This is a genomic window from Paraburkholderia diazotrophica (genome assembly GCF_038900755.1).
Classification (GTDB): domain Bacteria; phylum Pseudomonadota; class Gammaproteobacteria; order Burkholderiales; family Burkholderiaceae; genus Paraburkholderia; species Paraburkholderia diazotrophica_A.
Genome location: NZ_JBBPEN010000014.1, coordinates 1 through 112,715, shown reverse-complemented (window position 1 = coordinate 112,715; position 112,715 = coordinate 1). Strand labels below are relative to the sequence as shown.

Annotated in this window: 106 protein-coding genes, 1 pseudogene and 1 riboswitch; of the genes and pseudogenes, 57 read left to right on the top strand and 50 right to left on the bottom strand. The window is 64.3% G+C overall.

Features of this window, described 5'->3' with window-relative positions; translation table 11 throughout:
• Positions 1–47 precede the first annotated feature (47 nt).
• Entirely contained in the window at positions 48–1,391 is a 1,344-nt protein-coding gene (flgA, locus tag AABE10_RS31125; protein ID WP_342936988.1) for a flagellar basal body P-ring formation chaperone FlgA, read from the bottom strand.
• Positions 1,392–1,629: 238 nt separating this feature from the next.
• Here flgA and AABE10_RS31120 point away from each other — a divergent pair, with 238 nt between their 5' ends.
• From AABE10_RS31120 to flgL, 12 genes are all read left to right on the top strand, one after another.
• Positions 1,630–2,121 (top strand): flagellar basal body rod protein FlgB, encoded by a 492-nt coding sequence (locus tag AABE10_RS31120; protein ID WP_342936987.1) that lies wholly within the window; start codon positions 1,630–1,632, stop codon positions 2,119–2,121.
• Positions 2,122–2,229: 108 nt separating this feature from the next.
• On the top strand, positions 2,230–2,655 hold the full coding sequence (gene flgC / locus AABE10_RS31115) for a flagellar basal body rod protein FlgC (protein WP_087736305.1): 426 nt from the start codon (positions 2,230–2,232) through the stop codon (positions 2,653–2,655).
• Positions 2,656–2,666: 11 nt separating this feature from the next.
• Positions 2,667–3,380, top strand: coding sequence for a flagellar hook assembly protein FlgD (locus AABE10_RS31110; RefSeq protein WP_342936986.1), 714 nt, complete (start codon positions 2,667–2,669; stop codon positions 3,378–3,380).
• A gap of 33 nt (positions 3,381–3,413) precedes the next feature.
• Positions 3,414–4,913 carry a flagellar hook-basal body complex protein gene (locus AABE10_RS31105; protein WP_342936985.1) on the top strand — a complete coding sequence of 500 codons (1,500 nt, stop codon included), beginning with the start codon at positions 3,414–3,416 and terminating at the stop codon, positions 4,911–4,913.
• A 21-nt stretch (positions 4,914–4,934) separates the two neighbouring features.
• A complete protein-coding gene (gene flgF / locus AABE10_RS31100; RefSeq protein WP_342936984.1) occupies positions 4,935–5,693 on the top strand; it encodes a flagellar basal-body rod protein FlgF in 759 nt (252 codons plus the stop codon).
• A 108-nt stretch (positions 5,694–5,801) separates the two neighbouring features.
• The gene (flgG, locus tag AABE10_RS31095) at positions 5,802–6,590 is read left to right on the top strand and encodes a flagellar basal-body rod protein FlgG (protein ID WP_342936983.1); all 789 of its coding nucleotides are present in this window, start codon (positions 5,802–5,804) and stop codon (positions 6,588–6,590) included.
• A 46-nt stretch (positions 6,591–6,636) separates the two neighbouring features.
• The gene (gene flgH / locus AABE10_RS31090; protein WP_428983416.1) at positions 6,637–7,347 is read left to right on the top strand and encodes a flagellar basal body L-ring protein FlgH; all 711 of its coding nucleotides are present in this window, start codon (positions 6,637–6,639) and stop codon (positions 7,345–7,347) included.
• 2 nt (positions 7,348–7,349) lie between these two features.
• Complete coding sequence (locus AABE10_RS31085) at positions 7,350–8,534, top strand: flagellar basal body P-ring protein FlgI (protein ID WP_342936982.1); 1,185 nt, start codon at positions 7,350–7,352, stop codon at positions 8,532–8,534.
• 12 nt (positions 8,535–8,546) lie between these two features.
• A complete protein-coding gene (gene flgJ / locus AABE10_RS31080; protein WP_342936981.1) occupies positions 8,547–9,479 on the top strand; it encodes a flagellar assembly peptidoglycan hydrolase FlgJ in 933 nt (310 codons plus the stop codon).
• A gap of 294 nt (positions 9,480–9,773) precedes the next feature.
• Positions 9,774–10,523, top strand: coding sequence for a flagellar brake protein (locus AABE10_RS31075; RefSeq protein ID WP_342936980.1), 750 nt, complete (start codon positions 9,774–9,776; stop codon positions 10,521–10,523).
• A gap of 300 nt (positions 10,524–10,823) precedes the next feature.
• Positions 10,824–12,830 carry a flagellar hook-associated protein FlgK gene (gene flgK, locus AABE10_RS31070; RefSeq protein ID WP_342936979.1) on the top strand — a complete coding sequence of 669 codons (2,007 nt, stop codon included), beginning with the start codon at positions 10,824–10,826 and terminating at the stop codon, positions 12,828–12,830.
• A gap of 14 nt (positions 12,831–12,844) precedes the next feature.
• Positions 12,845–14,062, top strand: coding sequence for a flagellar hook-associated protein FlgL (gene flgL, locus AABE10_RS31065; RefSeq protein WP_342936978.1), 1,218 nt, complete (start codon positions 12,845–12,847; stop codon positions 14,060–14,062).
• A gap of 880 nt (positions 14,063–14,942) precedes the next feature.
• On the opposite strand, the gene fliR is transcribed toward flgL, so the two are convergent.
• From fliR to fliF, 13 genes are all read right to left on the bottom strand, one after another.
• Positions 14,943–15,725 carry a flagellar biosynthetic protein FliR gene (fliR, locus tag AABE10_RS31060; RefSeq protein WP_342936977.1) on the bottom strand — a complete coding sequence of 261 codons (783 nt, stop codon included), beginning with the start codon at positions 15,723–15,725 and terminating at the stop codon, positions 14,943–14,945.
• A 31-nt stretch (positions 15,726–15,756) separates the two neighbouring features.
• Positions 15,757–16,026 carry a flagellar biosynthesis protein FliQ gene (gene fliQ, locus AABE10_RS31055; RefSeq protein ID WP_090871401.1) on the bottom strand — a complete coding sequence of 90 codons (270 nt, stop codon included), beginning with the start codon at positions 16,024–16,026 and terminating at the stop codon, positions 15,757–15,759.
• 19 nt (positions 16,027–16,045) lie between these two features.
• Positions 16,046–16,795 (bottom strand): flagellar type III secretion system pore protein FliP, encoded by a 750-nt coding sequence (fliP, locus tag AABE10_RS31050; protein WP_428983417.1) that lies wholly within the window; start codon positions 16,793–16,795, stop codon positions 16,046–16,048.
• A 132-nt stretch (positions 16,796–16,927) separates the two neighbouring features.
• Positions 16,928–17,551: a flagellar biosynthetic protein FliO gene (gene fliO / locus AABE10_RS31045; protein WP_342936976.1), complete on the bottom strand. Its 624-nt coding sequence runs from the start codon at positions 17,549–17,551 to the stop codon at positions 16,928–16,930.
• Positions 17,548–18,012: a flagellar motor switch protein FliN gene (gene fliN, locus AABE10_RS31040; protein WP_342936975.1), complete on the bottom strand. Its 465-nt coding sequence runs from the start codon at positions 18,010–18,012 to the stop codon at positions 17,548–17,550. Before fliN ends, fliO begins: the two co-directional genes overlap by 4 nt.
• Positions 18,005–19,003 (bottom strand): flagellar motor switch protein FliM, encoded by a 999-nt coding sequence (fliM, locus tag AABE10_RS31035; protein ID WP_342936974.1) that lies wholly within the window; start codon positions 19,001–19,003, stop codon positions 18,005–18,007. The genes fliN and fliM overlap by 8 nt, the downstream gene beginning before the upstream one ends.
• A gap of 71 nt (positions 19,004–19,074) precedes the next feature.
• Positions 19,075–19,578: a flagellar basal body-associated protein FliL gene (fliL, locus tag AABE10_RS31030; protein WP_342936973.1), complete on the bottom strand. Its 504-nt coding sequence runs from the start codon at positions 19,576–19,578 to the stop codon at positions 19,075–19,077.
• A 425-nt stretch (positions 19,579–20,003) separates the two neighbouring features.
• Positions 20,004–21,494, bottom strand: coding sequence for a flagellar hook-length control protein FliK (locus AABE10_RS31025; protein ID WP_342936972.1), 1,491 nt, complete (start codon positions 21,492–21,494; stop codon positions 20,004–20,006).
• Positions 21,495–21,569: 75 nt separating this feature from the next.
• Entirely contained in the window at positions 21,570–22,019 is a 450-nt protein-coding gene (fliJ, locus tag AABE10_RS31020; protein WP_342936971.1) for a flagellar export protein FliJ, read from the bottom strand.
• A 9-nt stretch (positions 22,020–22,028) separates the two neighbouring features.
• Positions 22,029–23,702 carry a flagellar protein export ATPase FliI gene (fliI, locus tag AABE10_RS31015; RefSeq protein ID WP_342936970.1) on the bottom strand — a complete coding sequence of 558 codons (1,674 nt, stop codon included), beginning with the start codon at positions 23,700–23,702 and terminating at the stop codon, positions 22,029–22,031.
• Positions 23,696–24,370, bottom strand: coding sequence for a flagellar assembly protein FliH (gene fliH / locus AABE10_RS31010; protein ID WP_342936969.1), 675 nt, complete (start codon positions 24,368–24,370; stop codon positions 23,696–23,698). The genes fliI and fliH overlap by 7 nt, the downstream gene beginning before the upstream one ends.
• Entirely contained in the window at positions 24,357–25,352 is a 996-nt protein-coding gene (fliG, locus tag AABE10_RS31005; protein ID WP_342936968.1) for a flagellar motor switch protein FliG, read from the bottom strand. The genes fliH and fliG overlap by 14 nt, the downstream gene beginning before the upstream one ends.
• Positions 25,342–27,123: a flagellar basal-body MS-ring/collar protein FliF gene (fliF, locus tag AABE10_RS31000; RefSeq protein WP_342936967.1), complete on the bottom strand. Its 1,782-nt coding sequence runs from the start codon at positions 27,121–27,123 to the stop codon at positions 25,342–25,344. Before fliF ends, fliG begins: the two co-directional genes overlap by 11 nt.
• Before the next feature lie 235 nt (positions 27,124–27,358).
• Between fliF and fliE the strand changes: the two genes are divergently transcribed.
• The 5 genes from fliE to AABE10_RS30975 all read left to right on the top strand — a co-directional run bounded on the left by fliE (position 27,359) and on the right by AABE10_RS30975 (position 30,516).
• Complete coding sequence (fliE, locus tag AABE10_RS30995) at positions 27,359–27,694, top strand: flagellar hook-basal body complex protein FliE (protein WP_342936966.1); 336 nt, start codon at positions 27,359–27,361, stop codon at positions 27,692–27,694.
• A 234-nt stretch (positions 27,695–27,928) separates the two neighbouring features.
• Positions 27,929–28,363: a flagellar export chaperone FliS gene (fliS, locus tag AABE10_RS30990; RefSeq protein WP_342936965.1), complete on the top strand. Its 435-nt coding sequence runs from the start codon at positions 27,929–27,931 to the stop codon at positions 28,361–28,363.
• Positions 28,360–28,689, top strand: a complete 330-nt coding sequence (locus AABE10_RS30985) for a flagellar protein FliT (RefSeq protein ID WP_342936964.1) — start codon at positions 28,360–28,362, stop codon at positions 28,687–28,689. Before fliS ends, AABE10_RS30985 begins: the two co-directional genes overlap by 4 nt.
• A 97-nt stretch (positions 28,690–28,786) precedes the next feature.
• Positions 28,787–30,187 carry a flagellar hook-length control protein FliK gene (locus tag AABE10_RS30980; protein ID WP_342936963.1) on the top strand — a complete coding sequence of 467 codons (1,401 nt, stop codon included), beginning with the start codon at positions 28,787–28,789 and terminating at the stop codon, positions 30,185–30,187.
• The gene (locus tag AABE10_RS30975) at positions 30,184–30,516 is read left to right on the top strand and encodes an EscU/YscU/HrcU family type III secretion system export apparatus switch protein (protein WP_342936962.1); all 333 of its coding nucleotides are present in this window, start codon (positions 30,184–30,186) and stop codon (positions 30,514–30,516) included. The genes AABE10_RS30980 and AABE10_RS30975 overlap by 4 nt, the downstream gene beginning before the upstream one ends.
• 13 nt (positions 30,517–30,529) lie before the next feature.
• On the opposite strand, the gene AABE10_RS30970 is transcribed toward AABE10_RS30975, so the two are convergent.
• The gene (locus AABE10_RS30970) at positions 30,530–31,948 is read right to left on the bottom strand and encodes a coniferyl aldehyde dehydrogenase (RefSeq protein ID WP_342936961.1); all 1,419 of its coding nucleotides are present in this window, start codon (positions 31,946–31,948) and stop codon (positions 30,530–30,532) included.
• A gap of 47 nt (positions 31,949–31,995) precedes the next feature.
• Positions 31,996–33,669, bottom strand: a complete 1,674-nt coding sequence (locus AABE10_RS30965; RefSeq protein WP_342936960.1) for an isovaleryl-CoA dehydrogenase — start codon at positions 33,667–33,669, stop codon at positions 31,996–31,998.
• A gap of 260 nt (positions 33,670–33,929) precedes the next feature.
• Between AABE10_RS30965 and AABE10_RS30960 the strand changes: the two genes are divergently transcribed.
• The 3 genes and pseudogenes from AABE10_RS30960 (at position 33,930) to AABE10_RS30950 (ending at position 35,477) form a co-directional block, all read left to right on the top strand.
• Positions 33,930–34,109, top strand: a complete 180-nt coding sequence (locus AABE10_RS30960; RefSeq protein ID WP_342936959.1) for a hypothetical protein — start codon at positions 33,930–33,932, stop codon at positions 34,107–34,109.
• Positions 34,064–34,279, top strand: a pseudogene (locus AABE10_RS30955) (GMC oxidoreductase); the annotation flags it as partial. The gene AABE10_RS30960 and the pseudogene AABE10_RS30955, both read left to right, overlap by 46 nt.
• Before the next feature lie 121 nt (positions 34,280–34,400).
• Positions 34,401–35,477, top strand: coding sequence for a DUF937 domain-containing protein (locus AABE10_RS30950; RefSeq protein WP_342936958.1), 1,077 nt, complete (start codon positions 34,401–34,403; stop codon positions 35,475–35,477).
• Between the two features lie 67 nt (positions 35,478–35,544).
• Here AABE10_RS30950 and AABE10_RS30945 read toward each other — a convergent pair whose 3' ends face one another.
• Entirely contained in the window at positions 35,545–36,507 is a 963-nt protein-coding gene (locus AABE10_RS30945; RefSeq protein ID WP_342936957.1) for a LysR family transcriptional regulator, read from the bottom strand.
• 122 nt (positions 36,508–36,629) lie between these two features.
• Here AABE10_RS30945 and AABE10_RS30940 point away from each other — a divergent pair, with 122 nt between their 5' ends.
• The 13 genes from AABE10_RS30940 (at position 36,630) to AABE10_RS30880 (ending at position 50,922) form a co-directional block, all read left to right on the top strand.
• Entirely contained in the window at positions 36,630–37,124 is a 495-nt protein-coding gene (locus AABE10_RS30940; RefSeq protein WP_342936956.1) for a CidA/LrgA family protein, read from the top strand.
• A 23-nt stretch (positions 37,125–37,147) separates the two neighbouring features.
• A complete protein-coding gene (locus tag AABE10_RS30935; RefSeq protein WP_342936955.1) occupies positions 37,148–37,870 on the top strand; it encodes an LrgB family protein in 723 nt (240 codons plus the stop codon).
• 92 nt (positions 37,871–37,962) lie between these two features.
• Positions 37,963–38,772 carry a glycosyltransferase family 2 protein gene (locus tag AABE10_RS30930; RefSeq protein ID WP_342936954.1) on the top strand — a complete coding sequence of 270 codons (810 nt, stop codon included), beginning with the start codon at positions 37,963–37,965 and terminating at the stop codon, positions 38,770–38,772.
• 49 nt (positions 38,773–38,821) lie between these two features.
• A riboswitch (S-adenosyl-L-homocysteine riboswitch) is annotated at positions 38,822–38,936 on the top strand.
• Positions 38,937–38,967: 31 nt separating this feature from the next.
• Entirely contained in the window at positions 38,968–40,389 is a 1,422-nt protein-coding gene (gene ahcY / locus AABE10_RS30925; protein ID WP_342936953.1) for an adenosylhomocysteinase, read from the top strand.
• 238 nt (positions 40,390–40,627) lie between these two features.
• A complete protein-coding gene (locus AABE10_RS30920; RefSeq protein WP_342936952.1) occupies positions 40,628–40,981 on the top strand; it encodes a phage holin family protein in 354 nt (117 codons plus the stop codon).
• 19 nt (positions 40,982–41,000) lie between these two features.
• Positions 41,001–41,831, top strand: coding sequence for a methylenetetrahydrofolate reductase [NAD(P)H] (gene metF, locus AABE10_RS30915; RefSeq protein WP_342936951.1), 831 nt, complete (start codon positions 41,001–41,003; stop codon positions 41,829–41,831).
• A gap of 221 nt (positions 41,832–42,052) precedes the next feature.
• Positions 42,053–43,696, top strand: a complete 1,644-nt coding sequence (locus tag AABE10_RS30910; RefSeq protein WP_342936950.1) for an ABC transporter substrate-binding protein — start codon at positions 42,053–42,055, stop codon at positions 43,694–43,696.
• A 185-nt stretch (positions 43,697–43,881) separates the two neighbouring features.
• A complete protein-coding gene (locus AABE10_RS30905) occupies positions 43,882–45,513 on the top strand; it encodes an ABC transporter substrate-binding protein (protein WP_342936949.1) in 1,632 nt (543 codons plus the stop codon).
• Between the two features lie 154 nt (positions 45,514–45,667).
• Positions 45,668–46,681 carry an ABC transporter permease subunit gene (locus AABE10_RS30900; protein WP_342936948.1) on the top strand — a complete coding sequence of 338 codons (1,014 nt, stop codon included), beginning with the start codon at positions 45,668–45,670 and terminating at the stop codon, positions 46,679–46,681.
• An 85-nt stretch (positions 46,682–46,766) separates the two neighbouring features.
• Positions 46,767–47,684: an ABC transporter permease subunit gene (locus tag AABE10_RS30895; protein WP_342936947.1), complete on the top strand. Its 918-nt coding sequence runs from the start codon at positions 46,767–46,769 to the stop codon at positions 47,682–47,684.
• Position 47,685: 1 nt separating this feature from the next.
• On the top strand, positions 47,686–48,699 hold the full coding sequence (locus AABE10_RS30890; RefSeq protein WP_342936946.1) for an ABC transporter ATP-binding protein: 1,014 nt from the start codon (positions 47,686–47,688) through the stop codon (positions 48,697–48,699).
• Positions 48,696–49,730, top strand: coding sequence for a peptide ABC transporter ATP-binding protein (locus tag AABE10_RS30885; protein ID WP_342936945.1), 1,035 nt, complete (start codon positions 48,696–48,698; stop codon positions 49,728–49,730). The genes AABE10_RS30890 and AABE10_RS30885 overlap by 4 nt, the downstream gene beginning before the upstream one ends.
• Positions 49,723–50,922, top strand: coding sequence for a TraB/GumN family protein (locus AABE10_RS30880; RefSeq protein WP_342936944.1), 1,200 nt, complete (start codon positions 49,723–49,725; stop codon positions 50,920–50,922). The genes AABE10_RS30885 and AABE10_RS30880 overlap by 8 nt, the downstream gene beginning before the upstream one ends.
• A gap of 95 nt (positions 50,923–51,017) precedes the next feature.
• Here AABE10_RS30880 and AABE10_RS30875 read toward each other — a convergent pair whose 3' ends face one another.
• From AABE10_RS30875 to pxpB, 5 genes are all read right to left on the bottom strand, one after another.
• Entirely contained in the window at positions 51,018–51,974 is a 957-nt protein-coding gene (locus AABE10_RS30875) for a DUF979 domain-containing protein (RefSeq protein WP_342936943.1), read from the bottom strand.
• Positions 51,971–52,759, bottom strand: coding sequence for a DUF969 domain-containing protein (locus tag AABE10_RS30870; RefSeq protein ID WP_342936942.1), 789 nt, complete (start codon positions 52,757–52,759; stop codon positions 51,971–51,973). The genes AABE10_RS30875 and AABE10_RS30870 overlap by 4 nt, the downstream gene beginning before the upstream one ends.
• A 275-nt stretch (positions 52,760–53,034) precedes the next feature.
• Positions 53,035–53,787: a 5-oxoprolinase subunit PxpA gene (gene pxpA, locus AABE10_RS30865; RefSeq protein ID WP_342936941.1), complete on the bottom strand. Its 753-nt coding sequence runs from the start codon at positions 53,785–53,787 to the stop codon at positions 53,035–53,037.
• A 13-nt stretch (positions 53,788–53,800) separates the two neighbouring features.
• The gene (locus AABE10_RS30860) at positions 53,801–54,853 is read right to left on the bottom strand and encodes a biotin-dependent carboxyltransferase family protein (RefSeq protein WP_342936940.1); all 1,053 of its coding nucleotides are present in this window, start codon (positions 54,851–54,853) and stop codon (positions 53,801–53,803) included.
• On the bottom strand, positions 54,850–55,503 hold the full coding sequence (gene pxpB / locus AABE10_RS30855; protein ID WP_342936939.1) for a 5-oxoprolinase subunit PxpB: 654 nt from the start codon (positions 55,501–55,503) through the stop codon (positions 54,850–54,852). The genes AABE10_RS30860 and pxpB overlap by 4 nt, the downstream gene beginning before the upstream one ends.
• 180 nt (positions 55,504–55,683) lie before the next feature.
• On the opposite strand from pxpB, the gene AABE10_RS30850 reads away from it, so the two are divergent.
• Positions 55,684–56,196, top strand: a complete 513-nt coding sequence (locus AABE10_RS30850) for a winged helix DNA-binding protein (RefSeq protein WP_087736256.1) — start codon at positions 55,684–55,686, stop codon at positions 56,194–56,196.
• A gap of 28 nt (positions 56,197–56,224) precedes the next feature.
• Here the strand turns inward: AABE10_RS30850 and AABE10_RS30845 are convergent, their stop codons facing one another.
• Complete coding sequence (locus AABE10_RS30845; RefSeq protein ID WP_342936938.1) at positions 56,225–56,833, bottom strand: 5-formyltetrahydrofolate cyclo-ligase; 609 nt, start codon at positions 56,831–56,833, stop codon at positions 56,225–56,227.
• A 20-nt stretch (positions 56,834–56,853) separates the two neighbouring features.
• Here AABE10_RS30845 and AABE10_RS30840 point away from each other — a divergent pair, with 20 nt between their 5' ends.
• The 4 genes from AABE10_RS30840 (at position 56,854) to AABE10_RS30825 (ending at position 61,813) form a co-directional block, all read left to right on the top strand.
• Positions 56,854–58,827, top strand: coding sequence for a lytic transglycosylase domain-containing protein (locus AABE10_RS30840; protein WP_342936937.1), 1,974 nt, complete (start codon positions 56,854–56,856; stop codon positions 58,825–58,827).
• 89 nt (positions 58,828–58,916) lie between these two features.
• Positions 58,917–59,873 (top strand): complex I NDUFA9 subunit family protein, encoded by a 957-nt coding sequence (locus tag AABE10_RS30835; protein ID WP_342936936.1) that lies wholly within the window; start codon positions 58,917–58,919, stop codon positions 59,871–59,873.
• A gap of 42 nt (positions 59,874–59,915) precedes the next feature.
• On the top strand, positions 59,916–60,563 hold the full coding sequence (locus AABE10_RS30830) for a glutathione S-transferase family protein (RefSeq protein ID WP_342936935.1): 648 nt from the start codon (positions 59,916–59,918) through the stop codon (positions 60,561–60,563).
• Positions 60,560–61,813: a multifunctional CCA addition/repair protein gene (locus AABE10_RS30825; protein WP_342936934.1), complete on the top strand. Its 1,254-nt coding sequence runs from the start codon at positions 60,560–60,562 to the stop codon at positions 61,811–61,813. The genes AABE10_RS30830 and AABE10_RS30825 overlap by 4 nt, the downstream gene beginning before the upstream one ends.
• A 29-nt stretch (positions 61,814–61,842) precedes the next feature.
• Here the strand turns inward: AABE10_RS30825 and AABE10_RS30820 are convergent, their stop codons facing one another.
• Both AABE10_RS30820 and AABE10_RS30815 read right to left on the bottom strand, forming a co-directional pair.
• Entirely contained in the window at positions 61,843–62,037 is a 195-nt protein-coding gene (locus tag AABE10_RS30820; RefSeq protein WP_342936933.1) for a DUF2905 domain-containing protein, read from the bottom strand.
• Positions 62,038–62,047: 10 nt separating this feature from the next.
• Entirely contained in the window at positions 62,048–63,241 is a 1,194-nt protein-coding gene (locus AABE10_RS30815; protein ID WP_342936932.1) for a class I SAM-dependent methyltransferase, read from the bottom strand.
• Between the two features lie 13 nt (positions 63,242–63,254).
• Between AABE10_RS30815 and AABE10_RS30810 the strand changes: the two genes are divergently transcribed.
• The 5 genes from AABE10_RS30810 (at position 63,255) to glmS (ending at position 68,942) form a co-directional block, all read left to right on the top strand.
• Entirely contained in the window at positions 63,255–64,070 is an 816-nt protein-coding gene (locus AABE10_RS30810) for an SDR family oxidoreductase (protein WP_342936931.1), read from the top strand.
• 102 nt (positions 64,071–64,172) lie between these two features.
• A complete protein-coding gene (locus AABE10_RS30805) occupies positions 64,173–64,568 on the top strand; it encodes a dihydroneopterin aldolase (protein ID WP_090871314.1) in 396 nt (131 codons plus the stop codon).
• Between the two features lie 3 nt (positions 64,569–64,571).
• Entirely contained in the window at positions 64,572–65,573 is a 1,002-nt protein-coding gene (gene ttcA, locus AABE10_RS30800) for a tRNA 2-thiocytidine(32) synthetase TtcA (RefSeq protein WP_342936930.1), read from the top strand.
• A 133-nt stretch (positions 65,574–65,706) separates the two neighbouring features.
• Positions 65,707–67,068: a bifunctional UDP-N-acetylglucosamine diphosphorylase/glucosamine-1-phosphate N-acetyltransferase GlmU gene (gene glmU / locus AABE10_RS30795; RefSeq protein WP_342936929.1), complete on the top strand. Its 1,362-nt coding sequence runs from the start codon at positions 65,707–65,709 to the stop codon at positions 67,066–67,068.
• A 56-nt stretch (positions 67,069–67,124) separates the two neighbouring features.
• Entirely contained in the window at positions 67,125–68,942 is a 1,818-nt protein-coding gene (gene glmS / locus AABE10_RS30790; protein WP_342936928.1) for a glutamine--fructose-6-phosphate transaminase (isomerizing), read from the top strand.
• A gap of 135 nt (positions 68,943–69,077) precedes the next feature.
• Here the strand turns inward: glmS and AABE10_RS30785 are convergent, their stop codons facing one another.
• Entirely contained in the window at positions 69,078–69,923 is an 846-nt protein-coding gene (locus tag AABE10_RS30785; protein ID WP_342936927.1) for a class I SAM-dependent methyltransferase, read from the bottom strand.
• A 397-nt stretch (positions 69,924–70,320) separates the two neighbouring features.
• On the opposite strand from AABE10_RS30785, the gene AABE10_RS36510 reads away from it, so the two are divergent.
• Positions 70,321–70,908 carry a hypothetical protein gene (locus AABE10_RS36510; RefSeq protein WP_428983415.1) on the top strand — a complete coding sequence of 196 codons (588 nt, stop codon included), beginning with the start codon at positions 70,321–70,323 and terminating at the stop codon, positions 70,906–70,908.
• Positions 70,909–71,461: 553 nt separating this feature from the next.
• On the opposite strand, the gene AABE10_RS30775 is transcribed toward AABE10_RS36510, so the two are convergent.
• Positions 71,462–72,616, bottom strand: a complete 1,155-nt coding sequence (locus AABE10_RS30775; protein ID WP_342936926.1) for a Gfo/Idh/MocA family oxidoreductase — start codon at positions 72,614–72,616, stop codon at positions 71,462–71,464.
• A 43-nt stretch (positions 72,617–72,659) separates the two neighbouring features.
• Positions 72,660–73,856 carry a phytanoyl-CoA dioxygenase family protein gene (locus AABE10_RS30770; RefSeq protein ID WP_342936925.1) on the bottom strand — a complete coding sequence of 399 codons (1,197 nt, stop codon included), beginning with the start codon at positions 73,854–73,856 and terminating at the stop codon, positions 72,660–72,662.
• Between the two features lie 130 nt (positions 73,857–73,986).
• Between AABE10_RS30770 and AABE10_RS30765 the strand changes: the two genes are divergently transcribed.
• The gene (locus tag AABE10_RS30765; protein ID WP_342936924.1) at positions 73,987–75,057 is read left to right on the top strand and encodes a LacI family DNA-binding transcriptional regulator; all 1,071 of its coding nucleotides are present in this window, start codon (positions 73,987–73,989) and stop codon (positions 75,055–75,057) included.
• A gap of 179 nt (positions 75,058–75,236) precedes the next feature.
• Here AABE10_RS30765 and AABE10_RS30760 read toward each other — a convergent pair whose 3' ends face one another.
• Positions 75,237–75,713: a GGDEF domain-containing protein gene (locus tag AABE10_RS30760; RefSeq protein ID WP_428983414.1), complete on the bottom strand. Its 477-nt coding sequence runs from the start codon at positions 75,711–75,713 to the stop codon at positions 75,237–75,239.
• Between the two features lie 473 nt (positions 75,714–76,186).
• Between AABE10_RS30760 and AABE10_RS30755 the strand changes: the two genes are divergently transcribed.
• Positions 76,187–77,536 carry a YbfB/YjiJ family MFS transporter gene (locus tag AABE10_RS30755; RefSeq protein WP_428983413.1) on the top strand — a complete coding sequence of 450 codons (1,350 nt, stop codon included), beginning with the start codon at positions 76,187–76,189 and terminating at the stop codon, positions 77,534–77,536.
• Between the two features lie 459 nt (positions 77,537–77,995).
• Positions 77,996–78,268, top strand: a complete 273-nt coding sequence (locus AABE10_RS30750) for a hypothetical protein (RefSeq protein WP_342936923.1) — start codon at positions 77,996–77,998, stop codon at positions 78,266–78,268.
• A 66-nt stretch (positions 78,269–78,334) separates the two neighbouring features.
• On the opposite strand, the gene AABE10_RS30745 is transcribed toward AABE10_RS30750, so the two are convergent.
• The gene (locus AABE10_RS30745; RefSeq protein WP_342936922.1) at positions 78,335–79,285 is read right to left on the bottom strand and encodes a DMT family transporter; all 951 of its coding nucleotides are present in this window, start codon (positions 79,283–79,285) and stop codon (positions 78,335–78,337) included.
• Positions 79,286–79,622: 337 nt separating this feature from the next.
• Here AABE10_RS30745 and AABE10_RS30740 point away from each other — a divergent pair, with 337 nt between their 5' ends.
• Positions 79,623–79,832: a hypothetical protein gene (locus tag AABE10_RS30740; protein ID WP_342936921.1), complete on the top strand. Its 210-nt coding sequence runs from the start codon at positions 79,623–79,625 to the stop codon at positions 79,830–79,832.
• 182 nt (positions 79,833–80,014) lie between these two features.
• Here AABE10_RS30740 and AABE10_RS30735 read toward each other — a convergent pair whose 3' ends face one another.
• Positions 80,015–80,302 (bottom strand): hypothetical protein, encoded by a 288-nt coding sequence (locus tag AABE10_RS30735; RefSeq protein WP_152766874.1) that lies wholly within the window; start codon positions 80,300–80,302, stop codon positions 80,015–80,017.
• 98 nt (positions 80,303–80,400) lie between these two features.
• Positions 80,401–81,156, bottom strand: coding sequence for a Mut7-C RNAse domain-containing protein (locus AABE10_RS30730; protein WP_342936920.1), 756 nt, complete (start codon positions 81,154–81,156; stop codon positions 80,401–80,403).
• A 103-nt stretch (positions 81,157–81,259) separates the two neighbouring features.
• On the opposite strand from AABE10_RS30730, the gene AABE10_RS30725 reads away from it, so the two are divergent.
• Both AABE10_RS30725 and AABE10_RS30720 read left to right on the top strand, forming a co-directional pair.
• Positions 81,260–82,129: an NAD(P)-dependent oxidoreductase gene (locus AABE10_RS30725; protein ID WP_152766878.1), complete on the top strand. Its 870-nt coding sequence runs from the start codon at positions 81,260–81,262 to the stop codon at positions 82,127–82,129.
• 171 nt (positions 82,130–82,300) lie between these two features.
• A complete protein-coding gene (locus AABE10_RS30720) occupies positions 82,301–82,945 on the top strand; it encodes a LysE family translocator (RefSeq protein ID WP_342936919.1) in 645 nt (214 codons plus the stop codon).
• A gap of 90 nt (positions 82,946–83,035) precedes the next feature.
• On the opposite strand, the gene AABE10_RS30715 is transcribed toward AABE10_RS30720, so the two are convergent.
• Entirely contained in the window at positions 83,036–84,328 is a 1,293-nt protein-coding gene (locus AABE10_RS30715; protein ID WP_342936918.1) for an MFS transporter, read from the bottom strand.
• Between the two features lie 93 nt (positions 84,329–84,421).
• Between AABE10_RS30715 and AABE10_RS30710 the strand changes: the two genes are divergently transcribed.
• Positions 84,422–85,351, top strand: coding sequence for a LysR family transcriptional regulator (locus AABE10_RS30710; protein ID WP_342936917.1), 930 nt, complete (start codon positions 84,422–84,424; stop codon positions 85,349–85,351).
• 250 nt (positions 85,352–85,601) lie between these two features.
• Here AABE10_RS30710 and AABE10_RS30705 read toward each other — a convergent pair whose 3' ends face one another.
• From AABE10_RS30705 to AABE10_RS30680, 6 genes are all read right to left on the bottom strand, one after another.
• A complete protein-coding gene (locus AABE10_RS30705) occupies positions 85,602–86,438 on the bottom strand; it encodes an OmpW/AlkL family protein (protein WP_342936916.1) in 837 nt (278 codons plus the stop codon).
• A gap of 154 nt (positions 86,439–86,592) precedes the next feature.
• The gene (locus AABE10_RS30700; RefSeq protein ID WP_342936915.1) at positions 86,593–87,840 is read right to left on the bottom strand and encodes a DUF2957 domain-containing protein; all 1,248 of its coding nucleotides are present in this window, start codon (positions 87,838–87,840) and stop codon (positions 86,593–86,595) included.
• Between the two features lie 140 nt (positions 87,841–87,980).
• The gene (locus AABE10_RS30695; protein WP_342936914.1) at positions 87,981–89,390 is read right to left on the bottom strand and encodes a DUF2957 domain-containing protein; all 1,410 of its coding nucleotides are present in this window, start codon (positions 89,388–89,390) and stop codon (positions 87,981–87,983) included.
• A 535-nt stretch (positions 89,391–89,925) separates the two neighbouring features.
• Positions 89,926–90,873, bottom strand: a complete 948-nt coding sequence (gene argC / locus AABE10_RS30690; RefSeq protein ID WP_342936913.1) for an N-acetyl-gamma-glutamyl-phosphate reductase — start codon at positions 90,871–90,873, stop codon at positions 89,926–89,928.
• 200 nt (positions 90,874–91,073) lie between these two features.
• Complete coding sequence (locus tag AABE10_RS30685; protein ID WP_342936912.1) at positions 91,074–91,649, bottom strand: flavodoxin family protein; 576 nt, start codon at positions 91,647–91,649, stop codon at positions 91,074–91,076.
• A 134-nt stretch (positions 91,650–91,783) separates the two neighbouring features.
• Entirely contained in the window at positions 91,784–92,413 is a 630-nt protein-coding gene (locus AABE10_RS30680; RefSeq protein ID WP_342936911.1) for a YbhB/YbcL family Raf kinase inhibitor-like protein, read from the bottom strand.
• A 266-nt stretch (positions 92,414–92,679) separates the two neighbouring features.
• On the opposite strand from AABE10_RS30680, the gene AABE10_RS30675 reads away from it, so the two are divergent.
• Positions 92,680–93,387 (top strand): response regulator, encoded by a 708-nt coding sequence (locus tag AABE10_RS30675; protein ID WP_342936910.1) that lies wholly within the window; start codon positions 92,680–92,682, stop codon positions 93,385–93,387.
• Between the two features lie 161 nt (positions 93,388–93,548).
• Here the strand turns inward: AABE10_RS30675 and AABE10_RS30670 are convergent, their stop codons facing one another.
• Entirely contained in the window at positions 93,549–94,235 is a 687-nt protein-coding gene (locus tag AABE10_RS30670; protein ID WP_152766900.1) for an orotate phosphoribosyltransferase, read from the bottom strand.
• A gap of 381 nt (positions 94,236–94,616) precedes the next feature.
• Between AABE10_RS30670 and AABE10_RS30665 the strand changes: the two genes are divergently transcribed.
• Positions 94,617–95,849, top strand: coding sequence for an MFS transporter (locus AABE10_RS30665; protein WP_342936909.1), 1,233 nt, complete (start codon positions 94,617–94,619; stop codon positions 95,847–95,849).
• Between the two features lie 296 nt (positions 95,850–96,145).
• On the top strand, positions 96,146–98,431 hold the full coding sequence (locus AABE10_RS30660; RefSeq protein WP_342936908.1) for an NADP-dependent malic enzyme: 2,286 nt from the start codon (positions 96,146–96,148) through the stop codon (positions 98,429–98,431).
• A 104-nt stretch (positions 98,432–98,535) separates the two neighbouring features.
• Here the strand turns inward: AABE10_RS30660 and AABE10_RS30655 are convergent, their stop codons facing one another.
• Positions 98,536–102,147, bottom strand: coding sequence for an indolepyruvate ferredoxin oxidoreductase family protein (locus AABE10_RS30655; protein WP_342936907.1), 3,612 nt, complete (start codon positions 102,145–102,147; stop codon positions 98,536–98,538).
• 348 nt (positions 102,148–102,495) lie between these two features.
• Here AABE10_RS30655 and AABE10_RS30650 point away from each other — a divergent pair, with 348 nt between their 5' ends.
• The gene (locus AABE10_RS30650) at positions 102,496–102,681 is read left to right on the top strand and encodes a hypothetical protein (protein ID WP_342936906.1); all 186 of its coding nucleotides are present in this window, start codon (positions 102,496–102,498) and stop codon (positions 102,679–102,681) included.
• A gap of 159 nt (positions 102,682–102,840) precedes the next feature.
• On the opposite strand, the gene hppD is transcribed toward AABE10_RS30650, so the two are convergent.
• Positions 102,841–103,938 carry a 4-hydroxyphenylpyruvate dioxygenase gene (hppD, locus tag AABE10_RS30645; RefSeq protein ID WP_342936905.1) on the bottom strand — a complete coding sequence of 366 codons (1,098 nt, stop codon included), beginning with the start codon at positions 103,936–103,938 and terminating at the stop codon, positions 102,841–102,843.
• Between the two features lie 154 nt (positions 103,939–104,092).
• On the opposite strand from hppD, the gene AABE10_RS30640 reads away from it, so the two are divergent.
• Positions 104,093–104,608 carry an Lrp/AsnC family transcriptional regulator gene (locus AABE10_RS30640; protein ID WP_342936904.1) on the top strand — a complete coding sequence of 172 codons (516 nt, stop codon included), beginning with the start codon at positions 104,093–104,095 and terminating at the stop codon, positions 104,606–104,608.
• 92 nt (positions 104,609–104,700) lie between these two features.
• On the opposite strand, the gene AABE10_RS30635 is transcribed toward AABE10_RS30640, so the two are convergent.
• From AABE10_RS30635 to paaA, 8 genes are all read right to left on the bottom strand, one after another.
• Positions 104,701–105,366, bottom strand: a complete 666-nt coding sequence (locus AABE10_RS30635; protein ID WP_342936903.1) for a GNAT family protein — start codon at positions 105,364–105,366, stop codon at positions 104,701–104,703.
• Positions 105,367–105,669: 303 nt separating this feature from the next.
• The gene (locus AABE10_RS30630; protein ID WP_342936902.1) at positions 105,670–106,296 is read right to left on the bottom strand and encodes a TetR/AcrR family transcriptional regulator; all 627 of its coding nucleotides are present in this window, start codon (positions 106,294–106,296) and stop codon (positions 105,670–105,672) included.
• Between the two features lie 17 nt (positions 106,297–106,313).
• The gene (locus AABE10_RS30625; protein ID WP_342936901.1) at positions 106,314–107,126 is read right to left on the bottom strand and encodes a DUF1835 domain-containing protein; all 813 of its coding nucleotides are present in this window, start codon (positions 107,124–107,126) and stop codon (positions 106,314–106,316) included.
• A 213-nt stretch (positions 107,127–107,339) separates the two neighbouring features.
• A complete protein-coding gene (gene paaE / locus AABE10_RS30620; protein ID WP_342936900.1) occupies positions 107,340–108,428 on the bottom strand; it encodes a 1,2-phenylacetyl-CoA epoxidase subunit PaaE in 1,089 nt (362 codons plus the stop codon).
• A gap of 1 nt (position 108,429) precedes the next feature.
• Positions 108,430–108,999 carry a 1,2-phenylacetyl-CoA epoxidase subunit PaaD gene (gene paaD, locus AABE10_RS30615; RefSeq protein WP_342936899.1) on the bottom strand — a complete coding sequence of 190 codons (570 nt, stop codon included), beginning with the start codon at positions 108,997–108,999 and terminating at the stop codon, positions 108,430–108,432.
• 19 nt (positions 109,000–109,018) lie between these two features.
• The gene (gene paaC, locus AABE10_RS30610; RefSeq protein WP_342936898.1) at positions 109,019–109,822 is read right to left on the bottom strand and encodes a 1,2-phenylacetyl-CoA epoxidase subunit PaaC; all 804 of its coding nucleotides are present in this window, start codon (positions 109,820–109,822) and stop codon (positions 109,019–109,021) included.
• 9 nt (positions 109,823–109,831) lie between these two features.
• On the bottom strand, positions 109,832–110,116 hold the full coding sequence (paaB, locus tag AABE10_RS30605) for a 1,2-phenylacetyl-CoA epoxidase subunit PaaB (protein ID WP_342936897.1): 285 nt from the start codon (positions 110,114–110,116) through the stop codon (positions 109,832–109,834).
• Positions 110,117–110,153: 37 nt separating this feature from the next.
• Positions 110,154–111,152: a 1,2-phenylacetyl-CoA epoxidase subunit PaaA gene (gene paaA / locus AABE10_RS30600; RefSeq protein ID WP_342936896.1), complete on the bottom strand. Its 999-nt coding sequence runs from the start codon at positions 111,150–111,152 to the stop codon at positions 110,154–110,156.
• Positions 111,153–111,309: 157 nt separating this feature from the next.
• Here paaA and AABE10_RS30595 point away from each other — a divergent pair, with 157 nt between their 5' ends.
• On the top strand, positions 111,310–112,581 hold the full coding sequence (locus AABE10_RS30595) for an SGNH/GDSL hydrolase family protein (RefSeq protein ID WP_342936895.1): 1,272 nt from the start codon (positions 111,310–111,312) through the stop codon (positions 112,579–112,581).
• The last annotated feature ends 134 nt before the right edge of the window (positions 112,582–112,715 follow it).

Sequence of the window (112,715 nt, the reverse complement as noted above, 5' to 3'; positions counted from 1 at the left end):
AATCGATCGGACACGTTTTTCAAGTTGTAACCGCGCGCGGCGCGTCGTCAGAGCTGGATTTCGACGGTTCCGCCGTCCTTCACGATGCCCTGCACGATCTGCCCGCTCGCCATCTTCACCTTCACCGGCTGGCCCGGCGACGCATTGTTCATCACGCTGCCTTCCGCCGAAATCGAAAAGCCCTGGCCCTGCGCGACCACTTTGACCGACTGGCCGATCGTCACCGACTCGGCGCTCTTCAGCATGTCCCGGCGCAACGGCAAGCCCGCCGACACGCGCATCAGCGCGACCGAGCCGACCGCCTGCGCGGGATCGGTGATCACGGCTTGCGGCAGCAGCGTCAGATCGCCGTCGCGAGCGACGAGATCGGCGGTCGTCAGCAGTTCGCCCGGGCCGATCGCACGCGACGCCAGATAGTAAGTCGCGTGCACCGACACCTTCGCCTGCAGATAAAGCGTCCACGGACGCTCGCCCGCGCAGCGCACGCCGACCGTCGTTCGGCCCCACAGGCGCGCGCCCGTCGGCATGAACGGTTCGAGCGTGGTGCACGCCGCAAGACCGCGCGGAAACACCGTCGCCACGCTGATTTCGACCTTGCCCGGCAATCCCGCCGACTGCTGTTGAAGAAAGGCGAGCGCGGCCCGGCGGATCGATTCGCCGTCCTGCTGTCCAGCGGGAACGGGCGCTGCCGCCTGAGCCTGAGCCTGAACTTGCGCTTGGGGCTGAGCTTGCGCCTGCGCTGCGACGGCCGGCGCGGACGCAGCCGCATTATTGCGCGCGATGCCGCCGCGCGGCCGCGCGGCTGTGGCATTCGGGAATGCATTGCCAGCGGGCGGATTCACGGCGATCGGTTGCACGCCCCCGGCCTGACGCGCTGCGGGCTGGGCCGGCGCAACCACGACGGGCATCACCTGACGCGAGGCCGGTTGCAGGCTCACGCGCATCATGCCGGGCGCGTTTGCCGCGACGGCGGGTTCCCGCTGAGTCGCGGCTTCGGCCGCGCCGGGGATCACGATCGCGCCATCGGCGTGCGCGGCTTGCGCGAAGCGGTCAGCATCGTTGCGAGGATTCGGGCCGAGCATGGGTGGCACAACGGCGGCCGCAGTCACGGCAGCCACACCGGGCGCGGCAACGGCAGGCGCAGGCATCGCGGCAACACCGGACGCAGTGCCACGCGGTGCGGATGCATTCATGCGCGCGGCCATCGCTTGCAGTTCAGCGGGATTCTTCTCTGCCGGCCCGGCGATCGCGATCGGACCGCCGTTCTCCTGCGCCTGCGCATGCGAGGCAAAGACACATGCGCCGATCAGCACCATCGCCGACAGCGCGCGGACAGCACGGGCCCCCGCGCGGCGAGCGTGGCGCGAAGCGTTGGCGGCAGGCGAGGGCATGGTCGTTCTCCAATCTGATGCATCGGTACGAATCGCATTCTAGAGATAGGCCACCTCGCGGAAACGGTGAATAGAGGCATCCTTCCCCGGCTATTCGTCCGATTAAGTCTTGCGCCCCGCCCATAAGATGCACCACATGCGAAAAGGCCATCCCGGCCAGCGACGAAACGCCGGCTACGAAACAGCGCGTAACGGCGCGAGCGGACGGGAAGCCTCGGACCGTTCAACGGAGAACTCAATGCTCGACAAACTCGATGCCGAATTTGCCTTTGGCCGCCAGGCGCTCGACGTGCGCGCCTATCGGCAGGAGCTGCTGTCGTCGAACGTCGCGAATGCGGACACGCCCGGCTACAAGGCGCGCGACATCGACTTCGCGTCGGCGCTCGCCGGCTCGCTGAAGAAAAGCGGCGGTACGACGGCGGGTGCGTCGAACAACACGACGCTCGCGATGGCCCAGCCGGCGGGCGTGACCCAGGGCATGTCGATGGTATCGACGGAAGCCGGCCACATGACGGGCAAGGCGCGTCTCGTCGCGACGGGCGGCCCGACCGACGACTTCGGCAAGGTCGCCTACCGCATTCCGACGCAGCCCGCGCTCGACGGCAACACCGTCGATCTCGACGCCGAGCGCGTGCAGTTCGCCGACAACTCGCTGCACTTCGAGGCGGGCATGACGGTGCTGTCGCAACAGATCAAGACGATGCTGGCGGCGATCACGTCGAACAGCTGATGTAACCGCGCTGCCGCCGGCACAAGCGGCGGCGCGCTGGATCAACGCTAAAAACCAGAACGCTACGGGATTAGACGCCGGTGCGCCGGCAAGAGAGGTCGAAAAGCCATGCCATCCCTGATGAACATTTTCAATGTCGCCGGCTCGGCGATGTCCGCGGAATCGCAGCGCCTGAACGTGACGGCGTCGAACCTCGCGAACGCCGACAGTACGACGGGCCCCGACGGCAAGCCGTACAAGGCGAAGCAGGTCGTGTTCGCCGTCAACCCCATCGGCGGCGCGCGCACGGGCTCGGGCCAGCAGATCGGCGGCGTGCAGGTGAAGGGCGTCATCGACGATCCGACGCCGATGAAAACGTCGTATGACCCCGGCAATCCGGCCGCCGACGCAAACGGTTACGTGACGCTGCCCAACGTCGACCCCGTGCAGGAAATGGTCAACATGATTTCGGCTTCGCGCTCCTATCAGGCCAACGTCGAAACGCTCAACACCGCGAAACAGCTGATGCTGAAGACGCTCACGATCGGAACCTGAGGAGAGCCTTCTTGACTACGCAAACCACTATCGGCAACAACGGCACGACGGTGTCGCAGACGTTGCTCGACACGATGAACGGCACGAACAGCGCGTCGTCGTCGAGCGGCGCTTCGAGTGCGACGTCGGGCAGCAATCTGCAGAACACGTTCCTGCAACTGCTTATCGCGCAGATGAAGAATCAGGACCCGACGAATCCGATGGACAGCTCGCAGATGACCTCGCAGCTCGCCGAGATCAACACGGTGACGGGCATCCAGCAACTGAACACGTCGCTGACGTCGCTCGCATCGCAACTGACGACGAACCAGCAGACGCAGGCCGCGAACCTCATCAGCTCGACGGTGCTCGCGCCGGGCGACAACTTCTCGGTGGCGTCGGGCAAGGCGACGGGATTCGGCGTCACGCTCGCGTCCGACGCGACGGACGTGCAGATCACGGTGAAGAACTCGGCGGGCCAGGTCGTCAACACGATCGACCTCGGCAAGCAGTCGGCGGGCACGATTCCCATTGGCTGGACGCCCGTCGACAAGAGCGGCAACGCGCTGCCCGACGGCACATACACGTTCACGGCCACCAGCACGTCGGCAAGCGGCACGGGTTCGCCCGCCACGCTGTCGGCGGCCACGGTGCAAGGGGTCATCAAGCAGACGGACGGCACGCCCGGCCTCGTCCTTTCGAACGGCAAGACGGTCGGCCTGTCGACGGTCGCCGCCATCATCTAAACGCATTCGGCATCACGGGATACGGAGACCTTCATGGGTTATCAGCAAGGGTTGAGCGGACTGGCGGGCGCATCGAGCGACCTCGACGTCATCGGCAACAACATCGCGAACGCGAACACCGTCGGCTTCAAGCAGGGCCAGGCGCAGTTCGCCGACATGTACGCGAACTCGATCGCGACGGCCGTCAACAACCAGATCGGCATCGGCACGCGCATGTCGGAAGTCGAGCAGAACTTCTCGCAAGGCACGATTTCGAGCGACGACATCGCGCTGCACGTTGCGATCAACGGCAACGGCTTCTACCAGATGTCGAACAACGGCTCGCTGACGTACTCGCGCAACGGCGTGTTCCAGCTCGACAAGAACGGCTACATCGTCAACGCCGACGGCCTCAAGCTGATGGGCTATGCGGCCAACAAGAACGGCATCATCAACACGGCGGGCACGGTGCCGTTGCAGGTGCCGACGACCAATATCGCGCCGACGGCCACGCAGACCATCACGGCGGGCCTGAACCTGAACGCGCAGGACGCGCTCGTGCTCGGCACGCCGAGCGTCACGGGCACGAACGCGAATGTCTCCAGCAACGGCGTGACCGTCACGGACGCGACGCAAGGCACGAACGCGGACACATACACGATCACGTTCGACGGCGCGGGCGGCTACACGGTCACGTCGTCGGCGGCGGGCTCGGCGCCCGTGACGGGCACGTTCAGCAGCAACTCGCCGATCAAGCTCGGCAACGGCGAAACGATCACGCTGACGGGCACGCCGACGGCGACGGATAGCATCGTCGTCAAGCCGACGGCCAAGAACTTCGATCCGAACGACAACACAACGTACAGCTACACGACTTCCGTGCCCGTCTACGATTCGCTCGGCGGCGAGCAGCAGGTCGACATGTACTTCGTGAAGACGGCGGCCGGCTCGTGGACCGTCTATGCGGGCAAGGACGGCAACGTGCCGACGACGCCGATCGGCACGATGAAATTCGATACGTCGGGCAATCTGGTCAGCACGAGCTCGGCAATGGCGAGCACGTCGAATCTCGCCTTTGCGTTCCAGATTCCGAACAACGACGGTTCGTCGACGCCGCAGAACCTCACGCTGAAGATCGGCGGCACGACGCAGTTCGGCAGCAAGGACGGCGTGAACGCGCTGACGCAGGACGGCTTCGCGGCCGGCCAGCTGACCAATTTCACGATCGGCACCGACGGCATCATCACGGGCAACTATTCGAACGGCCAGACGGCGGCGCTCGGCCAGGTCGCGCTCGCGACCTTCGCGAACCAGAACGGGCTCATCAACCTCGGCAACAACCAGTTCCAGGCGACGGCCGCTTCGGGCGTCGCTGTGGTCGCGGCGCCGGGCTCGACGAATCACGGCTCGCTGCAAGGCGGCGCAACCGAAAACTCGAACGTCGACCTGACGAGCGAGCTGGTGAACCTGATCACCGCGCAGCGCAATTACCAGGCGAACGCGCAGACGATCAAGACCCAGCAGGCCGTCGACCAGACGCTCATCAACCTGTAACGCTGACGCACCGACACCATCATGGACCGGCTCATCTACACCGCGATGTCGGGCGCGACGCAGGCGCTCGAACAGCAGTCCGTGGTCGCGAACAACCTCGCGAACACCTCGACCACGGGCTTCCGCGCGCAGCTTGCGACGTTCCGCGCCGTGCCGATGGCGTTCGGCGACGGCAGCACGATTCAGGACGACACCACGCGCACTTTCGTGCTGTCGTCGACGCCGGGCGCGGACTACACGCCCGGCCCGATCCAGCAGACGGGCAACCCGCTCGACGTCGCCGTCCAGGGACCGGGCTGGCTGTCCGTGCTGACGCCGGACGGATCGGAAGCGTACACGCGCGCGGGCAACCTGCACGTCGACGAAAACGGCCAGCTCGTGACGGCCAGCAACATGCCCGTCGTGGGCGGCGGCGGCCCGCTGTCGGTGCCGCCCGGCTCGCAGGTGACGATCGGCCGCGACGGCACGATATCGGCGCTGATTCCGGGCGATCCGCCGACGTCGATTGCCATCGTCGATCAGCTGAAACTGGTGAACCCCGATCCCGCTTCGCTCACGCGCGGCGACGACGGACTGTTCCGCACCGCTGACGGCAATCCGGCGGAAGCCGATCCGAACGTCGTGGTCGCGGCGGGGGCGCTCGAGGGCAGCAACGTGAATCCGGTGGCGGCGATGGTCTCGATGATCACCAACGCGCGCCAGTTTCAGATGCAGACCAAGATGATCGAGTCCGCCGACCAGAACGAACAGTCGGCAAACAAGCTGCTCGACTTCAGCTAGGTCGATACCGATTCAACGGAACGCACGACGCTGCGTTCACAACCAGGTTGCAAGGAACGGTAGTGACGCCGACAAGGCGCTCACTCTGGTCCAAACAGGAGAAGAACAGTGAACCGCTCACTCTATATCGCCGCTACGGGCATGAACGCGCAACAGGCGCAGATGGACGTGATCTCGAACAACCTCGCGAACGTCAGCACGAATGGCTTCAAGGGCTCGCGCGCCGTGTTCGAAGACCTGCTGTATCAGACGATCCGCCAGCCCGGCGCGAACTCGACGCAGCAGACGGAACTGCCGTCGGGCATCCAGCTCGGCACGGGCGTCCAGCAGGTCGCGACCGAACGCCTGTACACGCAGGGCAACCTGCAACAGACGGGCAACTCGAAGGACGTCGCGATCAACGGCCAAGGCTTCTTCCAGGTGCTAATGCCGGACGGCACGAACGCGTACACGCGCGACGGCTCGTTCCAGACCAACGCGCAGGGCCAGCTCGTCACGTCGAGCGGCTATCAGGTGCTGCCCGCGATCACGATTCCGCAGAACGCGACCTCGCTGACCATCGGCAGCGACGGCGCCGTGTCCATCACCGTCGCGGGTTCGAGCAACACGCAGCAGATCGGCTCGCTGCAACTGGCGACCTTCATCAACCCGGTCGGCCTCGACGCGAAGGGCGAAAACCTGTTCGCCGAAACGTCGTCGTCGGGTGCGCCGAACATCACGACGCCGGGCCTGAACGGCGCGGGCACGCTGAATCAGGGCTACGTCGAAGCGTCGAATGTGAACGTCGTGCAGGAACTGGTCAACATGATCCAGACCCAGCGCGCGTATGAAATCAACAGCAAGGCCGTGACGACATCTGACCAGATGCTGCAGACGCTCGGCCAGATGCCGGTTTGAGCAGGCTGAGCTGTTGAAAGCAGGAATCAAACAGGCGGTAATCAAGATGTCGCACCTCACCCGTACCCCGGTCCTTCTGCGCAGCGCGCGGGCAGCCTCGATGCTCGCGTGCGCCGGCGCGCTCGCAGCCGCGCTCGGCGGCTGCGGGCTCGTGCCGAAGCAGCCGATCACCCAGCAGCCGATGTCGGCGCTCCCGCCGACGCCGCCTTCGCTGCAGACGCCCGGCTCGATCTACAACCCGGGGTACGCTGGCCGGCCGCTGTTCGAAGACCAGCGTCCGCGCAATGTCGGCGACATCCTGACCATCGTCATCGCCGAAAACATCAACGCGACGAAATCGTCGGGCGCCAACGCGAACCGCGATACCGCGACGAAATTCGGCGTGCCGACGTCGGGCTTTCTCGGCGGCCTGTTCGGCAAGATGAACCTCGACGCGAGCGGCAACAACGCGTTCAAGGCGCAGGGCGGCGCGAGCGCGGCGAACACGTTCAACGGCACGATCACCGTCACGGTGACGAACGTGCTGCCGAACGGCAACCTCGTCGTGAGCGGCGAAAAGCAGATGCTGATCAATCAGGGCAACGAGTTCGTGCGCTTCTCGGGCGTCGTCAATCCAAATACGATCAACGGCCTGAACGCCGTCTACTCGACCCAGGTCGCGGACGCGAAGATCGAATACTCGGCGAAGGGCTATATCGACGAAGCCGAGAACATGGGCTGGCTGCAACGCTTCTTCCTCAACGTCGCGCCGTGGTGATCATGCGTACCGTTTCTCTCTTCGGCCCGGTTTTCAGCTTCGCGACGCGCGCGCTGGCCGTGGTCGCGCTCGCATGCGCGGCGCTGCCCGTCACGACGCACGTTGCGCACGCCGAGCGCCTGAAAGACCTCGCGCAGATCCAGGGCGTGCGCGACAACCCGCTGATCGGCTATGGCCTCGTCGTCGGTCTCGACGGCACGGGCGACCAGACGATGCAGACGCCCTTCACGACGCAGACGCTCGCGAACATGCTCGCGAACCTCGGCATCTCGATCAACAACCAGCAGGCGGGCGCGAGCAACTCGGGCGCGAACGCGCTCTCCAGCATGCAGTTGAAGAACGTCGCGGCCGTGATGGTGACGGCCTCGCTGCCCGCGTTCGCGCGTCCCGGCGAAGCGATCGACGTCACCGTGTCGTCGCTCGGCAACGCGAAGAGCCTGCGCGGCGGCACACTGCTGCTCACGCCGCTCAAGGGCGCGGACGGCGCGGTGTACGCGCTCGCGCAGGGCAACATGGCCGTCGGCGGCGCGGGTGCGAGCGCGAACGGCAGCCGCGTGCAGGTGAACCAGCTTGCGGCGGGCCGCATCGCAGGCGGCGCGATCGTCGAGCGCTCGGTGCCGACGACGATCTCGCAGGCGGGCACGATGCAGCTCGAACTGAACGACATGGACTACGACACGACGCAGCGCGTGACGTCGGCGATCAACAACGCGTTCGGCTTCGGCACGGCCGTTGCGCTCGACGGCCGCACGATCCAGTTGCGCGCGCCCGCCGATCCGGCGCAGCAGGTGTCGTTCATGGCGCAGTTGCAGAACCTCGACGTGAAGCCCGCGCAGGCCGCCGCGAAGGTGATCCTGAACGCGCGCACGGGCTCGATCGTGATGAACCAGATGGTCACGCTGCAAAGCTGCGCGGTCGCGCACGGCAATCTGTCCGTGATCGTCAACACGCAGCCCGTCGTGAGCCAGCCGGGCGCGTTCTCGAACGGCCAGACGGTGGTCGCGCAGCAGTCGCAGATTTCGATGAAGCAGGACAACGGCTCGCTCAAGCTCGTCACGGCGGGCGCGAATCTCGCGGAAGTGGTGAAGGCGCTCAACGCGCTCGGCGCAACGCCCGCCGATCTGATGTCGATCCTCCAGGCCATGAAGGCAGCAGGTGCACTGCGCGCCGACCTTGAGATCATCTAAGGAACAGTGACAATGAACTCCGACACGACACGCAACGCAGCGAATGACCTGACAAACCGCTTTGCGCTCGACGTGCAGGGCTTCGACGCGATGCGCGCCCAGGCGGCCGCGAATCCGCGCGAGGCGATGAAGTCGGCGGCGAAGCAGTTCGATGCCGTCTTCACGCAGATGATGTTGAAGAGCATGCGCGACGCAACGCCGTCCGACGGCCCATTTGATTCGCACGATACGGCTACTTTTACGTCGATGATGGACCAGCAGCTTGCGCAGCAGATGTCGTCGAAGGGTATCGGCGTGGCCGATGCGATGCTCAAGCAGTTGATGCGCAACTCGGGCATGTCCGCCGACGATGCGAACGCGGGCAACAACGCCGCGCTGAACGCGCTCGCAAAGGCGTACGCGAATCCCGCGAGCAACGGCGCGCTGCGCATGGGCCGAGGCTATTCGGCGAACAGCGCGCTGACGCCGCCCGTGCACGGCGACGGCTCGTCGGGAAAGGTCGATGCGTTCGTCGACAAGCTCGCTGCGCCCGCGCAGGCGGCCAGCGCCGCGACGGGCATTCCGGCGCGCTTCATCATCGGCCAGGCTGCGCTCGAATCGGGCTGGGGCAAGCGCGAGATCAAGAAGGCGGACGGCACGACGACTCACAACGTGTTTGGCATCAAGGCCACCGACGACTGGACGGGCAAGACGGTCGCGACAGTCACGACCGAGTACATCAACGGCCGCCCGCAGCGCGTGGTCGAAAAATTCCGCGCATACGACTCGTACGAGGAAGCGATGACCGATTACGCGAGCTTCCTGAAGTCCAACCCGCGCTATGCGCAAGTCATCAATTCGTCGCGCGACGTGAACGGCTTCGCGCAGGGCATGCAGCGCGCGGGCTACGCGACCGATCCGCACTACGCGAAAAAACTCATCTCCATCATGCAGAAAATGGTGTGATGCGGTCTCCGGACGCGGCGCTCGCCGCGTTCATCCTGCTTTTCCACTTTCGTAATTCGCGCGCAAATTGGCGTATCCTTTCTTCGTTGCAGTGTCAAACGTTTGCGAAAAATATTTCGCAAAAGCGGTCTAAACTTTGACCTGACGCTGCCGCTAAACAGTCAGACCCGATACCGGAATGCTGTGTATGAGACCGGTCCAACGCGCGTTTCGCGACCCCGGAAGGCCGGCTGAGAGCCGGCTAGCCATGTTCCCGTGGCGCGCCCGCAAGAACGAAGAGAAATTGGCAAGGCCATGAATACCACCCAGTCGAATGGTGATGACCGCGAGACGGAAGGCGTCGACTTCGGCCGACGCAATCCGCTTGAGATCGGCGTGCAATTGCGCAACCTGCTCAACCGCGGCGATTTTCTGACCGTGCAGTACAAGGGCGGCCAGCTGGTGACGAAGATTCTCGAAGTGGACGTGCGGGAACGTACTTTTACGTTCGACTGGGGCGCGCTCGCGGATCAGAACCGGGGTCTGCTGACGTCGCCGGAAGGGCATTTTCACGCGACGCCCGACGGCGTGCGCGTGCACTTCGTCACGCAGACGCCGCGCGAAACGACGTACGAAGGCCGTCCTTCGTTCGAGGCCGATTTCCCCGACGTGCTGTATTACGTGCAACGCCGCGAGTATTTCCGCGTCGATGCGCCGTTGCTCGATCCGTACATCTGCCGTGGCCGCCTGCCGGATGGCGATGGTTTCCGTTTCGAGGTGCAGGACCTGTCGCTGGGCGGCATCGCGATGCGCACCAGCGACGAGCGCGTGATGTCGCTCGAACACGGCGTGCGACTGCTCGACACGGAAGTGTCGCTGGGCTCGCTCGGGACGCTGCAACTCGATCTCGAACTGATGTCGAACCGCGCCATTGCGCTGCCCAACGGCTCGCAGCGCTATACGCTTGGTTTCCGTTTCCTGTCGCTGCCGGGCAATGCGGAAAACACGTTGCAACGCCTCATCACGCAACTCGAAATGAAGCGCCGCTCGCTCGCGCGCGCCTGAATCCGAACACGCCTCACCCTCCCCTGATTCGATACGCATGCGCTGACGCGGCCCTGTTCGCCGCACGCGCGTGCGCGTCCACCTGCGGCACTCCTGAGCCGCACGGTTTGCATCGAGAAATGCCGGATGCAGCCGCATCGAAAAGCCGCATGAAAAAGCGCATCGAAAAACGCGGCAAAAAATGATGCGGCGCCATCAATTGGCCCTCAATGTTCGCGCGCGCAGGCCGATATACAAAGTGTTCGGTCAATCTGGCGGTGCTGCATGCGCCGCCTCTTACGCCGTCTTTCAGGATGACGCATGTCCAGCAACCTCTTTAGCATCGGCCTCAGCGGACTCAATGCAGCCCAGTGGGGGCTGACGACGACGGGTCAGAACATCAGCAACCAGGCGACGCCGGGCTATTCCGTCGAGCGCCCCGTCTACGCGGAATCGAGCGGACAGTACACGGGCTCCGGCTACATCGGCAGCGGCGTGTCGACGACGACCATCCAGCGCCAGTACAGCCAGTACCTGACGACCGAGCTGAACAACGCGCAGTCGCAGTCCGGTTCGCTGACCACGTACTACAACATGATCGCGCAGCTCAACAACATGGTCGGCAGTCCGACCTCTGGCATTTCGAGCGCGATCACGAGCTACTTCACGGGCCTGCAGAACGTCGCGAACGATGCATCGAATCCCGCGATGCGCCAAAGCGCCGTCAGCAACGCGCAATCGTTGGCGGACCAGATCAACGCGGCGGGCGACCAGTACGACCAGTTGCGCGCGAGCGTCAACACGCAGATCGGCGACACCGTCAAGCAGATCAACAGCTACACCGCGCAGATCGCGCAACTGAATTCTCAGATCCAGGCGCTGAGCGCGCAAGGCCAGCCGCCGAACCAGCTGCTCGACCAGCGCGACCTCGCCGTGTCCAACCTGTCGCAAATGGTCGGCGTGCAGGTCGTGCAGGGCGACAGCGGCTACAGCGTGTTCATGAGCAACGGCCAGCCGCTCGTCGTCGCGGACAAGAGCTTCAATCTCACGACGGTCACGTCGCCGTCGGACCCGACGGAAACGGCCGTTGCCTACGCGGGGCTCGCGAGCCAGGCCGCAACGTCGACGCCGCAGATCCTGCCCGACAGCACTGCGCTGGGCGGCCAGCTCGGCGGGCTGATGACGTTCCGCAGTCAGACGCTCGATCCCGCCGAAGCGCAACTCGGCGCGATCGCGACGAGCTTCGCGGCTCAGGTGAACGCACAGAATGCGCTCGGCATCGACCTGAACGGCAACAAGGGCGGCGCGCTTTTCACCGTCGGCAATCCGACCGTCTATGCGAACGCGAACAACACCGGCAACGGCAATCTCGGCGTCACGCTGACGAACCCGGCGCAGCCGCCGTCGAGCGACTACACGCTGTCGTACGACGGAACGAACTACACGCTCACCGATCGTGAGACGGGCCAGGTCGTCGGCCAGGCGACGAACCTTACCAGCCCGATCGGCGGCATGCAGTTCTCGCTCGGAACGACGACGATGAACGCGGGCGATTCGTTCACGGTCGAGCCGACGCGCGGCGCGCTGAACGGTTTCGCGCTGACGACGACCAGTGGCACGGCGATTGCCGCTTCGTCGCCCGTTCTGGTGACGGCGGGCAGCTCGAACACGGGCACCGCGACGGTCACGCAAGGCACGGTGACGGCGGGCTACTCGGTGCCTTCGACGGCAACGGACATCAAATACAGCGTGACGACGACCACGCCGCCGGCGGGTGTGCTGTCGGGCTTTCCGGCTGGCTCGATCGTGACGGTTCCGGGATCGGCGCCGTACACGATCAACGCGACGACGGATCAGGTGCCATACGATCCGAGCAAGGGTCTTTCGCTGACCATTACGTCGAACACGGCGGCGACGCCTCCTGGCCCGATCAACAACGTGTCGCTGCAGATCACGGGCACGCCGTCCGATGGCGACACGTTCACGATCGCGGCGAATCCGTCGGGCGGCAAGGACGGCCGCAACGCGCAGCTGATGTCGAATCTCGTGACGACGAAGGCGATGGGCAACGGCACGCTCACGCTGACCGACTCGTATGCGAACTACGTGAACGACATCGGCAACCAGACGAACCAGGTGCAATCTTCGAGCAAGGCTCAGGCATCGCTTGTGACGCAGATCACGACGGCGCAGCAGTCGATATCCGGTGTGAACATCAACGAGGAAGCCGCGAACCTGCTGCAATACCAGCAGCTGTATCAGGCGAACAGCAAGGTCATCCAGACGGCCTCGACGCTGTTCCAGACGATCCTCGGCATCTTCCAGTGAGGCGTTGAACGCATATGCGCATCTCTACTACGCAATATTTCGGCATGAACGTCCAGACGATGGACGATCAGCAGGCGACGCTCGCGCAGCTGTATCAGCAGTTGTCGAGCGGCGTGAGTCTCGCGACGCCGTCGGACAATCCCGTCGGCGCGGCGCAGGCGGTGCAGCTCAGCATGCAGGGAACGACGCTGTCGCAGTACTCGAGCAACCAGAATACGGCGCTGTCGTCGCTGCAGGCCGAGGACAGCTCGCTCTCCAGCATCAGCGGCGTGCTGACGTCGATCAACACGCAGATCGTCCATGCGGGCGACGGGTCGCTCAACGATGCCAACCGGTCGGCGATCGCGACCGAGCTGCAAGCTTTGCGGAACCAGTTGATGGGCCTCGCGAACGGCACCGATGCGTCGGGCAACTACCTCTATGGCGGTTATCAGGCATCGACGCCGCCTTTTTCGGTCGGTACGAGCGGCGCCGTGCAATACAGCGGGGATAACGGCGTGCAGTATGTGCAGGTGACAAGCTCGCGCAGCATTGCCGTTGCCGATACGGGCAAGGCCGTGTTCCTCAGCAGCTCGCAGCCCGGAAGCACGAGCGTGGCGGCGGGCGCATTGAGCAATACGGGCACGGGGGCGATCGGCGGCGTGACGCTCAACAACTCGACCGATCCGACGAACAATCACAAGTTCACGATCAACTTCACGTCGGGGACCACGTTCACTGTCACCGATGTCGCGACGAACACGACGAGCGCGCCGCAGACGTATGCGGCCGGCCAGCCGATCGTGCTCGGTGGTGGCGGCCAGAGCGTCACGATTTCCGGCGCGCCGAGCGGCGGCGACAGTTTTTCGGTCACGCCGGCTGGACAAACAAGCGATGTGTTCGCCAATCTGGACAGCGTGATTGCCGCTTTGCAGACGCCGGCGACGGGCGCGACCGGGCAGGCGAATCTGACGAACGCGCTGGGAACGGCGTTGACGCAGTTGCAAAACACGCTGAACAACGTGACGACGATCCAGACGTCCGTTGGCGGGCGCGAACAGGAGATCGAGGCGTTGCAGACCGTCACGCAATCCAATTCGTTGCAGACGCAAAGCAATCTCGCTGATCTGACGCAGACGAATCTGACCAAGGTCATCAGCCAGTACACGATGACCCAGGCGTCGTTGCAGGCTGCGCAGCAGGGCTTCTCGATGATTCAGAAGCTGTCGTTGTTCGATTACATCGGGAATTGATTTGTTTTTTTGTCTGCGACGCTGCTTGGGTTCTTTTAGCGTGCCGCTGGCATTTGCGGTTGCCTGGATCTTTTAGCGTGCCGCTGGCATTCGCGATGCGCCTCTGGCTTTCAGCGCGCCGCGCTGGCGTCCGCTTAGCGCCTCGCGGCGCGGGCGTTGCCCCTGTGCGGGGCGGCACCTACTTTTCTTTGCCGCCGCAAAGAAAAGTAGGCAAAAGAAAGCGGGCTAACACCGCCCGCACTTGCCCTCTACCCACGGGCTCTCAACGTCCCCATTCTTCATGCGGCAACGTGCTATCCCATACGCGTTGCCAAGGCGTTGATCAAACGCCTCACCCAGTACATGCACCCGTGTTGCGGTCCGCGACATCGAATATGCTCGCCCCCTTTGCGGCAAACTGTGTGTAGGCATTCGCACCGCACAGGAAACCTTCGCTATGCGATGCGGCTACCGTGCGGGCTTTGCCCCGTACGACACGGCAACCTCGTTCACTACCGACATGCGGCGCTGAACGTTCGATGCCCCTAGCTATCCCACGCGTGTATGAAGCGGGTGAGGCGTTTAGCCGGCGCGTTTGCAACGAACATTAACCAGCACATTAACGGGTGAAGGATGGGGACATTGAGAGCCCGTGGGTAAGGGGCAAGCGCGGGCGGTGTTAGCCCGCTTTCTTTTGCCTACTTTTCTTTGCGGCGGCAAAGAAAAGCAGGTGCCGCCCCGCACAGGGGCAACGCCCGCGCCGCGAGGCGCTAAGCGGATGCCAGCGGCACGCTGAAAGACCCAGGCAATCGCGAATGCCAGCGGCACGCTGAAAGCCAGAGGCGCATCGCCGATGCCAGCTACAAAGTCAAAAAACCAACCAGCGTCGCAGACAAAAAACCTACCTCAACCCCACCGCCACGCGCCCCATCTCATCAATCCCGTTCTCAAACAGCCGTGAAAAGAACGGCATCATATTCGGCAGCATCAACTGGATGAGCAGCAAGCCGGTAATCACCGTCACCGGCAAGCCCACCTGAAACACGCCGATCTGCGGCGCAGCCCGATTAAGAATACCCAGCGCGAGATTCGTGATCAGCAGCGCCGTCACGACAGGCAGCGACAGCAGCAGCCCCGCGCTGATCACCGTGCTGCCCCAGCCGACAAGCACGCGCCAGCCGTTCGCGCCCAGCACGTTCGCCGCGACGGGCAACGACTGAAATGTCTGCAGCAGCGCCGACAGCATCTGCAAATGCCCGTCGAGCGCGAGAAAGGTCAACAGCGCAATCATGTTCACGAAGCGCGACATCACATCCGTCGAGCCCGCCGCATGCGGATCGAAGAACGTCGCGAAGCCGAGCCCCATGCTCATGCCCATGAACGCGCCCGCGGCCTCCACCGCTGCGAATACCATCTGCATCGTGAAGCCCAGCGCCACGCCGATCAGAAACTGGTTGACGATGATCCAGACGCCCTGCGCCGAAAACACCGTCACCTGCGGCATCGCGCCGAGCGTCGGCGCGACGATGATCGTGACGAACGCGGCGAGGCCGATCTTCACGCGAATCGGCAGCGACTTCTCGCCGAACGCGGGCGCCGTCGCCATCAACGCGAGAATCCGCACGAACGGCCACAGGAACGCGGTGAGCCAGACGTTCAGCTGCTCGTAGGTGACGGAAAACATCGCGCGTCGAAAGAGGGAAAGGAAAGCGCGCTCAGTTGGCGAGCGTCGGAATGCTCGTGAACATGTGGCGCATGTAGTCGAGCATCTTCGCGAGCATCCACGGGCCGATCAGCACGAGCGTCACGGCGATCGCGAACAGCTTCGGAATGAACGACAGCGTGGCTTCGTTGATCTGCGTCGCAGCCTGGAAAAGACTCACGACGAGACCGACGATCAATCCCACGAAAAGCGGCGGTGCGGCCAGCAGCAGCGCGATGTACATCGCGTCGTGCGCGAGCGTGGTGACGGTTTCGGGTGTCATGGCGTCAGTCTCCCGGGTATCAGGTGAAGCTCTGCGCAAGCGAGCCGATGATCAGCTGCCATCCGTCGACGAGCACGAACAGCATCAGCTTGAAGGGCAGCGAAATGGTCGCGGGCGAGATCATCATCATGCCCATCGACATCAGCACGCTCGCCACCACCATGTCGATGATCACGAACGGAATGAACACGGTGAAGCCGATCTGGAAGCCCGTCTTCAGCTCGCTCGTCACGAACGAGGGCACCAGCAGCGACAGCGGCACGTCTTCCGGGCCCTGCATCGGTGCCGCGTGCGAGATGCGCGCGAAGAGCGCGAGGTCGCTCTCGCGGGTCTGCTTCAGCATGAACGCCTTGAACGGCGCGACCCCGCGCTTCACCGCTTCGTCCATCTGGATCGTGCCTTCGGAGAAGGGCTTGTAGCCGTCGTTATACGCCTTGTCGAGCACGGGCGACATCACGAACAGCGTCAGAAACAGCGCGAGGCCGACCAGCACCTGGTTGGGCGGCGTCGTCGACGCGCCGATCGCCTGACGCAGCAGCGACAGCACGATGATGATGCGCGTGAAGCTCGTCATCATCAGCACCATCGCGGGCAGGAACGACAGCATCGTGAGCAGCAGCATCGTCTGCACGCTCAGCGAGTAGGTCGTGCCGCCGTTCGGGCCGGGGCTCGTGTTGAACGCGGGCAAGCCCGCCGTCTGCGCGAACGAGAGCGTCGGCAGCGCGAGCATCAGCGCGGGCACGGCGAGCGGCGCAACACGCGACGCCATACGTGCCGCGCGTTTGACGACGCGCGCCGCCATCGAAGCCTGCGTCGAAGAAGGGGCGTGGGAAGACATGCGGGAAAGGGCGTGGAAACCCTGAGCGCAGTCGCGCTGCGCGTCAGATCGGTCGTACTGCATTTACTGTTCTCCGCTCGCGCGCCGCTGGAAACGTCTGCTGGCTTCGTTTTTGAGCGCGTCGCGAAAGCGTTGTCCGAAAGTGCCGCTCAACTGGACGGGACCGCCGCCGATGGTCGAGCCGGCTGCGCCGGGCGCGGCGGCCGGGCCGGTGAAAGGGATGCCGCCCGAGGCCGAGCCGGCGGGCATCGTATGCAACAGACGCACGTTGCCGGGCGCCGCGCCGAGCACGAGCCATGTGTCGCCGATTTCGACGACGGCCACGCGCTCCTTGCCGCCGAGCGACGTGCCGCCGATCGTCTTCACGATGCCGCCGCGCTGGCCCGGTTGCAGGCCGAAGCGGCGCGCGAGCCACGCGCAGCCGAACACGAGGCCGATCACGACGGCCAGCCCCACGATCGTCTGCAACACGGCGCCGACACCGAGCGACGGCACCGCCGTTCCCGCGCCGACGCTCGAGGCGATCTTCGCGGCGTTGTTCACGGCGTTCATGTCGGCGGCCTGCGCGAGGTTCGACGCGCCTGCGCAGAGCGCAGCACCCGCCAGCGCAACCGACGACACGAAACGGGCGCGCGCAAGCGACACGCCGCTTGCAAAAAACGCGTCCCGATGCACAGCGTGTTTCATCGATTCAGCTTCCGGATACGCTCGGACGGCGTAATGATGTCCGTCAGGCGAATGCCGAACTTGTCGTTTACGACGACCACTTCGCCCTGCGCGATCAGGCAGCCGTTGACGAGCACGTCCATCGGCTCGCCCGCGAGGCCGTCCAGCTCGACGACGGAACCTTGCGCGAGTTGCAGCAGGTTGCGGATCGCGATCTTCGTGCGGCCGAGTTCGACCGTCATCTGGACGGGGATGTCCAGGATCATGTCGATGTCGTTGCGCGTCGTGGTCGGCTCGACCTTCGACAGCGGCTGGAACACGCCCGCCGTGCTCGTGCTCACGGGCGGATTGTTGTTCTGCTCGGCGAGCGCGCTCGCCCAGTCGTCGAGGGCGGCTTCGTCTGCGCCGACGGCCGCCGCCGGATCGGTGATCTTCGAGTCTTCCGGCATGTCCATTTCGGGTGTCGAGTTCAGCTCAGTCATATCCCGCTTCCTTCATCGTGTCCGCTGCGCTGATCATCTTCTGGACCCGCAACGCATATTGACCATTGAAAATTCCGTAGCCGCATTCCATCACCGGCACGCCGTCGACTTTCGCGGTGATGTGCTCGGGGACGTTGAGCGGCAGCACGTCGCCCGCCTTCATATTGAGAATCTCCTGGAACGTCACGGGGATCTGCGCGAGATCGGCCGTCAGTTCCACTTCGGCGGCCTGCACCTGCTGCGACAGCACGCGCACCCAGCGGCGGTCCACTTCGAGCGCTTCGCCCTGGATCGGCGACGAGAGCACGTCGCGGATCGGCTCGATCATCGAGTACGGCATGCAGATGTGCAGCGTGCCGCCCGTCGGGCCGAATTCGATCGAGAACTGCGTGACGATCACGATCTCGTTCGGGGTGGCAACGTTTGCGAACTGCGTGTGCATCTCCGAGCGCACGTATTCGAACTGCAACGGACGCACGCTCTTCCACGCCGTCGAATAGTGCTCGAACACGAGGCCGAGCAGCTTGCTGATGATGCGCTGCTCGGTCTGCGTGAAGTCGCGGCCTTCGACGCGCGTATGAAAGCGCCCGTCGCCGCCGAACAGGTTGTCGACCACGAAGAACACGAGGTTCGGATCGAACACGAACAGCGACGTGCCGCGCAGCGGCTTCACGTGGACGAGGTTCAGGTTCGTCGGGATCGGGAGGTTGCGCGTGAATTCGCTGTACTTCTGCACCTTCACCTGGCCGACGGAGATTTCCGCCGTGCGCCGCATGAAGTTGAAAATGCCGACGCGCAAGAGCCGCGCGAAACGGTCGTTGATGATTTCGAGGCCGGGCATCCGGCCTCGGACGATGCGTTCCTGCGTCGCAATGTTGTACGGGCGGACGCCGCCGTGATCGGCCTCGCCGGATTGCGAGTCGGATTCGCCCGTAACGCCCTTGAGGAGGGCATCGACCTCCTCCTGGGACATGAACTCTTCGTGGCCCATTCCTATTCCTCGTGCGTCCCTTCGCGATGGATGGCGCGGTTCAAGATCAAGTCAGTCAGCGCGACGCGCCGTTACTGGACGACGAATTCGGTGAACAGCACGTCTTCGACGCGCACCTGAAGGCCATTCGGCTCGGTCGGCTGTTCGACCAGCGTTTCGAGTTCCTTCGCGAGCGCTTTCTTGCCGTCGAGCGTCGCGAGTTCATCGGGATGCTTGGCCGACAGCGCGAGCAGCACGCGGCTGCGGATCTCGGGCATGTGTTCGGTCAGATGCTCCTGCACCTTCTGATCGGCGAGCTTCAGCGTCAGGCCGATGCGCAGGTAGTGCAGCTGGCCGTCGTCGGATTGCAGGTTCACCGTCATCGATTCGAGCGGGAAGAAGATGGGAGCGGCTGCGATCACGGGTCCTGCCGCCGTCGCGGCCGAGGGCGCGCGCTTCGACATGAAGAACCAGGTGGCTGCGCCGGCTGCGCCTGCCGCGACCAGCGCGATCAGCAGGATCACAACAATGCGGTTGACGAGGCCCGAGGACGAGGGCTTCGCGTTGGCTTGCTGGTTTGCGGTCGTGGATGCCATGGAATTGATTGCCTCAATGCTGTAGGTGAATTTTCAGGTGTCTGACAGTGCCGCGATGGGTCGAAAAGAAGGGATATTCACGTTTAGCTCGTTTGTTTGCCTCGTTCCGGCCACTGGTGCCGATCCTTCATCGACGCGCGGCGCGGCGAGCCGCCCGCCGCGCGTGATGTCCCAGGCGACGACCGCCGTGGGTGCTGCCTTGACTTCAGAGAGGGCTGCGACGCGGGGGCGAGCGCGATACAGCGCGATGCGTATCCTTGCCTCTCCCGTGCATCGCCTGGCCGTGCGCTGAAAGCTCCTGTCGTTTTCATCATCGGCATGCGCACGCGGGCCTCGCGCGCGCAACGCATGCCTTCAATCGTTATCAGGGAAGCACGGCGCGGCCGCCGCCCTCACGGCGAGCCGCTTGCGCTGTGCGCGCGGAATCAGGCGAACGTGTCGACGAGTCCGACGGTGCGGCGCACGGGCGCGTTCACGGCCGTCGCGCTGTCCGCGACGCCGATGCCCGCGTCACCACGGCTGCCGCCGCGGCCGCCGCGCGCGCTGCCGCTGCGCTCGTCGCCCTGCTGGCTGGTCTGCCGGGAAAAGCCGTCGCTGACGCTCGCGCTTCCCAACCCGATGCCGCCTTGTTCCATCGCTTCGCGCAGTTTCGGCAGCGCGGCTTCGACCGCGTCGCGGACCTGCTGATGCTGCGAAACGAAGAGGGCATGTGCATGGTTATCGGCAACCTGGAGGACGACCTGTAGCGGCCCGAGGTCGCGCGGGTTCAGCGTGAGTTCCGCCGACTGCTGATGCGCGTTGGTGAGAAACACGACCTTCTGGCTGAAGGCGTCTTCCCAGTCGGACGAGCCGACGTGCGGCGCGACCGCGTTCGCCATCGCGGCCGTCGCGGGATTGGAGGCCTGGCTCGCAACCGTCGATGCCGTCGCCGCTGCCGCTGCCGCCTGAGTCGCGGCAAGCGCGTCGTTCGTGCCGGCCGTGGGCGTGGCGGAAGCGTTCTGCGGCGCGTTCGCGGTCGCTGCCGCAAGCGCTTCGGCGGGACTTTGCGGCGTCGCGGTTCCGGTGGATGGGGCGGCCGTGGCGGCTGCATTCGTCGATGCCGCGTCGCCCTTCGCGTTGTGGAAATCGCCGATCGTCAGGCCCTTGCCCGCGTTCATGCCGTGGCCGCCGAGCGTCGCGTCGCCCGTAGCAGGCGTGCCCGCTTTCGCGGACGCCGTGTTCATCGCGGGCGCCGCGCCCTGGCCGCTGGCCATCGCAGCGAACGCCGCTTGCAGCGCATCTTGCGTGGCTTTCGGATCGAGCGATGCGATCTTTTTCGAAGGCGTCTGGATGACGGGCGTCGTCGTGTTGCCGGCGACAGGCGTCATGGCGGGCGAGGTCGGCTGCGTGTCGCTGTCGGCCGTGGCCGCCGCCGCCGCGTTTGCCGCGTTGCTCGCCTGTGCCTGTGCCTGAGCGGCGGCTGCGGCCGCCGCTGCGGCAGCCGCCGTTTCAGCCGTGGCCGCGCTGGTGGTCGGCGCGTCGCCGTTCTGCTTCGACGCGGAGTCGCTCTTGTCCTTGCCATTCGCGCTGCCCGTCGATGCCGTCTGCTGCGCGCTGTCGGTCTGGCTCGCGGATTTCGTGCTGTCGGTCGTGCTCGCGTTCTTCGGTGCGTCGGCGGGCGGCGGTGCGTCGTGCACGCTGGAATCGCCCGCACTCGTCCCGCTGTTCGATGCCGATGGCGTCGGCGCTGCGCTGGGCGCGGACGGGGACGGCGCCGGCGCGGGCGCGCTGGGCGCCTGATTCTGCGCGTCGATGCTTTGTTGCAGCGTCGTCGAGAAGGGCAGCGCGCTGCTCGCGCTTGCGCCATTCGACGCGCTGCTGCCCGATGTGCCGCTCGTTGCGCCGAGCAGCGAGTTGATCAGTGAAAGAGGCGACATGCTAAATCTCGTTTGGTCGTGTCAGTCCCATTGCGCGCAATACAGCGATATGGCGCGCGATGCCCGGAAGCGCCTTCATGCGCCTTCCGCGCGCATCCGGAGAATTCGTGCGCCGTGCTCGTCGGCGTCCCGTTGTTCGCGGCGTGCGTCGGCCCGCGCTTGCGCAGCGATGCCGCGCGCTTCGAGCACTTCGTAAGAGCCGAGCTTCTGCTTGCTGTGCTGCCACTCGGGCTTCGCCGCTTCGACACGCGCCGTCGCGGCCGCCAGCAACTGGCGTTGCTGTTCGATCGCGGCATCGAGCGTGTCGATGAATGCCTGGAAATTGCGCATGTTGCCGGCGGGCATGCCCGCCTTCGCCGTTTCCGTAAAGCGCCGGTGATATTCGTCGCGGTACTCGATCAGCGAATTCAGCTGCGCTTCGATGTCGTTGCGCTCGCGCTGCATGCGGCCGAGCTTGCGCGCGGCGGCATCGACGTCGTCTTGCGCGAGACCGATTAGTGTCTTGATCGGAAAGTGCTTGCTCATTCAGTCTCCTTAACCGAACAGCGAGTCGAGGTGCGCGACGCTGGCTTCGAACCCGGCGCTTTCGCGAAAACCTTGTTGCAGGAACGCTTCCATGCGCGGATACAGCGCGATCGCGCGATCGAGCACGCCGTCGCGTCCCGCCGAATACGCGCCGACGTTGATCAGATCGCGGTTGCGCTGGTAGCGCGACAGCATCTGCTTGAACTGGCGCGTGCGGTCGAGATGCGCGTCGCTGATGAGCGACGTCATCGCGCGGCTGATCGACGCTTCGATGTCGATCGCGGGATAGTGGCCTGCTTCGGCGAGCACGCGCGACAGCACGATGTGGCCGTCGAGAATCGCGCGCGCCGAATCGGCGATCGGGTCCTGCTGGTCGTCGCCTTCCGTCAGCACCGTATAGAACGCGGTGATCGAGCCGCCGCCTTCGGGGCCGTTGCCCGTGCGCTCGACGAGCGCGGGCAGCTTCGCGAACACCGACGGCGGATAGCCTTTCGTCGCAGGCGGCTCGCCGATCGCGAGCGCGATTTCACGCTGCGCCATCGCGTAGCGCGTCAGCGAATCCATCAGCAAGAGCACGTGCTTGCCCTGATCGCGGAAATATTCAGCAAGCGATGTCGCGTACGCGGCGCCCTGCATCCGCAGGAGCGGCGACACGTCGGCGGGCGCGGCGACGACGACGGAACGCGCGAGGCCGTCCTCGCCGAGAATCTGCTCGATGAACTCCTTCACTTCGCGGCCGCGTTCGCCGATCAGGCCGATCACGATCACTTCCGCGCTCGTGTAGCGCGCCATCGTGCCGAGCAGCACCGACTTGCCGACGCCCGAACCGGCGAACAGACCCATGCGCTGGCCGCGTCCGACGGTGAGCAGCGCGTTGATCGCGCGCACGCCGACGTCGAGCACCTTATGGATCGGCTCGCGATGCAGCGGGTTGATGGTGGGCGCGGTGAGCGGCGCGTCGTTGCGCGCGTTGAGCGGGCCGAAGCCGTCGAGCGGCTTGCCCGACGCGTCGACCACGCGGCCGAGCAGTTCCCAGCCGACGGGCAGGCGCTTTGCGCCCGCCATCGGATCGGCGATGGGCGCGGTTTCGAGCGGATAGACGCGCGCGCCGGGCAGCAGCCCCGCGACCTCCGTCGTCGGCATCAGAAAGAGCTTGTCGCCGGAGAAGCCGACCACTTCGGCTTCCGCCATCGTGCGCGTGCTGCCGGGCGGCAGTTCGATCATCACTTCCGAGCCGACGGCGAGCCGCAGCCCGACCGCTTCGAGCACGAGACCGGCCGCGCGCGTCAGACGTCCGCACGCGCGCAGCGGCCGCGCGATCTGGTTGCGTTCGCGCAAGCCGTTCAGACGTGTGCGCCAGGCTTGCAGATGCGGATTGCTGGCGAGCGCGGGATCGGGCGGGCGCTTGGGCGGTGGCGCCGACTCGCGGCTCGCGGGCGCAGCGAGCGGATGCGCGGCTGGATGCTCAACGGGATGCGGTGCGTTCGCACCAGCGTCCGCTGCATCGGACGTGATAGCGTCGGCGCCCGCATGGGCCGACGAAATCGCCGATTCCAATGCCGCGAGCGACGCTTCCATCTGCGCGACGGTGAGCGCCTCGGCGCCGAACGACGCCAGCGCCAGTTCGCGCTCCAGTGGCGTCAGGTCGCTCTGCTGAATGTCTTCGATGGTCGGCTTTACCATGTGCTTGCCTTGCCGAGCGCGGCGGCGACGCGCTCCCAGCGCGTGCCGATGCCGGCGTCCACTTCGCCCGTCGTGGAAATCGCGCGGCAGCCGCCGCGTTCGATCGCGGGATCGGTGCGCACGGTCCAGCCGCGCGTCTGCAACTCTTCAAGCAGATACGCTTCGACGACGGGCAGATCGGCGGGGCTCACGATCAGGGCGGGCGCGCCGATCAGCGCCGGTTCCGTGGCCATCACTTCGCGTGCGGCGGCGATCAGCGCAGTCGGATCGTGCTGCACGTGCTGACGCACCACTTGTTGCGCAATGTCGAGCGCGAGCGCGACGATCGTTTCGGACAGTTCGTGCTGCGCATTGTCGAGCGCCGCCTTGAACGTCTCGGCGAGCGCGGCGAGCTGCGCGGCTTCCGCGCGCGCTTCCGCCTGACCCTGCTCGAAGCCCTGCGCGCGGCCCTGCTCGTAGCCGGCCTGATAGCCGAGTGCCTGCCCGGCGACATGACCGGACGCGACGCCTTGCGCGTGCGCGGCCTCGCGCAGGCGTTCCAGCTCGGCTTCGAACGCGCCGTCGTCGACGGGTTCCGGCTCGGGCACCGGGTCGAACGAGGCCATCTCCCAGCGCTGGTAGGCCGGGCGGCTTTCCTCGCGCATGGAGTCGTGGTCAGACATACGCATCTTCCGCCTTGCCGCCGATCACGATCGCTCCCGATTCGGCGAGATTGCGCACGACCTGAAGGATCTTGCGCTGTTGCGTTTCCACTTCCGACACGCGGACGGGGCCGCGCGCGTCGAGGTCTTCCGCGAGCAGCTCGGCTGCGCGCTGCGACATGTTCGACAGGAACTTCTGGCGCAGCGCGGGCTGCGCGCCCTTCAGCGAGATGATCAGCGTTTCTGACTCGACTTCCTTCAGCAGCAGCTGGATCGCGCGGTCTTCGAGGTCGAGCAGGTTGTCGAACACGAACATCTGATCGATGATCTTCTGCGCAAGCTCGGCGTCGTGCTGGCGGACGTTGTCGATGACGGACTCTTCGTGGTTGCTCGGCAGGAAGTTGAGAATTTCCGCCGCCGTCCTGATGCCGCCCATCGGGCTGCGCTTCAGGTTGTCGCTGCCCGAGAGCAGGCCCGTCAGCACGTCGTCGAGTTCGCGCAGCGCGGCGGGCTGGATGCCGTCGAGCGTCGCAATGCGCAGCAGCACGTCGTTGCGCAGGCGCTCGGTGAAGCAGGAAACGATCTCCGACGCCTGATCGCGGTCCAGATGCACGAGAATCGTCGCGATGATCTGCGGGTGCTCGTTCTTGATCAGCTCTGCGACGGCGCCCGAGTCCATCCACTTCAGCCCTTCGATGCCGCTCGTGTCGCTGCCCTGCAGGATGCGATCGATGATCGCGCCTGCCTTGTCGTCGCCGAGCGCCTTCGTCAGCACGGAGCGGATGTACTCGCTCGAATCCAGCGACAGGGCCGTGTGCTTGTCGGCTTCCGCGACGAACTCGTGCAGCACCTCGTCGATCTGCTCGCGCGTGATGTTCTTCAGCGACGCCATCGCGACGCCGATCTTCTGGACCTCGCGCGGCCCGAGAAACTTGAATACCTGAGCCGCCTCTTCCTCGCCGATCGACATCAGCAGGAGCGCGCTCTTCAATACGCCTTCAGTGCTCATCGGACACCCAGCTCTTCACGACGGTTGCAACGATCTTCGGATCCTGGCGCGCGATCTGACGCGCGTACTCAAGGTTCCGCTCGTATCTGGCCTTGTCGCTTTCCAGCGCGACCAGCGTGCCTTCATCCTCTTCGTCGGCAATCGCGACCGCGCCCGGCAGGCCGTCGAGCACGGGCTCGTCCGGCGACGGCAGCGCGGCGGCCGGCTCGGGCGGCGGAAACGCGCGGCGCAGCGCCGGCTTGACCATCACGAAGTAGAGGAACAGCGCGACGAGGCCGATGCCTGCGTACGTCGCGATCTGCTTGTACAGCGCGATCATGTCCTTCGTGCGCCACCACGGCAGGTCGGCGTCCGGATCGGGGATCGTCGTGAAGGCGCTGTTCACCACGTTGACCGAGTCGCCGCGCGCCTGGTCAAAGCCCATCGCGTCCTTCACCAGCTGCGTGACCTGCGCGAGCTTGTCGGCGGGAACCGGCTGCATCGTCGCGTGACCCTTCGCGTCGACGACGCGCATGTAGTTCACCACCACGGCCACGGACAGGCGCTTGATGCCGCCCGTCGCCTTCTCGGTGTGGCTCACGGTCTTGTCGAGCTCGTAGTTGGTCGTCGAATCCTTGCGGTCGCTGACGGGCGTCGTCGTCACGCCGCTTGCGCCGTTCGCGCTCGCGACGATGGGCGCCGAGGCCGGCTGCGGCGGCTGGTTCGACAGCGCGCCCGGCACGCCCTGCGCGCCGCTCTGCGTCATTTCCGTGGCCGTGCTCGTCTGCTGGCTGCGGATCGCGGCCTGCTGCGCGTTCGCGTTCGGGCCGTAGTTTTCGGACGTCTGCTCGCCCTTCGTGAAATCGATGTCGGCGCTCACCTGCGAATGCGCGTTGCCTGCGCCGAACAGCGGCGCGAGAATCGCGTCGATGCGCTGCTGCGTGTTGTGCTCGATCTGCTGCACGTACTTTAGCTGCGTCGCGTCGAGGCCGCTGCCGTTGGCGCCCGCCTGCGTGAGCAGGTTGCCGTCCTGATCGATGATCGTCACGTTGCGCACGGGCAGATCGGGCACGGCCGACGCCACCATATGCGTGATCGCCACAACCTGGCCTTCGTCGAGCATGCGGCCCGGATACAGATTGACGAGCACTGACGCCGACGGCGCTTCGCGGTCGCGCACGAACACGGTCGGCTTCGGAATCGCCAGATGGACGCGCGCCGTCTTCACCGTCGAGATCGACTCGATCGTGCGCTGCAGTTCGCCTTCCAGCGCGCGCTGATAGTTCACCTGCTCGGCGAACTGGCTGATGCCGAACTTCTGGTTGTCCATCAGCTCGAAGCCGACCGAGCCGCTCTTCGGCAGGCCCTGCGAGGCGAGGCGCAGACGCATTTCATGCACCTGATCGGCGGGCACGAGGATCGCGCCGCCCGCATCGGAAAACTTGTACGGCACGTTCGCCTGCTGGAGCGCGGCAACGATTGCGCCGCCGTCCTGATCGGAGACGTTGCTGTAGAGCACCTTGTAGTCCGGCGCGCGCGACCAGAGGATCAGCCCCGCAATGACGGCGACCAGCAGCGCCACCGCGAAGATCAGCGGCGCGCGCGGGTTGCCGCGCATCTGCGACAGCGACGCGGGCAGGCCCGGAAAGCGCGTGGGGAAGCCACCGCCGCCCGTGCCGCCGAGGTCGACGCCCGCTGCGCCGGCCGTGGCAGCGCCTGCCGTGCCCGGCTGCGCGCCGGCGAGGCCCATGCGGGCGTCGGGGTTGATCAAAGAGTTGGCTGACGAATCCATGCGTCGGGTTTCTCCGGAATGCTTTCGAGTTCTGCCCGCGGCGCCCGGGCTTGCGGCGCGCACCGGCAGAGACTTTCACGCTAGGGATTATCCGCATGGGCTGGCAACCCGATGCTTCGAATAGCGGGGGGTTTCCCCCTTACTTTCGCGGCTTTCGGAGGGGGGCCGCTGCTATGCTTCCTGTCCAATCGGTGCATGGCGCGAATGCTCGCCGCATCCCACTTCTGGAGAGAACATGACTGTGCCCATCAATCCGCTCACGTCGGCGTTGCAGCAGATGCAGTCGATGGCCGCCCAGGCCGCGGGCAGCAGCACGCCCGCCGCGAACGGGTCCGGCGCGGCCACGGCGGGCGGCTTCGCGTCGGCCCTGAAGGCCTCGATCGACAAGATCAGCAACGACCAGCAGAACGCAGTCGGCGAAGCGCATGCATTTGAGATCGGCGCGCCGAACGTGTCGCTGAACGACGTGATGGTGGACATGCAGAAGGCCAACGTCGGCTTCCAGTTCGGGCTGCAGGTGCGCAACAAGCTCGTGTCGGCCTACAACGAGATCATGCAGATGTCCGTCTGAAGCGGCGCTCGCGGCCGGCAGCCGCCGTGCTGCCGCGCGGCGACGCAACGGCAGCCCCGCTGGGCTGCCTGTCATTTGACGCTTCGTTTCGGCGGCCTAAAGCTTTATTCGTACGATCCGATAACCTTGGTACAAGGGCTGGCCGGATGGCGGACTGCACGTTGATGCAGCCCGTTTCCCGGCAAGCCTGCCGCTGTCGTATCGATCGTCATCTGCAATTCAGGAGGAGCGCCGATGTTTTCCCCGGGACACTCTGGAGCCAACGCCTACGCTCGCGTCGGCCTGGAGACAGGAGCGATGGGCGCAAGCCCGCACCGCCTGATCGTGATGCTGTATCAGGGCGCGCGTCAGGCCATCGCGCAGGCCCGCATGCATCTGCAGCAGGGCGACATTCCGGGGCGCGGGCAGGCGATCACCAAGGCGATCAGGATCATCGGCGAGGGATTGCAAGCTGCGCTCAACCTGGAAGCGGGCGGCGAAATCGCGGGTCGACTGGATGCGCTCTATTCGTACATGACGCGGCGACTGCTCGAGGCCAACATCAAGCAAAGTGAAGCAATGCTCGTCGAAGTCGACGGCTTGCTGGCGACACTCGAGGAAGCCTGGCTCGGAATCGCGCCGGAGATCGCGCGGATGGCGACGCAGTCGTCCGCGGAAAGCATGAGATGAATTCGAACGAAGAATATCTTGCCCGCTACGAGGCAATTGCAGTGATTTCGGTGCAGATGGTGATGGCGGCGCGAAACGCGGCGTGGAACGATCTCGTCCTGTTGCAGGACGAGTACCGTGTTCTCGTCGATGCGCTGAAGAACGCGGAATCGTCCGAGCGGCTGTCCGAGGACGACCGCGCGCGCAAGTTCGACCTGATCCGCCAGATTCTCGCGAACGACGCGACGGTCCGCGATCTGGCGAATCCGCGCATGGCGAAGCTGCAGGCGCTCTTTGCGCCGACTCGCCCCGCGATCGTATTGAAGGAACTTTACCAGGCGCGCTGAGCGCCGTATCCCGTCCAGTAACACGGTCCAACATGAGCCGCATGGGCGCACGCGCCGCTAGCGGCCACGCATCGTCAAGACGCGAAAGGAAGCGGGCATGAACGGAATCGACTCGGCGGTGGCAACGCTGCTGGCTAGCCGCATCGACAGCCTCCTTTCCGTCGGCGCGCGCGCCAGTGCGACGGCCTCGCAGACGGACGCGCCGCTCAACGTCAAAACCCCTACCGCGCCCGTTGCGGCCACGCCCGCGCCTTTGCCCTCTTCCGCGCAGACGGCATTGTCCGCCGTCGCGCTGACGCTCGACGCCATCACGCGCTCGGGCGGCGAGGCGACGCCCGCGCTCGTCGGCCTGCTGCCCGTGTGGCCCGCCGCGCCTGCTATCGATGTCGCGCCATTGCCGTTGTTCGATATGGGAACGGGTGCATCGGGCGCTTCCACTGTGGCGAACTCGGCGGGGAATGCAGCGGCATCGCAGGGAGCGAACGGCGCGGACGGCGCGAACGCGGCGCAGGGATCGAACGCGGCATCGAATGTCGTCGCGGCGCCCGTGCCCGTCGCCGAACTCGCGGCGGCGCTCAGGCGCACCGTCGACGAAAGCGGGCTCTTCTACGAATCGCATCTCGCGCAGTGGCTCTCGGGGCAAAGGTCCGTCGAATCGCTCGCCGCCGAGCCGCAGAATCATCTTGCAGACATGGCGTCGCAGCTACCGCTCGACTGGAGCCACGACGCCGACGATCCGCTGTCGTGGACGCAAGGGCGTCCGTCGGGCGGCGCGGGTCCGGGCGCGGCGGCTTCGGCGAATTTCGCCGCGCGCGGCGCGCCCGATGGCCCGCATGCGCAGTCGGCGCGCTTCACGACGTTCGACATGGTGACGCACGACATCATCGACATGACGGACGAGCCCGCGGCACCACATGCGGCTTCGGCCAGTGCAACGGGCATCGATGATGGTAATGGGCGTCAGCCGCAGTCGATGGCGGCATCGCTTCACCCGGCGACGATTCCGCTCGTGCGCCAGCAGCTCGATCTGCTCGCGACGGGACAGTTCCGCTGGACGGGCGAGGCATGGCCTGGCGCGCGGCTCGACTGGACGATCGAACAGGAAGGCGACGAATGGCGGCGCGGCGGCAGCGGCGCTTCTTCCGCCGACGACGAGTATCCGTGGCGCACGCGCCTCACGCTGTCGCTGCCGACGCTCGGCACCGTCGACGCCGAACTCACGCTTACGGGCACGCGGCTCGTCGCGCGCGTGCTCGCGAGTCCGGGCGGCGCGGCGCGCCTGTCGGCGCAGGGCGACGCGTTCCGGCAGCGGCTTGCGCAGGCGGGCATCGAACTGAGCGGTCTGTCGATCCGCGAGATCGGCGGGAATGCGCTTGCGGGCGGCGCGGCTGCTGCGGCGGCATCGGCGTATGCGAGATCGACGGACGCGCCGGCGGCCAAGCCGCGTTCGCACGCCGCCGCCGGCGACGACAACAACTTCGACTGGGACCCGCAATGAGCCGCATGCATCGCAAGAGCGCGGCGGCGCTGGTCTACGATTCGCACGGTCACGACGAAGCGCCGCGCGTCGTCGCGAAGGGCTACGGGCTCGTTGCCGACATGATCGTGCAGCGCGCGAAGGAAGCGGGCCTGTACGTGCACGAGGCACCGGAGATGGTGTCGCTGCTGATGCAGGTCGATCTCGACTCGCGCATTCCGCCGCAGTTGTATCAGGCCGTCGCGGAGTTGCTGGCGTGGCTGCATCGGCTGGAAAGCGGCGCGGCCGACGACGCGCCGTCCACCGAACTCACCGTTTCCACGACGCCGCCATTGGACGCGGCGCAGTAGCCGCTGATGGGCTTCAATGCCGCATCATCAATGCGAGCAGTGCGCGCACGCGCCTGCCGTATGGCGGCGCGATCAATCCGCGCCCATTGAAGCGCGACTGCGTGAAAACCGGCTTCATCTTCGAGAACGTGACGAAGCCTTCGTATCCGTGATACGCGCCCATGCCGCTCGCGCCGACGCCGCCGAACGGCAGGCTCTCGCAAGCGAGGTGCATCAGCGTCTCGTTGACGGACATGCCGCCCGCGATCGTCTCGCGCGTGACGCGCGCAATCGTGGCCTTCTCCTCTTCATACAGGTACAGCGACAGCGGACGGGGCCGCGCGTTGACATAGCGAATCGCGTCGTCGATCGAATCGTACGGAACGATGGGCAGCAGCGGCCCGAAAATTTCTTCCTGCATCAGCGCGGACGCATCGGGCGCCTGAGTCACGGCGACGAGCGGAAAGCGGCGCGTAATCGCATCGGCTGTCGAATCGGTGAGCGCGTGCAGTTGCGCGCCCTGTTCGCGCGCTTCGTCGGCGAGACGTTGCAGCCGCGCGAAATGGCGCGGCGAAATGATCGACGTGTAATCGCGGTTGCGCGCGAAATCCGGATACAGGCGCGCCATGCGCGAGCGCGCCCGTTCGATGAACGCCTGTTCCTTGCCGCGCGGCACGAGCACATAGTCCGGCGCGATGCAGGTCTGTCCGGCGTTGAGCGTCTTGCCCGCAACGATGCTGTCGACGGCATAGTCGAAGCGCGCGCCGGGCCCTACGATCACGGGCGACTTGCCGCCGAGTTCGAGCGTCACGGGCGTCAGATGCTCGGCGGCGGCGCGCATCACATCGTGGCCGACGCTCGTCGAGCCGGTGAACAGCAGATGATCGAACGGCTGCGCGCTGAACGCGGCGGCAAGCCTTGCATCGCCATTGACGACGGCAACGTGATCGCGCGCGAAGGTCTGCGCGATCAGCTGTTCGAAGAGCATCGACGTGCGCGGCGTCAGTTCCGGCATCTTGACGATTGCGCGGTTGCCCGCCGTGAGCGCGCTGATCAGCGGACAGGCCGCGAGCAGCACCGGATAATTCCACGGCACGATGATCCCAACCACGCCGAGCGGCTGCGGTACGATCTTCGCGCGCGCGGGCAACAGCCATTTGTTCGTCGCGCGCCGTTGCGCTGTCATCCAACGTCTGCCGTGACGCAGCGCGCCGTCGATTTCCTCTTTCGCGAGCAGAAACTCGGCCAGCAGGATTTCTTCTTTCGCGCGATTGCCGAAGTCGGCATGCATCGCATCCGCGAGTGCATCGCGATTGTCGAGCAGCACGTTGCGCAATGCCTTCAGATGCGCGGCGCGCTGATCCCACGACGGATACGGCGCACGCAGATACGCGGCCCGTTGTTCGCGCAACAGGCCTTCGAGTGCTGCGACTTCCGGCAGATCGTTTTTCATCGTTCGGCTCTCTCTCTATTTTTTGTGTTGCGCGTCGTGCCGCGCGGTCAGCACGCGAAAGCGCGCTCGACGATCGCGGCATGATCGAACGCCGACGGCAGCGTGCCATACACGCGGCCGCTTTCGCCGCAGCCTTCGCCCAGGCGCGTCGCGATGAAGGCATCGGCGACGAACGGCGGCGCATGTTGCGCGAGCAACACTGCCTGCGCGATTAGCACGATCTGCTGCGCGATGCGGCGCGCGGACGCCTCGCGCGCTTCGGGCGCCGACGTCAGCGCGCTCACCAGCCCTTCGATCGCCGCGTTCAGCGCCGGATGTGTCCGCGCCTCTTTGCGCCACGCGGCCAGCAGCGCTTGCGCTGCTTCGGGCTCGCGTTCCATCGCGCGCAGCACGTCGAGACACATCACGTTGCCCGAGCCTTCCCAGATCGAATTCACAGGCGCCTCGCGATAGAAGCGCGCCATCGGCCCTTCTTCGACGTAGCCGTTGCCGCCCCACACCTCCATCGCTTCGCCCGTGAATTCGAGCGTGCGCTTGCAGACCCAGTACTTCGCGGCGGGCGTCACGAGTCTTCGCCACGCGCGTTCTTCGGGTGCGTTCGACGTGTCCTCGAATGCGCGCGCGAGGCGCATGAACAGCACCGTCGCGGCTTCCGATTCGAGCGCGAGATCGGCGAGCACGTTGCGCATCAGGGGCTGATCGACGAGATGCTTGCCGAACGCGCTGCGATGGCGCGTGTGATGAATGGCCTGCACGAGCGCGGCGCGCATAAGCGCCGCGCTGCCGATCACGCAGTCGAGCCGCGTGTAGTTCGCCATTTCGATGATGGTCGGCACGCCGCGTCCTTCGTCGCCGATCATGAGGCCGTAGGCATCGAAGAATTCGACTTCGCTGCTCGCGTTCGAGCGGTTGCCGAGCTTGTCCTTCAAACGCTGGATGCGCACTGCGTTCCTGCTGCCGTCGGGTGCGAAGCGCGGCACGAAGAAGCACGAAAGGCCTTCGTGATCGCCGGTGCGCGCGAGCACGAGATGCGCATCGCACTGCGGCGCGGAGAAAAACCATTTGTGGCCGACGAGACGATACGCCGCGCCGCGTCCGCCGCCGTTCGCCGCGAACGCGTGCGTCTGGTTGCTGCGCACATCCGATCCACCTTGCTTTTCGGTCATGCCCATGCCGATCATCATCGACGTCTTCTGATCGAGCGGAACGTCGCGCGCATCGTTTTCGCGTGAATAGAGCTTGTCGCGCAGCGTGTCGAAAAGCGCGGGCTCGCGTTGCAATACGGGGATGCTCGCGAACGTCATCGTCAGCGGACAGAGCGAGCCGGACTCCAGTTGCGCGTGCAGGAAATAGCCCGCGCAGCGCGCGACCATCGCGCCTTGCTGCGGATCGGAAAACGGTAGCGCGTGCAGGCCTTCGCGACGCAGCAGACCGAGCAGCGTGTGCCACGCGGGATGAAACTCGAGCGCATCGATGCGTTCGCCGCGCGGGTTGAAGGCCGCAAGCTCGGGCGTATGACGGTTCGCGAGATCGGCGAGCGCGAGCACGTCGGGTGTCGTCAGCGCGGCGCCGTCGCGCGCGAGCGCATCGCGATGCCACGCCGCGCCTTCGCGATCGACGGCGGCGGCGAGCGCGGCATCGCTAGAAAACAGGTTGTAGTCCGCGAGCGGCGGGACCTGATTGGTCACGTCGTGCGTCCTGCCGGGGCCGAACCGTTCCATCGCATGTCTCCGTTTGACGGACGCGCGCCGTTCGTTTTCCGAGGCGCTGTTTGATTCGAGCGCGCAAGCCATGCGTACGGACGGCGACGCGCGAAAGACCGTGTTTGAACGATATCCGGGCGCGCGGCTTTGCGCGGACGGAAGCTTTCATCATAGGAGGCCGATGCGCGTTCCGTTTAGAAGGATCGCTCTGTCATCGATGCGCCACGCACGGCACTCGCTCCCTACAATGCGCAGTCAACACGCGTAGACAAGTGTGCATGAGACAGATGCCGCAGGCAACGTTGCGCGGTGTGAGCGGAGGAGAGCGGATGCAATACGACTATGTGATCGTCGGCGCGGGCTCGGGCGGCTGTTCGCTCGCGGGCCGCCTCGCGGAGCGGTGTCCCGATGCGACGAACGCGCCGTCGTCGATACGCAATTGCGCGTGCGCGGCGTGACGGGCCTGCGCGTAGTCGACGCATCGGTGATGCCGACGCTGATCGGTGGCAACACGAACGCGCCGACGGTGATGATCGGAGAGCGCGCCGCCGATTTCATCGCGGCCACGCGTGTCGAGAGCGCATCGTCCGTTATCGCCGATGAACCCGCCGGAGCAGCAGTGAAATAAGATTAGTCCGATAAAGCTCAACATCCATTCATCGCTTCATTTCTGAGATTTTCCCGCTCCTATAATCGCGCGCCAATGAAGCGCGCGTGGGCGCGCGCTCGAAATTCAGGGAAACGAATCGATGAGTGTCAATGTGATTGAACTGATCCGGTCGGCGTTGCCGGAAGCGGTGGTTCGGCAACTGTCGAACTGCCTCGGGTTGCCGCCGGAGGCGACGGCAAAAGTCGTGAACGCGACCTTGCCGGCGCTCATCGCAGGTCTCCTGAACAGGTGCGCGACGCTCGACGGCGCACGCGCGCTGTTCGCGACGATTCTGGGCCAGGAAGTCAATGCGGATATCGGCGAGCAGTTGCCGCGCATCATCGCGAGCACGACGGGCGTGACGCAGCTGTCGTCGACGGGACGCCAGTTGCTCGAGCATACGTTCGAGCGCCGCGTCGATGGTCTGAGCGATGCGGTGTCGATGCGAACGGGCGTGCCCGCGCACGCGACGCACGCGGTGACGGGCATTGCGGGCAGCATCCTGATGGGCGTGCTGAAGCGTCATCTTCTCGCTCATCAGGGCAATATCGGCCAGCTGCCGACGCTGCTCGTCCAGCAGTTGCCGGCCATCGCGCCTCATCTGAACGACGGCCTGACGACAGTGCTCGGACTGGGCGGCGCTTCCGCGTTCGTGAATGCCGTCGGCTTGCATGTGCGCGCGGTGTCGGCGCATTTCGAGCGGCCGGCTGCGGTTCCTGCTCGCGATCTTGTCGAACCGTCGCTGTCCGCTCCGGCGGCGTCTGCCGCGACGGCGCCGCAGACCGTGCGCGAAGGGCGCTACGCGGGCCCCAAGGCGAAGCACTGGTTCGGCGCGGCGGCGTTGTCGGCGGTGCTCGGTGCGGCGGCCGCGATGCTGACGTGGGTCGCGCTGGCTTACTGCCCGCCGGCGGTGAATTTCATTGGCCGCAATGCCGTCGCGGCGGCGGCTATGACTCCGACTCCGACTCCGACTCCGACGATCGCGGCGGCCCCTTCCGCAAACACGCCGGACGCGGCCGTGCATCCCGCATCGGAAGCGCAGCCGGATGACGCGGCGAGCACGACAGGCAGAATCGAGCCGCAAGCCACGTACGACGCGCGAACACAGGCGGCGCACACACCAGCCGCGCAAACACAGACCACGAAAGCCCAGGTCCACGCGCAACAAGCGCAATAAGCGCAATAAGCGCCACGCCCCCGCAAGCAAAACAGGATGCCGCCCGACGCAGACCGGGCCGCATTTTTCATTTCAACGTCGATTGCGGCCGATCCGCTGACGGCCCGGGGACGTCGAACGTCGGTGTGTGCGTGAAGTTGTCGGTGGTCAGTCCCGGCAGCGTTTCGCGCGCGACATCGAGCCACGCGCGCGCCGCGTGCGACAGATAGCCGTTGCGCCGCCAGCCGATCGCCATTTCCCACGGAATCTCCGGCTCGACGACGGGCAGGCAGGTGAACTGCGCCGCGTCGAGCCGCTGGCAGTACGGCGCCGGAAGCAGCGCAATGCCGACACCCGCCAGCACCAGCGCCGCCATGAAATCCCAATGCCCGCTGCGTCCGACGATGGTCGGCGCGAAACCGGCGGTGCGGCAGGCCGTCAGCACGACGTCGTTGAGCGCGAGACTCTCGCCGTAGAACACGAACGGCTCGTTCGCGAGATCGGCGAGCGGCACTTCGTGCAGCGCGTCCCAGCGCGAGCCCCGGCGCGCGACGAGCCACAGCACCTGGCGAGTCATCGGCAGCACGTCGATCGTCTCCGGGTCGACGGGCTGCAGGACGCCGCCCAGTTCGAGTTCGCCGGAAATCAGCGCGGCTTCGATCGCCTTCGAGCCCTGCTCGAACAGCTTCAGCTCGACCTTCGGATAGCGCTGCCGGAACACGGCGATGGCGGGCGTGAAGAGCGAGCCGCCCATCGGCGGAATGCCGATCGTCAGCTCGCCGTGCCCGAGCGTGCCGAGATCGTTCAGTTCGGCCTGCAACTGCGCGTAGGCGGCGAGCACGTCCTGGCCGCGCTGATAGACGATCCGCCCGGCGTCCGTCAGCACCATCTGCCGCCCGTCGCGCAGCAGCAGCGGCGAGCCGATCTCGTCCTCCAGAGACTTCACCATCTTGCTGATGGTCGGCTGCGTGACGAACATCTGCTCGGCCGCGACGGTGAAGCTTTGCTGCCGGACGACCTCGACGAAATAACGCAACGCGCGCAGTTCCATGTTCGTAGCCCTCGTAGCTCATGAATTCCAATTCGGAATGGAGCAAATAATTCTAAGTCATTTTATTTATGTTGCGCCGCAACCTATACTGAACCGCATCGAAAAGTCACTTGGGGTTTGCCATGATCTCGCCGCTCATCGCTCGTATCGCCGCTTCCGTTCGCGTGGACGCGTCGTCGCCGCTCGCGAGAATCAGCCGGATCGCCATCCAGAGCGCCGCGATCGCGGGCGTCTGGTTCGCCGCCGATTTCGTCGTGCGCCGCTACGGCTTGCCCGTGCCGGGCGGCGTCGTGGGGCTCGTCGCGTTGCTCGCGCTGCTGTTCTGCGGCGGCGTCGCGCCGCGCTGGGTCAAGGCAGGCGCCGACTGGCTGCTGTCCGACATGCTGTTGTTCTTCATCCCGGCGGCCGTCGCGGCCGTCCAGTACGGCGGCCTGTTCCGCGAAGACGGCTGGCGCCTCGCGCTGGTGGTCGTCGCGGGGACGCTGATGGTGATGGTAGCCGTCGCGTTCGCCGTCGAGCAGGCCGCGCGCCTCGAACGACGCCTCGCGCTCCGCCGCGTAATGATCCAGCGGGTCCAGCGGGTCCAGCGCGGCCTCGACCGTCGAAGCTTCCGCTAATCCCTGTTGCGAGTCACGCGATCATGAGCGTCCTCTATATGTTCCTTTTCGCCGACGACGCATCCCGGCTCATCGCAGCGGGATGCTTCGTGCTGACGGTGGCGCTCTACTTCGCGTCGAAGGCGCTGTATGCGCGCATCAGGTCGCCGTGGCTGACGCCGCTCGTCGCGGTGCCCGCCGTGCTCGCCGCGATCGTCATGGTCACGCGGATTCCGTACGCCGTGTACTTCGAGGACACGCGCTGGCTGATGTGGCTGCTCGGCCCGGCCACCGTCGCGTTCGCGGTGCCGATCTACGAGTATCGCGAACTGCTCAAGCGTCACTGGATTTCGCTCACCGTCGGCGTGACGGTCGGCATCGTTGTCGCGGTGGGCGGATCGCTCGCGCTGTCGAAGCTGCTGCATCTGTCGCCGGAACTGCAGCGCAGCCTGATGACGCGCTCCGTCTCGACGCCGTTCGCGCTCGCCGTCTCCGACAAGATTCACGCGCCCAAAGACCTGACCGCGCTGTTCGTGATCGCGACGGGCGTCTGCGGGATGCTGTTCGGCGAAATCGTGCTCGCACTGGTGCCGCTGCGCACGCGGCTCGCGCGCGGCGCGCTGTTCGGCGCGGCGGCGCATGGCGTCGGCACCGCGAAGGCGCGCGAGCTGGGCAGCGAAGAGGGCGTCGTCGCCAGCCTGACGATGATGATCGCCGGCGTCGTGATGGTGCTGCTCGCGCCGCTTTTCAGCATGCTGCCGCTCTGACGCGAAGGATACGCGCGCCCAAATCGAGATAAAAGGCGGCGCGTCGGCTTTATGATCGACGCACTGTCTTTTCCCGGCCGCCGGTCCTCGCGATGCTGCCCATCTCCGTCATCATTCCCTGCTACAACGCCGAGAAGACGCTCGCCCGCACGCTCGATAGCTGCGTCGCGCAGCCGGAAGCCGCGCAGATCGTCGTGGTCGACGACGGCTCGCGGGACGCTTGCTCCGAAATCGTCGCGCACTACGCGCGGCAGCATCCGCGTGTTGAGCTGCTGCGCATGCCGCACAACGGCGGCGCGGCTCGCGCGCGGAACTGGGGCGCGATGCATGCGCTTCATCCGCTGCTGGCCTTCATCGACGCCGACGACGAGTACCTGCCTGGCGCGCTCGCGAGCGCCGCCGCTTTCATGGCGGAGCATCCGCATCAGCCGTCTATCCGGCTCGACGTCGATTTTTGCGGCTTTCCCGCCGACATCACCGGGCATCCGCAGTTCGAAAGCCACGCGGCCGTACTGAGCAACACGGTGCCGAGCAGTCTCGTCATTCGCCGCTCCGTCTATGCTGCGTTCGGCGGCTTTCCGCTCGATGACGTGTTCCGGCGTCACGGCGGCGAAGACGGCGCGTTTTCGCTGGCGCTGCTGAACATCTTCGGCAATCCGCGCCTCGACGACTGCAAGCGCGTGCGCATGCACTATCACCCGAACATTCACGCCGAGCGCTATTTCCGCATTTCGATGGGCACGCTCGCCGCGCCGGACGAACTGATCGCCGCGACCCGCGATGCTTCATGGCGTTTCGTGCACCGCGCCTACGCAGCCGTCAAGGAACTGCGCGACGCCGAACTGGCGCAGCATCTGACGCCGCAGCCTGCCGATTCGGCGTCGGCAGGTCAATCGGCATAGGCCGAAGCGCACCACCGCAAGCCATCTCGTTTTGCTACAATCGCCGTTCGTCTTCGAGGAGCGTTGCGACGGGTTCCGCCCGCCAGGCTCGAAGGCTTTCAATCGGAAGGATTGGACGCGCGCCGCGCTTACAAACCAACCGCATCGAACGGCGCTCACGTCACATTTCTAGTCTTTTTTAGAAAGGAGGGCGTGATGAACGCCGCAGTCTACGATTCGAAAGATTCCAAAGATTTTGTCGTTGCAGACCTGTCGCTCGCCGACTGGGGTCGCAAGGAACTCAACATCGCCGAAACGGAAATGCCCGGCCTCGTGCAGATCCGCGAAGAGTACAAGGCGCAGCAGCCGCTGAAGGGCGCGCGCGTCGCCGGCTCGCTGCACATGACCATCCAGACCGGCGTGCTGATCGAAACGCTGAAGGCGCTCGGCGCCGACGTTCGCTGGGCCTCATGCAACATCTTCTCGACGCAGGACCACGCTGCTGCCGCGATCGCGAAGGGCGGCACGCCCGTGTTCGCGTTCAAGGGCGAATCGCTCGACGAGTATTGGGAATTCACGCACCGAATCTTCGAATGGCCGAACGGCGAATTCGCGAACATGATTCTCGATGACGGCGGCGACGCAACGCTGCTGCTGATTCTCGGCGCGAAGGCCGAGAAGGACCGCTCGGTGATCGCGAAGCCGACCAACGAGGAAGAAGTCGCGCTGTACAAGGCCATCGCGAAGCATCTCGACGCCGATCCGACGTGGTACTCGACGCGTCTCGCGCACATCAAGGGCGTCACGGAAGAAACGACGACGGGCGTGCATCGCCTGTATCAGATGGAGAAGGAAGGCCGTCTGCCGTTCCCGGCCATCAACGTCAACGATTCCGTCACGAAGTCGAAGTTCGACAACCTGTATGGCTGCCGCGAGTCGCTGGTGGACGGCATCAAGCGCGCGACGGACGTGATGATCGCCGGCAAGATCGCCGTGGTCGCGGGCTATGGCGACGTGGGCAAGGGCTGCGCGCAATCGCTGCGCGGCCTGGGCGCGACCGTGTGGGTCACGGAAATCGATCCGATCTGCGCGCTGCAAGCCGCGATGGAAGGCTACCGCGTTGTGACGATGGAATACGCCGCCGACAAGGCCGACATCTTCGTCACGGCAACGGGCAACTACCATGTGATCAACCACGATCACATGAAGGCGATGCGCCACAACGCGATCGTCTGCAACATCGGCCACTTCGACTCGGAAATCGACGTCGCGTCGACGCGCCAGTACAAGTGGGAAAACATCAAGCCGCAAGTCGACCACATCATTTTCCCGGACGGCAAGCGCGTGATCCTGCTGGCGGAAGGCCGCCTCGTGAACCTGGGCTGCGCAACGGGCCACCCGTCGTTCGTGATGTCGAACTCGTTCACGAACCAGACGCTCGCGCAGATCGAACTGTTCGTGGAAGGCAGCAAGTACGAGAACAAGGTCTACGTGCTGCCGAAGCAACTGGACGAGAAGGTCGCGCGCCTGCACCTCGCGCGCATCGGCGCGAACCTGACGGAGCTGTCGGCTGATCAGGCGAAATACATCGGCGTCGACAAGAGCGGTCCGTTCAAGCCGAACCACTACCGCTACTGATCGGCAAACAGGCGGCATGACGGATGCAGCCGCGTGCCACGGCATGCGGCTGCATCGCGCGAAGCATCAAGCACGAAGCAGATGTCCGATGCGGCAGAACACGTGGCCGCATCCTTGGCCTCACCTGTGGCCGTATATGTCGGGGCCTGGTTCACGCGATGCGTCGCGCGGGCCCGTGCTTCGCGCATGCCCTGGCGTTCAACCCGGACTTCACGCCCGCAAGCGACGAGGAGCTTAAATGACTGTATTGCTGACCTGGGTGATCAACGCGCTCGCGCTTCTGATCATCACTTATCTTGTGCCGTCGATCCACATCCGCAGTTTCGGCACTGCGTTGATCGTCGCGCTCGTGCTCGGGCTCATCAATGCCGTCTTGCGCCCGGTGCTGATCCTGCTGACGTTGCCCGTCACGATACTCACGCTCGGGCTCTTCATCCTGGTGGTGAACGCGCTGTGCTTCTGGCTGTGCGCGTCGCTGCTGAAGGGCTTCGAAGTGTCGGGTTTCTGGTCGGCGTTCTTCGGCTCGATCCTATACAGCATCGTTTCGTGGCTGCTGTCCGCGCTCATCTTCGGTAACCGCAGCTTCGGCTGACGGGACTGCCAACAGGACCATGAACCCCATCGAACTTTCATTCGAATTCTTCCCGCCGAAGACGCAGGAAGGGCTCGACAAGCTGCGCGCCACGCGCGCGCAACTGTTGCCGCTCAAGCCCAAGTTCGTGTCCGTCACGTTCGGCGCCGGCGGCTCGACCCAGCAAGGCACGCTCGACACCGTGCTCGACATGGCGAAGGACGGCGTCGATGCCGCGCCGCACCTGTCGTGCATCGGCTCGTCGAAGGAAAGCCTGCGAGCGATTCTCAACGAGTACCGCTCGCATGGCATCCGTCACATCGTCGCGCTGCGCGGCGATCTGCCGTCGGGCATGGGCGAAGTCGGCGAGCTGCGCTACGCGTCGGAACTGGTGAGCTTCATTCGCGCCGAGTTTGGCGACTGGTTCCGTATCGAGGTGGCCGCGTATCCCGAGTACCACCCGCAGTCGCGTTCGCCGAAGCACGATCTGGAGAACTTCGCGCGCAAGGTGAAGGCGGGCGCCAATTCGGCGATCACGCAGTACTTCTTCAACGCCGACGCGTATTTCCGCTTCGTCGAGGATGCGCACAAGCTCGGCGTCGATGTGCCCATCGTGCCGGGCATCATGCCCATCACGAACTTCTCGCAGCTGATGCGCTTCTCCGAAATGTGCGGCGCGGAAGTGCCGCGCTGGGTCGCGAAGCGGCTCGAAAGCTTCGGCGACGACCGCGATGCGATCCGCGCGTTCGGCCTCGACGTGGTGACGGACCTGTGCCGCCGTCTCGTCGACGCCAAGGTGCCGGGCCTGCACTTCTATACGCTCAACGGCGCGGCGGCGTCGAAAGCCATTTGCGAGCGGCTGGGCGTCTGATCGTTCGCGTCTGATCTCTCGCATCTGATCGCTTATCAGCAGCCAATACGGGCGGCGTGCGCGCAGGCGTACGCCGCCCGTTTCATTTCACGCGTCCTGTCGCGCTCATCGTTTCGATTCACTTTGCTGTCACGAAAGCGGAGTGAAAACCCATATTGAATCGGAATATTGGCTGACTATGATCCAAAGGCACTCGACCCAACTGCCTCGCGGAGAACAACATGCCAATGTCATCGACGCTGTCTGCAGTTCGCCAGTCCTGCCTGCCCATTTTGTCCGCCATCGCGATCGTCGCGGCATGCGTCGCGCCCAGTCTGAGCGCCGCGGCGTCGCTGCCCGACAAGACGGTCGTATTCTGTTCCGAAGGCAGTCCCGCCGGATTCGACACCGCGCAGTACACGACGAGCGTCGAGTTCAGCGCCGGTTCGTACACCGTCTATAACCGGCTCGTCGAATTCGGTCACGGCAGCACCGATATCGAGCCGGGCCTCGCCGAAAAGTGGGACGTTTCCAGCGACGGCCTGCAATACACGTTTCATCTGCGACACGGCGTCAAGTTCCACACGACGGCCTGGTTCAAGCCGACGCGCGACTTCAACGCCGACGACGTCGTCTTCACCTATACGCGGATGCTCGATCCGGACCACCCGTTCCACAAGGCGTATCCCGTGTCGTTCCCGTACTTCAACGACTTGGGCCTCGCGAAGAACATCAGCAAGATCGAGGCAGTCGACCCGTACACCGTCCGCTTCACGCTGAAGGAAGTCGATGCGCCGTTCCTCCAGCAGATCGCGATGCCGTTCGCGTCGATCCTGTCGGCCGAATATGCGGACCAGTTGCTGAAGGCGGGCAAGGCGTCCGACATCAATCTGTTCCCGGTCGGTACGGGGCCGTTCATCTTCCGCAGCTACACGAAGGACGATTCGATCCGCTTCGACGGCAACCCGAATTACTGGAAGCCGGGCGTCGTGAAGGTGAGCAAGCTGATCTTCGCGATCACGGTCGATCCGTCCGTGCGTCTGCAAAAGCTCAAACGCAACGAATGCCAGGTGATGAGCTATCCGAAGCCCGCAGACATTCCGCAGATCCAGTCGGACTCGTCGCTCGCGCTGCCGCATCAGGTAGGTTTCAATCTGGGCTTCATCGCGTACAACACGACGAAAAAGCCGCTCGACAACGTGCTCGTGCGCCGTGCGCTCGATATGTCCGTCAACAAGAAGGCGATCATCGACTCCGTCTACCAGGGCGCGGGCCAGGCCGCGACGAATCCGATGCCGCCGACCCAATGGGGCTACGACAAGAACCTGAAAGACGCGCCGTATGACGTCGACAAGGCAAAAGCGCTGCTGAAGCAGGCGGGCTACCCCGATGGCTTCGATCTCACACTGTGGGCGATGCCCGTTTCGCGTCCGTACAATCCGAACGCGCGCCTGATGGCCGAAATGCTGCAAGCCGACTGGTCGAAGATCGGCGTCAAGACGAAGATCGTCACCTTCGAGTGGGGTGAGTACATTCGCCGCGCACACAGCGGCGAGCACGAAGCGATGCTGATCGGCTGGACGGGCGACTACGGCGACCCGGACAACTGGCTCGGCGTGCTGCTCGGCTGCGACGCCGTCAACGGCAGCAATTTTTCCAAATGGTGCTACAAACCTTTCGACGACCTTATCAAGCAGGCCCGCAGCACGACCGACATGGCGACGCGCACGAAGGACTACACCGAGGCCCAGGAAATCTTCAAGCAGGAGGTTCCTTTCACTCCCATTGCACATTCGACCGTCTATCAGCCGCTGTCGAAGTCGATCACAGGCTTCAAAATCGACCCGTTTGGCCCGACGCAATTCTGGAACGTCGGCCTGAAGTAACGAATTTGCCGCTTCTTTGCGCAAATTCGCTCTAGTCCGGGATGGCTGCCGCGTGGGCCGCGGCAGTCCCCGGCACAGGTGTTTCCGATCGTCAACACAAGGAATTTCCTCCGCTTGTGGCCCCTGGCAAAGCTCAGTAATATCGCGCTACGCTGGTTTTTGCCGGCGCTGAACCTGGAGGAAACATGAAGCAAAACAAACTGTTGCGCGCGGCTCGGCTCACGATGCTGGTCGCGACGGCAGCGGCATCGATGGCAGGAGCCCAACTGGCGAACGCCGCCGATATTCCGAACAAGACCCTCGTCTACTGCTCCGAAGGCAGTCCAGCGGGCTTTGATCCGGCGCAGTACACGACGGGCGTGGATTTCACAGCCAACACATTTACGGTCTACAACCGCCTCGTCGAATTCGAGCGCGGCGGCACGAAGGTCGAGCCGGGCCTCGCAGAGAAGTGGGACGTTTCGCCCGACGGCAAGACGTACACGTTTCATCTGCGCCACGGCGTCAAATTCCACACGACATCCTGGTTCAAGCCGACGCGCGAATTCAATGCAGATGACGTCGTGTTCACGTTCCAGCGCATGCTGGATCCGAACCAGCCGTTCCGCAAAGCCTATCCGGTGCAGTTCCCGTACTTCACCGACATGGGCCTCGACAAGCTGATCGAGAAGGTCGAAAAGGTCGACCCGTACACCGTCAAGTTCACGCTGAAGGAAGTCAACGCGCCGTTCATCCAGAACCTGGCGATGGAATACGCATCGATCCTGTCTGCTGAATATGCGGATTCGCTGCTGAAGGCAGGCAAGGCCGCCGACATCAACCAGAAGCCGGTCGGAACGGGCCCGTTCATCTTCCGCAGCTACACGAAGGACGCGACGATCCGTTACGACGGCAACCCGGACTACTGGAAGCCGAACACCGTCAAGCTGTCGAAGCTGATCTTCTCGATCACGCCTGATCCGGGCGTCCGCGTGCAGAAGTTGAAGCGCGACGAATGCCAGGTGATGAGCTATCCGCGTCCCGCCGACATCGCGCCGCTGAAGGCCGATTCGAACATCGACATGCCGTCGCAGCCGGGCTTCAACCTCGGCTATCTGGCGTACAACGTGAGCCACAAGCCCGTCGACAAGCTCGAGGTGCGTGAAGCGCTCGACATGGCGATCAACAAGAAGGCGATCATCGACTCCGTCTACCAAGGCGCAGGCCAGGCCGCGACGAACCCGATGCCGCCCACGCAATGGTCGTACGACAAGAGCCTGAAGATGCCGGCTTACGATCCGGAGAAGGCGAAGGCGCTGCTCGCGAAGGCAGGCTTCCCGAACGGCTTCGACATCACGCTGTGGGCGATGCCCGTGCAGCGCGCGTACAACCCGAACGGCCGCCTGATGGCGGAAATGATCCAGGCCGATTGGGCCAAGATCGGCGTGAAGGCGAAGATCGTCACGTACGAATGGGGCGAGTACATCAAGCGCGCGCACGCGGGCGAAGACGACACGATGCTGATCGGCTGGACGGGCGACAATGGCGACCCGGACAACTGGCTCGGCACGCTGCTCGGCTGCGACGCGGTGAACGGCAACAACTTCTCGAAGTGGTGCTACAAGCCGTTCGACGAGCTCGTGCAGAAGGGCCGCGAAACGACGGGCCAGGACGCGCGCACGAAGTTCTACACGCAGGCTCAGCAGATCTTCGCGCAGCAGCTGCCGTTCTCGCCGATCGCTCACTCGACGGTGTATCAGCCGGTCAGCAAGAAGGTCGTCGATATGCGTATCGAGCCGCTAGGCTATGCGCGCTTCGACGGCGTGTCGATGAAGTAAATCTCGCGATGCAGCGGGTTTCGTTGCCCGCTGCGTCCCAGACGCAGTACGCTTTTCGTTCGGTTAGAAGACTGGTCGAAATGGTCCGGCGACCGGGGTCACGAGCCCTCGTCGCCGGTTGCGTTTTTTCTCACCAAGACCATAGGGACGAACCATGTTCCGATTCGTTTTGCGCCGCATCGGGATGGTCATACCGACTTTCATCGGTATCACGATCCTCGCGTTCGCGCTCATTCACCTGATCCCGGGCGATCCCATCGAAGTGATGATGGGCGAGCGCGGCGTCGACCCCGCCATGCACGCAGCCGCGATGCATCGTCTCGGACTCGACGAGCCGCTGCCCATCCAGTACTTCCATTACGTCGGTCATGCGCTGCAGGGGAACCTCGGCACATCGATCATCACCAATACCAGCGTGATGGACGAGTTCCTTGCCCGCTTTCCCGCCACCGTCGAGCTGTCGATCTGCGCGATGCTGTTCGCGCTGATCGTCGGGCTGCCGGCGGGCGTGTTCGCGGCGCTGCGGCGCGGCACCGTCGTCGATCACGGCGTGATGGGCACGGCGCTCACCGGCTATTCGATGCCGATCTTCTGGTGGGGCTTGATCCTCATCATGTTCTTCTCGTCGAAGCTCGGCTGGACGCCCGTGTCGGGCCGCATCGCGGTCGAATACGACATCCCGCACGTGACTGGCTTCCTGCTGATCGACTCGCTGCTGCCGGGCACCGACGAAGGCTCGTTCCGCTCTGCGCTCTCGCATTTGATTCTGCCCGCGATCGTGCTCGGCACGATTCCGCTCGCGGTCGTCGCGCGGATGACGCGTTCGTCGATGCTCGAAGTGCTGCGCGAAGACTACATCCGCACGGCGCGCGCGAAGGGCCTGTCGCCGGCGCGCGTGATCGTCGTGCATGCGCTGCGCAACGCGCTGATTCCCGTCGTGACGGTGATCGGTCTGCAGGTCGGCACGCTGCTCGCGGGCGCGGTGCTGACGGAGACCTTGTTCTCGTGGCCGGGCATCGGCAAATGGCTGATCGATGCGATCGGCCGGCGCGACTATCCTGTCGTGCAGGGCGGTATCCTGATGATCGCAACGCTTGTGATCGTCGTGAACCTCGTCGTCGATTTGCTGTACGGCGTGTTGAACCCGCGCATTCGCCATACGAGGTAATGAATATGTACCCCCACGCTCACATTCGTTCGCTGCCCCCCGAGGGGGCGCATGCCTCCCTTGAGGCGGCTCGGCGGGAGGCATGATGGCAGACATCCAAAACACCGTCCCCCAGGCAGTCACGCCGCCCAGCGGCCGTGCGCTCGCCGCTCGCGAATTCTGGACCAACTTTTCGCGCAACCGCGGCGCCGTCAGCGCGGGCATCATCGTGCTGGTGCTGATCTTCGTCGCGGTCTTTGCGCCGCTGATCGCGCCGCACAGCCCGATCGAGCAGTACCGCGATTTCGTGAAGATTCCGCCCGCATGGCTCGACGGCGGCAACTGGAAATTCATTCTCGGCACCGACGAAGCGGGCCGCGACATTCTTTCGCGTCTGATGTACGGCGCGCGCCTGTCGTTCTGGATCGGCTTCGTATCGGTGATGCTCGCGCTGATCCCCGGCATCGTGCTCGGGCTGATTGCCGCGTTCTTCGAGAAATGGGCCGACACGCCGATCATGCGCATCATGGACGTGCTGCTCGCGCTGCCCTCGCTGCTGCTCGCGGTGGCCGTCGTCGCGATCATCGGTCCGGGCCTGACGAACACGATGCTTGCCATTGCAATCGTCGCGCTGCCGGGCTATGTGCGTCTCACGCGCGCATCGGCGCTCGGCGAGCTGCACAAGGAGTACGTGATGGCGTCGCGCGTCGCCGGTGCCGGCACGCTGCGCCTGATGTTCTCGCAGGTGCTGCCGAACTGCACAGCGCCGCTGATCGTGCAGGCCACGCTCGGCTTTTCGTCGGCGATTCTCGATGCCGCCGCGCTCGGCTTCCTCGGCCTCGGCGTGCAGCCGCCGTCGGCGGAGTGGGGCGCGATGCTCGCGTCGGCGCGCGACTACATCGACAGCGCATGGTGGATCGTCACCATGCCTGGTCTCGCCATCCTGATCTCAGTGCTCGCGATCAACCTGCTCGGCGACGGGCTGCGCGACGCACTCGACCCGAAACTCAAACGGCTGGCCTGACATGCAAAACGTTACCAGCGGAAATCTGTTGACCATCCGCAATCTCGCGGTCAACTTCAGCGGCATGCCCGCTGTCGATCGCATCAATCTGGACGTGGCGCCCGGCGAAGTGGTCGGCGTCGTCGGCGAATCGGGCTCGGGCAAGAGCGTGACGATGATGGCGCTGATGGGCCTCATTGACGCGCCCGGCAAAGTCACCGCCGACGAAGTCACGTTCAACGGCAAGGACCTGTTGAAAGCGACGCCGAAGGCGCGCCGAAAGATCATCGGCAAAGACGTGGCGATGGTGTTCCAGGACGCGCTGACGAGCCTGAACCCGAGCTACACCGTCGGCTATCAGATCAAGGAAGTGCTGAAGCTGCACGAGGGCCTGCGCGGCGACGCGCTGCATAAGCGCGCGCTCGAACTGCTCGACCAGGTCGGCATTCCGGATGCGAAGAACCGCATTTCGACGTTCCCGCATCAGATGTCGGGCGGCATGAACCAGCGCGTGATGATCGCGATGGCTGTCGCATGCAACCCTAAGCTGCTGATTGCCGACGAGCCGACCACCGCACTCGACGTGACCATCCAGGCGCAGATCATGCAACTGCTGGTTCAGTTGCAGAAAGAGCGCGGCATGGCGCTCGTGCTGATTTCGCACGATCTGGCCGTGGTGTCGGAAGTCGCGCAGCGCGTGGCCGTGATGTACGCGGGCGAGATCATCGAGACGAACCGCGTGCCCGATATCTTCAGCGCGCCCCATCATCCGTACACGGAAGCGCTGCTCGCGGCGATTCCCGAGCACAACGTCGGCGCGGTGCGTCTTGCCGCGCTGCCGGGCATGGTGCCGGGCCGCGACGATCGCCCGAAGGGTTGCCTGTTCGCGCCGCGCTGCAAGTATGTCGTCGACGACTGCAACAAGGCACGGCCCGCGCTGTCGCCGATGGCGGACCACGACGCCGCAGCCCAGGTTCGCTGCATCAAGCCGCTGAACCTGGTTCGCGATGCCATTCAACACGGAGGCGCACGATGAATGCAGTACCCGAAACGCGTCGCCCCGACGATGGAGCCCGCAAGCCCGCCGGCGATCACGTGCTGGTCGCCGACAACCTCGCGCGCCACTATGACGTGAAGCGCGGCATGTTCGGCCACGGCACCGTGAAGGCGCTGAACGGCGTGTCGTTCCAGCTCGAACGCGGCAAGACGCTCGCCGTGGTCGGCGAATCCGGTTGCGGCAAGTCCACGCTGGCGCGTCAGCTGACGATGATCGAATCGCCGACGTCCGGTCGTCTGCTGATCAACGGCGAGGACGTGGCGGGCGCGAATCACGAGAAGATCGCGCAACTGCGCCGCCGCGTGCAGATGGTGTTCCAGAACCCCTTCGCGTCGCTGAATCCGCGCAAGACCGTCGAGCAGACGCTCAACGAGCCGCTCGCCATCAACACGCAGCTGAACGCGGGTGAACGCGCGGAACGCATCGCGCACATGATGCGCATCGTCGGCTTGCGGCCCGAGCATGCGAAGCGGTATCCGCATATGTTCTCGGGCGGCCAGCGTCAGCGTGTCGCGATTGCGCGCGCGATGATTCTCGACCCGCAGATCGTCGTCGCCGACGAACCCGTTTCCGCGCTCGACGTGTCGATCCAGGCGCAGATCCTGAACCTGTTCATGGATCTGCAGGACGAGTTCAAGACGAGCTACGTGTTCATCTCGCACAACCTGTCGGTGGTCGAGCACATCGCGGACGACGTGATGGTGATGTACTTCGGCGGCATTGCCGAACTCGGCGACAAGCAGCGCATCTTCAGCAAGCCACGGCATCCGTACACGCGGGCGCTGATGTCGGCGACGCCGTCGATTTTCGAGGCCGACCGCCGCATCCAGATCAAGCTGCAAGGTGAAATGCCTTCGCCGCTCAATCCGCCGTCGGGCTGCACGTTCCATCAGCGCTGCCCGTATGCGATCGAGCGTTGCCGCAAGGAAGAGCCGAAGCTGCGCGAAGTGGATGGCCGTCAGGTGTCGTGTCATCGCGCCGAAGAGGTGGGAGACGACACGAATGCATGACGGGGTGGCGGCGCGTCGTCTTGCGCGCCGTCACGCGCGTCGTTCGCATGTCGATCATGCGCGCGGCGCGCGCGCTGTGTTAATGCGGCGGCGGGCTGCGCGCGTTTTCGCGTGCGCGCTGCTCGCCGCCGCGCAGCTTTCGTTTCATTGGCTGGATGCCGTCATTGTTCCCGCGCACGCCGCGGGCGCTGCCGCGAACACGGCTGCGCAAGGCGCGCAAGCCAACCAGGCGGGACGGCCCGCCGTTCCCGTGCCGGGTTCGCGCAATGCACCTCAGCCGCGCGCGACGTTGCCCGGCTTCAATCCGCCGCCGTCGACGGCGAGCGGCACCACGGCAAGCGGCCCGGTGCGCGTGCAACCGGCGCGCATGCCTTTCTATGTCGCCACGCGCGGCACGACCACGATCTATCTGCTCGGCACGCTGCATGTCGGCGATCCGAACGACTATCCGCCCGGCCAGCCGTTCCGTCCGCCGATACTCGGCGCGCTTGCCGCATCGCCGACGCTCGCGCTCGAACTGTCGCCCGACGATCTGCTCGTCTCGCAGGACGACGTGTCGAAGTACGGCGTCTGCTCGTACCGATGCCTGCCGAAGCTGCTGCCCGAGCCGTTGTGGCACAAGCTCGCGATGCGCCTGCACGGCAATCCCGCCGCGCTCGACGAGATCAGGAAGATGCGGCCCTGGCTCGCCGCGCTGCTGGTGGAAACCTACGATTCGCTGAGCGCCGGCCTGCAAACGGAGTACGGCACGGAGGCGCAGTTGCAGAATGTGTATCTGCGGCAGAAGGGCAAGATAGTCGGGCTGGAGACGCTCGCCGAGCAGATGCGCGCGTTCACGGGTCTCACGCTCGCGCAGCAGCGCGAAATGCTCGCGCAGGATCTCGTGCAGACGCCCGCCGATAACGTCGCCGATGTGCAGACCTTGCACCGGCTATGGCGCGTCGGCGACGCCGATGCGATCGCCGCGTGGGAAGCGGCGAAGTCGGAGAAGCTCGCGCGCGACAAGCGCATTTCCGCGCAGGTCGACAACAAGATCCTGTTCGACCGCAACCGGCGCTTCGTCAACCGGATGCTGCTGATCGCCGCGCCGAACAAGCCCGTGTTCGTCGCGATCGGCGCGCTGCATCTCGGCGGCCCGAAGGGCGTGTTGCAATTGCTGCGGCGGCGCGGCTTTGTCGTCGACGCTTACTGAGCCGGTCGCCGCGCGTGTTCTTGCACGCGACGCAGGCGGTCCGCTTCATGAAAGACCGCCTGCCGTTCAGGTACAGCGCATAGCGTGGGCTACAACTACAGGAACATCAGGGAGTTCAGCAGGAAAATGTTCACGACGAGCAGCGGCAGCGCCGTCAGCACCTGCGCCTTGATCACCGCGTTCTTGTCGGGCAGTTCGAGCAGCGCGGCGGGCACCATGTTGAAGTTCGCGGCCATCGGCGTCATCAGCGTGCCGCAGTAGCCCGAGAACATGCCGATCGCGACCATCACGGCCGGGTTGCCATGAAACACGTTGACGAGAATCGGCACGCCTACGCCGCCCGTCATCACAGGAAACGCCGCGAAGCCGTTGCCCATCACCATCGTGAAGAGCGCCATGCCGATGCAGTAGACGGCCACTGCGATCAGCCGGTAGTCGAGGCTGATGTACGCCGTCGTCACGTGCGCGACCGCCTTGCCGACGCCCGCATCCGAGAACACGAGGCCGAGCATGCCGAGCATCTGCGGCAGCACGGCGGCCCACGACAGCGCATCGACGAGACGCCGTGCTTCCTTCATCGACTGGCCGACGGTGTCGCGCGTCATCATGCACGCGAACGCGAGCGCGATCACGCAGCCGATGCCGAAGCCGATCAGCGTGACGTTTTTCTGCTCGATCAGCGGCGTGCCGCCGAACACCAGATGGCTCGCGCCGAGCGTGATGATCACCGTGACGACGGGAATCGTCAGCGCGGGAAAGAAGAGCTTGTTGCCGAGACGCGCGGCGCTCGTCTTGCGCGCGGCCTCCGACAGTACCTTCGGCCTCGCCGCCGTCACGCCGCCGAAGCCGGCGATCAGCGCCATCGCGATCACGAGCGCGCCGACGAGTTCGACAGGCAGCTTGTCGCCGACGAGAAAGATCACCGCATAGATGATCCAGAAACCGCCCGCCGTGAAGCGGCGCGGATGTTCCCTGTCCGTGACGATCATGCCGCCGATCACCAGCAGCACGATGCCGAGCAGCCAGAACAGATAGTTGATGGTGAGTGTCATGCTTCGTCCCCGGTTGCCGTGCGCGTAGCCGATTGAGCGGTGTGCTTGCCTGCCGCGTTGTTGTCGTTGGTGTTCGTGCCCGCTTGCGATGCCGCATTGCCGCGCAATTCGCGCTCGAGCTTGCGGTCGAGCAGCCAGAGCCGGAAGCCGTGAATCACAAACGCGCTGACGGCCGTTGGAATGCCCCACACGGCAACGTGCATCGGCTCGACGGTGATGCCCGCTTCCTTCAGGAACGTGACCATCAGCACGATTGCGCCGAACGCGACGAAGATGTCTTCGCCGAAGAAGAGGCCCACGTTGTCGGTTGCCGCCGCGAACGCGCGCAGCTTGTAGCGCACGGCGTCGCTGAGCTTGCCGAAGCGCGTTTCCGTTGCGCCTTCCGCCATCGGCGCGATCAGCGGACGCACCATCTGCGGATGACCGCCGAGACCCGTCAGGCCGACGGCAGCCGTCAGTTCGCGCACGAGCAGATAGACGATCAGCAGGCGGCCGGCCGTCGCGGCCTTGATGCCCGCGATCCACGTCTGCGCGCGCTCGCGCAGCCCGTGCCGTTCGAGCAGGCCGATCACCGCGAGCGGCAACAGGATGATGAGCGGGATGTTGCGCGTCTTGATGAAGCCGCTGCCGATCGCGGCGAGAATCTTGTCGGGCGGAAAATGCCCGGCAATGGCGGTGATGACCGCGGCGGCGGCCACGATCAGCATCGGGTTGAAGCGCAATACGAACCCGACGATGATGACGGCAACTCCTATGAGCGGCCACAGGTTGACGGTTGACTGCATCTAGATCTCCAGAGGTGGTCCTGCGTTGGGACACCGCGCGTGGCGGCGAACTCTCTTGACTCCGGGCCATGTGGGCGCGGATGCCCTCATTGCCGTGCGGCTCTTCGACGGCCGCTTGGCTCACTGCCTGTCGTTGCTGCTGTTACTGCCCGGCTACTACCGAACTTCTGATGCTTCAAAAAATCGCTGGCAAGCGTTGCCGTTGTGTTTTGGCAAACGCCCCGCGAAGAGCGGGGCGTCGATTGCTGATGGTGCATGCGGCATGCGTTGCGGAATCAGACGCGCGCCGCGCCGGCCGCGTGCACGCCGATGCCCGCCGCTTCGAGTGCCGCGCGGATGCGGCGCGCGAACGCGAGTGCGTGCGGACCGTCGCCGTGCAGGCAGATCGTTTGCGCGTTGATGGGCACCCACTCGCCGCTGACCGCTTTCACGCGCTGCTCGCGCACCATCGTCAGCGTGCGATCGAGCACTTCGTCTTCGTCATCGAGCAGCGCGCCCGGCTCCTTGCGCGGCACGAGCGAACCGTCGGCGCGATAGCCGCGATCGGCGAACACTTCTTCGACGGCGACGAGCCCCGCGTTGTGCGCGGCCGTCACGAGCCCGCTGTTCGCCAGTGCGAACACGGCGACGGACGGATCGAAGTCGTGCACGGCGGACACGATCGCATCGGCGATCTTCGGATCGCGTGCCGCCTGGTTGTAGAGCGCGCCGTGCGGCTTCACGTGCGCGATGCGCCCGCCCTCGGCCTGCGCGATCGCCGACAGCGCGCCGAGCTGATACAGCACGCCCGCATAGATTTCGCTCGCGGGCAGGTCCATTTCCTTGCGGCCGAAGTTCTCCGGGTCGTTGAAGCTCGGATGCGCGCCGATCGACACGCCTTTCTGCACCGCCCAGCGCACGCAGTCGCGCATCGCGTTGGGTCCGCCCGCGTGCCAGCCGCACGCGATGTTCGCCGAGCTGACGAGATCGAGCAGCGCCTCGTCGGAGCCGCATCCTTCGCCGAGGTCGGCGTTCAAGTCGATTTCCATGATGTCCTCTTCGTTAAGCCACTGCGGACGCGGCAACGCGCGCGCAGCGTTCTTCATGCATGCCGATTGCGGCATCGATCTGCCGCAAGTACTTGCGTTCTTCGATCAGCGCCTGGCGGGCCTCATAAGGCGTAGCCGGGACGAAGCGCACCGCGCCGTTCAGGCGCACCTGCGCGAGCTTCCACAGATCCGCGTGAATCACGGCGCCGATCTTCGGATAGCCGCCCGTCGTCTGCGCATCGCTCATCAGGATGATCGGCTGGCCGTTCGGCGGCACCTGAATCGTGCCGGGCATCACCGCGTGCGACAGCAGATCGGTCTTCTGCGTGCGCTTCAGTTCGCTGCCGGACAGCCGGTAGCCCATGCGATTGCTGTTCGGCGTGACGAGCCATTCCTCGTTCCAGAAGGCCTGTTGTGCGTCGGCCGTGAAGCTGTCGTACTCGGGGCCGGGCAGCACGCGGATGGGCGGCGCCCACGCGACGCCCGACGGATGACGGCCGCGCCGTATGGGTTCGTCGACGAGCACGAACTTGCACCACGCGGGCGCTTTCACACCGAACTCCGGCGCATCGGGCGAGAAGCCCGAGCCGGCGCCCACGCGCGGCGCGCCGACGGGCAGCCGGTCGCCGTCGCGCAGCGCGCGGCCGCCGAGTCCGCCGAAGCCGGCTTGCAGATCGGTGCTGCGTGAGCCGAGCATCGGCAGCACGTCGATGCCGCCCGCGATGCATACGTAGCCGCGCATCCCGCGCCTGGCCGTGTTCAGCGTCAGCTCCTGGCCGGCCTTGACGGGCAGGCTCCACCACGAATAGACGGGCCTGCCATCGAGCGTCGCGCCGAACTCGGTGCCTGTGATTGCGACGCGCGTCGGGCGCGGAAAGCGCAGCACGGTCGGACCTAACGTGATTTCGAGCCCGGCGGCATCGGGCCTGTTGCCGACCAGCCGGTTGCCCACTTCGATCGCCAGCCGGTCGAGCGCGCCACCCATCGCGACGCCGAGATGCCGGTGGCCGTGGCGTCCGAGATCCTGGATCGTCGTCAGCAAACCCGCGCGTATCACGTCGATCATGAATGCAGTCCTGCGATGGTGAAGCGGACGCGATCGCCCGGTTGGAGAAGGGTCGGCGGATTGCGCGACGGTTCAAAGAGTTTGAGCGACGTGCGGCCGATCAGTTGCCAGCCGCCCGGCGACGTCGCCGGATAGATGCCTGTCTGCGCGCCTCCGATGCCGACCGAGCCCGCGGGCACCTCAAGACGCGGCTCGCCGCGGCGCGGCGTGTGCAGCGCGTCTTCGAGACCGCCCATGTACGCGAAGCCGGGCTGGAAGCCGAGAAAGAACACGATGTACTCGCCGCTCGCATGCCGCTCGACGACCTGCTTCACCGACAGCCCCGTGTGATCGGCAACCGCCTTCAGATCGGGGCCGTAGTCGCCGCCGTACTGCACGGGAATCTCGACGTCGCGGCCAGCGGCGGGCGCGGCGCTTGCGCGCTCCCAGGCGGCCTTGAGCTTCGCGGTCAGATCGTCGGGATCGGCTTCGAGCGGATCGAAGATCACTGTGAGGTTGTTCATCCCGGGCACCACTTCGAGCACGTGCTGCCAGTCGCGCGCGGCCTGTGCGGCCGCCCAGACGCGGCGCTGGCAATCGAGCGTGGCAGGCGGCGACGCCTCGCAGACGAGCGCGGTATCGCCGAGCGGAAAGATGCGGGGTTCAGTCATCGAAATCCTGGATTAGGTCGAGAGCAGCAGATTCGTCGGACGATGTTCGCTGCCCTGCGCGACGGATAGCGTACATTCTCAATAAAATATCGACAATTTATCAATAAGCGATCTCCCCAGGCTCGCCCGGATGCGGGTGAAGTCGTACACTCGCATCAACCATCACGCTAAAAGACCACCATGGCGCGTCATCCGACCAAAATCGTCTCATCGGAACATCTTGTTTCCGAGTTCAGTGCGGAACTGTCCGAACTGGAATATGGGCTGATCATGGCGAGCAACGCGTTCAACCGCTGGATGGTGCGTTGTATGGCGGCTGCCGGTGACAAGGACATGACGGCCATCGAGGTGTCGCTGCTGCATCACGTGAGCCATCGTGAGCGGCGCAAGAAGATCGCCGACATCTGCTTCGTGCTGAACATCGAGGACACGCACGTCGCGACCTATGCGCTCAAGAAGCTCGTAGCTAGAGGGTATGTAAAAAGCGAAAAGACCGGCAAGGAGGTGTTCTTTTCCGCGACGCAGGCGGGGCGCGATCTGTGCATGAAGTATCGCGAGGTGCGTGAGAACTGTCTGATCGCGACGCTTAAGGAAAGCGGCCTCACCAATGAACAGATCGGCGAGGCCGCGCAACTGATGCGCAACGCGTCGGGCATCTACGACACGGCGGCGCGCGCGGCCGCATCGCTTTGAGACTGTCTACGAAATTGCGACCGCGAACTCAGGCGATCTCTTTCTCTTTCGGATACCAGGCCGCATCGGTGACGATCGCGTCGAGCGGAATGTCGTGTGCTTCGTGCTGCAGCGTTTCCGTACGACATGCTTCATACGCAATGCCCACTGTGACGGGCACTTTCCCGGCGTCGCGAAACATCGCGAGCGTGCGGTCGTAATAGCCGCCGCCATAGCCGAGCCGATAGCCGTCCGCATCGAAACCGACGCACGGCACGAACAGAAGATCGGGCGTGACCGCTTCGCCCGACGTTGGTTCATGGATGCGATGTGCGCCGAGTTGCATCCGCATGTCCGGCGTCCACACATGAAATTCGAGCGGCTTCTCGCGTCCCGTGATGACGGGCAGACTCGCGCGGCGCGTGGCGTCCGTCGCGAGCCAGATCGCGATCGCCGCGCGTATGTCGAACTCGCCCGACAGCGGCCAGTACAACCCTACGCTCTTCGGCGCGAAGCGCTTCAACGCATCGAGCACGCGACGGTTCAGCGCATCGTTGATACCTGGCCCGCGAGCCGCATGCAGACGCGCTTCGAGAAGCGTTGTACGCAGTTCCTTTTTCGATTTTGCGCCGAGGTTGCATGCTATGCTTGAGTTCAATTCGCGCTCCAGAAATAACGATGTCCAAACGCCTCTTCCGAGTATATCGCGCGGCCAGTCTGGCGCTCGCAGCGGCGGCACTCGTCGCGTGCAGCACAGCTTCCGCCGTCAGGCCCATTCAGCTTTCCCCACCCAATAACGACGACCAGATTTTCGTGCAATTGCGCGAGGCCGCGCGCAATAACGATGCTGGCCGCGCCGCGCAACTCGCGGCGATGATTCCGGATTACCCGGCGCCGTCGTATCTCGAGTACTTCCAGTTGAAGCCGCAGCTGTTCGACAACCAGGGGCATCCGCGCGTCGACGCGCCCGATGCGCCCGTGCTGTCGTTCCTCGAACGCTACGACGGCCAGGCCATCGCGGACCGCATGCGCAACGACTACCTCGTCGTGCTCGGCGCGCGCCACGACTGGCGCAATTTCGACCAGCAATACGCGCGCTTCGTTCTCGACGACGACACGCAGGTGAAGTGCTACGCGCTCGAATCGCGCGCGTCGAAGGGCGAGAACGTCGCCGACGCGGCACGCGCGCTGCTCGTCGAGCCGCGCAACTATGGCGACGGCTGCGTCGACCTGATCACGGCGCTCGCGATCAATCAGCAATTCACCAGCGACGACGTCTGGCAGCAGATCCGTCTCGCGTACGAGCAGAATCAGACGAACACGGGCGCGAAGCTCGTCGATGCGCTCGGCAACAACCGCCCCGATCCGACGCTCTTCGATCAGGCGGCGAGCACGCCACCGCTTCTGCTCGCGCGCGGCGTGGGCCCCGATCAGCAGTCTCATCAGCTCGCGTTGCTCGCGATCACGCGCATGGCCCGCAACGATCCGGCGATGGCAGCCGCAACGTTCGGTTCCGTCGCGCCGTCGCTGACCACGCCCGAACGCGCGATCGGCTGGGGCACGATTGCCTATCAGGCAGCCGCGAAGCAGATGCCGGGCGCCGTCGACTGGTATCGCCTGTCGGCGAATGCGTCGCTGTCGAATCCCGCGTACGAATGGCGCACGCGCGTGGCGCTCGTTGCCGGCGACTGGACGATGGTGCGCTGGTCGATCGAGCAAATGCCGCCGTCGCTGCGCAGCCAGCCCGCGTGGGTCTATTGGCACGCGCGCGCGCTGAAGCAGGCAGGCGACGTGACGACGGCGAACCAGGAATTCGAGTCGATTTCACAGGGCTACAACTTCTACGGCCAGCTCGCCGCGGAAGAACTCGGCCAGAAGATCATCGTGCCGCCGAAGACGACCGTCTCCGATACGGAAGTCGAGCAGGCGGGCAAGACACCGGGCTTCGCCCTTGCTCAGAAGTTCTATTCGCTGAATCTGCGTCTGGAAGGCAATCGCGAATGGAACTGGCCGCTGCGCAACATGAACGACCGCCAACTGATCGCCGCCGCCGAGTACGCGCGCCGTATCGAACTGTACGACCGCGCGGTGAATACGGCCGATCGCACGAAGAGCGAACACGATTTCTCGCTGCGCTTTCTGTCGCCGTTCCGCGATATCGTCGAGCGCGACGCGCAATCGAACGGGCTCGACGTCGAATGGGCCTATGGTCTGATCCGTCAGGAATCGCGCTTCATCATGAATGCGCGCTCGGATGTCGGCGCAAGCGGCCTGATGCAGTTGATGCCGGGCACCGCGCAACTGGTCGCGAAGAAGATCGGCCTCGGTCCAATTTCGCGCGCGCAGATGAACGACATCAATACGAATATCCTGCTCGGCACGAACTATCTGTCGATGATCTACAATGAATTCGACGGATCCGCCGTGCTGGCCACAGCCGGCTACAACGCCGGTCCGGGCCGTCCGCGCAACTGGCGCGCGTCGTTGCCACACGGTGTCGAAGGCGCGATTTTCGCGGAAGCCATCCCGTTCCAGGAGACGCGCGACTACGTGAAGAACGTGCTGTCCAACACGGTCTACTATGCAGCGTTGTTCGAAGGCCGTCCGCAATCGCTGAAGGCGCGTCTGGGTTACATCTCGCCCTTGCAATGACGGTGCGCCAGGCCGCCGCCGCGTGACACGCACACGCAGCGGCGCCCGACTTTCAGCCGTTGCCGCGGCTTCCTTCAGGGAGTCGAAAAATGCGACATCAAACCATCGCGATCATCGGCGGTTCCGGCTTCATCGGCAGTCACCTCGTCAACGCGCTCGTCGAACTCGGCAAGACGGTGCGCCTTGCCACCCGCAGACGCTATAACGCGCGGCATCTCACGCTGCTTCCCATCGACGTGGTCGAAGTCGATGTGTTCGATCCCATCCAGCTTGCGCGCTTCGTCGAGGGCGCGGATGCCGTGATCAATCTCGTCGGCGTGCTGCACGGTCATCGCGGCGATCCGTATGGCCCCGAGTTCGCGAAAGCGCACGTCGAGCTGCCGACAAAGATCGTCTCCGCATGCGAAGGCAAGGGCGTGCATCGGCTGATCCATATCAGCGCGATCGGCGCCGACCCGCGCGGACCGAGCATGTATCTTCGCTCGAAGGGCGACGGCGAGCGCGCGATTCACGCGTCGTCGATGCTCGCGTCGACGATCTTTCGCCCGTCCGTCGTGTTCGGTCCCGAGGACCAGTTCCTTAACAAGTTCGCGTTCCTGCAGCGCGTGTTCCCGGTGATTCCGCTCGCGAAGGCCGAGGCGCGCTTTCAGCCGATCTTTGTCGGCGATGTCGCGAAAGCGATCGTCAACGTGCTGGATCTCGATGCATCGACGGGCCGCACTTACGAACTCGGCGGACCTTCCGTCTATACGCTCGAAGCGCTCGTCGAGTACTGCGGCTCGGTGATCGGCAAGCATGCGCGCATCATCCGTCTGCCCGATTCGCTTGCGCGGCTGCAGGCGCTGTCGTTCGAACTCGCGCCCGGCGAACCCGTCATCTCGCGCGACAATCTCGACTCGATGAAAATCGATGCGGTGCTGAGCGCGCCGCTCGCACCCGAGCTCGATATCGAACCGGCCAGCATCGAAACGATCGCGCCCGTGTATCTGACGGGTTCGTCGTTTCGCTCGCGCTTCAACACGTTCCGCGAAAGCGCGGGCCGTTGAGCTCGAACCCGTCGTTCCCTTCAACTTCACTTATGGCAAAGCATGAAACTCGTTATCGGTGACAAGAATTATTCGTCGTGGTCGATGCGGCCGTGGCTCGTGCTCACGCATTTCGGCATTCCATTCGAAGAGGTGCGGATTCCATTGGCCGAAGCGCAGACGGAAGCGTCCATCCTCGCGCATTCGCCTTCGGGCAAAGTGCCCTGCCTGATCACCGACGATGGCATCACCGTGTGGGACTCGCTCGCGATCTGCGAGACGCTGGCCGAGCGTTATCCGCAGCATGCGATGTGGCCGCGCGACGCCGCCGCGCGCGGGCGCGCGCGCAGCGTCAGCGCCGAGATGCATTCGGGCTTCGGCGATCTGCGCTCGAACATGTGGATGAACATCCGCGCGTCGTTCCCCGGCAAGGGCGCGACGCCTGGCGCGCTCGCCGATGTCGCGCGCATCGACGAGATCTGGAGCGAGTGTCTCGAAACGTATGGCGGCCCGTTCCTGTTCGGCGAGTTCACCATTGCCGATGCGATGTACGCGCCCGTCGTGATGCGCTTCAACACGTGGCAGCCGAAGTTGTCGGACGTGGCCGCCGCCTACGCGCGCCGCGTGACGGAGCAGCCGGCCGTTAGCGCCTGGATCAGCGATGCGTTGCGCGAAGGACATGACATCGCCAAGTACGATATCTGCGCATGAATATCTACGCTGTAGGCGGCGCGATCCGCGACGAGCTGCTCGGCATGCCCGTGCAGGATCGCGATTACGTCGTGGTGGGCGCGACGCCCGAACAGATGATCGCGAAGGGCTTTCGCCCCGTCGGCAAGGACTTTCCCGTTTTCCTGCATCCGGACACGCACGAGGAATACGCGCTCGCGCGCACCGAGCGCAAGACATCGGCGGGCTATCACGGCTTCCAATTCTTCTACGCGCCCGATGTGACGCTCGAAGAGGATCTTGCGCGGCGCGACTTGACCGTTAACGCGATGGCCCGCGAGGTGACGCCGGACGGCGATCTGACGGGCCCGGTAATCGATCCGTTCGACGGCCAGACGGACCTGAAGAACCGCGTGTTCAGGCATGTCAGCGATGCGTTTCTCGAAGACCCCGTGCGCATTCTGCGCGTCGCGCGTTTCTCGGCGCGCTTTGCCGATTTCACCATCGCGCAGGAGACGATGGCGCTGATGTGCAAGATGGTCGAGGCGGGCGAAGTCGATGCGCTGGTGCCAGAGCGCGTGTGGCAGGAAGTCTCGCGCGGCCTGATGGAGAAAAAGCCATCGCGGATGTTCGACGTGCTGCGCGAATCCGGCGCGCTCGCGCGCATTCTGCCGGAGATCGACGCGCTATACGGCGTGCCGCAACGCGCCGACTATCACCCGGAAGTCGATACGGGCGTGCACGTGATGATGGTCGTCGATCACACCGCCGCGCAAAACTACGCGCTGACGGTTCGCTTCGCCGCGCTCACGCACGATCTCGGCAAGGCGACGACGCCCGAAGATGTTCTTCCGCGCCACGTCGGCCACGAAGGGCGCACCGTCGATTTGCTCAAGCCCTTGTGCGAGCGCCTGCGCGTGCCGAACGAATGCCGCGATCTCGCGGTGCTGGTCGCGCGCGAGCACGGCAACATTCATCGTGTGATGGAGACGAAGTCGGCGGGACTCGTGCGGCTATTCGAGCGCTGCGACGCGCTGCGCAAGCCCGCGCGTTTCGCGGAGGCGTTGCAGGCGTGCGAAGCCGACGCGCGCGGCCGGCTCGGGTTCGAAGCGGCGGCCTATCCGCAGGCCGAGCGCTTGCGCGAGGCGCTCGTCGCGGCGCGCTCGGTCGATGCGGGCGCGGTCGCGAGCGCGTATGCGGACGACCCCGCGAAGATCAAGGATGCCGTGCATCGCGAGCGCGTGCGCGCGGTGGCGAAAGCGTTGAACGAAGCGTCGTCGGAAGATGCGTGAGGGAACGCGCGTGCGGGAACACGCGCGAATCAGAGCAGCCGGGCGATCAGCGACAGCAGCATCGACAGTATCAGCGTCGACATGAACGGAAACGGATACTCCTTTCCGAACAGACGCAGCGTGACATCGCCGGGCATCCTGCCGATACCGAGCTTGCGCAGCCACGGCCAGCACGCCGACAGCACGGCCACGGCGATAAACGTGGTGAGCAGCCAGCGGATCATCGTGTTTGCCTCACAGCGTGTGCGAACGGTCGCCGCGCGCGAACGCATCGAGTGTGCCGTCGATGCCGCGCGAAAACGCGATCACCTTGAAGAGCTCGCCCATTTCGGCTTCCGATAGCAGTTTCTGTACCGCGTTTGCGGCGGGCAGGAAGTTGGAAATGTCGGACGGATCGATCGCGCTCAATGCTTCCGTGATGCCCGCGTTCATCAGGAAACGCGCCTGCGACGTATAGCCGAGCAGATCCGCACCCGCATCGATGCCCGCCTCGGCGATACCGGTGAATTCGACGTGCGACGTGATGTCCTGCAAGCCCGGATAGAGAAACGGATCGCCGTGCGCGCGGTGCCGGTAGTGGCACATCAGCGTGCCTTGCGTGCGCTGCGCGTGATAGTACTCGTGACGCGGAAAGCCATAGTCGATCAAAATCGCCGCGCCGCGCGCGAGCATCGTGCAGACGGTGCGCGTGAAGGCGAGCGCCGCTTCATGCGTCTCCGTCACGTAATCGACATCGCCGTCGATTTCCAGATCGCGCAGGAACGCGGCGTCGTGCGTCGACTGAACGGGACGGTCTGCGAAGCGCAATGCGCCGTTCTCGAATGCGACGCCGCGCTCGTGCCATTGCCCGCCGCTGCGCGCGAACAGACGCACGGGCATCGCGTCGAGCACTTCATTGCCCACCACCACGCCTTCGAACTGCTCCGGCAACGCGTCGAGCCAGCGCACGCGCGCGGCCATGGCGGGCGCCTGCGCTTCGATTGTCTGCCGCTGACGCTCGCGCAATTCGCCCGATAGATCCACGACCGAGTAGCTGTCCAACTGCGCGCCTAGCCCCGAAAGCGCATTGAGCAAGCCGGACGCCAGCTTGCCCGTGCCCGCGCCGAACTCCATCACGTGTCGCGTGCCGCTTGCTTCGAGCGCCTGCGCGATGGGCCGCGCAAGCGTTTCGGCGAAGAGCGGCGACAGTTCCGGCGCTGTCACGAAGTCGCTGCCATCTTCTGCGCGGCGGCCGAACTTGAGCGCGCCGCCGCTGTAGTAGCCCAATCCCGGCGCGTACAGCGCGCGCTCCATGTAGTGATCGAACGGCATCCAGCCGCCGTTCGCGTCGATCTCCGCGCGAATCCGCGAAACCAGCGCTTCGGACTGCGCGAGCGCGGTCGGGCCGGGAGCAGGTAAACTATCGGGTTGGTGAGCTTTCGGATTCATCCTTGCATTGTAAATGACCGCCTCGAACGACACTTCCGCCGCCAACGCCCGACGCGAGCGCGTCGTCCTCGTCACGGGCGCTTCGCACCGGATCGGCCGGGGGCTGGCCGTCGGCTTTGCGGCGGCGGGCTGGGACGTGGCGGTGCACTACGGCTCGTCGAAGGCGAAAGCCGACGACGTGGTCGCGGAAATCGCCGCGCTCGGGCGGCGCGCCGTCGCGCTGAGGGCGGATCTGTCCGTCGAGGCGGAAGTCGAGCGTCTGCTTCCCGATTGCATCGCGGCGCTGGGGCGTCCGTCGTGCATCGTGAACAACGCGTCGCTGTTCGATGAGGACACCGCGCTCGACATCGGCTACGCGAAACTGCTGCATCTGACGTCGATCAACGTCGGCGCGCCGCTCGTGCTCGCGCGGATGCTGCACGAAGTCACGCCCGAGGCGGCGCGGCACGACGAGGCACAGCGCGGCGCCGTCATCAACGTGCTCGACCAGAAGCTGTACAACATGAATCCGGACTACCTGTCGTACACGCTGACGAAAGCCGCGCTCGGCACGGCGACCGTCGCGCTCGCGCAGGCGCTGGCGCCGAAAGTGCGCGTCGTCGGCCTCGCGCCCGGCCTCACGCTGCAATCCGGCGATCAGACGCCGGAGAGCTTCGCGGCCGCGCACAAGGTCACGCCGCTCGGCCGCGCGTCGCGCATCGAGGATATCGTCGCGGCCGCGCTGTATCTCGCGGATGCGCGGGGCGTCACGGGTACGACGCTGGTCGTCGACGGCGGCCAGCATCTCGTGCCGCTGCCGCGCGATGTGATGTTTTTGACGGGCGCCTGACCGCGAGGTCGCGCCCCACCGGCGCGCCGCGAAGCGCGCCCAATTGCAACTGCGTGCCGCACGCACCCTTTTGCGCACGCGCCCTTTTGTACTGGAACGAACATGTCTGCCGCTTTGCTTCATCCCCGGCTCGCTGATTGCCGCAGGCTCTTTCTGCGCAACTACGAGGTGCACATCAACATCGGCGTGCATGAGTTCGAAAAACGCGGCGAGCAGCGCGTGGTGATCAACGTCGAACTGTTCGTGCCGCTCGCGCTGTCGACGCCCGTCGAAGACAAGTTGCGCGAAGTCGTCGACTACGACTTCATGCGCGCGACGATCGCACAGCGCGTGAGCCAAGGGCATATCCATCTGCAGGAGACGCTCTGCGACGACCTCGCCAAGGCGCTGCTCGCGCATCCGCAGGTCCGCGCCGTGCGCCTTTCGACGGAAAAGCCCGATGTTTATTCCGACTGCGATGCCGTGGGCGTCGAAGTCTTCCAGATCAAAGAGGACTGAGCGATGAACGCTCCCGAAACGTTGACGGGCGTCGACGCGAACGCCGCCGGAGCCGAAGCGGCCGCCGCCGAGCGCAAGCACGCGCTCACGCGCCGCGAGCAGAAAGAAGCATACGAGAACAACAAGCTGTTCAAGCGGCTCGCGCGGCAGGTCGGCCAGGCGATCGGCGACTACGACATGATCGAGCACGGTGACAAGGTGATGGTGTGCCTGTCGGGCGGCAAGGACAGCTATGCGATGCTCGACATCCTGATGCGTCTGCGCGAGCGCGCGCCGATCGACTTCGAGATCGTCGCCGTGAACCTCGACCAGAAGCAGCCGGGCTTTCCGGAACACGTGCTGCCCGAGTACCTGGGCAAGCTGGACATCCCGTTCCATATCGAGAATCAGGACACGTACAGCATCGTCAAGCGTCTCGTGCCCGAGGGCAAGACGACGTGCTCGCTCTGCTCGCGTCTGCGGCGCGGCATTCTGTATCGCGTGGCGGGCGAGCTTGGCGCGACCAAGATCGCGCTCGGCCATCATCGCGACGACATCCTGCAGACGCTGCTGCTGAACCTGTTCTACGGCGGCAAGCTGAAGGGCATGCCGCCCAAGCTGCAATCGGACGACGGCAAGAACGTCGTGATCCGTCCCCTCGCGTACGTGAAGGAAACGGACCTCGAAAAATACGCGGAATTGCGCGAATTCCCGATCATTCCGTGCAATCTGTGCGGCAGCCAGCCGAACCTGAAGCGCGCGGAAATGAAGGCGCTGATCCGTGAATGGGAGAAGCGTTTCCCGGGCCGCGTCGATAACATGTTCAATGCGCTGTCTAACGTGGTGCCGTCGCATCTGATGGACCACACGCTGTTCCCGTTCGCGAATCTGCGGGCGACGGGCGAAGCCGACCCGCAAGGCGATATCGCGTTCGACGAAGAGCCGTGCTCCACCGATTCCACGCCGGAAGGCACGCAGCAAAGCGCGTCGCAAACGATCTCGTTCGTGCAATTCGACGATCTCTGACAGTTTCGTCAGATCCCCGCAAAGCCTTTCAGCACAGGCATTTGCGGGGATTTGTCGGTCTGCCTGGCAACGTTGCCGTCATGCGCAGCGTGCTAGAATCGCCCACTCCAAACTCGTCATAGACGCCCACGTCATGAACATCGTGATTCTGGCGGCAGGCACCGGCAAGCGCATGCGTTCCGCGTTGCCGAAAGTGCTTCATCCCCTGGCCGGTCGGCCGCTTCTCGCACATGTCATCGATACCGCTCGCACGCTGGGGCCGACGCGGCTCGTCGTCGTGATCGGTCATGGCGCGGAACAGGTACGCACGGCCGTCGCGGCACCCGATGTGCAATTCGCGTTGCAGGAACAGCAGCTCGGCACGGGGCACGCGGTGCAGCAGGCTTTGCCGCTGCTCGATCCTTCGCAGCCGACGCTCGTGCTGTACGGCGATGTGCCCCTCACGAAAGCGGGCACGCTCAAGCGCCTGACCGATAGCGCGGGCCACGACGGCTACGGCGTGCTGACTGTGACGCTCGACGATCCCGCCGGCTACGGCCGCATCGTGCGCGACGCGAACGGCAAGGTCGAGCGCATCGTCGAACAGAAGGACGCGACGCCGGAGCAGCAGAAGATCGCCGAGATCAACACGGGCATTGTCGTGATGCCGACGAAGCGCCTCGATGGCTGGCTGTCGTCGCTGAAGAACGACAACGCGCAGGGCGAGTTCTATCTGACCGACGTGGTCGAGCTGGCGATCGAAGCGGGCATCGATGTCGTCACCGCGCAGCCCGACGAAGAATGGGAAACGCTCGGCGTCAACAGCAAGCAGCAGCTCGCCGAACTCGAGCGCATTCATCAGCGCAACGTCGCGGACGAACTGCTCGTCGCGGGCGTGACGATTGCCGACCCGGCGCGCATCGACGTGCGCGGCTCGCTCGAATGCGGCCGCGATGTGTCGATCGATGTGAATTGCGTGTTCGAAGGCGAAGTCACGCTGGCCGACAACGTGTCGATCGGGCCGAACTGCGTGATCCGCAACGCGACCATCGGCATGGGCACGCGTGTCGACGCCTATACGCACATCGAAGGCGCAAAGATCGGCGCGCAGGTCGTGCTCGGTCCGTACGCGCGTCTGCGTCCGGGCGCGGCGCTGTCGGACGAGACGCACGTCGGCAACTTCGTCGAAGTGAAGAACGCAGTGCTGGGCCACGGGTCGAAAGCGAATCACCTGTCGTATATCGGCGATTCGGACGTCGGCGCGCGCGTGAACATCGGCGCGGGCACGATCACCTGCAATTACGACGGCGCGAACAAGTTCCGCACGATCATCGAAGACGACGTATTCGTCGGCTCGGACACGCAACTCGTGGCGCCCGTGCGCGTCGGCCGCGGCGTGACGATCGCGGCGGGCACGACGGTGTGGAAGGACGTCGAAGACGGCCTGCTCGTGCTCAACGAGAAGACCCAGGTGGGCAAGAAGGGTTACGTGCGCCCGACGAAGAAGAAAAGCTGAAGGGAGCCGCGCGCGAGGTGCGCTGCGGACCCTAACTCTGCAAAGGATCATTGATTATGTGCGGCATTGTCGGCGCGATAGCGCAGCGAAACATCGTTTCTGTCCTGATCGAAGGATTGCGTCGCCTCGAATATCGCGGTTATGACTCGTGCGGCGTCGCCGTGCTCGCGGGCGGCGAGCCGAAGCGCGCGCGCAGCGTGGCGCGCGTCGCGGATCTCGACGAGCAGGTGCGCGAGACTCGCCTCGAAGGCGTGACGGGTATCGCGCACACGCGCTGGGCGACGCACGGCGCGCCCGTCACCGACAACGCGCACCCGATCTTCTCGCGCAACGAACTTGCGATCGTCCACAACGGCATCATCGAGAACTACGAGACGCTGCGCGACATGCTGCGCGGCAAGGGCTACGAGTTCATCTCGCAGACCGATACGGAAGTGATCGCGCATCTGATCCACAGCCTGTATCACGGCGATCTGTTCGCGGCCGTGCGCGAGGCGACGGGGCACCTGCACGGCGCGTACGCAATCGCCGTGCTGCACAAGAACCAGCCGCATACGGTGGTGGGCGCGCGCCAGGGCTCGCCGCTCGTCGTCGGTCTCGGTGAAGGCGAGAACTTCCTCGCGTCGGACGCGCTTGCGCTGGCGGGCAGCACCGATCGCTTCATGTTCCTCGAAGAAGGCGACGTCTGCGAACTGACGCTCGACAAGGTTCGCGTGTTCGATCGCGACGGCAAGCCGGCCGAGCGCGACGTGCGCCAGGTCGCGGCATACGGCGGCGCGGTCGAGCTTGGCCCGTATCGCCATTTCATGCAGAAGGAAATCTTCGAGCAGCCGCGCGCGATCTCGGACACGATTCCGCAATCCGATGTGTTCGATGCGTCGCTGTTCGGCGAAAGCGCCTCGAACGCGTTTGCGGAAATCGACAGCCTGCTGATTCTCGCGTGCGGCACCAGCTACTACTCGGGCCTGACGGCGAAATACTGGCTCGAATCGATCGCGAAGATTCCGACGCAGGTCGAGATCGCGAGCGAATACCGTTATCGCGATTCGGTGCCGAATCCGAAGTCGCTCGTCGTCGTGATTTCGCAATCCGGCGAGACGGCCGACACGATCGCGGCGCTCAAGCACGCGCAATCGCTGGGGCACAAGCACACGCTAGCGGTGTGCAACGTCGCCACGAGCGCGATGGTGCGCATGACGGAACTGTCGTTTCTCACGCATGCGGGCCGCGAGATCGGCGTTGCATCGACGAAGGCTTTCACGACGCAACTGGTCGCGCTGTTCGTGCTCGCTGCGACGCTCGGCAAGATGCGCGGCCACATCGGCGCGAAGCAGGAAGCCGACTACATCCGCCAGTTGCGCCACTTGCCCGCGGCGCTCAACAGCGTGCTGGCGCTGGAGCCGCAGATCATCGCGTGGTCGGAAGAGTTCTCGCGCAAGGAGAATGCGCTGTTCCTCGGCCGCGGCCTGCATTATCCGATCGCGCTGGAAGGCGCGCTGAAGCTCAAGGAAATCTCGTACATCCACGCCGAGGCCTACCCGGCGGGCGAGCTGAAGCACGGGCCGCTGGCGCTCGTCACGGAGGCGATGCCCGTCGTGACGGTCGCGCCGAATGACGCGCTGCTCGAAAAGCTCAAGTCGAACATTCAGGAAGTGCGCGCGCGCGGCGGCCAGTTGTATGTGTTCGCCGATGCCGATACGAAGATCGTCAACGACGAAGGCCTGCACGTGATCCGCATGCCGGAGCACTATGGATTGCTGTCGCCGATTCTGCATGTCGTGCCGCTGCAGTTGCTCGCGTATCACACGGCGTGCTCGCGCGGCACGGACGTGGACAAGCCGCGCAATCTCGCGAAATCGGTGACGGTGGAGTGAGGCTGTTCGCTCTGCGGTGATGTTATTGTTATCGTGCAAGCGTTCCCGATACGGCGCCGTGTTGGCGGTCGTATCCGGAACGCCTCGAATTCAAGCTCTTCCTTCGTCCATTGCCTGACGTTCGCTCGCAAACGTTCAAGGCTTCGTCGCGCTGGCCAGCACGCACGGCATCGGTATCCGCACCTCGCCGGCGCTTTCATATCGCGCAGCTCCTTCCGCGATTGTCTTCTCGATCAAGTCCAGCGCCTCGGGCGTCTGTGCATTCAGGATCGCGGAGATGCGCACGCCGCCACGCCTCACCATGTCGAATAGCGCGCCTGGCGCTCGCGCATGCAAGGTCAGCCCGAGTTCCTGCACACGCGGATCGAGAAAGCCTGCCTCGACGAGCACGCGCTTGCATTCGTCCCAGTCGCTGAACCGGAAGAAGGGTGGCCCTGGCGGCAACTGAACATCCATCCGGCCATGCGCCTCGATGGCCTTCAGCACGATCGCGAATCCGGCCGCCTTGTCGGGCGTCGCCCAATTCGTGAAGCCGACCTTGCCGCCGGGCCGCAGCACCCTGAATGCCTCCAGAAGCGCCTTCTCGGGATTCGAGAAGTGCATCATCCCGAAGTTGATGCCGACAGCGTCGACACACTCGTCGGGAAACGGCAGGTCGTCCGCGCTGCCGAACCTGAACGTCAACGCGGGATAGATGCGCCGAGCCTGATCGACCATCGATTCGGCGAAGTCGACGCCGACGGCATCCGCGCCGCGCTGGGCGGCCGACGCGGCGAGATAGCCGGGGCCCGATGCGACATCGAGGAAGCGGACGCCACGGCGCACATTCAGCGCGTCGAGCAACGGGCCATGGGACTGAATGGTCAAGTTACCGAAATACGCGTGATAAGGCTGCGCGGCCCGTTCCCAGCCTCGATGTTCGAAGGCGCCGAATTCGCTTTCTTCCATATGGCTTTTCTCCAGACGCTGTATCGCGTTCATGACGATAGCGAGCGATGCCTGTTCGCGACGACGCGATCATCCCGTCGCCATGATTTCGCGCGATAAATTCCGTTATAGGCTCCTCGCGCGAGAGTGCAACGAATCAATCGACGGACGGTGCGAAATCACGCGGACTCGACATCCGGATGTCCACACGATGCTCTGGACAACATGGGGATATCGCGGAGGCGATTGCTGTGGGCGGATTCTGAGTAAACACGCGGAGCACTCGAACGCGGGCCAAGTTATCCGGGTCTGCCGCCACGGATCCCACGCTTATGCGCATGGGTATCCGTTTCGCAATCGATTGAGCGCAATGCGGATTTGATGCTTGTCCACAGAAAACGGCGATGCTTGTTAACTGCTACTACGTATACATATCGATGAATTAAAAGCGTTGAGCAATGCTTGCGTACCGGTTGAATGTGCAGCAGAAGATGGCATTTGCCTGTTCCCTGGACAACACTGGATTGATGAATCTGTCGTGCGTGAAGAACGGTATCGCGGTGTCGGGCTGGCAGAGGCAGAGCGAACGCACTGTGTGCGGAGCAGGCCAACACTCATCGGTTGGAAATTCGCTCGTGAATCGCGCGCGAGTGCCTGCATGCCCCACGCAGCAAGCCGCACGGCCCGCAAGCGCTTCATAGGCATGGCCATTGCTCTTAACAGCGCGCCCGCCAAGGAAGCGGACCTCACTACACATCAACCGGAGGCGATCGTGCTTGCAGCAAAACCCTGTACTGCGACGTGTGTCATCGATGGAATCGCGGTTACGCTCACTTTTTTTCCTGACACGGGCGTCCTGCGCATCACGGACAGCACGGGCAGCCGTCTGAGAGAAACACGCTGGTCCGCTTCGTGGGACAGCCTGGTCGCGACGTTCCGCGAACTCAGCGAAACGGCCGACGAAGACCGCGCCGATCCGGACGTGCTGTTTGGCAGCGCCTACCGTCCGCACACGTCGAGTACGCGCTTCGCAACGTGAACGTATCGCGCGCCGCTGGCCGCCCGCGAACAAACGGGCGAATAGCGCCACGAATCGCCCTCGCTTCAGCCAATTGATTGCGCGCGCCCGCTCCTATACTTCTTTTCATGGAGCGACGATTCAACAAGCCCCATCGATGCGGTTCCCCTCTGCGTCGTGCATGACCGTAGGTTGCCTGCAATTCGTTCAGCAGTTTGAAGTTCTCGTTTGCAATAGCAGTAGCGCAGTAGCGCAGTAGCGCAGTAGCGCAGTACAGCAGTAGGGCAGTACAGCAGTACAGCAGTACAGCGGTAGCGAAGCAATGCAGTCGGCAACAGCAGTCTTGGCAGCGGCAAACAAGCAGTCGATTCACCGTTTCAACAGAATGCAGTTGGGGTTAGTAGCAAGGAGTAGGCGCGGGGCCAAATCGAAGCAAGAAGAAGCGTGACCAATAACAGCTTCATGTGATGAGAAGCAGTCGGCAAGCATCCACGCGCCTGTACGATATGACTCATCCACGAGCCCTGTTCCCCCGCGGAACAGGGCTCTTTTTTTGGCTCAGAAGATCCGTCGCTCACGCGCGCTCGATGTCCTGCCACGCGCCCGCCGCCGTGCTCTTCACAGAGGCATCGACGAACGCGAGTCCCTTCACGCCATCGCGGACGCCAGGAAAGAGCGCAGGCCTGTCATCCCGTTCACCCTCGCTGATCCGCTTGGCGACACGCTCCGCGAACTCCGTATAAAGATTCGCGAACGCTTCCAGATAACCTTCGGGATGGCCGATGGCGATGCGTGTCGAGCGTTGCGCGCCTTCGCTCATCGTCGGGCCGAGTCTGCGCGTGATGATCTGCTCGAAGCCATCATGCCGGCGATGAATCAGGCGGTTCGGCTCTTCCTGATGCCATTCAAGTCCGCCTTTGTCGCCGTGGATGCGAAAGCTCAGTCCATGCTCTGAGCCTGCCGCTGCGTTCGTCACCCACAGCGAGCCGCGCGCGCCGTTCTCATAGCGCAGCAGCGCGGAAACGTAGTCGTCGATGGTGCGGCCGGGAATCGCCGAGCCGACGTCCGCGCACACGCGGGTGACGTCGAGCCCGGTGACGTATGCGCCCAGATGAAACGCGTGCGTGCCGATATCCATCAGCACGAGCGAGCGGCCCGCACGTCCCGCTTCCGTGCGCCAGCCGGCGGGCAAATCGTGCGCAGCCAGATAGCTCTGCACGTATTGCAGATGCACCTGGCGAATCTCGCCGAGTTCGCCCGCACGGACCATATCGCGTGCCTGGCGCACCATCGGAAAGCCGGAGTAGCAGTACGTCACGCAGAACTCCGCGTTCGTCGCTTCGACGCGCGCTGCGATTTCGCGCGCCTGCGCCAGGTCGTTGGCCAGCGGCTTGTCGCAGATCACGTGAAAGCCGTTGTCGAGCGCCATCATGCAGATCGCGTGATGCGAGTCGTTGGGCGTCATCACCGCGATCACGTCGATGCGATCGGGCCGCGCGGCTTCCGTTTCGATCATTTGCCGCCAGGACGGATACGCGCGCTCATGGTCGATGCCGAGATTCGATGCCGCCTGCCGCGCGCGTTCGGGGTCGGAGGACAACGCGCCCGCGACGATGTCGTAGTGGCCGTCCAGCCGCGCCGCGATGCGATGCGTCTCGCCGATGATCGAGCCCGGCCCGCCGCCGATCAGGCCGAGCCGAATGCGTCTGCCGATGGTGCTTATCGTCATGTCGTCTCCGTCGTTCGAGTGAGTGCGTAGCGCTAGTGCGCAGTTAGTGCGTCGCGTTGCGGACTTCAAGATCGCGCAGCGCTTCGGCGAATTTTTCGTCGGACCAGTTTTCATCGAGCGCCGTCGCGAAGATCTGTTGCTGGCTCGCGGGCGCCAGTCCGCCGACGGGCGGATTGCGATCGAGATTGGTCGGGAACGCGTAGCCTTCCGCGCACGACGCGATCACGGCCGCCGCTTCCGCCGCGCCGATCCGCCGATGCGCGCGCATCGCACGCAACGCGGGAAACACGGCAGTGCACATGCGCGTGCGATCGAGCGATTCCATTGCGCGCCCATAAGCCGACGACGCTTGCAGCAGATTCGCCATTCGCTGCACGTCGCGCGTGCGGTTCGAACCGGCCGCGTGAAAAAGCGCGGGACTGAAGAAGATCGCATCGCCTTTTTTCAGCGGCAACTGCGCATGGTGCGATTCGAAATACTCGCGGAAATCCGCGCGACGCCACGCGACATAGCCCTGCGGATAACGCTGCGAGAACGGCAGCAGCCTGGTCGGCCCGCTATCGACGGGCATGTCGCTGTGCGCGACGGCGCCTTGCAGCGTCAGCAGCGCCGACATCAAATGCACATGGGCGGGAAAGCGCTGCGCGTCATCGACGGTGAGAAAGCCGAGGTGAAAATCGCGGTGCGCCTGTTGCGCTTCGCCGCCCGGACGCACGACGTTCACCTGCGACGTCATCTGATAGCCGGGGCCGAGCCACGCTTCGGCGGCTGCCATCAGGATCGGATTCGCGAAGTAGCGCACGAACACTTCCGGCGCGGCAAGGCAGAGCTTTTCCTGCGCGTTCCAGATGCGGTCGTTCGCGCCTGCCTTCGCGAAGTGATCGGCGCCGCCGCCTGCCTTGCGCTCGCTGCGGATCATCGATTCGAAGATCGCGGTTGCATCGTCGATCGCGGACGTGTCTTCGTACGCGCGCTTGAGCACGAACACGCCGGCGCCGTCGAGCAACACGTCGGCCCATTCGGCCAGCAGCTCGGGACGGCGCGACGCATCGGCCACGACAGGCCGCAGCGCGTCGCAGTCGTACACGGGAATCGCCTGTTCGACGGCGGCGGCGAAGCGCGGCCGTGCATGCGCTTCGCGCGAAGTGTCGATCAACGTCGCCAAGCCGTCGACGGAACAGTCCGCCTCGCGAAACCATGCGTGCGCGCCGGATGCAAAACGCCGAGGGTTCTGGCTCATGTGGTCTCCCGTTTCATGCAAGCTGATTGCCGGATGTTTCGAATCAGCTTATCGCCAAACTCCGGCGCTGCGTTACCATCGAAACATCAAAAACACATCAAACGCGGGGCGCGTTTTCACCTGGCGATCCATGAGTCATCCCTTTCTGATCAAGGAAATCGCGTTGCAGGCGGGGCTCGGCACGGCCACCGTCGACCGCGTGCTGAACGGCCGCGCGCACGTTCGCGAGCACACGCGCCGCCGTGTGATGCAGGCGATCAAGGAACTGGAGAAGCAGCAGATGACGATGGCGACGAGCGGGCGCAAGCTCGTCGTCGATGTCGTAGTGGAGGCGCCGCGCCGTTTCGCCGACGAGATTCGCGACGCGCTCGAAGACACGATCCCGAGTCTGCATCCGGCAATTTTCCGGCCGCGCTTTCTGATGCAGGAGACGATGACGAAGGCGCAAGTCGTCGATGCGTTGCGTGCGATCGCGCGGCGCGGCAGTCATGGCGTGTTTTTGAAAGCGCAGGACGTGCCCGAGATCGCGCAGGCGATCGCCGAACTGAAGCAGCGCGATATTCCCGTCGTGACGATGTTCACCGACATCCCCGCGTCGGAGCGCATTGGGTATGCAGGGCTCGACAATCGCGTCGGCGGCGCGACGGCTGCGTATCTGATCGGCCACTGGCTCGGCAGACGCGCAGGCAACGTGCTCGTGACGATGAGCAACGAGCGCTTTCGCGGCGAGGAAGAGCGCGAGGCGAGCTTTCGCGCGATGCTGCGCGAACGGTACGCGCATCTGACGCTGATCGACGCGAGCGGCGGGCAGGGGCTCGATGCGCAGACGGAAGGCCGCGTGCGCAAGGCCGTGGAAGCGGGGCAGAAGATTGCCGCCGTTTATTCGATGGGCGGCGGCAACGCGGCGATTCTGCGCGCGCTCGGGTCGCTGAACCAGCATCCGAAATGCTTCATCGCACACGACCTGGATCGAGAGAACGTGCAGTTGCTGCGCGACCGCGCGATCACGGCGGTGCTGCATCACGATTTGCGGCAGGACATGCGATCGGCGTGTCAGCACGTGATGTGCTTTCACAAGCTGCTGCCGAAATCGGCGGTGAGCGCGTCGTCGTCGGTGGTGGTGGTGACGCCGGAGAATATTCCGCTCGAAGTGGCACAGCGCTTTGGCGGGCGCGATGAGCGCGGGCAGCACGACAGCTAGCAAAAGAAAAACGCCACGGACAAAAGCCGTGGCGCGCAAATCGTCCCGATGATTCCGACTGCGTGGAGAATCATGGAGAACCTGGAGACGGAAACAAGTCTACGTCGACGCCGCACGCGGCCATCGCACGAATAGTGAGCGTTTTTCCCCGCAATTCAACTGCGGTTCATGGGTTGCAATCAGGCATGCCGTTTCGCCGGATCAGCCTGATCCGAGTGATCGCGGATATCGTCCGTCGGCGCTTGCGTCTGCGTCCATTCCGCCGGTTTCACCCGATTGCGCCCAGCCGCCTTCGCCGCGTAGAGCTGCGCGTCGGCGGCGGCGACGAGTTCCGGTGGCGTGCCGCCGTCGGCGGGGCGGCATGTGGCGACACCGATGCTGACCGTCACGCCGTGATCGGGCGGCAGTGGCTTGACGCGCAATGTCTCGACGACGCGGCGAATTTTCTCCGCGACATGGATCGCTGCATTCGACATCGTGTCCGGCAGCACGACGGCAAACTCTTCGCCACCATATCGCGCGACGATGTCGAGCGAGCGCCGCGCGACCGACGCGATGCAATCCGCGATGGCCGCCAGCACTTCGTCGCCGGCTGCATGGCCGTAGGTGTCGTTGAGGCGCTTGAAATAGTCGATGTCGATGAACAGCACCGACATCGGCGTGCCATTGCGCCGCGCGCGGCGCCATTCTTCGCGACAGGTCGTAGATTTCGACGTTGCGCGCAATATCGCTTGAAATCAGCCGCACGAGATCCGCCGACGTTTCGCGTGCATGGTTCAGCGCGTCGGTGCGCCCGGAGTACAGCGTAGCCAGCGTCAGGCCCGCCATCGCCGTTGCGATCAGCGTGCCTGCGATGCCCGTCAGGAACGGGCGATTGCCGACCGCTTGCGACACGGCCGCGCCGTGCGTGCGCTCGAGGTGGCGAAGCCTGTGACGGATGGCCAGAAGCGGGTTCGACACGAAAACGGTCTCTGCAGTTGGGATCACTACGCTATCAGGCTAGCGAAGTTTCCAGCAAGCGCCGCAATCGCGTTCGATGCATGCCGAACGCGTACCACTGAACGCGTGCCCACCGAACGCGCGCTCGCGATGTACAGTGATAGCCCAACTGATTGACGCAAACAACGACATGACGACTGGCTTCGCTCGCCGCGCATTTTCATGGATCCATGTCAGCCTCGCCGATCTCATCGAACGACGCGAGCGGCGGACAAAGGATGAAGCGCCATCCGGCGACGCGTCGCGTGCCGCGCGGGACGCTCGCTTGCCGCGCCGCGGACGGACGCTGTGGCTCGCGATCAGCCTGTCGATGGGCAGTGCGATCGCGCTTGGGCTCGCGCGCTTTTCATACGCGCTGCTGCTGCCGTCGATGAAAACCGACCTCGGCTGGAGCTTCGCGCAGGCGGGCGCGATGAACACGGCGAACGCGCTCGGCTATCTGCTCGGCGCGCTCGCGTTTCCTCGACTGTCGCGGCGCTGGCCGGCGGCCGCGCTCTTTATCGGCGGATGCATGGCGACGGCCTTGCTGATGGCCGCGACAGGCACGCTGTCCGATACGAACACGCTGTTCGCGCAACGTGTCGCGACGGGCATCGCGAGCGCGTTCATCTTCGTGAGCGGCGGCGTGCTGGCGGCGCGGCTTGCGTCGTCGAGCACGCGCGATGCAGGGCTCGTTCTCGGCCTCTACTATGGCGGCACGGGATGGGGCATCGTTGCGTCGGCGCTGCTCGTGCCCGCGACGCTTGCGTATGCCGTGCAGGCCGTGCATGGCTGGCAATTCGCATGGTTTGCGCTTGCGGGCGCATGCGTCGCGTTGTCGATCGTCGCCGGCATCGCTGCGAGACGCGTCGAGAGGCAGCACGTGTTGCGGAGGAGCACGGCGGGCGAAGCGGCCGCAGCATCGCGGCCCGTGCCGGTCTTTCGCTATGCGTTTGCACTGTCCGGCTATGGGCTTTTCGGCGTCGGCTATATCGGCTACATGACGTTCATCGTCGCGCTCCTGCGTGGCGACGGCATGAGCGACGGCGTCGTGACGGGCTTCTATGTGCTGCTCGGCATCGCGACGATCGTGTCCGCGCGCATCTGGTCGCGGCTGCTCGACCGCATGCGCGGCGGTCAGGCGCTGGCCCTGCTCAATGCGCTGCTTGCATTCGCGACGCTGTTGCCGGCGCTCGTCGCACATCCTGCCGTCGCGTTCGCGTCGGGGCTGCTGTTCGGCGCGACGTTCCTTTCCGCCGTCGCATCGACGACAGCGTTCGTGCGCCACAATCTGCCCGCCGCACATTGGGCGCGCGGCATCAGCGCGTTCACGATCGTCTTCGCGTTCGGGCAGATCGTCGGGCCGACGGTGATCGGCTGGGTGTCCGACGGCGCAGGTCTCGAACGCGGCCTCATCTATTCGGCCTGTCTGCTTGCGGCGGGCGCAGCGCTTGCGGCATGTCAGAGGACATGGGCGCATAAGGCCGATTCGGTCAACTGATCGATTTTCGTCGGTGCGCGCATGTACGGCGCAACAGCATATTCAGTGCCACGTCAGGCGTTGCGCGGGCCGCACGCCGCGCGGATTGCGGTCGCCAGCGCACAGACTGCGTGCATCGGCGGGAACACGATAAAAACCGACGAAATACTCAGTGCTCCCATTCGAATTCGACTGTTGCTATTTCGTCAAAACAACTAGAGAAACGAGAGATCAAGGCCTAAAGTTAAAGTGCTTTCTCAAGTCTTTTGTGCAGTGCGGGGGTGCTATGAAACGTAGAAACGCGCGACAACTGGTTCGGCTACTGTCGGACATGCGACACGCGGCGGATTGCAGGGCGCTTCGCGCAGCTGCGACGCAACGGGCGATGGAGCTTGCAGCAGCAGAAGCAGCGGAGGAAGAGCAGGAAAAGCCGGACACATCGCGCGAGGGCTCCCGCGACAAGACGACGTGGAGAACGTCATGAAATCCGCCACCGAGCAGTCGCTGCATTTTTTGGTCGACAAGTGGCTGGGGCCGGTTTCCACGCCTGTGCGCGTCACGCAGGTTGGTCGCACGAAATGGGACAACACCCGCTACGTGCGCGTAGAGACATCGCTGCGGGACGGCCGGCGCTCGCTCTTCTTCTTTCGCCACGACGACGGCTGCTGGTGCGTCTTTCCGCCGACGCCAAAAAAACGCCGTTCCGACGACGAAAGCTGGCAGAGCGCGTTTGCGGGTCAAGCCGTCGCCTGAGGCGGATCGTGGCCGCTCGTCGCCGCCCGTGAACGCCAGCGCGGCATGATCCCGACGGGCCGCGCGTCAGGCCGGTTCCGCTGAATCCGACGGCACCTGGCGCCGGCCGCTCCACATCGGCATCAGCTGGCAGACGATCAGTCCCGCGAGCATCAGCGCGCAGCCGAGCATTGCGCGCGCCGCGAGCGTTTCGCCGAGCACGAGCCAGCCGGCCAGCGCGGCGAATACGCCTTCCATGCTGAAAATCACGGCCGCGTGCCCGGGCGCCGCATCTTTTTGCGCGACCACCTGAATCGTGTACGCGACGCCCACCGACAGCGCGCCGCCGTAGAGAATCGTCGGCGCGGCGCGGACGATGTCGGCGAGGCGCAGTGGATCGACGGCGAGTCCGATCGCGAGGCTCACGACGCCGCACACGACGAACTGCACCAGCGCGAGCGCCAGCGGATCGTGACGGCGCGCGAAACGGCTGACCAGCACCACCTGGGCTGAAATCACGATGGCGCCCGCCAGCTGGAGCCAGTCGCCGTACAGAATCGAAAAATGCTCGTCGACGCTCAGGAAGTACATGCCGAGCGCGGCCAGCGTTGCGCCGAGCCACACGCCCAGGCCCGTCTGATGGCGCAACGCGACGCCCATCAGCGGCACGATGACGACATACAGCGAGCTGATGAACCCGGCGTTGGCGACTTTCGTGTACTGAAGGCCGATCTGCTGGCATGAAATCGACACGGCGACCAGCAGGCCGAGCAGCGCGCCGTCGCGCCATAGCTTGCGTGCGGTCGAAACGGCGACTGCGGGCGTCGTTTCCGTCGGGATGCCGGGCTTGCGGCGTCGCGCGATCGACCAGACGATCAGCACGACGAACGCGCCGAGCAGAAAGCGCAGCCCGGTAAAGAGAAACGGGCCGATTGCATCGAGGCTCAGGCGCTGCGCGACGAACGCGCTGCCCCAGATCATGGCGGCGACGAGCATCAGAAGATTCGCGCGCAGGTGTTGGCGGGTGGCGGTTTTCAAGCGGAGATTTCCTGCAAGGCAACTCGTTTCGCGCGATCCACGGCGCATAGGGCGCGTGTTACTTCGGACGAAACGATGAGTCATGACGGCATTGGCGGCAGCCGACATGATACCCGGGCGCGCCGTCGGCGAAGCGTCGACGGCTTGAAAGCATTGAGTAAGCTAAATGTGTCCCCGAAAATACAGTCCAACCTTTATGGGATGACAAACCGCCTACGCTGCGTGATACTCCCCGCGGGGAGCCGGGAGGCGCTGCGTGGCCCAGCCGGCTTCACCGTCATGCTGTTCCAATTCAACATTTGACTTAAAAGTCGTCAGGTTTTGGGGATAAACACACATGAAGAAGATCATCGCCTCGCTCATCACCGCCTCGCTCGCACTCGTGTCCGTTCAGGCTTTCGCACAGGCATCCGACGCAGCACCGGCCGCCGCTAGCACCGCCAAGCCGAAGCACGCCCACAAGCAACTGAAGACGCACGGCAAGCGTGCTGGCGTGTCGAGCGCCGCTTCGGCTGCTGGTACGAACGACAAGGGCACGGCGAACTAAGCAGTCCGTTCGTCGCGTCAGCCGCTAGCCATCTTCGATGGCACCGGCGCCTGGCAGCGCTGCTGGCGTAGCAAGAAGAAAGGCCGAAGCGAATGCTTCGGCCTTTTGCATTTTCAGCGCGGGCAGTCGTGCCCATTCACGCAATCGAATGGCTCGCGACGACGCCTTCGGGTTACGTCCGTTCAGGCGCTCGCTGCGAGTCCGTTGACCAGCAATTCGGCGATCAGCGCGTTCATGCCTTCCGGATGCGTCGCGGCCCGCTCCTTCAACTGATCGACGAGCGCTTGCGGCAACTTGCACGCAAACGGCACGAGGCCCATCGCCTGATCGAGCTTGCGCTGCTCGCGCCGGTCGAGTTGCGGTTGTTGCGACGATGCCTTGCCGAAACGGTCGGCGGCGAGGGACTGTTTCATCTGGTTGCCCAGTTTCAGCGCCTTGTTCTTCTCAAGGTCGAATTTCTTCATTGCCATGCTGAAGGCCTCTAACGAATAAGCAATCCGCCATTGTACGCATCGCGCGCGCCTGAAATGCCCGTTAAGCAGCGCCGCGCGCGGACAGCGGGGCCGAGTTATGGCGCGGCAGTGTGCGCGCCCGTCACGCTATCCATCAGCGCGCGCATTCGCCGCCAGTGCGAACCTTCCCAGAAGACCCGCCGGCAGATGTCGCAAGTCACGAACTGCGAATGCCGCTCGAGCACGCCGGCAGGCGCGCGTCCGATCGCTTCGTCCTTTGGAATGCGCCGCAGCGGCGCGTTGCACGTGAGGCACAGGCGAAACGGCCGCGCGGTGCCCGCCAGATCGAGCCGTCCGAAAATCTCGCGCAGTTGCGCTTCGGGTTTCAATGCCCGCACATAGCAGCCATGCGTGATCGTGCGGCGCTTCAGAAGTTCGCGGTCGCGCGTGAGGACGATGCGGTCTTCGTCGGAGGCGATCGACTCGATATGTGAATCGGCGTAGTGGTTGTCGTAGAGTGTGTCGAAGCCCGCCAGGCGCAGCAATTGCGCGAGTCCGCCAAGATGCGCGTCGGCGACGAAGCGCACCACGCGTAGCGGGCGCTCGCGTACGCGCAGCAGCGGCTGGATGTCGAGCGCCTCGAACTTCGGATAGACGGCAACGCGATCGCCTTCCTGCAACTGATGCTCGAAGCCGACCGATTCGCCGTTCACGACGATCAGCTCCACCTCCGTGTGCGGCACGCCGAGCGCTTCGATCATGTGCTTGGCCGTGGCGGCGCGCGCGCACTCGCAACTGAATGACTGCCGACGCAGCGGCCGCGCCAGGAAGTCGTTCAATTCTTCGTAGAAGCGGAAAGTCGCGGTGACCATGATGCGAGTATCGCACTGCGTCGGGCGCAGTGCCGATGGGCAATTATGAGCACGGCTCGTGCGACTGTGCTCTACTGCGGGTTCTGTTGAACAGGAGCTATTGATGGACATCGGTTTTATCGGTCTCGGCGAGATGGGCGCCGCGATGGTCGCAAACATCTTGAAAGCCGGGCATAGCGTGCGTGTGTGGAACCGCTCGCCGGACAAGGCGCAGCCGCTCGCCGGACTCGGCGCGCAGGTGGTCGGTTCGCCTGCCGAGGCTTTCGCCGGGGACGCCGTTTTCTCGATGCTCGCCGACGATGCCGCGCTGCGCGATGTTATCAGCGCATCGTTGCTCGAGCATGCGCCACGCGGGCTGATCCACGTGAACATGGCGACGATTTCCGTTTCGCTCGCCGAAGAGCTGGCGACGGCGCACGCGAGCCGTGGCGTGCACTACGTGGCGGCGCCCGTGATGGGGCGGCCCGACGTGGCGGCCGCCGCGAAGCTGACGATCGTCGCCGCCGGTCCCGCCGAGGCGATTGACCGCGTGCAGCCGGTGTTCGATTCGATCGGCCAGAAGACCTGGCGCATCGGTTCGCTGCCGCAGCAGGCGAACGTCGTAAAGCTCGCGGCGAACTTCATGCTGGCGTCCGCCGTCGAGACGCTCGGCGAAGCATCCGCGCTGCTGGGCGGTCATGGCGTCGCGATGCAGGATTTTCTCGATGTCATCACGAATAGCGTGTTCCCCGGCCCGGTGTATCAGGGCTACGGCAAGATGATCGCGGAACGGCGCTACGAGCCGGCGCTCTTCAAGGCACGTCTAGGCCTGAAGGACGTGCGGCTTGCGCTGGCGGCAGCCGACTCCGTCTCGACGCCGCTGCCGGTGGCGAGCGTCGTGCGCGACAGCCTGATCGAAGCCGTTGCTCACGGCGACGGCGAGAAGGATTTCGCCGTGCTGGGGCAGGTCGCGTCGCGACGGGCGGGACGCTGACGCTCGATAGCGAGCGGGCCGCGAATCGACTGATTCCGGCTTGAACCGCGCCGCCGCTTGCCGATCCTTGCTGTCATTCGCGGCGGCAAGCGGCGGGCTTCGGCGCGCAACGGGCTGGGCGGGCATAATGTCCGTCCCGCCCGTTTTCAATTTCACCGAGCACGAAGCATCATGAGTCTGCACACCTGGTGGCTATACGTGGCCACGGTTTTTGTCGTCTGCGCGATCCCCGGTCCGAACATGCTGTTGATGATGACGCACGGCGCGCGCTACGGCATGCGTCAAACGACGGCCACGATGGCCGGCTGTCTGATGTCGCTGATGCTGATGCTGGCCGTGTCCGTCGCCGGTCTTGGCGTGTTCCTGAAAGCCTGGCCGACGATGTTCAACGCGCTGCGCCTGCTCGGCGCGGCATACCTGATCTATCTCGGCGTGAAGGCATGGCGCTCGCCCGCGAGCGAAATCGCGGCGGCGAAAATCGAGGCTTCACCCGACGCCGGCAGCAAGCTCACCCGTTCGCGCGGCTCGCTGTTTCGCAACGGCTTTCTCGTCGGTAGCAGCAATCCGAAGGCGATTCTGTTTTCGGCTGCGCTGCTGCCGCAATTCATCGACGCATCGCGTCCGACGCTGCCACAGTTCGCGGTTCTCGTTGCGACGACGGCCGTGCTGGAAATCAGCTGGTACATCGTGTACGCGGGCTGCGGCACGCAGATCGGCGCGAAGCTGAAAACCAGTGGCGTCGCGAAGGCGTTCAACCGGCTGACGGGCGGCGTGTTCGTCGGCTTCGGCGCGATGATGGCGCTCGTGCGGCACTGACGCTTCACGCTCGCAACGCGGTTTCGCGCGGCGCGAGTGGGTCATCGATCGTTCGGCGCGCCCGCGCGATCTTGCGGCAAGCAACCGCGCTCAATGCTGGGCCCGCCGGACCGCGCGGTCGACGAATCCGAACAGCAGCACGGCGATCGTGAATCCCAAGGCGATCACGCACACGCCGCTCCATCCGGCCCATGCCCACGCCGCACCTGAGAGCGCGGCGCCAATTGCTCCGCCGATAAAGAAAATTCCCACGAAGAGCGCATTCAACCGACCGCGTGCGGCCGGATTGATGAGATTGATCGCGCGTCGTCCGAGTGTCTGATCGGTGATGATGCCCGCGTCGAGCGCCGCCGCGCCTGTGACCAGCAGCGCGAGCGCCGCAATCGGATGCGCGGCCGGCGAAAACCCGCCCCAGCCCGCGCCTGCGACACCCAATAGCAGAACCGCGCCGATCATCACCAGATGCGAGACGATCTGCGTCGCGCGCTCCGCGCCGCGATCGCCGAGATAGCCGGCGAGCGGCGTGACGATCGCGCCCGTAGCGCCCGCCAACGCGAACGCCGCGATGCCCTGCATGCCGAGTGAAAACGGAGGCTGCGCGAGCCGCAGCGCAATGGCCGTCCAGAATGCGCTGAACGCGCCGAGCGCCAGAGCGGCGAGCGTCGCGCGCCGTTGCAGCACGGGCTCGGTGCGCAGCAGCGTCCACAGTGAGCGCAGCAGTTCCGTGTAGCGCGCGTGAGCGAAAGGCGTGTGATTCGGCAACTGGATGTAGAGGACGAGCGCAAGCAACGCATCGGCGGCCGCTTCGATGCTGTAGAACGAACGCCACCCGAACGACCCCGCGATCACGCTCGCAAGCGGACGCGACAGCAGAATGCCGAGCATCAAGCCGCTCATCACGTTGCCGACGGCGCGCCCGCGCCCGCTTTCCGGCGCCATCGACGCGGCCATCGGCACGAGCATCTGAATCACGCTCGACGTGGCGCCCGCCAGAAATACCGACGCCAGAAACAGCCAGCCCGACCGCGCGAGCGCCGACAGCGCAAGGAAAACAGCGCAGCACGCGAGCGTCCGGACGATGAGCCGGCGGTTTTCGAGCAGATCGCAGAGCGGCACGAGCAGCAGCAATCCCGCTGCATACCCGAGCTGAGGCAGCATCGCGATCAGTCCGGCCAGTTCCGGCGGCAGGTTCAGCGCGCGGCTGACAGGTCCCGTCAATGGCTGCGCCGCCGACAGATTCACGACGATCACGCCGACAGCGGCGGCGAAAAAGAGCGTCAGCGGCGTGGTCAAAGTCGTCGTCGGCGTTGCGGGCGATCGCGCCAATGGCGGCGCGGGCGGTGTGGTGACGGCGCGCGGACAGGTGTCGGCGGGTCGGTTCATCGATTGCTCCGGAAGGTTTCGTCCAGCCTATCGTAGGGACGCCGACGTTATGCGACAATTGAATTATCTCGATAATGTTTATGCGAGGTTGTTTTGAACACGCGAGACTTGCAGGCGTTCGTCGCGGTCGTCGAAAGCGGATCGATGGTGAGGGCATCGGAAAAGCTGTTTCTCACGCAGCCCGGGCTCACGCGCCGCGTGCAGAACCTGGAGACGATGCTCGGCATCGAGTTGCTCGACCGGCAGAGCAAGCCGCTCAAACCGACGGCGGCTGGAAACGAGGTGTACGGGCTTGCGCGGACCGTGCTGCGCGCCGTCGACGACCTGATGGCCGTCGCGTCGCCCGACAGCGAACCGACGGGCGAGCTGAAAATCGGCGTGCCGCCGTTTTTGTCCGAACTCGCGCTGGAGCAGCCGATCGACCGGCTGCGCAGCGCGTTTCCGAAGCTCACGCTGCGCGTGACGGCGGGCTGGTCGCCGGGGTTGTTGCAGGGCGTCGAGCGCGCATCGGCGGATGCGGCCGTCGTGCTGCTGCCGGAGGGCGTCCCGTTGCCGGAAGCGCTCACCGCGACGCTGCTCGCGTACAAGCCGACGGTGGTCGTCGCGCCGCGCTCGTTCGGATTCACCGAGCAGCCGACGACACTCGCCGAACTGTCGTGTCATCCGTGGGTGCTGAATCAGGATGGTTGCGGGATGCGCTCGGCGCTGAGCCGCGCGATGTCGGCTGCGGGGTTGCCGTTCAATGTGGCCGTCGAGGCATTCGGCTCGGAATTGCAATTGTCGCTCGTCGCGCGCGGCTTGGGCGTGGGGCTTGCGGCGCCGGAAGTACTCGCGCGCAGCCCGCAGCGCGAGTCGCTGCAGATTCTCGACGTGCCGGATTTTCGCAGTGGCCTGAACGTGTGGCTCGTGCATGGCGCGCTACCCGGGCGCCTGATCCGGCCGATCTCGTTGATGCGCGACGCGCTGATCGAAAAGCTGAAAACGGATGCCGCCTGCTGGCCGTTGGCGGGAGCGACGGCATGATGCGAAGCACAATAAATGCACCTGAAAGGTGCGATATGGCGAGATCGCGCGCGTGCTTCCTGTAGTGCCTGGACTCTAATCTAAATGTTGCATCGCACCACAGGGTTTGCTATAGTTGTTTTCGTCTCCTCCATGTCTCCTCTGATATGGATTCAGCCCGCCAACCGTTTGGCGGGCTTTTTTTTGCCTGTTTCCTTCGTACTTGCTGCTGCGCGTGGCCGTTCGGTCAAAGCCGATTGCGCTGGCCTCGTCAGAATTTGTAGGACACCGCGAGGTACGTGATGATCGGATTGGCTTTCAGTTCAGCCTTCGATACGCCCAGTTCCGTGCCGTCCGCCGCCTTGATGATCACCGATGAAGTCGTTTTCAGCGGGATATAGGTGACGGATGCCGTCACGCCCCAATGATCGGTGATGTTGTACATCGCGCCGGCGTTGAAGACGGGCGCCCATGACGACGATGCCTTCGCTTCCACCGATGTCTTGCCCGGCTTGCCCGCGCCCGCGGCGAGAATCGCGCCGAGGTTGTCCTGTGTCGACGTGACGAAGTTGTTGTTCAGCTGGATGTCGCTGAACCAGTTGTACGACACGCCGATGCCGAGAAACGGCCGGAACTTCGCCGTCGCCGACCCGAAGTAGTACTGGAAGATCAGCGCCGGGCTCCATTGCCGCACGCTCTTCACGATCGGATTGACGGCGGGATCGCCGATGTCCTGCTTGCCGAGCGCGCCCGCCGGACCTGGCGGCTGAATGGTGCCGTGCCCGTAAATCTTGAACTTTGGCGGAATGCCCGCCACCGACGTCACCGCGAAATGGTCCGTGACGAAGTGCGAAAAGACGAGACCGGCCGTATCGGCATTCGTCGTCGACAGGCTCGTGCCCGGCGACGTGAACGAACTCGGCAGCCGCAACGGGGTGTTGATCGGCACGGGCGCGACGTGTGTCGTGAGCGGCGTGCTCGAATCCTGCGGCATCACGTGAAACCAGCCGAGCGTGACGAGGTTGTCGCCGGCCTTTTGCGCATGCGCGCTCTGCGTGGCGAGCGCGCCCAATGCGGCAGCCGACGCCGCGACCAAGAGCTTTTTCATTTTGTTCCTCCTGAGCGGACGGCCTGCCGCGCGGGCGACGGCGTTGTCGATGCCGTCTGCTCCGCGCCCCGGCCGGCCGCTCTGCCGCGCGGGCAGAGAGACGCGCCGAGGGGCGGTCGCCTCGTTGCGTTTTATCGTGCGGAGCGCGCGCCCATCACTGGACGAAGGCGCCGATCGTGAAGTACGGCGACGACGCGTTCGACAAGTCCAGGAAGCCGAATACGCCCCCCGTGAAAATGAACTTGCCGGTCGGCGCGCTGCCGGCGGCCGCGCTCGCGTAGGTCGACGTGACGACGCCGGGGACCGTCTGCGTGAAGTCGAGGTTCAGCGCCTTGGTCAGCGAGGCTTGCGACGCGTTGAACGGATCGAGCAGCGTCGCCTGCGTGCCGACGAGCGCGTTCGTCCGGTAGTCGAACTCGCTGTCGACGCCGATGTACTCGCCGTTCTGCGAGTTGACGGCGATGTTCGTCTGAGGCGAGAGGATCGAGATACCCGATTCGTCGTCGGCGACGGGGCCGGTCAGGCCGTTTTGCGGATTGGGCGTTAGCGACGAATTCGCAACGCCCGTGCGGATCAGGATCGGCACGTTCTGGTTGCGCAGCTTGCCGACGATCATGAAGCCCTTTGCGACGGGCGATGTTGCGAGCGTCGGTTTGCCTTGGCCCTGGAAGTTGTCGGTTTCGAATGCGCCGCTGCCATCGGACGATTGCGCCCAGTTCGTGCCCGGCTGCTGGCACTTGCCGGCGTTGACGCCTGCGTTGTCGCACTCCGTCCAGGTGCCGTCGGCGTTGATCGTGATCTTGGTATCGACGACGGTCGGCGCGAAGTTTTGCGACGGAATCTGGTGATAGCCGAGCTGGTTGTACGTGCCCGTGACGTTCGCGAGATTCGTCTCAATCGACGAGAAGCCGATGAACGGGTAATACGGGAATGTCGTATCGGGCACCTGGCCTTGGCCAAGAATTCCGTCGAACTGGATCTCGGCGCCCGGAATCGTGCCGCCCGCCACCCCTTCGCCGACGAAGATGCGCGCCGGACGGTTCGGATCGAGACTTGCGCCATTCAGACGGAACGCGCACTGGTTGAGCTTGTTGGTGGGCAGCTGCGTTTCCTGCGTGAGCGTGCCGGATGCCGTTTGTCCTTTGCGCGTGGGCGCGACCGTTCCCTTCGTCGCGGGGATCGGCGATTCGACGTAGGCGATTTGCCACGTCATCTTCGTCGTGTCGAGTTGCAGCTTGACGAGTTCGCCATCGCCGCCGCCGCCCGTGAAGGTCGTGCCGTAGTCGAGCGACGAAGGGCAGAGGCGGGCTTCCGTCGGCGGCGGGCCGTCGCTGCCCGAACCGCCGCAAGCCGCGAGCAACGGCGCTGCAAAAGCTAGCGCCGAAAGAATCTTCCAGTTCATTGTGCCTCCCTGTCTTGTTGTGGGCAGCCGGCTCCCAGTCCAGCCGCCTTTCGGCCTTGTGATCTAGCGGTGCTGCCGTACTGCGTTCGTTGCATGTCGCTGCACGTGTTGTTGTGGTGTCGTCGCGTCGCTCACTTGCTTCACTTGCTGATCTGCGCGCCGACGCTGAAGTACGGCGAACTGGCCGTGTCGGCGTTGGCCGAAGTCGGCGCGATGCCGCCGTTTTCCGTGCCTTCGATGAAGATCGCGTAGAGTCCGCCCGCGGCGATGGCGAGGCCCGATTTGCCTTGCGTGTCGGCGACGTTCACGACGCCGGGATTGCCGAGACCGTACTTCAGCGCGAAGCCGCTTTCGGCGGCTTGCGTGGTCGGATTGATGAAGGTGCCGAGGCCGCCCTGGATCAGCGACGCGGTGTACCTGAAGTTCGAGTCCGCGCCGACATAGCCGCCGTCGAAGCCGCCCGATGCGAGCGGCGTCGCGCTCGCGAGCATCGCGATGCCGGATTCGTCGTCGACCTGCGCATCCAGCGGAATGGCGCCCGTGCCGGTAAACACATAGCCCGTCCTCACGACGACCGGGACGGTGGCGCCGTTCAGCTGGCCGAGGATCATATGAGCCTTCGACGTGCCCTTCTGGCCGAGCAGCGGCAAACTGAACTGGTTTTCGATGCGCGGCGCGTTGTTGCTGTCGAAATAGCCGTTGGCGTTGAGCGTCAGCGGGTCGCCCGTCGACAGGCATCCCGTCGAGCTTGCGTTGCCCGCAGTGGGCGCTGGATTAGTTGTGGACGAGCATGCGCCGTTTGTGTCGAACGTTTCGGACGTGCTGGTTGCGGTCGCCGCGTAGTTCGCCGATGGCTCGATGTGATACAGCAGCCCGTTGTAAGTGCCGGCGACCTTCGAGAGATCGGTCGTCGTGCTCGCGAAGCCGAGGAACGGATAGAAGTCGAAGTGCCGGCTCGGCACGGCGCCGACGTTCTGGTAGGTCAGGATGTTTTTGCCGGCGTACGAGATGTCCGCGCCGGGAATGCCGCCGCCCGCGACGCCTTTGCCGACGAAGACAATCGGCGGATTCGCCGATGAAAACGATGTGGTGTACGTCGCGCCCGTCGACGGCGCGGTGCCCGAGGCCGGCGTCAGCATGAACGCGCAGCGCGTCTGCTCGGCGTTGGGCAGCATGCCTGCGGGCGGGTGCATGACGGCGCCCGTGACCGTCGTGCCCGCACGTGTCTTGTCGACCTGTCCCGTCGACACGGGAATCGGCGATTCCAGAAACGTCAGCGTGTACGTCATCTTGACGGCATCGATGTTCAGCGTTACGACTTCGCCGCTGCCGGCCCCGCCCAGGTAAGTGCTCTTGCCGATGTCGGCATCGGCCGGGCAAAGCGTGCTCGCGCTGGCCGTCGACGTGGGCGGCCCTTGCACGCCGCAGCTCGATCCCGAGCACTGGCTCGTCCGGATCGAGCCGGGGTTATCCGCTTTCCCTCCGCCGCAGGCGAGCAAAAAAGGCGCGCTGGCAATGGCACATGCCAGCCCTCTCGAAATGGCGTACATGCTGTCGTCTCCCTGTTGGTCAGAGTTGCGGCTTTAGCGCCTTACTCCGATCCATGTTTGCCTACTGATCTAATTTGCGAGCTAATTTCGCTGCGGGATTTAAGGCTGTCAATTGAGCGAATCGTCTAAAAAGTCCGATTCAAACAGCCCATTTTTCGCGGAGAGTCGCATGGCGCTTCGAGGCACGCGCTTTTAAACAAAAACGGCTTCTTTCGCCGATGGGCGGATTTCTGCCCGTTGCCGCTCCGCCTTTACTGGCGGGCGATACGGCAAAATGCCTCTATCATCTTCGAACGTTCGTTCGCAAAAAAATCGGGAGATTCCCTATGCGGTAATAGATGCGCAATACAGAAAGAAGGGAAGCATTAAATGCCGGTTTTAAGGCGTGCTGGAAATGACGGCAAAACGAAAGGAATTACGCCGCGTTTAATTAGCCGTTTTTAATCGCAGATTGGCGATTGCAAAAGAAAAAGCCGGCGTTTGAATGCCGGCTTTGTAAAGCGCGAGGACGGCCGTGCCGTCCATGCGCGATCGGTTAGCGTTTCAAGCCCGTCGCTTCGTCTGCGCCGATCGCGAGATTCATGCACTGGATCGCCGCCCCCGACGCGCCCTTGCCCAGATTGTCGAGCCGCGAGACCGTGACGAAGCGCTCTTCGCTACCGAACACGAACAGGTCGACGCGATTCGTGTCGTTGTTCGCCTGGACGTCGAAGAAGCCGCTGTCGAGGTTGTCGTCGGCGTTGAAGGGCGCGACGCGCACGAACTGCTCGCCGCTGTAGTACTCGGCGAAGAGCGCCTGCACTTCTTGTGGCGTGGCCCGCTTCGCGAGCTGGCCCGGCGTGAAGTACGTCGTCACGGCGAGGCCCTTGTAGAAGTTGCCGACGATCGGCGTGAAGATAGGCGGGTGCTTCAGGCCCGTGTGCGCGGCCATTTCCGGCAGGTGCTTGTGCGTGAGGCCGAGCGCATACGGGCGCGGGCTGTCGAGCTTCGCGTTGCCGCCCGCTTCGTAGTCCGCAATCATTTTCTTGCCGCCGCCGCTGTAGCCGGTGATCGAATAGCTGTGCGCGGCGAAATCCGCCGACACCACGCCCGCCTCGACGAGCGGACGCATCGCCAGCACGAACGCCGATGCGTGGCAGCCGGGCACTGCAATGCGCTTGGCCGTGCGCAGACGCTCGCGTTGCGCGCGGGCCAGCTCGGGCAGGCCGTACGCCCAGTCGGCATGCGTGCGGAACGCCGTGCTCGCGTCGATCAGCACGGTGCGGTCGTTCTCGACGAGCGACGCCGATTCGCGCGACGCAACATCCGGCAGGCATAGGAACGTGACGTCGGACGCGTTGATGAGACGACGGCGCTCGTCGATGTCCTTGCGCTTCGCTTCTTCGATGCGGACGATTTCAACGTCTGCGCGCTGCGACAGGTATTCGAAGATTTTCAGGCCGGTCGTGCCTTCCTGTCCGTCGACAAAAACTTTCGTGCTCATCTCGATCTCGCTGGCTTACGGAAAACGGGGCGCTCGCTGCGCCGGAACGCCATTTTAAGTCTGCTTGGCGGCGCGTGTGCAGCGCTTGTGCAGATTCGGCGAAAAACACGTTGCGCCGCAACCGTGACAGCGGCATGACGGCGCGTGCTGTCAGAACGCGGTCAACACGCAAACACGCAATCAGCGCGCGCCGCGCCCGCCTATGCCGGCTGTCCCGCCTTCCAGCGCGCCGTCACGGCCGCAATGCGGGCGCCGAACACCTTCGCGGTCTCGATGTCGCCGGGCAGCGGCGCTTCGTCGGGCGTGGCGTCGGCAGGCGACTGCGACAGCAGCCCCGTGAAGCCGCCGACATAATTCAGATCATTGCGCGTCGCCGCTTTCGTGTTGGACGGCATCATGCCCGTGCCCGCCCAGATCATGCTGTGCTGCATCGCGAGCGTCACGAAATACTGGATCGTCGAGAACTTGTCGCCGTTCATCGTCGCCGAGTTCGTGAAGCCGGCGGCAATCTTGTCCTTCCACTTCTGGCCGAACCACGGCTTGGAACTGGCGTCGGCGAATTTCTTGAAGTCGGCGGACGGGCCCCCCATGTAGGTGGGCGCGCCGAAGATGATCGCGTCGGCTGCGTCCAGCGCGACCCAGCCCGCGTCGTCGAGCTCGCCGACGGCGATCAGCCGGGCATCGGCGCCGCCGTCGAGCGTGCCGGCGAGAACCGCTTCCGCGAGCTTCTTCGTGTGGCCATAGCCGCTGTGATACACGATGATGATCTTCGACATGGACAACTCCATTGTTTCAAGAAATGACTGGAAAGCGCAGAACGCTGCATTTTGTCATCACGAGCAAGTCCTCTCAGACACCGTGAGAAAACGCGGCGCCCACTGATCGCTTTTGAGACCGCCTTGGAAAAAGGCTAGCGGCCGTACATGACGGTCATGCGGGCATAGCCGAGCGTCGCGGTGCTGATCTCGTGATCGAACATCACCGAAGGGCGTCCCTGCGCGAGCCTGAGATTGGGCGTGCTCAGCGCATAAACGGTGATGACATAGCGATGCGGCTTGCCGGGCGGCGGGCAGGGGCCGCCGTAGCCGTCGATGTCGAAGTCGTTGCGCGCTTCGACGGCACCGAGTTTCTTAAGAAAACCGGACGCGCTGGCGTTTTCCGGCAGCCGGTCGACATTCGCCGGAATGCCGACGACGGCCCAATGCCACCAGCCGCGTCCGGGTGCATCGGGATCGAATATCGTGATCGCGAAGCTGCGCGTGCCGTCGGGCGGGTTATGCCAGCTGAGTTGCGGCGAATGGTTGTTGCCGTTGCAGTCGTCGCGATCGAATACTTGCGCGTTGTTAACCGTGCCGCCCGCGCGAAAACTGGTGCTGGTGACGGTGAACGCGTTGTCGGCGAAGACCGCGGACGCGTGAACCGCGCACGCGAACACGAGGACGGACGCGATGACGGACATGACCCGCGATGGCGCGAAAGACAGAAACGGCAGGAACGAACGGAACGAAGCAGGCGTAACGACCGGGCAACGCAAGCGCATGTGCCGAATCTCCTGTCAGGCTCGTAAAGAATTGTCCTTACGAAGGATTATTGTCCTTTTTTATACCCAAGCGACAAATCGAGTCTAACATTACATCTTATAAAAGCATTCGTGCTTGGTAAGCGGCCAGTATGGTCTGAAATCGGCTATAGTCGCTGCAATCGTCTGCGGTCACATACAAGCAGACAACTCCTATAAATTTAGAACTAAGAAACAGTTTCATGACTGAAGTTTCGGAGCGTGGATTGTCTGATCAAGGGAGGGCCATGCAAGATCCCATCAGGGTCGTGGTTGCCGACGACCATCCGGTCATTCTCTTTGGTGCCGAGCAGGCGTTGCTCAAGTTCCAGGGTATCCGCGTGGTCGCGCGCGCAAAGCAATCCACCGAGTTAGTGAAGTTGCTACAAACGACTCCCTGCGACGTGCTCGTCACCGATCTCGCCATGCCCGGCGGGCATTACGGCGACGGCCTGCCATTGATCGGCTACTTGCGTCGGAATTTTCCCGACCTGCCTATCGTTGTCCTGACGATGCTCGAAAACGCCGCGTTGCTGAAGCGGCTAAATGAGCTTGGCGTGACTTCCGTGGTGAACAAGTCAGATGATCTGAGCCACATCGGGCTTGCCGTGCAGCACGTCAGCCGGCATCTCGAATACATGAGCCCGTCGGTGAAGGCGTCGCTCGACACGCTGCGCATGAACGCAGGTGGAAAGAGTGACGAAGTGATCTTGTCGAAGCGCGAACTCGAAGTGGTGCGGCTCTTTGTTTCGGATATGACAATTAAGGAAATTTCCGAGCAACTGAACCGCAGCATTAAGACGATCAGTACTCAAAAGAACACGGCGATGCGCAAGCTCGGACTCGAACGAGATTCCGAACTATTCCAGTACGCGCAAAGTAACGGCTTGATGAATCTGTCGTCGTATGCCCCGGGTGAGGCCGACGACGGAGGCGCTGCGCCGCAACAGTCTTAGATGTGTCGTCAGAGGCGTAAGAGCGCTTCTGAATCCGGTCGACGCGAATCTTAGCGTGCCAAAAGAAAGGCCGCCTGTCTTGCGGACAGGCGGCCTTCTTATTGGCATCGCCGGTTGCGCGCGGGCCTTGACGGCGTCGGCCCGGCGCATGATGCGGACAATTACTGCGGAGCAGCCGTCGCGCCGCCGTGCGCTGCCGACCATTCGGCGGGTGCGTGCAGGAATTTTTCGACTTCATCGAGCGTCTTCGTATCGAAGTAGCCCTTTTCCTTCGCGACGCGCAGCACGTCCCACCACGTGGCGAGCGCGTGCAGATCGACGTCGATGTCTTTCAGCACGGACACGCTTTCCTTGAAGATGTTGTAGTGGAACAGCACGAAGCAGTGGTTCACCTGCGCGCCCGCCGTGCGCAGCGCGTTGATGAAGTTGATCTTGCTGCGGCTGTCGGTGGTCAGGTCTTCGACCAGCAGCACGCGCTGGCCTTCCGTCAGCAGACCTTCGATCTGCGCATTACGGCCAAAACCCTTCGGCTTCTTGCGCACGTACTGCATCGGCACCATCAGACGGTCCGACAGCCATGCGGCGAACGGAATGCCCGCCGTTTCGCCGCCGGCGACGGCGTCGATCTGCTCATAACCGACGTCGCGCAAAATCGTCGTTTCCGCCATCTCCATCAGGCCGCGGCGCACGCGCGGGTACGAGATCAGCTTGCGGCAATCGATGTACACGGGGCTCGCCCAGCCGGAAGTGAAGATGTACGGTTTTTCCGCGTTGAAGTGCACTGCCTGGACTTCCAGCAGCATTTTTGCGGTCGTGTCGGAGATCGTCTGGCGATCGAAGCCTGTCATGGGCGAATCCTTGGGTGATGAGCTGGGAGGCGGGCGCGCGGCCCGATGGCGCAGCAAGCGTGGCGTGACCAGATGTGGCACCCGGCGCCCGGATGGACGAAACACACCGGAAAGTTGAAAAACTGACAGGATTGCTGCGCGCGTAGCCCGTTATTTTACCCGATTCGGACTTGTCCCAGGGCGCCCGGACACGCGAGTCCGCCTTCGCACTGGCTGTCCGTGCGCTTCGCCTATGCCTTTTGGCCAGGTTGTGACAGCAGATCGCGGCCTTTACCCTTTACACTCACGCGAAATTTTCCACTGCAACCTTCAGCGATGGCCGCGCCCGGCCATCGGCCGATTGCAGTTCGCACCCGGCAACACCAGCAAGGACTGCCGCACATGAACATCGTTTCTTCGTCGAATCCCGTCACGCAAGATACTCGCCCCGGCTATGCCGCGCGGGCGCTGATCGCGTCGGTGCTCGGCTATGCGATGGACGGCTTCGACCTGCTGATTCTCGGCTTCATGCTGCACGTGATCGCCGCCGATCTGCACCTTACGTCGACGCAAGCCGGCTCGCTCGTCACGTGGACGCTGATCGGCGCGGTGGCGGGCGGTCTGATTTTCGGCGTCTTGAGTGACTATTTCGGTCGCGTGCGCATGCTCACGTGGACGATCCTGATCTTCGCGATCTTTACGGGCCTGTGCGCGCTCGCGCAGGGCTACGGCGATTTGCTCGCGTACCGGACGATCGCGGGCGTCGGTCTGGGCGGAGAGTTCGGCATCGGCATGACGCTCGTCGCCGAGGCCTGGCCCGCTGCGCAGCGGGCGCGGGTGTCCTCGTATGTCGGGCTTGGCTGGCAACTCGGCGTGCTCGCCGCCGCGTTGCTGACACCGCTGCTGTTGCCGCTGATCGGCTGGCGCGGCATGTTCGCGCTCGGGCTGGTGCCTGCCGTGGTGTCGTTTTTCGTGCGACGGCGCGTCGAGGAACCGGCGCTCTTCACCGAGCGGATCGCGCGCGGCATGCGCAAGGCGCCCATGAAACTGCTCGTCGCCGACGCCCGCACGACACGCGCGAGCGTGGGCGTCGCGATTCTCTGCTCGGTGCAGAACTTCGGCTACTACGGCCTGATGATCTGGCTGCCGACCTATCTGTCGAAAACTTTTGGCTACTCGCTGACGCGCTCCGGTCTATGGACTGCCGTCACGGTGCTCGGCATGGCCGTCGGCATCTGGTTGTTCGGCAACGCTGCCGACCGCTTCGGCCGCAAGCCGGCGTTTCTGTTCTATCAGGCGGGCGCCGTCGTGATGGTGTTCGTCTACGCGCACCTGAGCACGCCCGCCGCGCTGTCGATCGGCGGCGCGTTGATGGGCGTGTTTGTGAACGGGATGATCGGCGGCTACGGCGCGCTGATTTCCGAGCTGTACCCGACGGATGCACGCGCCACTGCGCAAAACGTGCTGTTCAACATCGGCCGGGCGGTGGGCGGGTTCGGCCCCGTCGCGGTCGGTGCGCTGGCTACGCGTTTTTCGTTCGGCGCCGCGCTCATCGCGCTCGCATCGATCTACGTGCTCGATATCCTCGCGACGCTCTTTCTGATCCCCGAGCGCCGCGGCGCTGCGCTCGAATGACGGCGTCCCCGAGGAACGGTGGGAGTGTTTCCATGTCGCGCCGCAGCAAGAGCTGGCGCGGCTCCGGCTTATCCGTCCGGTACAAAACCTGGCCCGGACTGACTCGTCGGGGGTGTACACTAACCGACCCGAAAAAGCTCAGCGCCGCCTGCTTTCCGCTGAGGTTTGACGCCGCGCCCAACGGGCGCACGCGAGAAACGCCGCCGTCGGGCATCCGCCCGGCAACGGCCAGCGCAGCACGTGACGTAGCGATGTATCGAGCCGGGCCCGATTATTAACGTCTCGCAGGTTAGAAAATGGACGAACAACTGAAGCAAAGCGCTCTCGCGTATCACCAGAATCCGAAGCCCGGCAAGATTTCGGTCACGCCGACCAAGCCGCTTTCGAACCAGCTGGATCTGTCGCTCGCATACTCGCCGGGCGTCGCAGCCGCGTGCATGGCCATTTACGACGAGCCGCTCGACGCGCAGAAGTACACGTCGCGTGGCAACCTCGTCGGCGTGGTCACGAACGGTACGGCGGTGCTGGGGCTCGGCAACATCGGACCGCTCGCCGCAAAGCCCGTGATGGAAGGCAAGGGCTGTCTGTTCAAGAAGTTCGCCGGCATCGACGTGTTCGATATCGAGCTGAGCGAATCCGATCCCGACAAGCTCGTCGAAGCGATCGCGATGCTGGAGCCGACGCTCGGCGGCATCAACCTCGAAGACATCAAGGCGCCCGAATGCTTCTACATCGAGAAGAAGCTGCGCGAGCGCATGAAGATTCCCGTTTTCCACGACGACCAGCACGGCACGGCGATCATCGCATCGGCGGCAATTCTCAACGGCCTCAAGGTGGTCGGCAAGAAGCTCGACGAAGTCAAGCTCGTGTGCTCGGGCGCGGGCGCGGCGGCCATCGCGTGTCTGGACCTGCTCGTGAATCTGGGCCTGTCGAAGAAGAACGTGCTCGTCGTCGATTCGAAGGGCGTGATCTACGAAGGCCGTGGCAATCTGGACCCGTCGAAGGAGCGCTATGCGGCGCACACCGACGCGCGCACGCTCGGCGACGCGATCAACGGAGCCGACGTGTTCCTCGGCTGCTCGAGCGCCGGCGTGCTGAAGCCGGAAATGGTCAAGGAGATGGGCACGCAGCCGCTGATCCTCGCGCTCGCGAACCCGGAGCCGGAAATCCGCCCGGAAGAAGCGAAGAAAGTGCGTCCGGACTGCATCATCGCGACGGGCCGTTCGGACTATCCCAACCAGGTCAACAACGTGCTGTGCTTCCCGTTCATCTTCCGCGGCGCGCTGGACGTCGGCGCGACGACGATCACGGAAGAAATGAAGCTCGCGTGCGTGCGCGCGATCGCTGAACTGGCGGAAGAAACCGATCAGGGCGATGAGGTCGCGAAGGCCTATGAAGGGCATTCGCTGGAATTCGGTCCCGAGTACCTGATTCCGAAGCCTTTCGATCCGCGTCTGATCATCAAGATCGCGCCCGCCGTCGCGCAGGCCGCGATGGATTCGGGTGTCGCCACGCGTCCGATTCAGGACATGGACGCCTATCGCGAGCAACTGGGCGCGACCGTCTACCGCTCGGGCATGGTGATGCGCCCCGTGTTCGCCGCCGCGAAGGCGCAGCCGGCTCGCATCGTGTTCGCCGAGGGCGAAGACGAGCGCGTGCTGCGCGCCGCGCAATTCGTGCTGCTCGAAAAGATCGCAAAGCCGATCTTGGTGGGCCGGCCGGGCGTCATTGAGATGCGTCTGAAGAAGATCGGCTCGAAGCTCAAGTGCGGCGAGGATTTCGAGGTCGTCAATCCGGAAGACGATCCGCGTTATCAGCAGAGCTGGCAGGCTTATCACGAGATCGGCGCGCGCTCGGGCGTCACGCCTGAAGTCGCGAAGGCCGCGATGCGCAAGTTCAATACGCTGATCGGCGCAATTCTCGTGCATCTCGGCGACGCCGACGGCATGATCTGCGGCCTGATCGACACGTATCACGAGCATCTGAAATACGTCGAGCAGGTGCTGGGCAAGGCCGAGCATGTCGACAATTTCGCTGCGATGAACCTGCTGATGCTGCCGGGCCGCAATCTCTTCATCAGCGACACGTACGTGAACGAAGTGCCGACGGCCGAACAGCTCGCCGATATGACGATTCTCGCCGCGCGCGAAATCGAGAAATTCGGCATCGTGCCTAAGGTCGCGCTGCTGTCCAATTCGAACTTCGGCAGCATTCCGTCGGCGACGTCGACGCGCATGTCGGCGGCGCGCAAGCTGATCGCCGAACGCGCGCCGCATCTGGAAGTCGACGGCGAAATGCACGGCGACGCGGCGCTGTCGGAAGCGGTGCGCAAGGCGGCCTTCCCCGGCACCACGCTCACGGGCGAAGCAAACCTGCTGATCATGCCGAACGTCGAGGCGGCCAACATCACGTACAACCTGCTGAAGATGATCGGCGGCGAAGGCGTGACGGTCGGTCCGTTCCTGCTCGGCGCGTCGAAGCCGGTGCATATCCTGACACCGGCCGCGACCGTGCGCCGGATCATCAACATGACGGCGATCGCTTCGGCGAACGTCAATGCGGAGCGACAGGCCGCGAAGTAGGCGTGTTTTCCGACCGATAGCGGCTCGATGAAAAAAGGGCACCGCGAGGTGCCCTTTTTGTTGCTGCCGGTCTTGTGTTGCCGGCTGCCCGGCAAACTTCCGCGTTACGCGACGTGCTGCTGCTCGACGCTGCCCGCCGGCGAGCGCCACTTCGCGAGCAACGAAGCCCACTTCGCACGCACGCCCTTCAGATTGTTTTCCTTCACGTGGCCGTAGCCGCGAATGCCGTCCGGCAGGTTCGCGAGCTCGACGGCAAGCGCGCGTTTCTCAGCAGTCAATCCGCCGATCAGCTCACGCACCAGCGTCTCATACTCGACGATCAACGCACGTTCGGTGCGGCGCTCTTCCGTCTTGCCGAACACGTCGAACGCCGAGCCGCGCAGGAACTTCAGCTTTGCGAGCACGTGCATCGCGTTGAGCATCCACGGACCGTACTGGTTCTTCACCAGATGGCCGTGCGCGTCCTTTTTCGCCGTCGCGGGCGGCGCGAGATGGAATTTCAGCTTCCAGTCGCCTTCGAAATTTGCCTTCAGCTTTTCGACGAACGCCGGGTCCGAATACAGACGCGCCACTTCGTATTCGTCCTTGTACGCCATCAGCTTGTGCAGATTCTTCGCGACGGCTTCCGTCAACGGCATCTGGCCGTCGGCGGCTTCGAGTTTCGTTTCGGCGGCCCGCACTTCGTCGACCAGCTTGCGATATCGCGCCGCGTACGCGTCGTTTTGATAAGCAGCCAGATACTGCGCGCGCTTGTCGATCAGCGTATCGAGCGCCTTCGGCGTATGCAGCGAAATGATCTTCGCGGCATTCGGCGTGTTGTCGTCGTCGGTGCGGTTCTGCGGCCGCGCGAGCTTGCGCACGGCATCGAGATCGTGCGCCGCGCGGCGGCCCCATTCGAACGCCGCGCGATTCTTCTCGACCTGCACTGCGTTCAGTTCGATCGCGCGAATCAGCGACTCGTGCGTGAGCGGCAGCCAGCCCTTCTGCCATGCGTAGCCGAGCACGAACGGATTCGTGTAGATCGCGTCGCCGAGCAGCGCGACCGCGAAATGGTTCGCATCGATAGCAGCGACGTTCTCGTCGCCGGCCGCCGCGCGCACGTCCGTGTCGGCGCTCGCGCCGGGGAAGCGCCAGTTCGGGTTCTTGATGAACTCGGCGGTCGGCGTCTGTGCGCTGTTCAGCACGACGCGCGTGCGGCCGTTCTGCATCCGCGACACGCATTCGTCTCCCGCCGTCACGATCGAATCGCAACCGATCACCAGATTCGCTTCGCCCATCGCGATGCGTGTCGCGTGGATGTCGGCGGGCTGGTTCGCGATCTGTACGTGGCTCATCACGGCGCCGCCTTTCTGCGCGAGACCCGTCACGTCGAGCACCGTCACGCCTTTACTTTCGAGGTGCGCGGCCATGCCGAGCAGCGCGCCGATCGTCACGACACCCGTGCCGCCGACGCCCGTCACCAGCACGCCGTACGGCTTGCCGATCGCGGGAATCTCGGGATCGGGAACGGGCGGCATCGTGTCGCCCGATGCACCTGAGGCACCCGACGCCTTCGGCTTGCGCAGCTGTCCGCCTTCGACGGTCACGAAGCTCGGGCAAAAACCCTTCAGGCACGAGAAGTCCTTGTTGCAGGTCGACTGGTTGATCTGCCGCTTCGTGCCGTACTCCGTTTCGAGCGGCTCGACCGACAGGCAGTTGGATTGCACCGAGCAATCGCCGCAGCCTTCGCACACGGCTTCGTTGATCACGACGCGCTTCGCCGGATCGGGATACGCGCCACGTTTGCGGCGGCGGCGCTTCTCGGTCGCGCAGGTCTGGTCGTAGATCAGGATCGTCGTGCCTTCGATCTCGCGCAACTCGCGCTGCACGTCGTCGAGCAGGTCGCGATGATGTACCGCGATGCCCGGCGCGAGGCCGACGTTCGCGCTGTACTTTTCGGGCTCGTCGGTGACGATCACGATCTTCTTCGCGCCTTCCGCCGCAAGCTGATGCGTGATCTGCGGCACGGTCAGCGTGCCGTCGACGGGCTGGCCGCCCGTCATCGCGACGGCGTCGTTATACAGAATCTTGTACGTGATGTTGGCCTTCGACGCGATCGCCGCGCGAATCGCGAGCAGGCCCGAGTGGAAGTACGTGCCATCGCCGAGATTCGCGAACACGTGCTTGTCGTTCGTGAACGGCGCCTGGCCGACCCACGCGACGCCTTCGCCGCCCATCTGGCTGAACGTGCTCGTGCTGCGGTCCATCCACACGGTCATGTAGTGGCAGCCGATGCCCGCCATCGCGCGCGAGCCTTCGGGCACGTTCGTCGACGTGTTGTGCGGGCAGCCCGAGCAGAACCACGGCTTGCGTTCCGCTTCGACGCGCGGACGCGCCAGCGCCTTTTCCTTCGCTTCGATCACGGCGATGCGCGCCGCGATACGCGCGCGCACGTCGGACGGCAGATCGAACTTGTCGAGGCGCGTCGCGATCGCCTTTGCGATCAGCGCGGGCGACAGTTCGTAGTGCGCGGGCAGCAGCCAGTTGCCCATCGGCACCGACCATTCGCCGCCTGCGCCGTCCTTCTCGTCGAACTTGCCGAACACGCGCGGACGCTGCGCATCGGGCCAGTTGTACAGCTCTTCCTTGATCGCGTATTCGAGAATCTGGCGCTTCTCTTCGACAACCAGAATCTCTTGCAGTCCGCGCGCGAACGCCTGCGCGCCCTGCGCCTCGAGCGGCCACACGCAGCCGACCTTGTAGAGGCGAATGCCGATGCGCGAGCAGGTCTCGTCGTCGAGGCCGAGATCGGTTAGCGCCTGGCGCACGTCGAGATACGCCTTGCCGCCCGTGATGATGCCAAAGCGCGCGTGCGGCGAATCGATCTCGATCCGGTCGAGCTTGTTCGCGCGCACGTAGGCGAGCCCGGCGTACCACTTGTAGTCGAGCAGACGCGCTTCCTGCACGAGCGGCGGATCGGGCCAGCGAATGTTGAGACCGCCTTCGGGCATCTCGAAGTCGGACGGCAGAATGATTTGCGTGCGGTGCGGATCGATATCGACGGAAGCGGACGACTCGACCACGTCGGTGACGCACTTCATCGCGACCCACAGGCCGGAGTAGCGGCTCATCGCCCAGCCGTGCAGGCCGAAGTCGAGATATTCCTGCACGTTCGACGGAAACAGCACCGGCAGGCCGCACGCCTTGAACAGGTGCTCCGACTGGTGCGCGAGCGTCGACGATTTGGCTGCATGGTCGTCGCCGGCGAGCACGAGCACGCCGCCGTGACGCGACGAGCCGGCCGAGTTGCCGTGCTTGAACACGTCGCCCGAGCGGTCGACGCCGGGGCCCTTGCCGTACCACATCGAGAACACGCCGTCGTATCTGGCGCTCGGATAGAGATTGACCTGCTGCGAGCCCCACACGGCCGTCGCGGCGAGGTCTTCGTTGACGCCAGGCTGAAAGACCACTTGATGTCCGGCGAGATGCTGCTTCGCCTTCCACAGCGCCTGGTCGAGGCCGCCGAGCGGCGATCCGCGATAGCCCGAGATGAAACCGGCGGTATTGAGTCCGGCGGCCTTGTCGCGCTCCTGTTGCAGCATCGGCAGACGCACCAGCGCCTGGATGCCGCTCATGTACGCGCGGCCGCGTTCGAGCGTGTATTTGTCGTCGAGCGTGACGGAAGTCAACGCGGCTTCGAGCGAGGCTCGCTGACCAGCGTCTAGCGGGGCATTCATTATGTGTACTCCTCCAACCCAGTTTGGGATCGCCAAAACCTTCAGGGCCTCGGCATCTTGTGAATGCTCCGGCCGGGGTCGCCATATTGACGGCTTTTTTGCGATGGTAGCACTGGTAAAAACCCGCCGCTTATCGTTGAAAACACCACTATGCGGAATGGCGCAGCCGAAAAATGTCGCGGGTATGACGCGGCGGAATCTTTTTGGTATACCGGTGTTACAGCGTGTAAAAGCTTGAAACGGTACGAACGCGACTTGAAATGCTTGTCTAAACTCCCCACCTGCACGTATCGCAACGTTCCGCATGCCGCGGAGCTTCGCTGTGCAGGAGTCGAAAAAGGAGTACGCATGAACACGAAACACATCCAGACCTTCCTGATGGTCTCGGCAGCATTTTTCGCGATGAGCGCGCCCGTGCATTCGAGCAGCGCCAACTCGCTGATGAATGCCGTCACGCGCACGGCCCCCGTCGCGGCGGCAACGGTTGCCGTGAACCGGCAGCGCTCATCCGACGAAACGGAGCAGCGTGGCTGACGCGCGCTGGCGAGCGGCCGGCTGGGCCACACGCGTCTGAACGAACAGCGAGAGTCGGCGGACCGAGCGGCGCCGATTCTTAAATCCCCAAATGAAAAAGGCGAGGATCGTACGATTCCTCGCCTTTTTCTTGTTCGGCGTTAGCCGCCAGCGCGTGCGTTACGCCTTGTCCTGCACGACACCGCGACGAATCTGATCCAGTTCGATCGATTCGAACAGCGCCTTGAAGTTACCCTCGCCGAAGCCCTGGTTGCCCTTGCGCTGGATGATCTCGAAGAAGATCGGTCCGATCTGGTTCTCGGTGAAGATTTGCAGCAGCAGGTCGTCGTGCGCGCCGTCGATCAGAATCTTGCGCTTGCGCAGTTCGTCCAGCGGCTCGCCGTGGTTCGGCACGCGACGGTCGACGAGTTCGTAGTATGTGTCGATGGTATCGAGCAGCGAGATGTTCGACGCGCGCAGGCCGTCCACCGTCTTATAGATATTGTTCGTGCCGAGCGCGATGTGCTGAATGCCTTCGCCGTGGTACGCGTCGAGATATTCCTGGATCTGGCCGGCCGTTTCCGAGCCTTCCTCGTTGATCGGAATGCGGATCTTGCCGCACGGCGACGTCATCGCCTTCGACTTCACGCCCGTCACCTTGCCCTCGATATCGAAGTAGCGCACTTCACGGAAGTTGAACAGGCGCTCGTAGAACTCGGCCCATTCCTGCATGCGTCCGCGATGGACGTTGTGCGTCAGGTGATCGATATAGGTGAGGCCGTGGCCCGTCGCGTTCGGATCGGCGCCCGGAATCGGCTCGAAGTCGACGTCGTAGATGCTGATGTCGCCGATGCTGTGCGGCGCCGCGCCGTTCTTGCCGCGCCAGCGGTCGACGAAATAGATCAGCGAGTCGCCGATGCCCTTGATCGCGGGAATGTTCAGCTCCATCGGGCCCGTCTTGTTATCGAAGCCCCATGCGCCCAGTTCGAGCGCGCGCTTGTAGGCCCTGGCGGCATCCTGCACGCGGAACGCGATTGCGCAGATCGACGGGCCGTGCAGACGCGCAAAGCGCTGCGCGAACGAATCCGGCTCCGCGTTGACGATGAAGTTGATGTCGCCCTGGCGGTACAGCGTCACGTCCTTGTGACGATGCTTCGCGATTGCCGTAAAGCCCATGCGCTCGAACAGCTTGCCGAGCGCGACCGGGTCGGGCGCGGTGTACTCGATGAATTCGAAGCCGTCGGTGCCGACGGGATTTTCCCAGGCAGGAACTTGCATATCTGTCTCCTCAAATGCGGATGTCCGATGCGCGTCGCGCGATTCGATGAAGAACAGTGTAGTTGCCCGTGCCAGAAGAATACTTGCGAAATTAATCGCCGATCACTACGCTGACGCTACTTTCTGGCGCTTCACTGGCTTTGGATGGCAGAACATGGCTAAAACTGAGATAGATGCGATTGACCGGAGGATTCTTCGGATCCTTCAGGAGAACGGGCGGCTGTCGAATCAGGAGATCGCCGATCGGGTGAATCTGTCGCCGAGTCCGTGTCTGCGCCGCATTCGCCGGCTCGAGGAAACCGGCGTGATTCGTGGATATGTTGCGCTTCTGGACGCGCAGATGCTGGGGCTGGATCTGCTTGCCTACATCAACGTGCGACTGGAAAAGCGCGGCGGTCCTGTGCTCAGCGCGCGCGCGGACGGCACGCCTGGGCGCGCGGGCGCGACGCATTCGGAACTGTTCCGGGCGGCGGTGCAGGGCTGGCCGGAAGTGGTCGCTTGCCATGCGATGACGGGCGACATGGACTATCTGCTGCGCGTGCAGGTGCGCGACATGGCGCATTTCTCGCGATTCGTGCAAGAGCAGTTGCTGCGGCATCCGTCGGTGATCGACGTGAAGTCGAGCTTCTCGCTGGAGAAGTTCAAGGAGACCACTGCGCTGCCGCTGTGAGGGGCGGCGCGCGCTAGCACGCACAGGCAACGCGCAACAAAAAGGGCGGCTCGTTGAAGAGCCGCCCTTTGGGTTTTCCTCGTTCGCGACGCTTACGCGGCAATCGCGCTCGGCATGAACGATTCGATGAGCTTCGACGTGCTGCGCGCCTGGCGCTTGAGCACGTAGTCGAATACGGCTGCCTGTTCCTGCAGCATTTCCGCAATGATGCTGTTCTGATCGGCGGGCGCGAGCGTCAGATACGCGTCCGCTTCGCCGTATGCGTATTCGATCTTCATGCCGGCCTTCTTGGCGATGTGCATCATCGTCGTGTTGCGCGACAGGCAGTGGATGTACAGCGTCGTGACATGCGTGTTGCGGCTGCGGATCGCGGCGCGCTCGAAGAGCTTCGTGCCGATGCCTTGGCCACGCACGCTTTCCGACACCGACACGCCGAATTCAGCGGTGCGCGTGTCGCCCTCGGCGGGCAGATAGGCCAGATGGCCGACGCCGACCAGCCGCAGATGGCAGTCGAACACGCCAAATACCGTGTCGCGGCTGAAATCCAGCGTGCGGACATAGTTTTCGATCACGTGGTCTGGCGTGATCTGGCCGAAGCGCAGCAGGCGGTCTTCTTCGCCCAGTTCGACGAAGTGGGCGAGCAGCCGCTTGCGGTCTTTCTCGCCGAGTTCCCGGACCAGAACAGGCGTGCGGCCGGCGACGTTCATCAAGCGATCGACGACGATCGGCTCGGTGGCGCGGACAGTTTGCTTATTCATAGTGGGTTCTCCTTTAGCTAGGCAGCATGACGCGCCGCAATAAGCATTCTAATGGAAAACCCGGAGTCGACCTAGGGAAAACCCGGAATAGATCCGAGCGTCCAGTCTAAAGTCGCAACCTGTAGTTGGGTAATCTATTGATTTTTAAGGGTAAATCATAGAATTAGCGTGCGACAACGCTGCGTCGCCTTGCCGCAACGGAGGCACATATATTGCTGCATCGCGACATCGTTTGGTCATTACCGTGGGGCGCGCGCATCGGAGTACGGAAGCCGCTGTCTTCGTGAACGCAACGATTGCGCGTCAGTTGTGATCCGCGCGGCCCGGCTTCGATGTGAGCAGTCCGTGATCCACCATGTCGACGACCTGCTCGGCGAATTCCCGGTAGCCCATCCGGCCGCCAGGCTTCAGCCACGTGAAAGTCCAGTTGATCATTCCGAAGACCATCATCGTGAGCGCGGTCTGATTTTCGCGGTTGACGCGTTCGGGATAGGCGCGCGCCAGTTGCCGCGCGAATGCGGCGACCACGTCTCGCTGGCGGTTGAGGATGATTTCGCGTTGCCCTTCGACCAGATATTTGACGTCGTTCAGCAGCGCGACGTGCCGGCTATGCGAGGTCTCGTACTCGGACAGGAAGGCGCGGATCAGTTCGGCGAACGCATCGCGTTCGGTGAGTCCGCGCCGCTGGCTCGCGCCCTCGACCTCGGCAATGATCAGCATCAGACGCTTCGTGTAGCGGTCGAGCAGGTCGAAAAGAATCGCTTCCTTGCTCTCGTAGTAATGGTAGAGGCGGGCTTTCGACGTGCCGCTCGCCGCGGCGAGATCGGCCATCGACGTGCTCGGATAGCTAGTCTGGGCGAATTTCGCGGCGGCCAGTTCGAGGATCTGGTCGCGCTGGCTCTCGTGATCTGGGGCTCGTGTACGGGCCATGATTGTTCTGGTTTGTCTTAAGCGGGAGAAAAGGTGTCGCGCGCGACATTCATTTCGAGTGATTGCCAGGCGTTCGAATCGCCGCGTAGCTGCAACTGGCCGTTAGCGGCAAGCTCGCGCAGACGCCAGAGCACGATGGCGTCGCTGACCAGCAAGCCGTTGTTTGCCGTCATCACGGCAGCGGCGACGCGCCCGGCGGATTGCCAGCCATCGGCGCCGTGTTCGAGGATCGACGCGTCCAGTTCGGCGAACGTGCCGCTCGAAAAGGTGTTGTCGTGCCAGCGGCGCAATTCCGCGTTGGCCTGCTTCACGTCCTGCCATTCGAGCGCGAGACGCCCGATGCGCAGCACCGAAATCGGCGCCGCCGTCGCGAGTCGCTGTTGCAGCACGGCCGGAGCAAACATGCCGACGGACGTCGTCCGGTCGGCGCGGCGTTGCGCGGCGCTGTCACCCATCAGATCGTCGATGCAGACGCGCGCTTCGTTCAACCGTTGCGGCATCTCGCGCAGATGGAAACATACGCGGCGCAGCGTCAGCTGATCGGCGCAGCTTTGGCCATGCCATACGACGACGTGCGTCGTCCCGCCGACCACCACTTCCAGTTCCCTCGACTGCGCGTCGAACTCGGCCGCGAAATTGCGCGTGAAGTCGCCGGTGATGTGTCGCCAGAAATCGGCGCGCAAATGAGGCGCTTCGTCGATACCGTGCAACGGACCGACGGCGAGGTCGTCGCGCAATGCGAGCACGGCGTCGGCGCGGCCCGCGTGGCTGAGCGCTTGACGCAGGGAGTCGGCGGCAACGTCGCCGTTGGTAATGTGGATCGTGCTCATTGTGATTGACGGGCGGTTCGATCACCGCTCGATTGCAGTTCAGGCGTGCTTCGCCCTTACAACGGAAAAGGCCACTCGTCGAGGAAAGCGACTTTCCCATGACGAGCGGCCCCTAGTGTAAGCGGATCGCGGATGTGCCGAAAGCGACTGGCGCGCACATGCCATGCGCAGCGCTTGCATGACAGGCGCGCCGGGGCGCGCTTCGCGTAACCGTCAGCGGTCGTCGTAGCTGATCACGACCTTGTCGCTGACGGGATGGCACTGGCAGGTGAGCACGAAACCGTCGCGGATCTCCTGTTCCTCCAGCGTGTAGTTCTTTTCCATCTTCACTTCGCCTTCCAGCACTTTCGCGCGGCAGGTGCAGCAGACGCCGCCCTTGCACGCATACGGCAGCGCCAGCCCGGCGCGCAATCCCACATCGAGCACGCTCAAGCCCTGATACGGCAGACGCAGCTTGCGCTTCTTGCCGTCGAGGACGATTTCGAGGTCGGCTGTCGGCGTGTCGTCGGTGATTTCGGCTGCGGGCACGCCGGCCTGGGGCAGCGGCGTCCCGAAACGCTCGACGTGCACCTTTTCCTGTGGAACTTCGGCCGCCTTCAGCGCGGCTTCGGCGGCGTCCATCATCGGCGCGGGGCCGCAGATGAACGCTTCGTCGATCGTGCCGGGCGGCACCAAGGTATCGAGGAACGACGCGCACTTCTGTTGATCGAGCACGCCGTTGAACAGCTCGACGTCCTGGATGTCATCGGATAGCACGTGATACAGCACGAAGCGGTTCATGAACCGGTTCTTCAGATCTTCGAGTTCCTCGGCGAACATGATCTGGTCGATGCTGCGGTTGCCGTAGATCAGCGTGAACGTGCTGCGCGGCTCGATTTCAAGCGTCGTCTTGATGATCGCGAGCACAGGCGTGATGCCCGAGCCGCCCGAGAACGCGACGTACTGCTTGCCGTGATCGGCGTTCAGGTGCGTGAAGAAGCGGCCATCGGGCGTCATCACGTCGATGGTGTGGCCGGGCTTGAGCGTATCGAACGCGAAGTTCGAGAAGCGGCCGCCGCGCACGCGCTTGATGCCGATGCGCAGTTCGCCGTCGCGGTCGTAATCGGTGACGCCGACGCAGATCGAGTACGAGCGGCGCGTCTCTTCGCCGTCGATGTGCGTTTTCAGCGTGACGAACTGACCCTGCGTGAAGCGATACTGCTCGCGCAGTTCGACGGGGACTTCGAAGGCGACGGAGACCGCGTCGGCGGTTTCAGGCCGCACTTCACGGATGCGCAGCGGATGAAATTGCGGAGTGGCCATATCAGTAGGGTTTGAAATAGTCGAAGGGTTCGCGGCAGTCGACGCAGCGATACAGCGCCTTGCATGCCGTCGAACCGAATTGCGCGAGGCGTTCGGTGTGCTTCGAGCCGCAGCGCGGGCAAGCGGGCGCGGGCAGCGCACGCGGAACGAAGCGGATCACTTTTTGTTGCGCGCTCGCGCCAGTATTGGCGTTGGGCTCGGCGCTGCCGCAGTTGCCCGTCGGCGGGGCGATGCCGTAGGCGCGCAGTTTTTCGCGGGCGTCGCCGGTGATCCAGTCGGTCGTCCACGCGGGCGCGAGCACGGTTTGCACGCGATACGGCGCGAGACCCGCGGCGTCGAGTGCATGGCCGATGTCTTCCGCGATCTGCGACATCGCCGGGCAGCCCGAGTAAGTCGGCGTGATGACGACTTCGAGCGCGCCATCGGCCGCGCGGCGCACGTCGCGCAGAATGCCCAGTTCGCGGATCGACACGACGGGAATTTCCGGATCGGGCACCGCTTCGAGCACGGCCCACGCGTTGTCGAGCGCGCGATCCGTTGCAGCGGCTGCTGTTTGGGCGGTCGAAGTCATCGTCTCACTCACCTTTGGATTACCAGCTTGCGCCCGGATGCTGGCGCGCGAGGCTTTGCATTTCCGCGAGCAGGAAGCCCATGTGCTCGGAATGCTCGCCGTGCTTGCCCGTCGTGACGTGCTTGACGGGTTCCGGCAACGTGAGCGTCGCTTCGTCGAGCGCGGCCCGCACGTCTTCGAGCCACAGCGCTTCCAGTTCGGACGTCTTCGGGCCGATGCCGGCTGCGGCGATTGCGTCTTCTGTCGCGTCGGCGCTGAAGAATTCCCGCGTGTACGGCATCAGATAATCGAGCGCGTCCTGCGCGCGGCGATGCGATTCGGCCGTGCCGTCGCCGAAACGCACGAGCCATTCGCGCGAATGATGTACGTGGTATTGCGTTTCCTTGATCGACTTCGCGGCGATCGCGGCCAATTGCGCGTCCGACGAACCCGTCAGCGCGGACCACACGTGCAACATCAGCGTCGAGTACAGGAAGTTGCGCACGGTCGTGACCGCGTAGTCCTTGTCCGCGTGCGCCGTTCCCGCCAGTGGGCCGACGTGCGGCAGCTCGGCGAGCGTGTAGTTCGCGAACTCGCGCTCGGCGCGGAAGAACGCGAAGTCGTCTTCCGTGCGGGTTTTGCCGATGAGCGTCTTTTCCAGTTCGGCGGCGTGCGTGTACAGCAGACGCGCCTGACCGATCAGGTCGAGGCTCATGTTCGACAGCGCGATGTCTTCTTCGAGAATCGGGCCGTGGCCGCACCATTCCGCATTGCGCTGACCGAGGATCAGCGCCGTATCGGCGAGGCGAAGCACGTAGGCGAGGTGTTGGGGCGTGATATCCATGACGCGCGCTTACATGTGGTTGACTTCGTCGGGGAGCTGGTAGAACGTCGGATGACGATAGATCTTGTCGGCAGCCGGTTCGAACAGTTCAGCCTTTTCGTCAGGCGCCGATGCCGTGATCGCCGACGACGGCACCACCCAGATGCTCACGCCTTCCTGGCGGCGCGTGTAGACGTCGCGCGCCATACGCAGCGCCATCGCGGCGTCGGCCGCGTGCAGGCTACCGCAATGCTTGTGGTCGAGTCCCTGCTTGCTGCGCACGAAAACTTCCCAGATCGGCCATTCCTTGTTCATCGCTATCTCCTTCCAGTCCTTCGGATTGGGGTGCCACTCAGGCGGCATGTTGCTGCGCGCGCTGGCGCTGTTTTTCGGCGTGGGCGAGGGCGGCTTCGCGGACCCAGGCGCCGTCGTCATGCGCTTTCACGCGCGTGGCGAGGCGTTCCCGGTTGCACGGGCCGTCGCCGTTGACGACGCGCCAGAATTCTTCCCAGTCGATGTCGCCGTAGTCGTAGTGGCGCCGTTCCTCATTCCACTTGAGCTTCGGATCGGGCAGCGTGACGCCCAACACCTTGGCCTGCTCGACGGTCGCGTCGACGAATTTCTGGCGCAGATCGTCGTTCGTGATGCGCTTGATGCCCCACTTCGCCGACTGATTGCTGTGGACGGAGTCCTTGTCGCTCGGGCCGAACATCATCAGCACGGGCCACCACCAGCGGTTGACTGCCTGCTGGACGAGTTCGCGCTGCGCATCGGTGCCCTTCATCATCGCGAGCAGCGCGTCGAAGCCCTGGCGCTGATGGAACGACTCTTCCTTGCAGATGCGGATCATGGCGCGCGCGTACGGGCCATACGTGCAGCGGCACAGCGGAATCTGGTTCATGATCGCCGCGCCGTCGACCAGCCAGCCGATCACGCCGACGTCCGCCCAAGTCGGCGTCGGGTAATTGAAGATGCTCGAGTATTTCGCCTTGCCCGAATGCAGCGCGTCGATCATCTCGTCACGCGATACGCCGAGCGTTTCGGCTGCGCTATACAGATAGAGGCCGTGGCCGCCTTCGTCCTGCACCTTGGCCAGCAAGATCGCCTTGCGCTTGAGACTCGGCGCGCGCGTGATCCAGTTGCCTTCCGGCAGCATGCCGACGATCTCCGAATGCGCGTGCTGTGAAATCTGGCGAACCAGCGTCTTGCGGTACGCGTCGGGCATCCAGTCTTGCGGCTCGATCTTGCCGTCGGCGGCCATCACTTCATCGAAGCGGGCTTGCTCGGAAGAGCCGGTGGCCGCGTCGAGCGGCGCGACGTTGCCAGGAATGTCGAGGGATTGCGTGTACATATCGAACGCTCTCGTCCTAGTGGTGTGTGTCCGGCAGTATAAACCAACCGTCCGGTCGGTTAATCAATTTTTCGAGATGAATTGGTAGGGGTTTGCACTATGCGATCGTGCACAATGGGCGGCTTGCGTCCTTAACCGTTTCCAACAATCAGTCGAAATGATCACTCGTCCCCTAGCCGTTCTCTGCGGCGCCGTTGTTTCTTCGCTTGTGTTCGCCTCGGCGCCCGTTTTTGCGGCGGGCGCGACGCCTTGGGTTACGGTCTGGGCCACGGCGCTGCAGCCGATCCCGCAAATGCCCAATCCGCCCGCGCTGTACCGGACGCCCGACGTCGCGGGACGCACGGTCCGGCAGATCGTCTATCCGACGCTGTCGGGCGAGGTTGCGCGCATTCACATCAGCAACGCGTATGGAAAGACCCCGCTCGTCATCGAGGAGCTGCGAATCGCGCGCTCGGGTATCGGGGCGGGCGCGGCTGTGCAGAGCGGCACGGACGCGCGGGTGACGTTCGGCGGGAAAGCGGCGGTGAGCGTGCCTGCTGGCGGCGAGATCGATAGCGATCCCGTGCGGATCGGCATCTCGGCCGGCGTACCGTACGCCGTCAGCAGTTATATGGGGCGCGAGCAACGGATGGTCGCATGGCACCGGGTTTCGAATCAGGTCAACTATGTGTCGATGTCTGGCAACCATGCGGGCGATACGTCCACTGACGCTTATCGCCAGCGATTTACGCAGTTCGCATGGGTGACAGGGTTGCAGGTGGAGGCTCGTTCATCGGCGACGGTCGCGGCAATCGGCGACTCGATCACGGATGGGATGCGCTCCAGCCTGAATCAGAATCGTCGCTGGCCTGACGCGTTCGCGCGCCGGGTGGTTGGGAGCGGCGACACGACGACGGCGGTCGTCAATCTTGGGATCAGCGGAAACCGCTTGCTGAGCGATTCGCCTTGCTACGGCGACGCGCTTGCGTCGCGTTTTGGCCGCGATGTGCTAGCCCAGCCTGGCGTGAGGACCGTGATTCTGCTGATCGGCATCAACGACATCAACTTTGCCGCGATGCCGGCCCGCGCTGGACTCGATTGCGATTTTCCGCATACGGCCGTTACATCGGAGAGCCTGATTGCGGGCTATAAGCAGGTTATTGCGGCGGCGCACGCGCGTGGCATGCGCATTTTTGGGGCTACATTGACGCCGGCGGATTTGCCGCCGCAGCGCGAGGCGATCCGTTCGGCGGTCAATCAATGGATTCGGACTAGCAGGGCGTTCGACGGAGTCGTGGATTTCGATGCCGCGCTGCGTAATCCAACAGAGCTGACACGTCTGCAACGTTCGTTCGACAGCGGCGATCATATCCATCCCAGCGATGCAGGTTACGCGGCGATGGCGGCTGCGATCCCGCTGCCGGCGGTGCTGGGCGCGCATCAAAAGTGAATCGTTAAAAAACTTCCGTCGCACCCTTGTCATTGGGTTGCGGATGGCCTAAGATTCGCGTCCTTCGTTCGGGCGCGCGGTGTGCGGCGCGACGCAGCGGGGGCCGCGACAGAAACGGCGCGGTGGTATAGCCA

Coding starts and splice junctions, on each gene's coding strand:
- flgA (WP_342936988.1), bottom strand. CDS start 1,391: ATGCCCTCGCCTGCCGCCAACGCTTCGCGCCACGCTCGCCGCGCGGGG.
- AABE10_RS31120 (WP_342936987.1), top strand. CDS start 1,630: ATGCTCGACAAACTCGATGCCGAATTTGCCTTTGGCCGCCAGGCGCTC.
- flgC (WP_087736305.1), top strand. CDS start 2,230: ATGCCATCCCTGATGAACATTTTCAATGTCGCCGGCTCGGCGATGTCC.
- AABE10_RS31105 (WP_342936985.1), top strand. CDS start 3,414: ATGGGTTATCAGCAAGGGTTGAGCGGACTGGCGGGCGCATCGAGCGAC.
- flgF (WP_342936984.1), top strand. CDS start 4,935: ATGGACCGGCTCATCTACACCGCGATGTCGGGCGCGACGCAGGCGCTC.
- flgH (WP_428983416.1), top strand. CDS start 6,637: ATGTCGCACCTCACCCGTACCCCGGTCCTTCTGCGCAGCGCGCGGGCA.
- AABE10_RS31085 (WP_342936982.1), top strand. CDS start 7,350: ATGCGTACCGTTTCTCTCTTCGGCCCGGTTTTCAGCTTCGCGACGCGC.
- flgJ (WP_342936981.1), top strand. CDS start 8,547: ATGAACTCCGACACGACACGCAACGCAGCGAATGACCTGACAAACCGC.
- AABE10_RS31075 (WP_342936980.1), top strand. CDS start 9,774: ATGAATACCACCCAGTCGAATGGTGATGACCGCGAGACGGAAGGCGTC.
- flgK (WP_342936979.1), top strand. CDS start 10,824: ATGTCCAGCAACCTCTTTAGCATCGGCCTCAGCGGACTCAATGCAGCC.
- flgL (WP_342936978.1), top strand. CDS start 12,845: ATGCGCATCTCTACTACGCAATATTTCGGCATGAACGTCCAGACGATG.
- fliR (WP_342936977.1), bottom strand. CDS start 15,725: ATGTTTTCCGTCACCTACGAGCAGCTGAACGTCTGGCTCACCGCGTTC.
- fliQ (WP_090871401.1), bottom strand. CDS start 16,026: ATGACACCCGAAACCGTCACCACGCTCGCGCACGACGCGATGTACATC.
- fliP (WP_428983417.1), bottom strand. CDS start 16,795: ATGGCGTCGCGTGTTGCGCCGCTCGCCGTGCCCGCGCTGATGCTCGCG.
- fliO (WP_342936976.1), bottom strand. CDS start 17,551: ATGAAACACGCTGTGCATCGGGACGCGTTTTTTGCAAGCGGCGTGTCG.
- fliN (WP_342936975.1), bottom strand. CDS start 18,012: ATGACTGAGCTGAACTCGACACCCGAAATGGACATGCCGGAAGACTCG.
- fliM (WP_342936974.1), bottom strand. CDS start 19,003: ATGGGCCACGAAGAGTTCATGTCCCAGGAGGAGGTCGATGCCCTCCTC.
- fliL (WP_342936973.1), bottom strand. CDS start 19,578: ATGGCATCCACGACCGCAAACCAGCAAGCCAACGCGAAGCCCTCGTCC.
- AABE10_RS31025 (WP_342936972.1), bottom strand. CDS start 21,494: ATGTCGCCTCTTTCACTGATCAACTCGCTGCTCGGCGCAACGAGCGGC.
- fliJ (WP_342936971.1), bottom strand. CDS start 22,019: ATGAGCAAGCACTTTCCGATCAAGACACTAATCGGTCTCGCGCAAGAC.
- fliI (WP_342936970.1), bottom strand. CDS start 23,702: ATGGTAAAGCCGACCATCGAAGACATTCAGCAGAGCGACCTGACGCCA.
- fliH (WP_342936969.1), bottom strand. CDS start 24,370: ATGCGTATGTCTGACCACGACTCCATGCGCGAGGAAAGCCGCCCGGCC.
- fliG (WP_342936968.1), bottom strand. CDS start 25,352: ATGAGCACTGAAGGCGTATTGAAGAGCGCGCTCCTGCTGATGTCGATC.
- fliF (WP_342936967.1), bottom strand. CDS start 27,123: ATGGATTCGTCAGCCAACTCTTTGATCAACCCCGACGCCCGCATGGGC.
- fliE (WP_342936966.1), top strand. CDS start 27,359: ATGACTGTGCCCATCAATCCGCTCACGTCGGCGTTGCAGCAGATGCAG.
- fliS (WP_342936965.1), top strand. CDS start 27,929: ATGTTTTCCCCGGGACACTCTGGAGCCAACGCCTACGCTCGCGTCGGC.
- AABE10_RS30985 (WP_342936964.1), top strand. CDS start 28,360: ATGAATTCGAACGAAGAATATCTTGCCCGCTACGAGGCAATTGCAGTG.
- AABE10_RS30980 (WP_342936963.1), top strand. CDS start 28,787: ATGAACGGAATCGACTCGGCGGTGGCAACGCTGCTGGCTAGCCGCATC.
- AABE10_RS30975 (WP_342936962.1), top strand. CDS start 30,184: ATGAGCCGCATGCATCGCAAGAGCGCGGCGGCGCTGGTCTACGATTCG.
- AABE10_RS30970 (WP_342936961.1), bottom strand. CDS start 31,948: ATGAAAAACGATCTGCCGGAAGTCGCAGCACTCGAAGGCCTGTTGCGC.
- AABE10_RS30965 (WP_342936960.1), bottom strand. CDS start 33,669: ATGGAACGGTTCGGCCCCGGCAGGACGCACGACGTGACCAATCAGGTC.
- AABE10_RS30960 (WP_342936959.1), top strand. CDS start 33,930: ATGAGACAGATGCCGCAGGCAACGTTGCGCGGTGTGAGCGGAGGAGAG.
- AABE10_RS30950 (WP_342936958.1), top strand. CDS start 34,401: ATGAGTGTCAATGTGATTGAACTGATCCGGTCGGCGTTGCCGGAAGCG.
- AABE10_RS30945 (WP_342936957.1), bottom strand. CDS start 36,507: ATGGAACTGCGCGCGTTGCGTTATTTCGTCGAGGTCGTCCGGCAGCAA.
- AABE10_RS30940 (WP_342936956.1), top strand. CDS start 36,630: ATGATCTCGCCGCTCATCGCTCGTATCGCCGCTTCCGTTCGCGTGGAC.
- AABE10_RS30935 (WP_342936955.1), top strand. CDS start 37,148: ATGAGCGTCCTCTATATGTTCCTTTTCGCCGACGACGCATCCCGGCTC.
- AABE10_RS30930 (WP_342936954.1), top strand. CDS start 37,963: ATGCTGCCCATCTCCGTCATCATTCCCTGCTACAACGCCGAGAAGACG.
- ahcY (WP_342936953.1), top strand. CDS start 38,968: ATGAACGCCGCAGTCTACGATTCGAAAGATTCCAAAGATTTTGTCGTT.
- AABE10_RS30920 (WP_342936952.1), top strand. CDS start 40,628: ATGACTGTATTGCTGACCTGGGTGATCAACGCGCTCGCGCTTCTGATC.
- metF (WP_342936951.1), top strand. CDS start 41,001: ATGAACCCCATCGAACTTTCATTCGAATTCTTCCCGCCGAAGACGCAG.
- AABE10_RS30910 (WP_342936950.1), top strand. CDS start 42,053: ATGCCAATGTCATCGACGCTGTCTGCAGTTCGCCAGTCCTGCCTGCCC.
- AABE10_RS30905 (WP_342936949.1), top strand. CDS start 43,882: ATGAAGCAAAACAAACTGTTGCGCGCGGCTCGGCTCACGATGCTGGTC.
- AABE10_RS30900 (WP_342936948.1), top strand. CDS start 45,668: ATGTTCCGATTCGTTTTGCGCCGCATCGGGATGGTCATACCGACTTTC.
- AABE10_RS30895 (WP_342936947.1), top strand. CDS start 46,767: ATGGCAGACATCCAAAACACCGTCCCCCAGGCAGTCACGCCGCCCAGC.
- AABE10_RS30890 (WP_342936946.1), top strand. CDS start 47,686: ATGCAAAACGTTACCAGCGGAAATCTGTTGACCATCCGCAATCTCGCG.
- AABE10_RS30885 (WP_342936945.1), top strand. CDS start 48,696: ATGAATGCAGTACCCGAAACGCGTCGCCCCGACGATGGAGCCCGCAAG.
- AABE10_RS30880 (WP_342936944.1), top strand. CDS start 49,723: ATGCATGACGGGGTGGCGGCGCGTCGTCTTGCGCGCCGTCACGCGCGT.
- AABE10_RS30875 (WP_342936943.1), bottom strand. CDS start 51,974: ATGACACTCACCATCAACTATCTGTTCTGGCTGCTCGGCATCGTGCTG.
- AABE10_RS30870 (WP_342936942.1), bottom strand. CDS start 52,759: ATGCAGTCAACCGTCAACCTGTGGCCGCTCATAGGAGTTGCCGTCATC.
- pxpA (WP_342936941.1), bottom strand. CDS start 53,787: ATGGAAATCGACTTGAACGCCGACCTCGGCGAAGGATGCGGCTCCGAC.
- AABE10_RS30860 (WP_342936940.1), bottom strand. CDS start 54,853: ATGATCGACGTGATACGCGCGGGTTTGCTGACGACGATCCAGGATCTC.
- pxpB (WP_342936939.1), bottom strand. CDS start 55,503: ATGACTGAACCCCGCATCTTTCCGCTCGGCGATACCGCGCTCGTCTGC.
- AABE10_RS30850 (WP_087736256.1), top strand. CDS start 55,684: ATGGCGCGTCATCCGACCAAAATCGTCTCATCGGAACATCTTGTTTCC.
- AABE10_RS30840 (WP_342936937.1), top strand. CDS start 56,854: ATGTCCAAACGCCTCTTCCGAGTATATCGCGCGGCCAGTCTGGCGCTC.
- AABE10_RS30835 (WP_342936936.1), top strand. CDS start 58,917: ATGCGACATCAAACCATCGCGATCATCGGCGGTTCCGGCTTCATCGGC.
- AABE10_RS30830 (WP_342936935.1), top strand. CDS start 59,916: ATGAAACTCGTTATCGGTGACAAGAATTATTCGTCGTGGTCGATGCGG.
- AABE10_RS30825 (WP_342936934.1), top strand. CDS start 60,560: ATGAATATCTACGCTGTAGGCGGCGCGATCCGCGACGAGCTGCTCGGC.
- AABE10_RS30820 (WP_342936933.1), bottom strand. CDS start 62,037: ATGATCCGCTGGCTGCTCACCACGTTTATCGCCGTGGCCGTGCTGTCG.
- AABE10_RS30815 (WP_342936932.1), bottom strand. CDS start 63,241: ATGAATCCGAAAGCTCACCAACCCGATAGTTTACCTGCTCCCGGCCCG.
- AABE10_RS30810 (WP_342936931.1), top strand. CDS start 63,255: ATGACCGCCTCGAACGACACTTCCGCCGCCAACGCCCGACGCGAGCGC.
- AABE10_RS30805 (WP_090871314.1), top strand. CDS start 64,173: ATGTCTGCCGCTTTGCTTCATCCCCGGCTCGCTGATTGCCGCAGGCTC.
- ttcA (WP_342936930.1), top strand. CDS start 64,572: ATGAACGCTCCCGAAACGTTGACGGGCGTCGACGCGAACGCCGCCGGA.
- glmU (WP_342936929.1), top strand. CDS start 65,707: ATGAACATCGTGATTCTGGCGGCAGGCACCGGCAAGCGCATGCGTTCC.
- glmS (WP_342936928.1), top strand. CDS start 67,125: ATGTGCGGCATTGTCGGCGCGATAGCGCAGCGAAACATCGTTTCTGTC.
- AABE10_RS30785 (WP_342936927.1), bottom strand. CDS start 69,923: ATGAACGCGATACAGCGTCTGGAGAAAAGCCATATGGAAGAAAGCGAA.
- AABE10_RS30775 (WP_342936926.1), bottom strand. CDS start 72,616: ATGACGATAAGCACCATCGGCAGACGCATTCGGCTCGGCCTGATCGGC.
- AABE10_RS30770 (WP_342936925.1), bottom strand. CDS start 73,856: ATGAGCCAGAACCCTCGGCGTTTTGCATCCGGCGCGCACGCATGGTTT.
- AABE10_RS30765 (WP_342936924.1), top strand. CDS start 73,987: ATGAGTCATCCCTTTCTGATCAAGGAAATCGCGTTGCAGGCGGGGCTC.
- AABE10_RS30760 (WP_428983414.1), bottom strand. CDS start 75,713: ATGTCGGTGCTGTTCATCGACATCGACTATTTCAAGCGCCTCAACGAC.
- AABE10_RS30755 (WP_428983413.1), top strand. CDS start 76,187: ATGACGACTGGCTTCGCTCGCCGCGCATTTTCATGGATCCATGTCAGC.
- AABE10_RS30750 (WP_342936923.1), top strand. CDS start 77,996: ATGAAATCCGCCACCGAGCAGTCGCTGCATTTTTTGGTCGACAAGTGG.
- AABE10_RS30740 (WP_342936921.1), top strand. CDS start 79,623: ATGAAGAAGATCATCGCCTCGCTCATCACCGCCTCGCTCGCACTCGTG.
- AABE10_RS30735 (WP_152766874.1), bottom strand. CDS start 80,302: ATGGCAATGAAGAAATTCGACCTTGAGAAGAACAAGGCGCTGAAACTG.
- AABE10_RS30730 (WP_342936920.1), bottom strand. CDS start 81,156: ATGGTCACCGCGACTTTCCGCTTCTACGAAGAATTGAACGACTTCCTG.
- AABE10_RS30725 (WP_152766878.1), top strand. CDS start 81,260: ATGGACATCGGTTTTATCGGTCTCGGCGAGATGGGCGCCGCGATGGTC.
- AABE10_RS30720 (WP_342936919.1), top strand. CDS start 82,301: ATGAGTCTGCACACCTGGTGGCTATACGTGGCCACGGTTTTTGTCGTC.
- AABE10_RS30715 (WP_342936918.1), bottom strand. CDS start 84,328: ATGAACCGACCCGCCGACACCTGTCCGCGCGCCGTCACCACACCGCCC.
- AABE10_RS30705 (WP_342936916.1), bottom strand. CDS start 86,438: ATGAAAAAGCTCTTGGTCGCGGCGTCGGCTGCCGCATTGGGCGCGCTC.
- AABE10_RS30700 (WP_342936915.1), bottom strand. CDS start 87,840: ATGAACTGGAAGATTCTTTCGGCGCTAGCTTTTGCAGCGCCGTTGCTC.
- AABE10_RS30695 (WP_342936914.1), bottom strand. CDS start 89,390: ATGTACGCCATTTCGAGAGGGCTGGCATGTGCCATTGCCAGCGCGCCT.
- argC (WP_342936913.1), bottom strand. CDS start 90,873: ATGAGCACGAAAGTTTTTGTCGACGGACAGGAAGGCACGACCGGCCTG.
- AABE10_RS30685 (WP_342936912.1), bottom strand. CDS start 91,649: ATGTCGAAGATCATCATCGTGTATCACAGCGGCTATGGCCACACGAAG.
- AABE10_RS30680 (WP_342936911.1), bottom strand. CDS start 92,413: ATGCGCTTGCGTTGCCCGGTCGTTACGCCTGCTTCGTTCCGTTCGTTC.
- AABE10_RS30675 (WP_342936910.1), top strand. CDS start 92,680: ATGCAAGATCCCATCAGGGTCGTGGTTGCCGACGACCATCCGGTCATT.
- AABE10_RS30670 (WP_152766900.1), bottom strand. CDS start 94,235: ATGACAGGCTTCGATCGCCAGACGATCTCCGACACGACCGCAAAAATG.
- AABE10_RS30665 (WP_342936909.1), top strand. CDS start 94,617: ATGAACATCGTTTCTTCGTCGAATCCCGTCACGCAAGATACTCGCCCC.
- AABE10_RS30660 (WP_342936908.1), top strand. CDS start 96,146: ATGGACGAACAACTGAAGCAAAGCGCTCTCGCGTATCACCAGAATCCG.
- AABE10_RS30655 (WP_342936907.1), bottom strand. CDS start 102,147: ATGAATGCCCCGCTAGACGCTGGTCAGCGAGCCTCGCTCGAAGCCGCG.
- AABE10_RS30650 (WP_342936906.1), top strand. CDS start 102,496: ATGAACACGAAACACATCCAGACCTTCCTGATGGTCTCGGCAGCATTT.
- hppD (WP_342936905.1), bottom strand. CDS start 103,938: ATGCAAGTTCCTGCCTGGGAAAATCCCGTCGGCACCGACGGCTTCGAA.
- AABE10_RS30640 (WP_342936904.1), top strand. CDS start 104,093: ATGGCTAAAACTGAGATAGATGCGATTGACCGGAGGATTCTTCGGATC.
- AABE10_RS30635 (WP_342936903.1), bottom strand. CDS start 105,366: ATGAATAAGCAAACTGTCCGCGCCACCGAGCCGATCGTCGTCGATCGC.
- AABE10_RS30630 (WP_342936902.1), bottom strand. CDS start 106,296: ATGGCCCGTACACGAGCCCCAGATCACGAGAGCCAGCGCGACCAGATC.
- AABE10_RS30625 (WP_342936901.1), bottom strand. CDS start 107,126: ATGAGCACGATCCACATTACCAACGGCGACGTTGCCGCCGACTCCCTG.
- paaE (WP_342936900.1), bottom strand. CDS start 108,428: ATGGCCACTCCGCAATTTCATCCGCTGCGCATCCGTGAAGTGCGGCCT.
- paaD (WP_342936899.1), bottom strand. CDS start 108,999: ATGACTTCGACCGCCCAAACAGCAGCCGCTGCAACGGATCGCGCGCTC.
- paaC (WP_342936898.1), bottom strand. CDS start 109,822: ATGGATATCACGCCCCAACACCTCGCCTACGTGCTTCGCCTCGCCGAT.
- paaB (WP_342936897.1), bottom strand. CDS start 110,116: ATGAACAAGGAATGGCCGATCTGGGAAGTTTTCGTGCGCAGCAAGCAG.
- paaA (WP_342936896.1), bottom strand. CDS start 111,152: ATGTACACGCAATCCCTCGACATTCCTGGCAACGTCGCGCCGCTCGAC.
- AABE10_RS30595 (WP_342936895.1), top strand. CDS start 111,310: ATGATCACTCGTCCCCTAGCCGTTCTCTGCGGCGCCGTTGTTTCTTCG.